The organism is Agrobacterium tumefaciens (genome assembly GCF_013337285.1).
Taxonomy (GTDB): Bacteria; Pseudomonadota; Alphaproteobacteria; order Rhizobiales; family Rhizobiaceae; genus Agrobacterium; species Agrobacterium burrii.
Window position 1 is genome coordinate 686,199 of the sequence record NZ_SUPW01000001.1, and the last position, 111,841, is coordinate 798,039.

The 111,841-nt window shown below is 60.5% G+C and carries 108 protein-coding genes, 1 tRNA gene and 1 pseudogene (2 of these 110 only partly in view); 41 read left to right on the forward strand and 69 right to left on the reverse strand.

Annotated features, from left to right (window positions below; genetic code table 11):
• A protein-coding gene (locus FCH38_RS03320) for a RelA/SpoT family protein (RefSeq protein ID WP_149897998.1) crosses the window boundary here: on the reverse strand, positions 1 to 1,701 show its 5' portion. The gene continues 534 nt to the left of window position 1, outside the view; only the first 1,701 of its 2,235 coding nucleotides appear in the window; its start codon is at positions 1,699 to 1,701; its stop codon lies beyond the left edge, outside the window.
• A 132-nt stretch (positions 1,702 to 1,833) separates the two neighbouring features.
• The gene (rpoZ, locus tag FCH38_RS03325; protein ID WP_006311530.1) at positions 1,834 to 2,223 is read right to left on the reverse strand and encodes a DNA-directed RNA polymerase subunit omega; all 390 of its coding nucleotides are present in this window, start codon (positions 2,221 to 2,223) and stop codon (positions 1,834 to 1,836) included.
• Positions 2,224 to 2,615: 392 nt separating this feature from the next.
• On the opposite strand from rpoZ, the gene FCH38_RS03330 reads away from it, so the two are divergent.
• Together FCH38_RS03330 and FCH38_RS03335 are read left to right on the forward strand one after the other, a co-directional pair.
• Positions 2,616 to 3,185 (forward strand): NYN domain-containing protein, encoded by a 570-nt coding sequence (locus tag FCH38_RS03330; RefSeq protein WP_013635795.1) that lies wholly within the window; start codon positions 2,616 to 2,618, stop codon positions 3,183 to 3,185.
• A 216-nt stretch (positions 3,186 to 3,401) separates the two neighbouring features.
• Positions 3,402 to 4,901: a globin-coupled sensor protein gene (locus tag FCH38_RS03335; protein ID WP_153513464.1), complete on the forward strand. Its 1,500-nt coding sequence runs from the start codon at positions 3,402 to 3,404 to the stop codon at positions 4,899 to 4,901.
• 181 nt (positions 4,902 to 5,082) lie between these two features.
• Here the strand turns inward: FCH38_RS03335 and smpB are convergent, their stop codons facing one another.
• Together smpB and dapA are read right to left on the reverse strand one after the other, a co-directional pair.
• Positions 5,083 to 5,565 carry an SsrA-binding protein SmpB gene (gene smpB, locus FCH38_RS03340; RefSeq protein ID WP_149898000.1) on the reverse strand — a complete coding sequence of 161 codons (483 nt, stop codon included), beginning with the start codon at positions 5,563 to 5,565 and terminating at the stop codon, positions 5,083 to 5,085.
• A gap of 161 nt (positions 5,566 to 5,726) precedes the next feature.
• Positions 5,727 to 6,611, reverse strand: coding sequence for a 4-hydroxy-tetrahydrodipicolinate synthase (gene dapA / locus FCH38_RS03345; RefSeq protein ID WP_174372815.1), 885 nt, complete (start codon positions 6,609 to 6,611; stop codon positions 5,727 to 5,729).
• A gap of 400 nt (positions 6,612 to 7,011) precedes the next feature.
• On the opposite strand from dapA, the gene FCH38_RS03350 reads away from it, so the two are divergent.
• Positions 7,012 to 9,084: a transglycosylase SLT domain-containing protein gene (locus FCH38_RS03350; protein WP_174372816.1), complete on the forward strand. Its 2,073-nt coding sequence runs from the start codon at positions 7,012 to 7,014 to the stop codon at positions 9,082 to 9,084.
• A 167-nt stretch (positions 9,085 to 9,251) separates the two neighbouring features.
• Here the strand turns inward: FCH38_RS03350 and FCH38_RS03355 are convergent, their stop codons facing one another.
• From FCH38_RS03355 to FCH38_RS03370, 4 genes are all read right to left on the reverse strand, one after another.
• Positions 9,252 to 10,298 carry a porin gene (locus tag FCH38_RS03355; RefSeq protein WP_174372817.1) on the reverse strand — a complete coding sequence of 349 codons (1,047 nt, stop codon included), beginning with the start codon at positions 10,296 to 10,298 and terminating at the stop codon, positions 9,252 to 9,254.
• A 516-nt stretch (positions 10,299 to 10,814) separates the two neighbouring features.
• Positions 10,815 to 11,906, reverse strand: a complete 1,092-nt coding sequence (locus FCH38_RS03360) for a porin (RefSeq protein ID WP_153513461.1) — start codon at positions 11,904 to 11,906, stop codon at positions 10,815 to 10,817.
• A 694-nt stretch (positions 11,907 to 12,600) separates the two neighbouring features.
• Complete coding sequence (locus FCH38_RS03365; RefSeq protein WP_149898004.1) at positions 12,601 to 12,909, reverse strand: hypothetical protein; 309 nt, start codon at positions 12,907 to 12,909, stop codon at positions 12,601 to 12,603.
• Between the two features lie 288 nt (positions 12,910 to 13,197).
• Positions 13,198 to 13,288 (reverse strand) — tRNA-Ser (locus tag FCH38_RS03370).
• Positions 13,289 to 13,451: 163 nt separating this feature from the next.
• Between FCH38_RS03370 and FCH38_RS03375 the strand changes: the two genes are divergently transcribed.
• Positions 13,452 to 13,793 carry a hypothetical protein gene (locus tag FCH38_RS03375; RefSeq protein ID WP_149898946.1) on the forward strand — a complete coding sequence of 114 codons (342 nt, stop codon included), beginning with the start codon at positions 13,452 to 13,454 and terminating at the stop codon, positions 13,791 to 13,793.
• Positions 13,794 to 13,886: 93 nt separating this feature from the next.
• Complete coding sequence (locus FCH38_RS03380) at positions 13,887 to 14,063, forward strand: hypothetical protein (protein ID WP_174372818.1); 177 nt, start codon at positions 13,887 to 13,889, stop codon at positions 14,061 to 14,063.
• Positions 14,064 to 14,066: 3 nt separating this feature from the next.
• Here FCH38_RS03380 and FCH38_RS03385 read toward each other — a convergent pair whose 3' ends face one another.
• Together FCH38_RS03385 and FCH38_RS03390 are read right to left on the reverse strand one after the other, a co-directional pair.
• Positions 14,067 to 14,867, reverse strand: a complete 801-nt coding sequence (locus FCH38_RS03385; RefSeq protein ID WP_174372819.1) for an aldolase/citrate lyase family protein — start codon at positions 14,865 to 14,867, stop codon at positions 14,067 to 14,069.
• Between the two features lie 7 nt (positions 14,868 to 14,874).
• Positions 14,875 to 16,092, reverse strand: a complete 1,218-nt coding sequence (locus FCH38_RS03390) for an FAD-dependent oxidoreductase (protein ID WP_174373124.1) — start codon at positions 16,090 to 16,092, stop codon at positions 14,875 to 14,877.
• 328 nt (positions 16,093 to 16,420) lie between these two features.
• Between FCH38_RS03390 and FCH38_RS03395 the strand changes: the two genes are divergently transcribed.
• Positions 16,421 to 16,768: a hypothetical protein gene (locus FCH38_RS03395; RefSeq protein ID WP_149898944.1), complete on the forward strand. Its 348-nt coding sequence runs from the start codon at positions 16,421 to 16,423 to the stop codon at positions 16,766 to 16,768.
• A 124-nt stretch (positions 16,769 to 16,892) separates the two neighbouring features.
• Positions 16,893 to 18,005: a pyridoxal phosphate-dependent aminotransferase gene (locus FCH38_RS03400; RefSeq protein ID WP_174372820.1), complete on the forward strand. Its 1,113-nt coding sequence runs from the start codon at positions 16,893 to 16,895 to the stop codon at positions 18,003 to 18,005.
• Positions 18,006 to 18,294: 289 nt separating this feature from the next.
• Here FCH38_RS03400 and FCH38_RS03405 read toward each other — a convergent pair whose 3' ends face one another.
• A complete protein-coding gene (locus FCH38_RS03405) occupies positions 18,295 to 18,561 on the reverse strand; it encodes a sel1 repeat family protein (RefSeq protein ID WP_046798706.1) in 267 nt (88 codons plus the stop codon).
• 586 nt (positions 18,562 to 19,147) lie between these two features.
• Between FCH38_RS03405 and FCH38_RS03410 the strand changes: the two genes are divergently transcribed.
• The 6 genes from FCH38_RS03410 (at position 19,148) to FCH38_RS23455 (ending at position 22,518) form a co-directional block, all read left to right on the forward strand.
• Positions 19,148 to 19,486, forward strand: coding sequence for a DUF2147 domain-containing protein (locus FCH38_RS03410; protein WP_174372821.1), 339 nt, complete (start codon positions 19,148 to 19,150; stop codon positions 19,484 to 19,486).
• 156 nt (positions 19,487 to 19,642) lie between these two features.
• Entirely contained in the window at positions 19,643 to 20,239 is a 597-nt protein-coding gene (locus tag FCH38_RS03415; RefSeq protein ID WP_153513455.1) for a hypothetical protein, read from the forward strand.
• A gap of 159 nt (positions 20,240 to 20,398) precedes the next feature.
• The gene (locus FCH38_RS03420) at positions 20,399 to 20,581 is read left to right on the forward strand and encodes a hypothetical protein (RefSeq protein ID WP_174372822.1); all 183 of its coding nucleotides are present in this window, start codon (positions 20,399 to 20,401) and stop codon (positions 20,579 to 20,581) included.
• 10 nt (positions 20,582 to 20,591) lie between these two features.
• The gene (locus tag FCH38_RS03425) at positions 20,592 to 20,765 is read left to right on the forward strand and encodes a hypothetical protein (RefSeq protein ID WP_174372823.1); all 174 of its coding nucleotides are present in this window, start codon (positions 20,592 to 20,594) and stop codon (positions 20,763 to 20,765) included.
• 103 nt (positions 20,766 to 20,868) lie between these two features.
• Complete coding sequence (gene amn, locus FCH38_RS03430; protein ID WP_149898939.1) at positions 20,869 to 22,374, forward strand: AMP nucleosidase; 1,506 nt, start codon at positions 20,869 to 20,871, stop codon at positions 22,372 to 22,374.
• Between the two features lie 69 nt (positions 22,375 to 22,443).
• A complete protein-coding gene (locus FCH38_RS23455) occupies positions 22,444 to 22,518 on the forward strand; it encodes a hypothetical protein (RefSeq protein ID WP_236776562.1) in 75 nt (24 codons plus the stop codon).
• A gap of 588 nt (positions 22,519 to 23,106) precedes the next feature.
• On the opposite strand, the gene FCH38_RS03435 is transcribed toward FCH38_RS23455, so the two are convergent.
• From FCH38_RS03435 to FCH38_RS03445, 3 genes are all read right to left on the reverse strand, one after another.
• Positions 23,107 to 23,577: an OsmC family protein gene (locus tag FCH38_RS03435; protein ID WP_174372824.1), complete on the reverse strand. Its 471-nt coding sequence runs from the start codon at positions 23,575 to 23,577 to the stop codon at positions 23,107 to 23,109.
• A 62-nt stretch (positions 23,578 to 23,639) separates the two neighbouring features.
• The gene (locus tag FCH38_RS03440) at positions 23,640 to 25,013 is read right to left on the reverse strand and encodes an aspartate aminotransferase family protein (protein WP_174372825.1); all 1,374 of its coding nucleotides are present in this window, start codon (positions 25,011 to 25,013) and stop codon (positions 23,640 to 23,642) included.
• A 292-nt stretch (positions 25,014 to 25,305) separates the two neighbouring features.
• Positions 25,306 to 26,214 (reverse strand): diacylglycerol/lipid kinase family protein, encoded by a 909-nt coding sequence (locus FCH38_RS03445; RefSeq protein ID WP_174372826.1) that lies wholly within the window; start codon positions 26,212 to 26,214, stop codon positions 25,306 to 25,308.
• Positions 26,215 to 26,449: 235 nt separating this feature from the next.
• Between FCH38_RS03445 and FCH38_RS03450 the strand changes: the two genes are divergently transcribed.
• Positions 26,450 to 27,694: an MFS transporter gene (locus tag FCH38_RS03450; protein WP_174372827.1), complete on the forward strand. Its 1,245-nt coding sequence runs from the start codon at positions 26,450 to 26,452 to the stop codon at positions 27,692 to 27,694.
• Positions 27,695 to 27,942: 248 nt separating this feature from the next.
• Positions 27,943 to 29,316 (forward strand): magnesium transporter, encoded by a 1,374-nt coding sequence (mgtE, locus tag FCH38_RS03455; RefSeq protein WP_174372828.1) that lies wholly within the window; start codon positions 27,943 to 27,945, stop codon positions 29,314 to 29,316.
• A gap of 68 nt (positions 29,317 to 29,384) precedes the next feature.
• Here the strand turns inward: mgtE and FCH38_RS03460 are convergent, their stop codons facing one another.
• Entirely contained in the window at positions 29,385 to 30,221 is an 837-nt protein-coding gene (locus tag FCH38_RS03460) for an undecaprenyl-diphosphate phosphatase (RefSeq protein WP_174372829.1), read from the reverse strand.
• A gap of 120 nt (positions 30,222 to 30,341) precedes the next feature.
• A complete protein-coding gene (locus FCH38_RS03465) occupies positions 30,342 to 30,731 on the reverse strand; it encodes a winged helix-turn-helix transcriptional regulator (RefSeq protein WP_149898930.1) in 390 nt (129 codons plus the stop codon).
• Between the two features lie 103 nt (positions 30,732 to 30,834).
• On the opposite strand from FCH38_RS03465, the gene FCH38_RS03470 reads away from it, so the two are divergent.
• Positions 30,835 to 31,851, forward strand: a complete 1,017-nt coding sequence (locus FCH38_RS03470; protein ID WP_174372830.1) for a zinc-binding alcohol dehydrogenase family protein — start codon at positions 30,835 to 30,837, stop codon at positions 31,849 to 31,851.
• Between the two features lie 89 nt (positions 31,852 to 31,940).
• Here the strand turns inward: FCH38_RS03470 and FCH38_RS03475 are convergent, their stop codons facing one another.
• Together FCH38_RS03475 and FCH38_RS03480 are read right to left on the reverse strand one after the other, a co-directional pair.
• Entirely contained in the window at positions 31,941 to 32,681 is a 741-nt protein-coding gene (locus tag FCH38_RS03475) for a pentapeptide repeat-containing protein (RefSeq protein ID WP_174372831.1), read from the reverse strand.
• A 384-nt stretch (positions 32,682 to 33,065) separates the two neighbouring features.
• Positions 33,066 to 34,730 (reverse strand): electron transfer flavoprotein-ubiquinone oxidoreductase, encoded by a 1,665-nt coding sequence (locus FCH38_RS03480; RefSeq protein ID WP_174372832.1) that lies wholly within the window; start codon positions 34,728 to 34,730, stop codon positions 33,066 to 33,068.
• A 584-nt stretch (positions 34,731 to 35,314) separates the two neighbouring features.
• Between FCH38_RS03480 and FCH38_RS03485 the strand changes: the two genes are divergently transcribed.
• Complete coding sequence (locus FCH38_RS03485; protein ID WP_153513444.1) at positions 35,315 to 36,208, forward strand: sensor domain-containing diguanylate cyclase; 894 nt, start codon at positions 35,315 to 35,317, stop codon at positions 36,206 to 36,208.
• Positions 36,209 to 36,299: 91 nt separating this feature from the next.
• Here the strand turns inward: FCH38_RS03485 and FCH38_RS03490 are convergent, their stop codons facing one another.
• Positions 36,300 to 37,220, reverse strand: a complete 921-nt coding sequence (locus FCH38_RS03490; RefSeq protein ID WP_153513443.1) for a cation diffusion facilitator family transporter — start codon at positions 37,218 to 37,220, stop codon at positions 36,300 to 36,302.
• Between the two features lie 80 nt (positions 37,221 to 37,300).
• Here FCH38_RS03490 and FCH38_RS03495 point away from each other — a divergent pair, with 80 nt between their 5' ends.
• Positions 37,301 to 38,089, forward strand: a complete 789-nt coding sequence (locus FCH38_RS03495; RefSeq protein ID WP_174372833.1) for an SDR family oxidoreductase — start codon at positions 37,301 to 37,303, stop codon at positions 38,087 to 38,089.
• A 22-nt stretch (positions 38,090 to 38,111) separates the two neighbouring features.
• Here the strand turns inward: FCH38_RS03495 and FCH38_RS03500 are convergent, their stop codons facing one another.
• Positions 38,112 to 39,089 carry a GGDEF domain-containing protein gene (locus FCH38_RS03500; RefSeq protein ID WP_174372834.1) on the reverse strand — a complete coding sequence of 326 codons (978 nt, stop codon included), beginning with the start codon at positions 39,087 to 39,089 and terminating at the stop codon, positions 38,112 to 38,114.
• Positions 39,090 to 39,520: 431 nt separating this feature from the next.
• Between FCH38_RS03500 and FCH38_RS03505 the strand changes: the two genes are divergently transcribed.
• The 3 genes from FCH38_RS03505 to FCH38_RS03515 all read left to right on the forward strand — a co-directional run bounded on the left by FCH38_RS03505 (position 39,521) and on the right by FCH38_RS03515 (position 42,117).
• Positions 39,521 to 40,819, forward strand: a complete 1,299-nt coding sequence (locus tag FCH38_RS03505; RefSeq protein ID WP_174372835.1) for an Hsp70 family protein — start codon at positions 39,521 to 39,523, stop codon at positions 40,817 to 40,819.
• A gap of 43 nt (positions 40,820 to 40,862) precedes the next feature.
• Positions 40,863 to 41,774, forward strand: a complete 912-nt coding sequence (locus FCH38_RS03510; protein WP_174372836.1) for a uracil-DNA glycosylase — start codon at positions 40,863 to 40,865, stop codon at positions 41,772 to 41,774.
• Positions 41,775 to 41,925: 151 nt separating this feature from the next.
• Positions 41,926 to 42,117, forward strand: coding sequence for a hypothetical protein (locus tag FCH38_RS03515; protein WP_003509784.1), 192 nt, complete (start codon positions 41,926 to 41,928; stop codon positions 42,115 to 42,117).
• Between the two features lie 378 nt (positions 42,118 to 42,495).
• Here the strand turns inward: FCH38_RS03515 and FCH38_RS03520 are convergent, their stop codons facing one another.
• Positions 42,496 to 43,434, reverse strand: coding sequence for a DMT family transporter (locus FCH38_RS03520; protein WP_174372837.1), 939 nt, complete (start codon positions 43,432 to 43,434; stop codon positions 42,496 to 42,498).
• A gap of 471 nt (positions 43,435 to 43,905) precedes the next feature.
• Between FCH38_RS03520 and pepN the strand changes: the two genes are divergently transcribed.
• The 3 genes from pepN (at position 43,906) to FCH38_RS03535 (ending at position 49,583) form a co-directional block, all read left to right on the forward strand.
• Complete coding sequence (gene pepN / locus FCH38_RS03525) at positions 43,906 to 46,554, forward strand: aminopeptidase N (RefSeq protein WP_174372838.1); 2,649 nt, start codon at positions 43,906 to 43,908, stop codon at positions 46,552 to 46,554.
• Between the two features lie 135 nt (positions 46,555 to 46,689).
• Positions 46,690 to 47,010 carry a carboxymuconolactone decarboxylase family protein gene (locus FCH38_RS03530; protein ID WP_174372839.1) on the forward strand — a complete coding sequence of 107 codons (321 nt, stop codon included), beginning with the start codon at positions 46,690 to 46,692 and terminating at the stop codon, positions 47,008 to 47,010.
• A gap of 236 nt (positions 47,011 to 47,246) precedes the next feature.
• Positions 47,247 to 49,583 (forward strand): PAS domain-containing sensor histidine kinase, encoded by a 2,337-nt coding sequence (locus FCH38_RS03535; protein ID WP_174372840.1) that lies wholly within the window; start codon positions 47,247 to 47,249, stop codon positions 49,581 to 49,583.
• Positions 49,584 to 49,812: 229 nt separating this feature from the next.
• Here the strand turns inward: FCH38_RS03535 and FCH38_RS03540 are convergent, their stop codons facing one another.
• On the reverse strand, positions 49,813 to 52,782 hold the full coding sequence (locus FCH38_RS03540) for a bifunctional [glutamine synthetase] adenylyltransferase/[glutamine synthetase]-adenylyl-L-tyrosine phosphorylase (protein ID WP_174372841.1): 2,970 nt from the start codon (positions 52,780 to 52,782) through the stop codon (positions 49,813 to 49,815).
• A 321-nt stretch (positions 52,783 to 53,103) separates the two neighbouring features.
• Between FCH38_RS03540 and FCH38_RS03545 the strand changes: the two genes are divergently transcribed.
• Entirely contained in the window at positions 53,104 to 53,967 is an 864-nt protein-coding gene (locus FCH38_RS03545; protein WP_174372842.1) for a MipA/OmpV family protein, read from the forward strand.
• A 61-nt stretch (positions 53,968 to 54,028) separates the two neighbouring features.
• Here FCH38_RS03545 and FCH38_RS03550 read toward each other — a convergent pair whose 3' ends face one another.
• The 17 genes from FCH38_RS03550 to FCH38_RS03630 all read right to left on the reverse strand — a co-directional run bounded on the left by FCH38_RS03550 (position 54,029) and on the right by FCH38_RS03630 (position 72,187).
• Entirely contained in the window at positions 54,029 to 55,438 is a 1,410-nt protein-coding gene (locus FCH38_RS03550; protein ID WP_174373125.1) for a sensor histidine kinase, read from the reverse strand.
• A 9-nt stretch (positions 55,439 to 55,447) separates the two neighbouring features.
• Positions 55,448 to 56,206 carry a response regulator transcription factor gene (locus FCH38_RS03555; protein ID WP_149898914.1) on the reverse strand — a complete coding sequence of 253 codons (759 nt, stop codon included), beginning with the start codon at positions 56,204 to 56,206 and terminating at the stop codon, positions 55,448 to 55,450.
• A 272-nt stretch (positions 56,207 to 56,478) separates the two neighbouring features.
• Positions 56,479 to 58,032 (reverse strand): Do family serine endopeptidase, encoded by a 1,554-nt coding sequence (locus FCH38_RS03560; protein ID WP_149898913.1) that lies wholly within the window; start codon positions 58,030 to 58,032, stop codon positions 56,479 to 56,481.
• Between the two features lie 155 nt (positions 58,033 to 58,187).
• Complete coding sequence (locus FCH38_RS03565) at positions 58,188 to 58,652, reverse strand: cytochrome c-type biogenesis protein (RefSeq protein ID WP_153513433.1); 465 nt, start codon at positions 58,650 to 58,652, stop codon at positions 58,188 to 58,190.
• Positions 58,649 to 60,643, reverse strand: coding sequence for a heme lyase CcmF/NrfE family subunit (locus FCH38_RS03570; protein WP_174372843.1), 1,995 nt, complete (start codon positions 60,641 to 60,643; stop codon positions 58,649 to 58,651). Before FCH38_RS03570 ends, FCH38_RS03565 begins: the two co-directional genes overlap by 4 nt.
• Positions 60,640 to 61,152 carry a cytochrome c maturation protein CcmE gene (gene ccmE / locus FCH38_RS03575; protein WP_174372844.1) on the reverse strand — a complete coding sequence of 171 codons (513 nt, stop codon included), beginning with the start codon at positions 61,150 to 61,152 and terminating at the stop codon, positions 60,640 to 60,642. The genes FCH38_RS03570 and ccmE overlap by 4 nt, the downstream gene beginning before the upstream one ends.
• Positions 61,149 to 62,312, reverse strand: coding sequence for a c-type cytochrome biogenesis protein CcmI (gene ccmI / locus FCH38_RS03580; protein WP_174373126.1), 1,164 nt, complete (start codon positions 62,310 to 62,312; stop codon positions 61,149 to 61,151). The genes ccmE and ccmI overlap by 4 nt, the downstream gene beginning before the upstream one ends.
• A 160-nt stretch (positions 62,313 to 62,472) precedes the next feature.
• The gene (locus FCH38_RS03585; protein WP_174373127.1) at positions 62,473 to 62,901 is read right to left on the reverse strand and encodes a hypothetical protein; all 429 of its coding nucleotides are present in this window, start codon (positions 62,899 to 62,901) and stop codon (positions 62,473 to 62,475) included.
• Between the two features lie 105 nt (positions 62,902 to 63,006).
• The gene (locus FCH38_RS03590; RefSeq protein ID WP_149898908.1) at positions 63,007 to 64,407 is read right to left on the reverse strand and encodes a sensor histidine kinase; all 1,401 of its coding nucleotides are present in this window, start codon (positions 64,405 to 64,407) and stop codon (positions 63,007 to 63,009) included.
• Positions 64,397 to 65,068 carry a response regulator transcription factor gene (locus tag FCH38_RS03595; protein ID WP_149898907.1) on the reverse strand — a complete coding sequence of 224 codons (672 nt, stop codon included), beginning with the start codon at positions 65,066 to 65,068 and terminating at the stop codon, positions 64,397 to 64,399. The genes FCH38_RS03590 and FCH38_RS03595 overlap by 11 nt, the downstream gene beginning before the upstream one ends.
• Before the next feature lie 91 nt (positions 65,069 to 65,159).
• Positions 65,160 to 65,414: a hypothetical protein gene (locus tag FCH38_RS03600; RefSeq protein WP_045017107.1), complete on the reverse strand. Its 255-nt coding sequence runs from the start codon at positions 65,412 to 65,414 to the stop codon at positions 65,160 to 65,162.
• Between the two features lie 136 nt (positions 65,415 to 65,550).
• Positions 65,551 to 65,757, reverse strand: a complete 207-nt coding sequence (locus FCH38_RS03605) for a hypothetical protein (protein WP_174372845.1) — start codon at positions 65,755 to 65,757, stop codon at positions 65,551 to 65,553.
• Positions 65,758 to 65,791: 34 nt separating this feature from the next.
• Complete coding sequence (locus FCH38_RS03610) at positions 65,792 to 69,592, reverse strand: baseplate multidomain protein megatron (protein ID WP_174372846.1); 3,801 nt, start codon at positions 69,590 to 69,592, stop codon at positions 65,792 to 65,794.
• Positions 69,593 to 69,609: 17 nt separating this feature from the next.
• On the reverse strand, positions 69,610 to 70,044 hold the full coding sequence (locus FCH38_RS03615) for an NlpC/P60 family protein (RefSeq protein ID WP_174372847.1): 435 nt from the start codon (positions 70,042 to 70,044) through the stop codon (positions 69,610 to 69,612).
• The gene (locus FCH38_RS03620) at positions 70,041 to 70,925 is read right to left on the reverse strand and encodes a DUF2163 domain-containing protein (protein ID WP_174372848.1); all 885 of its coding nucleotides are present in this window, start codon (positions 70,923 to 70,925) and stop codon (positions 70,041 to 70,043) included. The genes FCH38_RS03615 and FCH38_RS03620 overlap by 4 nt, the downstream gene beginning before the upstream one ends.
• Entirely contained in the window at positions 70,922 to 71,560 is a 639-nt protein-coding gene (locus tag FCH38_RS03625; RefSeq protein WP_174372849.1) for a phage distal tail protein, Rcc01695 family, read from the reverse strand. The genes FCH38_RS03620 and FCH38_RS03625 overlap by 4 nt, the downstream gene beginning before the upstream one ends.
• 45 nt (positions 71,561 to 71,605) lie before the next feature.
• A complete protein-coding gene (locus FCH38_RS03630) occupies positions 71,606 to 72,187 on the reverse strand; it encodes a phage tail tape measure protein (protein ID WP_174372850.1) in 582 nt (193 codons plus the stop codon).
• 113 nt (positions 72,188 to 72,300) lie between these two features.
• Between FCH38_RS03630 and FCH38_RS03635 the strand changes: the two genes are divergently transcribed.
• Both FCH38_RS03635 and FCH38_RS03640 read left to right on the forward strand, forming a co-directional pair.
• Positions 72,301 to 72,528, forward strand: a complete 228-nt coding sequence (locus FCH38_RS03635) for a DUF4160 domain-containing protein (protein WP_149898900.1) — start codon at positions 72,301 to 72,303, stop codon at positions 72,526 to 72,528.
• Positions 72,521 to 72,925 carry a DUF2442 domain-containing protein gene (locus tag FCH38_RS03640; RefSeq protein WP_153513423.1) on the forward strand — a complete coding sequence of 135 codons (405 nt, stop codon included), beginning with the start codon at positions 72,521 to 72,523 and terminating at the stop codon, positions 72,923 to 72,925. Before FCH38_RS03635 ends, FCH38_RS03640 begins: the two co-directional genes overlap by 8 nt.
• A 5-nt stretch (positions 72,926 to 72,930) precedes the next feature.
• Here the strand turns inward: FCH38_RS03640 and FCH38_RS03645 are convergent.
• From FCH38_RS03645 to FCH38_RS03655, 3 genes and pseudogenes are all read right to left on the reverse strand, one after another.
• Positions 72,931 to 73,143, reverse strand: a pseudogene (locus tag FCH38_RS03645) (rcc01693 family protein); the annotation flags it as partial.
• The gene (locus tag FCH38_RS03650) at positions 73,140 to 73,499 is read right to left on the reverse strand and encodes a gene transfer agent family protein (RefSeq protein ID WP_174372851.1); all 360 of its coding nucleotides are present in this window, start codon (positions 73,497 to 73,499) and stop codon (positions 73,140 to 73,142) included. The gene FCH38_RS03650 and the pseudogene FCH38_RS03645, both read right to left, overlap by 4 nt.
• Complete coding sequence (locus FCH38_RS03655) at positions 73,499 to 73,906, reverse strand: phage major tail protein, TP901-1 family (RefSeq protein WP_174372852.1); 408 nt, start codon at positions 73,904 to 73,906, stop codon at positions 73,499 to 73,501. Before FCH38_RS03655 ends, FCH38_RS03650 begins: the two co-directional genes overlap by 1 nt.
• A gap of 92 nt (positions 73,907 to 73,998) precedes the next feature.
• On the opposite strand from FCH38_RS03655, the gene FCH38_RS03660 reads away from it, so the two are divergent.
• Positions 73,999 to 75,198: an MFS transporter gene (locus tag FCH38_RS03660; protein WP_174372853.1), complete on the forward strand. Its 1,200-nt coding sequence runs from the start codon at positions 73,999 to 74,001 to the stop codon at positions 75,196 to 75,198.
• Positions 75,199 to 75,203: 5 nt separating this feature from the next.
• On the opposite strand, the gene FCH38_RS03665 is transcribed toward FCH38_RS03660, so the two are convergent.
• From FCH38_RS03665 to FCH38_RS03715, 11 genes are all read right to left on the reverse strand, one after another.
• Positions 75,204 to 75,599, reverse strand: a complete 396-nt coding sequence (locus FCH38_RS03665; protein ID WP_174372854.1) for a DUF3168 domain-containing protein — start codon at positions 75,597 to 75,599, stop codon at positions 75,204 to 75,206.
• Positions 75,596 to 75,931 carry a phage head closure protein gene (locus FCH38_RS03670; protein ID WP_174372855.1) on the reverse strand — a complete coding sequence of 112 codons (336 nt, stop codon included), beginning with the start codon at positions 75,929 to 75,931 and terminating at the stop codon, positions 75,596 to 75,598. Before FCH38_RS03670 ends, FCH38_RS03665 begins: the two co-directional genes overlap by 4 nt.
• Positions 75,932 to 75,934: 3 nt before the next feature.
• Positions 75,935 to 76,504, reverse strand: a complete 570-nt coding sequence (locus FCH38_RS03675) for a head-tail connector protein (RefSeq protein ID WP_174372856.1) — start codon at positions 76,502 to 76,504, stop codon at positions 75,935 to 75,937.
• A 198-nt stretch (positions 76,505 to 76,702) separates the two neighbouring features.
• A complete protein-coding gene (locus FCH38_RS03680; RefSeq protein ID WP_174372857.1) occupies positions 76,703 to 77,971 on the reverse strand; it encodes a phage major capsid protein in 1,269 nt (422 codons plus the stop codon).
• Positions 77,972 to 78,008: 37 nt separating this feature from the next.
• Positions 78,009 to 78,599, reverse strand: a complete 591-nt coding sequence (locus FCH38_RS03685) for an HK97 family phage prohead protease (protein ID WP_153513416.1) — start codon at positions 78,597 to 78,599, stop codon at positions 78,009 to 78,011.
• Positions 78,600 to 78,645: 46 nt separating this feature from the next.
• Positions 78,646 to 78,966, reverse strand: a complete 321-nt coding sequence (locus tag FCH38_RS03690; protein WP_149898890.1) for a DUF6107 family protein — start codon at positions 78,964 to 78,966, stop codon at positions 78,646 to 78,648.
• A 196-nt stretch (positions 78,967 to 79,162) separates the two neighbouring features.
• Complete coding sequence (locus tag FCH38_RS03695) at positions 79,163 to 80,329, reverse strand: phage portal protein (RefSeq protein WP_174372858.1); 1,167 nt, start codon at positions 80,327 to 80,329, stop codon at positions 79,163 to 79,165.
• 262 nt (positions 80,330 to 80,591) lie between these two features.
• On the reverse strand, positions 80,592 to 80,915 hold the full coding sequence (locus tag FCH38_RS03700; protein WP_153513414.1) for a Dabb family protein: 324 nt from the start codon (positions 80,913 to 80,915) through the stop codon (positions 80,592 to 80,594).
• Between the two features lie 42 nt (positions 80,916 to 80,957).
• Positions 80,958 to 81,596: a hypothetical protein gene (locus FCH38_RS03705; protein WP_174372860.1), complete on the reverse strand. Its 639-nt coding sequence runs from the start codon at positions 81,594 to 81,596 to the stop codon at positions 80,958 to 80,960.
• Between the two features lie 550 nt (positions 81,597 to 82,146).
• Positions 82,147 to 83,406: a DNA-packaging protein gene (locus tag FCH38_RS03710; protein ID WP_174372861.1), complete on the reverse strand. Its 1,260-nt coding sequence runs from the start codon at positions 83,404 to 83,406 to the stop codon at positions 82,147 to 82,149.
• On the reverse strand, positions 83,403 to 83,930 hold the full coding sequence (locus FCH38_RS03715; protein WP_174372862.1) for a hypothetical protein: 528 nt from the start codon (positions 83,928 to 83,930) through the stop codon (positions 83,403 to 83,405). The genes FCH38_RS03710 and FCH38_RS03715 overlap by 4 nt, the downstream gene beginning before the upstream one ends.
• Before the next feature lie 233 nt (positions 83,931 to 84,163).
• On the opposite strand from FCH38_RS03715, the gene FCH38_RS03720 reads away from it, so the two are divergent.
• Entirely contained in the window at positions 84,164 to 85,804 is a 1,641-nt protein-coding gene (locus FCH38_RS03720; protein WP_174373128.1) for an alpha/beta hydrolase, read from the forward strand.
• Between the two features lie 27 nt (positions 85,805 to 85,831).
• On the opposite strand, the gene FCH38_RS03725 is transcribed toward FCH38_RS03720, so the two are convergent.
• Positions 85,832 to 86,671: an SDR family oxidoreductase gene (locus tag FCH38_RS03725; protein WP_174372863.1), complete on the reverse strand. Its 840-nt coding sequence runs from the start codon at positions 86,669 to 86,671 to the stop codon at positions 85,832 to 85,834.
• Positions 86,672 to 86,814: 143 nt separating this feature from the next.
• Here FCH38_RS03725 and FCH38_RS03730 point away from each other — a divergent pair, with 143 nt between their 5' ends.
• Positions 86,815 to 87,183 carry a winged helix-turn-helix transcriptional regulator gene (locus FCH38_RS03730; RefSeq protein ID WP_153513408.1) on the forward strand — a complete coding sequence of 123 codons (369 nt, stop codon included), beginning with the start codon at positions 86,815 to 86,817 and terminating at the stop codon, positions 87,181 to 87,183.
• A 189-nt stretch (positions 87,184 to 87,372) separates the two neighbouring features.
• On the opposite strand, the gene FCH38_RS03735 is transcribed toward FCH38_RS03730, so the two are convergent.
• Complete coding sequence (locus FCH38_RS03735) at positions 87,373 to 87,804, reverse strand: Lrp/AsnC family transcriptional regulator (RefSeq protein WP_174372864.1); 432 nt, start codon at positions 87,802 to 87,804, stop codon at positions 87,373 to 87,375.
• A 147-nt stretch (positions 87,805 to 87,951) separates the two neighbouring features.
• Between FCH38_RS03735 and FCH38_RS03740 the strand changes: the two genes are divergently transcribed.
• Positions 87,952 to 89,052, forward strand: coding sequence for a saccharopine dehydrogenase family protein (locus FCH38_RS03740; protein WP_174372865.1), 1,101 nt, complete (start codon positions 87,952 to 87,954; stop codon positions 89,050 to 89,052).
• Between the two features lie 205 nt (positions 89,053 to 89,257).
• Here the strand turns inward: FCH38_RS03740 and FCH38_RS03745 are convergent, their stop codons facing one another.
• Positions 89,258 to 90,718, reverse strand: coding sequence for a protein adenylyltransferase SelO family protein (locus tag FCH38_RS03745; RefSeq protein WP_174373129.1), 1,461 nt, complete (start codon positions 90,716 to 90,718; stop codon positions 89,258 to 89,260).
• 177 nt (positions 90,719 to 90,895) lie between these two features.
• Here FCH38_RS03745 and FCH38_RS03750 point away from each other — a divergent pair, with 177 nt between their 5' ends.
• Positions 90,896 to 92,614 carry a glycoside hydrolase family 32 protein gene (locus tag FCH38_RS03750; RefSeq protein WP_149899026.1) on the forward strand — a complete coding sequence of 573 codons (1,719 nt, stop codon included), beginning with the start codon at positions 90,896 to 90,898 and terminating at the stop codon, positions 92,612 to 92,614.
• 73 nt (positions 92,615 to 92,687) lie between these two features.
• Positions 92,688 to 92,861, forward strand: coding sequence for a hypothetical protein (locus FCH38_RS03755; protein ID WP_149898881.1), 174 nt, complete (start codon positions 92,688 to 92,690; stop codon positions 92,859 to 92,861).
• 27 nt (positions 92,862 to 92,888) lie between these two features.
• Here the strand turns inward: FCH38_RS03755 and FCH38_RS03760 are convergent, their stop codons facing one another.
• Positions 92,889 to 94,277 (reverse strand): MFS transporter, encoded by a 1,389-nt coding sequence (locus tag FCH38_RS03760; RefSeq protein WP_174373130.1) that lies wholly within the window; start codon positions 94,275 to 94,277, stop codon positions 92,889 to 92,891.
• A gap of 176 nt (positions 94,278 to 94,453) precedes the next feature.
• On the opposite strand from FCH38_RS03760, the gene FCH38_RS03765 reads away from it, so the two are divergent.
• Positions 94,454 to 94,702 carry a hypothetical protein gene (locus FCH38_RS03765; protein WP_149898879.1) on the forward strand — a complete coding sequence of 83 codons (249 nt, stop codon included), beginning with the start codon at positions 94,454 to 94,456 and terminating at the stop codon, positions 94,700 to 94,702.
• Between the two features lie 17 nt (positions 94,703 to 94,719).
• On the opposite strand, the gene FCH38_RS03770 is transcribed toward FCH38_RS03765, so the two are convergent.
• The 10 genes from FCH38_RS03770 to FCH38_RS03815 all read right to left on the reverse strand — a co-directional run bounded on the left by FCH38_RS03770 (position 94,720) and on the right by FCH38_RS03815 (position 101,585).
• Positions 94,720 to 95,061, reverse strand: coding sequence for a type II toxin-antitoxin system RelE/ParE family toxin (locus tag FCH38_RS03770; RefSeq protein ID WP_174372866.1), 342 nt, complete (start codon positions 95,059 to 95,061; stop codon positions 94,720 to 94,722).
• A complete protein-coding gene (locus tag FCH38_RS03775) occupies positions 95,051 to 95,320 on the reverse strand; it encodes a ribbon-helix-helix domain-containing protein (RefSeq protein ID WP_174372867.1) in 270 nt (89 codons plus the stop codon). The genes FCH38_RS03770 and FCH38_RS03775 overlap by 11 nt, the downstream gene beginning before the upstream one ends.
• Positions 95,321 to 95,400: 80 nt before the next feature.
• Complete coding sequence (locus tag FCH38_RS03780; protein ID WP_174372868.1) at positions 95,401 to 95,760, reverse strand: type II toxin-antitoxin system PemK/MazF family toxin; 360 nt, start codon at positions 95,758 to 95,760, stop codon at positions 95,401 to 95,403.
• On the reverse strand, positions 95,760 to 96,065 hold the full coding sequence (locus tag FCH38_RS03785) for an AbrB/MazE/SpoVT family DNA-binding domain-containing protein (protein WP_336510788.1): 306 nt from the start codon (positions 96,063 to 96,065) through the stop codon (positions 95,760 to 95,762). Before FCH38_RS03785 ends, FCH38_RS03780 begins: the two co-directional genes overlap by 1 nt.
• A gap of 30 nt (positions 96,066 to 96,095) precedes the next feature.
• A complete protein-coding gene (locus FCH38_RS03790; protein ID WP_174372870.1) occupies positions 96,096 to 96,296 on the reverse strand; it encodes a heavy-metal-associated domain-containing protein in 201 nt (66 codons plus the stop codon).
• A gap of 56 nt (positions 96,297 to 96,352) precedes the next feature.
• The gene (gene cueR, locus FCH38_RS03795; protein ID WP_174372871.1) at positions 96,353 to 96,775 is read right to left on the reverse strand and encodes a Cu(I)-responsive transcriptional regulator; all 423 of its coding nucleotides are present in this window, start codon (positions 96,773 to 96,775) and stop codon (positions 96,353 to 96,355) included.
• Complete coding sequence (locus FCH38_RS03800) at positions 96,772 to 99,357, reverse strand: heavy metal translocating P-type ATPase (RefSeq protein ID WP_174372872.1); 2,586 nt, start codon at positions 99,355 to 99,357, stop codon at positions 96,772 to 96,774. The genes cueR and FCH38_RS03800 overlap by 4 nt, the downstream gene beginning before the upstream one ends.
• A 163-nt stretch (positions 99,358 to 99,520) precedes the next feature.
• Positions 99,521 to 100,126 carry a class I SAM-dependent DNA methyltransferase gene (locus FCH38_RS03805; protein ID WP_174372873.1) on the reverse strand — a complete coding sequence of 202 codons (606 nt, stop codon included), beginning with the start codon at positions 100,124 to 100,126 and terminating at the stop codon, positions 99,521 to 99,523.
• A gap of 42 nt (positions 100,127 to 100,168) precedes the next feature.
• Positions 100,169 to 100,993, reverse strand: coding sequence for a class D beta-lactamase (gene blaOXA, locus FCH38_RS03810; RefSeq protein ID WP_174372874.1), 825 nt, complete (start codon positions 100,991 to 100,993; stop codon positions 100,169 to 100,171).
• A gap of 112 nt (positions 100,994 to 101,105) precedes the next feature.
• Positions 101,106 to 101,585: a YcgN family cysteine cluster protein gene (locus FCH38_RS03815; RefSeq protein ID WP_149898868.1), complete on the reverse strand. Its 480-nt coding sequence runs from the start codon at positions 101,583 to 101,585 to the stop codon at positions 101,106 to 101,108.
• Positions 101,586 to 101,850: 265 nt separating this feature from the next.
• On the opposite strand from FCH38_RS03815, the gene FCH38_RS03820 reads away from it, so the two are divergent.
• The 3 genes from FCH38_RS03820 (at position 101,851) to FCH38_RS03830 (ending at position 107,123) form a co-directional block, all read left to right on the forward strand.
• Positions 101,851 to 104,037, forward strand: a complete 2,187-nt coding sequence (locus tag FCH38_RS03820; RefSeq protein ID WP_174372875.1) for a PBP1A family penicillin-binding protein — start codon at positions 101,851 to 101,853, stop codon at positions 104,035 to 104,037.
• A gap of 319 nt (positions 104,038 to 104,356) precedes the next feature.
• The gene (locus tag FCH38_RS03825) at positions 104,357 to 105,802 is read left to right on the forward strand and encodes an alginate export family protein (RefSeq protein ID WP_174372876.1); all 1,446 of its coding nucleotides are present in this window, start codon (positions 104,357 to 104,359) and stop codon (positions 105,800 to 105,802) included.
• A 25-nt stretch (positions 105,803 to 105,827) separates the two neighbouring features.
• The gene (locus FCH38_RS03830) at positions 105,828 to 107,123 is read left to right on the forward strand and encodes a serine hydrolase domain-containing protein (protein ID WP_174373131.1); all 1,296 of its coding nucleotides are present in this window, start codon (positions 105,828 to 105,830) and stop codon (positions 107,121 to 107,123) included.
• A gap of 253 nt (positions 107,124 to 107,376) precedes the next feature.
• Here FCH38_RS03830 and FCH38_RS03835 read toward each other — a convergent pair whose 3' ends face one another.
• Positions 107,377 to 108,276 carry a LysR family transcriptional regulator ArgP gene (locus FCH38_RS03835; protein ID WP_174372877.1) on the reverse strand — a complete coding sequence of 300 codons (900 nt, stop codon included), beginning with the start codon at positions 108,274 to 108,276 and terminating at the stop codon, positions 107,377 to 107,379.
• Between the two features lie 130 nt (positions 108,277 to 108,406).
• Between FCH38_RS03835 and FCH38_RS03840 the strand changes: the two genes are divergently transcribed.
• The 3 genes from FCH38_RS03840 to FCH38_RS03850 all read left to right on the forward strand — a co-directional run bounded on the left by FCH38_RS03840 (position 108,407) and on the right by FCH38_RS03850 (position 110,255).
• A complete protein-coding gene (locus tag FCH38_RS03840) occupies positions 108,407 to 109,015 on the forward strand; it encodes a LysE/ArgO family amino acid transporter (protein ID WP_149898863.1) in 609 nt (202 codons plus the stop codon).
• Between the two features lie 111 nt (positions 109,016 to 109,126).
• Positions 109,127 to 109,714 carry a DUF1214 domain-containing protein gene (locus FCH38_RS03845; RefSeq protein WP_149898862.1) on the forward strand — a complete coding sequence of 196 codons (588 nt, stop codon included), beginning with the start codon at positions 109,127 to 109,129 and terminating at the stop codon, positions 109,712 to 109,714.
• Entirely contained in the window at positions 109,707 to 110,255 is a 549-nt protein-coding gene (locus FCH38_RS03850) for a DUF1254 domain-containing protein (protein ID WP_149898861.1), read from the forward strand. The genes FCH38_RS03845 and FCH38_RS03850 overlap by 8 nt, the downstream gene beginning before the upstream one ends.
• A 20-nt stretch (positions 110,256 to 110,275) precedes the next feature.
• Here the strand turns inward: FCH38_RS03850 and FCH38_RS03855 are convergent, their stop codons facing one another.
• A complete protein-coding gene (locus FCH38_RS03855) occupies positions 110,276 to 110,464 on the reverse strand; it encodes a hypothetical protein (RefSeq protein ID WP_174372878.1) in 189 nt (62 codons plus the stop codon).
• A gap of 554 nt (positions 110,465 to 111,018) precedes the next feature.
• Here FCH38_RS03855 and FCH38_RS03860 point away from each other — a divergent pair.
• Positions 111,019 to 111,841 carry the 5' portion of a DUF2336 domain-containing protein gene (locus FCH38_RS03860; RefSeq protein ID WP_210267118.1) on the forward strand. Its footprint extends 116 nt past the window's final position, so only the first 823 of its 939 coding nucleotides appear in the window; the start codon lies at positions 111,019 to 111,021; its stop codon lies off the right edge, out of view.

Sequence of the window (111,841 nt, forward strand, 5' to 3'; positions counted from 1 at the left end):
GCTGCGCATGTTGAACCAGCCATCGTCGCCGGTCATCTTCACCGTCACGCGCTCGTCCTGATAGTCCGGATAGACCGCACGCAGCACATCCAGCGAGGAGACCTCGCCGCGACCGACGGCGGCGATGGCGTCTTCGACATCCTTCTGCGCAAGACGGTGCAGCACAGGCTTTAAGGCTTCCCGCGAGAAAGCCTTGCCGGCGCGCTCGAAAGTACGCTCGAGAATGCGATAACCGAGGCCGGAATATTGCTTGCGGATGGCCATGCGGGTGGCGCGGCGGATGGCCGAGCGGGCCTTGCCCGTCACCACCACCTCTTCCCATGCGGCCGGCGGCACCTGCACGCCGGAGCGGATGATCTCCACCTCGTCGCCATTGTTCAGGCGGGTGACGAGCGGCATGATCCGCCCGTTGATCTTCGCGCCAACGGTGGTGTCACCGATATTGGTGTGAACGGCATAGGCAAAGTCGATAGGCGTCGCGCCGCGCGGCAGGGCGATGAGCTTGCCCTTGGGCGTGAAGCAGAACACCTGGTCCTGGAAGAGTTCAAGCTTGGTGTGCTCGAGGAATTCTTCCGGGCTGTCGCCTTCGGCCAGTGATTCGATGGTGTGGCGCAGCCAGGAATAGGCATTCGATTCCGGCGAGAGCAGATCGCCCTCCCCGTTTTCACCATCCTTATAGAGTGCATGGGCAGCGATGCCGAATTCGGCGATTTCATGCATGCGCTTGGTGCGGATCTGCAGCTCGATACGCTGGCGCGACGGGCCGACGATGGTGGTGTGGATGGAGCGATAATCGTTCTGCTTCGGGGTGGAGATATAATCCTTGAAGCGGCCCGGCACCACGCGCCAGCGAGTGTGCACGATGCCAAGCGCCCGGTAGCAGCCGGGAATATCGTCCACCAGAATACGAAAACCGTAAACATCGGAAAGCTGCTCGAAGGAGAGCGACTTCGACTGCATCTTGCGGAACACCGAATAGGGCTTCTTCTGACGCCCCTTGACGTTGGTGCCGAGCAACCCGTTGGCCACCAGAAGCTCGCGCAACTCGTCCTCGATCTTCTTGATGAGGCCTTCATTGCGGGTTTCCAGCTCCTGCAGACGGTTGGTCACCGTCTCATAGGCTTCCGGGTTGAGATATCGGAAGGACAGGTCTTCCAGCTCGTCGCGCATGTCCTGCATACCCATGCGGCCGGCGAGCGGCGCATAGATTTCCATCGTCTCCTCGGAAATGCGGCTGCGCTTGTCGGCAGGCATATATTCCATGGTACGCATATTGTGCAGGCGGTCGGCGAGCTTGACCAGAAGAACGCGCACGTCGTCGGAAATGGCCAGCAGCAGCTTGCGCAGGTTTTCGGCCTGCTTGGCCTTGCGGGTAACGAGATCGAGTTTCTTGAGCTTGGTCAGCCCTTCCACCAGCCGGCCGATATCTTCACCGAAGAGTTCATCGATTTCGGCGCGGGTGGCCGTGGTGTCCTCGATCGTATCGTGCAGCAGCGCCACCGCGATGGTCGATTCGTCGAGATGCATTTCCGTGAGGATCGCGGCAACTTCCAGCGGATGCGAGATATAGGGGTCGCCATTGGCCCGCTTCTGCTGGCCATGTTTTTGCATGGCATAAACATAGGCCTTGTTCAGCAGGGCCTCATTCGCATCCGGTTTATATTTTTGAACCCGCTCGACGAGTTCGTATTGCCGCATCATGCGATATTCCACAAAAAGAAAGCGCGCCAACCATGGGGTCGGCGCACAATGCTGCATCAATAGGGATCAGATTATGACGGGAAATATTGACAGACGGTAACCACCGCCTGCCAATGGCGTCATAAACTTAGATCAATAGTCGTCATTTTTTTCCGGCGGCACAAGGCCTTCGATACCGGCCAGCAGTTCTTCTTCCGACATCTGGTCGAAAGTAACGGTTTCCGGCTGGTCGTCGTCTTCGCCATCGGCAGCGGAGGCGGCAAGCGTGACCGGATCGGGCTCGGGCTCGTCCACTTCCACATGCTTCTGCAGCGAATGGATAAGGTCTTCCTTCAGATCGTCCGGAGACAGCGTCTCGTCAGCGATTTCGCGCAACGCAACGACCGGGTTCTTGTCGTTGTCACGGTCAACCGTGATGGAGGAGCCCTGGGAAATCTGGCGTGCACGGTGGCTGGCGAGAAGCACCAGTTCGAAACGGTTGTCTACTTTATCAATGCAATCTTCAACTGTGACGCGGGCCATTGCCTGTCCTTTGCGTGTCGTAATGTCGTGGATCAGAGCGCCGTGCTTTCTTCGGGATGCACAAGGGATGCTCTAACCTATTGAATCTGCGCTTCGTGCCTTGCGAAAAACATTCAGGATTTCACGCGACGAAGCTTTCCAGCTTCCGATACAGCCATTGGCCGCGGAATTCAAGTTTTTCCTGTCTTTGGCGTCTTTTGGCACCTTATTGCCGATGTTTGGCGTCTGATGAACAAAATGTCTAGAAAAATTGTCTTGGAATACGGGGGAAGGTAGCTTACTTAAAACGCAACGGCGGTACGCGAAGCTCGTTGATACGACATGACTTTTTGCGTTATCGGCCGGAAATAAAAGCCAGATAATGGCCTTTCCAAAAAAAGGAATGGGATGGAATGTTCGATCCACGGGAGAAAATTGCGCTCTTCATAGACGGAGCCAATCTTTATGCAGCATCGAAAAGCCTGGGATTCGATATCGACTACCGCAAGCTCCTGAAGGCCTTTCAAAAGCGTGGATACCTGCTGCGCGCCTATTATTACACCGCATTGATCGAGGATCAGGAATATTCCTCGATCCGTCCGCTGATCGACTGGCTGGATTATAACGGCTACAAGGTCGTGACGAAGCCGGCGAAGGAATTCACCGACGCGCTCGGTCGCCGCAAGATCAAGGGCAACATGGACATCGAACTGGCAGTCGATGCCATGGAACAGTCCGAGACCGTCGATCACCTGGTACTGTTTTCCGGCGACGGCGATTTTACCAAGCTGGTGGATGCGCTGCAGCGCAAGGGCCGCAAGGTTTCCGTGGTTTCCACCATGGCAACGCAGCCCGCCATGATCGCCGACGATCTGCGCCGGCAGGCCGATCACTTCATCGACCTGATGACGCTGAAGGCCGAGATCGGGCGCGACCCGAACGAGCGCCCTGCCCGGCATGTCGAAAGCCCTGAGACGATCTGATCCAAGTTTTTGCTGCGACGAAATCATAAACGCGTCCGTCCTGAAAAGACGGGCGCGTTTCTGTTTGCACTATGCCAGCGAGGTAAAAATTCTTTTTAGAATTAACAAACATCAAATTCGGTAAGTCGAAATTATAACTTGGTTAATTTTAGACGTGTCTAAAAGACGTAACGGCGCCAACGATGTGATTTCGGTGCCAAATCAGGATATTTAGACATGCATGGCCAAGCAAAAACCGACCGACAACTCGATGAAAGACTGAATTTTCTGGGACTTGGCCACGAACAGCGGCAAAATCTCTCCGAGATGAAAGGTGTCATCACCGGCTCGCTCGATGCTTCGCTCGACCGTTTTTATGCCAAGGTTCGCTCGGTGCCGGAGACGGCAAAGTTCTTCGCCAACGATGCGCATATCCACCATGCCAAGAGCATGCAGCTGAAACACTGGGCGAGGATCGCCTCCGGCACGTTCAACGGCGATTATACCGACGCCGTCACCGCCATCGGCCGCACCCATGCCAGGCTGGGGCTGGAGCCGCGCTGGTATATTGGCGGTTATGCGCTGATGCTCGATGGCATCGTCAAGGCCGTCATCAGTTCCGAACTGAAGGGCCTCTTCATGGAGAAGAAGGCCAAAAAATTGAAGGACGGGCTGTCCGCCACCATCAAGGCCGCCCTTCTGGACATGGACTATTCGATCTCCGTCTATCTCGACGTGCTGGCCGCCGAGAGGCTCAAGGTGGAGGCTGAGCAGGCGCAGATGAAGAAGGAACAGGAGCACGTTCTCGAACTGCTAAACAATGCGCTGAACAAGCTGGCCAATGGCGACCTCACCTCTAGCATCGGCGAAAAGACCGCGCCGCAATTTGAAGGGCTGATCGCCAATTTCAACGCCGCGGTCGGCAATCTCTCCGGCGCCTTTGCGCAGATCGTCGAAGAGGCCAACAAGATTTCCGGCAACACCCGTGAGCTGACCTCTGCGACTGACGATATGGCCCGCAGGACCGAACAGCAGGCCGCCGCCCTTGAGGAAACCGCCGCCGCCGTCGAGGAAATCACCACCATTTCCAAACTCTCGGCGCAGCGCTCGGAAGAGGCCAAGGCCATCGTCGAAAGCTCGGCCGTTGAGGCAGCGCGCTCGCGGGATGTGGTGACGGAAGCCGTCAAGGCCATGGGCGCCATCGAGGAATCGTCGCAGAAGATCACCCAGATCATTTCCGTCATCGACGAGATCTCGTTCCAGACCAACCTTCTGGCGCTGAATGCCGGTGTGGAGGCCGCACGCGCCGGTGAAGCGGGCAAGGGTTTTGCGGTCGTCGCCCAGGAAGTGCGCGAGCTTGCCCAGCGCTCGGCCAATGCGGCCAAGGAAATCAAGACGCTGATCGCCAAATCCTCAGACGATGTGATGCAGGGTGTGTCGCTGGTCAACAAGACGGGCGAATCCCTGAATACGATCGGTAACAAGGTGGATCACATTCAGGAACATATCGCCTCGCTGACCAAGGCGGCGCAGGAGCAGTCCGTCGGCATTCAGGAAATCAGCGCCGCCATCAACAGCATGGACAATCTGACCCAGAAGAATGCGGCCATGGTGGAAGAAACCAATGCGGCCACACATAATCTGAGCGATGTCAGCGCCAATCTCGCAGCGCTGGTCAGCAAGTTCAGCGTCTCGGCTTCGAGGACTTATGTGGAGCGGACTTATAGGGCTGCCTGAGACTTGACCGGAATGATCTTCACTCTGTCACCCCGGACCTGATCCGGGGTCCAGCGCGATTAAGTCCTTGATCGCGAAAAAGACCTTTCACGGCGCAGACGCGCCGTGGCTGGATGCCGGATCTGGTGCGGCATGAAGCAGGAGCATGCGGCGAAAGGCGGCAACCCCTGCCCGGCAGAACTCACTGCGAATTACCTTTCAGAATCCGAGACTTCTGCCGGTTCCAGTCGCGTTCCTTCTCCGTCTCGCGCTTATCGTGCAGCTTCTTGCCCTTGGCGAGCGCCAGTTCCAGCTTCGCGCGGCCCTGGTCGTTGAAATAGACCTTCAGCGGCACTAGCGTCATGCCGTCCCGGTTGATGCCGGCGCGCAGGCGGCTGATCTCGCGTTTGCTCAACAGCAGCTTGCGGCGGCGGCGCGGCTCATGGTTGAACCGGTTGGCCTGCAGATATTCCGGCAGGTGGGAATTGATCAACCAGATTTCATCGCCCTCGTCCGAAGCGTAGGATTCGGCGATGTTCGCCTTGCCTTCGCGCAACGACTTGACCTCGGTGCCGGTCAGCACGATGCCCGCCTCGTAGGTGTCGATGATTTCGTAGTTGAAGCGAGCCTTGCGGTTTTCCGCAACGATCTTGTTCACCACGCGCTGGCTGCCTTTGGGGGCCATGATATTTCAATCCCTTGTTTTTCTTATTGCGCCGCAGCCTGTCGGCCAGAGCGGTTTTCGAGCCTCTATTTAGTATCGTCGCCGCAAAAAGAAAAGGCGCGCGGAGCCGCTTCTGTCGCGAAGCGGTCCCATTGCGCGCCTCTAAGGCTTTAAGGCGTCTCTTAGTTCATCAGGCCGGCATGTTTCAGCGCCGCGTCAATCGCCGCTTCGGTTGCCGGTTCCAGCGTGCTCATCAATGGCGAGCGGACCCGGCGGTTGCCGCCACGTGTCTTCGACAGCGCATATTTCGTGCCGCAGACGCCGGGCTCCAGGAAAATCGCCCGGTGCAGCGGCATCAGGCGATCCTGATACTCCAGAGCCTTGGCGTAATCACCGGCCAGCATTGCCGCCTGGAATTCCGAACAGAGGCGCGGTGCGACATTGGCCGTAACCGAAATGCAGCCGACGCCGCCATGGGCGTTGAAACCGAGTGCCGTGCCATCTTCGCCCGAGAGCTGAATGAAATCCTTGCCGCAGGAAATGCGCTGTTCGGAAACGCGGTCGAGCTTGCCCGTCGCATCCTTGACGCCGACGATGTTCTTGTGCGCCTTGACCAGCGCGCCCATGGTTTCCGGCGACATGTCCACCACCGAGCGCGGCGGAATATTGTAGATGACGATCGGCAGTTTCACCGCGTCGGCAACAGCGGAGAAATGAGCGAACAGGCCCTTCTGCGTCGGCTTGTTGTAATAGGGGGTGACCACCAGCAGCGCATCCGCGCCGGCTTCCTGCGCGTGGAGCGCAAGCTCTATCGCTTCATCGGTATTATTGGAGCCTGCACCCGCAATGACCGGAACCCGTTTCGCCGCAACCTCGATGCAGAGTTCAACAACCCGTTTGTGCTCATCGTGGGAAAGCGTCGGGGATTCCCCCGTCGTACCCACGGGCACAAGGCCCTTGCTGCCTTCGGCGATTTGCCATTCAACATGAGCGGCAAACGCCTGTTCGTCCACGGCGCCATTGTCCGTGAACGGGGTAATGAGGGCGGGAATAGATCCCTTGAACATGCAAAGCTCCTGGCGCCGAGCCGGTTCATGCTTCGGCCGCATTCGATGGTTAAAACCGGCACACATTAGTGCCAGCCCTTGGCGCCGACAAGCGCAAAGGCAGCCTATTTTGCCCGAAATTGTCGGAAGTGTGACAGTCCGGAACGTCACACCACAGTTAAAAAATCGCGGCGGCGAAATTGCAGGCCGCTCGCGAGCCGGTGAATAAAAGTTGATGGGACTGCGCGGCGGGCGGTTAAGGTTTCATTAATCTCAATATCCGTAGATTCAATGCAGAACACGAGGGCGGGATACGAAACCAAGCTTCAAGCGATTTGCGCAATCCCGCTGCAATGAAACGACAATACAAGAACGACAATACAAGAAGGTCGATTGTTTCCGTCTGACGATGAAGAACGGTATGAAAAAAACAGTTTGGGGATTGATGGCGGCGGGCCTCGCCGCAACCGTTTGGAACGCGCTGGCCGGGCCGCTGCCGGAAGGTGCGGTGCCGCTTCCCTATGTGAAGCCGAATGCGCCGGCCGTTCCCGCCTTCATGCCGGCCTCGCCCGAGATTACCGGCGCCATACCGCGCCTCAACCGCCCCGATGATGCAAGCCAGCTGAAAGCCGGCCTCGACGCGCTCTCCAGCCGCGATGCGACGCGGGCGATTGCACTGCGCAACACCATGCCGACCGGCAGCCTGGACCGGCATATTCTCAGCTGGGCGATTGCCGTTTCAGGCCAAAAGGATGTGCCTTCGTCCGAGATCGCCACCGCCCAGCGCGAGCTTACCGGCTGGCCGGGTGCGGCCACCCTGCGGGCCAATTCCGAAAAAGCGCTTTACCGCGAAGATCCGCCAGCGCCCCAGGTGCTTGCCGCCTTCGGCAGCAGCCGGCCGGAAACGGCCGAGGGCACCGTGGTGCTTGCCAAGGCGCTCGCCTCGTCCGGCAAGGTGGTGGACTCCCAGCGTCTCATTCGCCAGCTCTGGGTCAGCGAAGGCATGGACAAGGACATGGAAGACCGTGTGCTTGCCGAGTTTCCCGCCTATCTGACGCCCGCCGATCACAAGGCGCGCATGGATTATCTGATGTATCGCAGCCGCATCGGCCAGGCGAAGCGTTTCGGCGATCTCGGCAAGGCGCAGTCGCTTTATAATGCCTGGGCCGCCGTTCTGCAGCGATCCGCCACTGCCGGCACCCTGCTCGGCAAGGTTGACGCCAACTGGCGCAGCGACACCGCTTTTCTCTTCGCGCGGATCGAAAACCTGCGCAACCAGCAGAAATATCCCGAAGCCGCAGCACTTTTGAAGCAGGCCCCGAAAGAGGCGGCCAAACTCGTCAATCCCGGCGAGTGGTGGAACGAACGGCGTATCATCGCGCGTGGCCTTGCCGATCTCGGCGATTTTGCCGAAGCCTATCGCATCGTCGCCAATCATTCCGCCACTTCGCCCGTCGATATCGCCGATGCGGAGTTCCATGCCGGCTGGTATGCGCTGAGAGCCCTGCGCGATCCGGCGGCGGCTTCGCGCCACTTCGAGACGTTGTTGCAGACCTCGAACCGGCCGCTTTCCGCCTCGCGCGCCTATTATTGGCTCGGACGGTCGGCGGAAGCGGGCGGACCGGGTAATGCCCGTGACTTCTTCACCAAGGCCGCCGCCCACCCCGGCACTTTCTATGGCCAGCTGGCCGCCGCACGGATAGGCACCACGACGCTGAACGTCACCTATCCAAGCCCAAGCACCGGTGACCGGGAACGCTTCGCCGGCCGTGAGGCCGTGCGCGCCATCGACCGGCTGGAGGCTGCGGGTTATGGCTGGCGGGCCGACAGTCTTTACCGCTCGATGGCCGACCAGCTGGACAGCCCAGGCGAGCTTGCCATTCTGGCGGCAAGGGCGGAAGGCAACGGCAATCATCAGGTTTCGCTGCAGATCGGCAAGACGGCCTTCAGCCGCGGCATCGACGCGGCAGCGCTCGCCTATCCGCTCGGCGTCATTCCCGCCAGCGCCAATATTGCCGGCTCAGGCAAGGCGCTCGCCTATGCCATCGCCCGGCAGGAAAGTGCTTTCAACCCCTCTGCCGTCTCGGCTGCCAATGCACGCGGGCTGCTGCAATTGCTGCCGGGAACCGCCAAAGGCGTGGCCGGTCGCCACGGCCTGCCCTACACACAGGCAATGTTGACCAGTGATGCGGGCTACAACGCCACACTCGGCGCGCATTATCTCGGCGAGCAGATCGACAGTTTCGGCGGTTCCTACATCCTCACCTTCATCGCCTATAATGCCGGCCCGAAACGCGTGCCGGAGTGGATTGCCCGTTATGGCGACCCGCGCGGCAAGCCGATCGATGAGGTGGTCGACTGGATCGAGCGCATCCCCTTCCCCGAAACGCGCAATTATGTGCAGCGGGTGATGGAGAATTATCAGGTTTACAAGACCCGGCTTGGGCAACAGGCCGATATTGTCGACGATCTGCGCCATGGGCGTGCGGGGTAAGCCTTTCACACCGGTCGAAAGTCATCTCAGAACATTCAAGCACCGGCTGGCCCGATGCTTTTTTATTTCGTGAACCCGAGTAGTGGACGCTTCGATGTGTGAAGCATTCAAACGAAAAACCCCGGCATTTCTGCCGGGGTTTCCATCACTGACAATGTCAGATCAGATTAGAACGTGCGCTGAAGGCGAACGAAGCCGGTCCAGCTGTCGCCAGTCGGTCCATCGACGTCCTGGTAGTTGGCGGTAACCTTGGCATCCAGACCCTGGGTGATCTTGTAATCAACCGTCAGGCCAGCGCGCCATGCATCGTTGTCGCCGGTGAAGTCACCGTCCGGAGCGATGTCGATCGTGCCGAGGTACTGAGCAGCAGGCGTAATGGTCAGCTTGTCAGTTGCCTTGATGGCGTATTCAGCAGCAACTGCCCACTCGGACTCTTCGTAGTAGTAGTTTGCGCCAGAAGCCCAAACGCCAGAGAGACCGAATGTGCCAGGACCGATGTCAGCATACAGGATAGCGCGGATTGCGCCGTTTTCCTGGTCCGTGTCGTAGGAGCCGAGCAGGTTGGCGGAGATCGCACCAAACTTGGCACCGATGATACCGCTTACGCCAACGTTGTTCGGGCCTTCAAAGACGCCAACCTTGGCAACGCCGAGGTTGGAAGTGCCGTCACGTACGGAGTCAAGCTCTTCAACGCTGATGCCAGCGTAGAAAGAACCAGCGTCGTAGGTGTAACGCAGAGCGTTGCCACGAGTGGTGTTCGAAGACAGGATGTCGGTTTCGCCGGAGAGATCGTCATCCCACCAGGTGTACATGTAACCGACCTTCAGGCCGCCGAGTTCGATGAAAGCCTGGTCGACGTTGACGCCACGGTCGGTGTCGTTGTCAGCCTGACCACGCAGACCGATGTAGCCGCGCAGAGCACCGAGTTCGGTGTCGGTGCGGGTGTCGATGTTGAACTGGGCGCGCGTGAACGAGTTCCAGTCAGACGTACCGGACTTGTTGCGACCGAAGTCCGTCTGGAAACGGATGTAACCGTCGAACTTCAGGCAGGTTTCGGTGCCGGGGATGTAGAAGAAGCCGGTGCCGAAAGCGTCGCAAACGCGAACGTATTCGAGGGGCTCAGGTTCAGCAGCGACGATAGCGTCAGCGGCCTGTGCGCCGGATACTGCTGCGAGAGCTGCAGCGGAGCCGATAAGAAGGCTCTTGATGTTCATGGTTGACCTCCAGTCAAACGCTTAATCTTCGTAAGCAGCGAGTGGGAAAACACAAATAAATGCGTGCCGCTTATGAACATGATTAGAGCCAAAACCGGCCGCAGAGGCAATCGCAATCATGACAAGAGGAAGACAGTAAGGTGTCCTTAGTTTTTCATTGTTGCGAAATAGCTACAATTCTAACCGACAGGGCCGCGTTTATTAAAGAATCGTTAATAAACAATGGTTTTCAGATACTTAACGAAGCCGCAAGCTGATCCGCTCCCGTAAAACGCATTCGACCGCCAAAATCCCGACATAGCCGGGCCACGGGAATTTGTCCAAAAGGCGATTGTATTGGCTGAGAATCAACTTCTTTTCGCCGCCGCACGAGAATCAGCTTGGGAGCAAGGTTTACAGTCTCCGCTTCGGCAACACACATGTGTAAGCGAATCAGCAAAAGATGAGTCGACCGGCCAAACAAAAAAACCCGGCTCAAAGAGCCGGGCTTTCCATCACTGACAATGTCAGATCAGATTAGAACGTGCGCTGAAGGCGAACGAAACCAGTCCACTGGTCGCCACCGCCGTTAACACCGGTAGTGCCGTCTACGTCCTGGTAGTTAACCGAAACGAGCGTGGAGAGGCCCTGGGTGATCTTGTAGCCAACAGCTACACCAGCGCGCCATGCGTCACGGTCGCCAACGAAGTCGCCGTTAGCATTGATGTCCAGAGTGCTGAAGTACTGAGCGCCGGGGGTGATGGTCAGCTTGTCAGTTGCCTTGATGGCGTATTCAGCAGCAACAGTCCACTCAGACTCTTCGTAGTAAGCGTTTGCGCCAGAAGCCCATACGCCGGAGAGGCCGAGGGTGCCGGGGCCGATGTCAGCCGTGACGATTGCACGGATAGCACCGTTTTCAGCATCGGTGTCGTAACCGCCAAGCAGGTTAGCCTTAACAGCGCCGAAGTTGCCGCCGATGATGGCGCTGATACCAACGTTGTTGTCGCGCTCGCCCTTAGCAAGGGTGTAGTTCAGCTGCGAAACGCCGAGGTTGTTGGTCAGGTTGCCAACGCCGTTACCGGCAACAACAGCTTCCAGTTCTTCAACTGCAACACCAGCGTAGAAGGAGCCGGCATCGTAGGTGTAACGGATAGCGTTCAGACGCGTGAAGTTCGAAGACAGGTTATCAACTTCGCCAGAGAGACCATCATCCCACCAGTTGTAGTAGTAACCAACCTTCAGGCCGCCGAGCTCGATGAAAGCCTGATCGACAACAACGCCGCGTGCGTTGTCGTTGTTAGCCTGGCCACGGAAACCGATGTAGCCACGCAGAGCGCCGAGTTCGGTGTCGGTGCGGGTGTCGATGTTGAACTGGGCGCGCGTGAACGAGTTCCAGTCAGACGTACCGGAAGCGTTGCGACCGAAGTCCGTCTGGAAACGGATGTAACCGTCGAACTTCAGGCAGGTTTCGGTGCCGGGGATGTAGAAGAAGCCAGTGCCGAAAGCGTCGCAAACGCGAACGTATTCGAGGGGCTCAGGCTCAGCAGCGACGATAGCGTCAGCAGCCTGGGCGCCGGATACTGCTGCGAGAGCCGCAGCGGAGCCGATAAGAAGGCTCTTGATGTTCATGATTGACCTCCAGTCAAAGTTTTTAATTGGGTTTGGGTACTTTTAGCTGAAGGACAGCATTCCCTGCCCCATTCCCGTGTTCTTAGAAGCCAAACGATCCACCGCCTCGCTTCTGGTCGTGAAAATACAAAAGGTTTCGCCGCTTGCAATCGCGAACATCCGATAAATAGCATTTACGTATATGCTTCATTTCGGTTTGTTGCGGAAACAACACACAGCGCCACGTCGGGCGGCAGAGGCTTTTACAATGCGTTAAGAATTTCCTTGAAAATCCGTTAGTTAGCGAGGTTAACAAGGTCTTTCTAAACTACCGGCTTTTTCGGCGATGTGTTGCTCTGCCGGTGGCATGTATGGGAAATTTTTGCTTTGATCGATCGTGGCACATGACACCACACAGATGCGCCTGTCAGGAAATGGCAGGAAAATCCTTCATCCGGCGGCTGATTCACCGGATAACGATTCGAAGCGTGGAACATGTTGGCGATTTGGCAAATCGATTTACTCTCGGCGCGTGATGCACCTTGTTGACACAAGCGCTTCCGTTTCGGGCTTCCGTCCTGGGCGATCTCGCCGTCGTGGCCGCCCCTATCTATGGGGGCCGCGATGCCAGTCGGATTTACCGACTGGCCTGGCCTCAAAAATCACCATGGAGATCGACCGGCCCTTAGCGCTCAGGATGAGCCGGTGGCAACACTTAGATGCCGTCCACCGCCACATCGAGCGAATGTCGATCAATGCGCTCTTGAAGCGCGACCACAACGGCGTGCAGGAACTCTCGGCGGCGAGGCTCGGCGGCTGTCGCCAGCGTCATTGTCAGTCGCCCGCGAATCTTGCTCATGAAACCCACGTGGTCAAAGCGGTCGGCAGCGATATTTACTTCGACCTCCTCCATGTAGTGCGACAGATGCGATCCCAGTTCAAGATTCGCGTCCATCTGGTACCGAGCGGCCATCTGCTCTGCAAGCGTGCCCATCTGCACATAGGGGCCGTATTCGTCGATCATCAAATCTCCTTCGCATGCCTGAAAAACCTAGATAGGTGCTCTTTGTCAAAGAACGAGATGTATCCGGGATCATCCGCACAAAACACTGGATCAAATTTCTAAAATATGCGTGATCGACCAGCAGGCATACTCCAGACTACTGAAGGCCCATCAACGCGCGTTTGGCTGCACGACAAAGAGAGTCAAAGCGTGGGCTGCAACTTGGCGGGCGCCTGCAACGCGCAGACAAATGAACGACAAACCAGCCAGCCTGAATTGTCCAACAATATAAGTCCTGGGAAAATTTGATGGCGGAGAGGATGGGATTCGAACCCACGATACGCTTTTGACGTATACTCCCTTAGCAGGGGAGCGCCTTCGACCACTCGGCCACCTCTCCGGTGCGGCCTGATTATTGCGTAAAAAAAATGAATGCAAGGGTTTTTCGCCAAGAAGCCGAAAAACCTGTTGGCTGAACAGCCGCGCGCGAAACTTTGCGGGCAATTCGGGAACTTCTTTAAGGTCGGCACGTTCTCGCTTCGGTAACAAAAGAGGTGTTTCTAATGGCTCAGACCAAACTGAATGTTGTCGAAGACACGATCGAAAACCAGATTGCCGAGCTGCGCTCGCAAATCTCGTCGCTCTCCAAATCCGTTTCCGCCCGCGCGGAAGGCGTGAGTGAGGATGCATCCGAATTTCTGGACGAGGCACGCGGCCGCGTTCGCAAGGCTGCGAGCAATGTCCGTGCCCAGGGCCAGAATGTGGTGGAAGCAGTCAAGGAAAATCCCGGTACGGCAACCTCGCTGCTGACGATCGTCGGCGCACTCGGTTTCGCAATCGGTTATGCGGTTGGTGCGGGCACGCAGCAGAACTCGTCGAACAGCAGCCTTTATCGCTGGCGCTGATTACCGCACAAGAGTTAGAATTCAGGCAAGGCGGCAAAGTCCCGCCTTGCCTTTTTTGCATTGATGTCAAGACAACCAGAATGGGGGCCAGAAATGCTGTTCAGTAACGATCTTGAAGAGGCATTGGTGGATTTTGCCAGAGATCATGGCATCGACAGGGACGAGGCCGTTCAGCGCATCGTCCGCGCCGCCCTTATCAACAGCGGCTACCTCGCCTCCGGCGAAGAAGGCATTCCGCCGGAAAAGCTGAATGCCAGCAACGATGATTGAGACTTAGTAGCCGGATTTCGACGGCGCAGGCGCTGCCCCGCCCTTGTAGCGGGCGGACAGGGAGCGCAGCGTGTTGGAAAATTCCGTGACGTCGGCGCCAACGGCGACGAAGGACGCGCCGAGCTCGAGATAACGGCGATTATAGGCCTCATTGAATGTGAGAATGCCGGCAGCCTTGCCGGCCGCAACGATCTTGATGATCGCCGCTTCGATCACCGCCTGCACCTCCGGCTCGTCGATCCTGCCGAGATAGCCCATGTCGGCAGCGAGATCCGCCGGGCCGATGAAGACGCCATCCACACCTTCCACCGCAAGAATATTGTCGAGATCGTTGATCGCGGCGCGCGTCTCGGCCTGCACCAGCAGGCAGACGCTATCGGAGGCGCTATCGGCGTAGTCGGTTATGGTGTTGAAGGCCGACGCACGGGCAACGGCTGCCCCCATGCCGCGAATGCCGCGCGGCGGATAATGCATGGCGCTGACCAAACCTTCAGCCTGCGCGGCCGAATCGACCATCGGCACGAGGAGCGTGCGTGCGCCTGCATCCAGAAGCTGCTTGATCATCCAGCTTTCGCCGACCGGCACACGCACCACGGGTTCTGCCGACGACGTGGCGAGCGCCCGCAGCTGATCGATGATGCTGCGCAGATCGTTCGGACCGTGCTCACCATCGATTACCAGCCAGTCGAAACCCGCGGTTCCGGCAATTTCCGCGGTAATGGCCTCGCCCATATCGAGCCAGAGGCCAATCTGCGGCTTGCCGGCATGGATGGCGGTTTTGAAACGGTTTTCGGGAGCAGGCATGATGTCCTCAGGAAAGCAGTAATTTCAGATCGGCGGAGGCGTCCGCCAGGATGGCGCGATCCGGCTCGGCACCGGTATCGAGCAGTTTCTTGCCCGCGACATAGGCCTTGGCATCATTGACGGCATCCACCGCCACGAAACGCCCGTCGCGGAAATACCAGACCGACCAGCTGCCTTCACGGGCGCCTGGGCGCAGTACCGTCTCGTCATAACCGAGATTGAAGCCGGCGATTTGCAGCTTCACCTCATATTGATCTGACCAGAACCAGGGTTTCGCCTCATAGGCGGTTTCAGTACCGGCAAGCACGACCGCTGTCGCCTCGGCCTGATCGACGGCATTCTGGACCGATTCGAGACGCACATGCTGGTCGCGCCATGGCAGCAGGGCGCAATCGCCGACCGCGTGAATGTCCCGGTCGGATGTGCGGGTATAGTTATCCACCACAATGCCGTTGCCGACATCGAGGCCCGATTCGCGGGCAAGCCGGTCATTCGGCGTCACGCCGATGCCGACGATGACAAAATCCACATCGAGCGTCGAGCCGTCGGACAGTTCGGCGGCGGCCACCCGGCCATCCATGCCGACAAGGCGCACGAGGCCGGTCTTTTCGCGAATGGAAACGCCGTTCGCCTGATGGATGCCGCGCATGATATCGGCGGTTTCTTTCGCCGCCACGCGCTGGAGAATACGGTCGGCCATTTCGATCAGCGTCACATCAAGGCCGAGCTTGCGGGCAACCGCGGCCGCTTCAAGGCCGATATAACCGCCGCCGATCACCAGCAGCCTGCGGCCCGGCTTCATCTCTTCCATGAGACGGTCAGCATCGCGCTTGTCGCGAACGGTCAAGACCCCTTCCAGATCGCCACCGATGCTGGCGGGCAACAGGCGCGGTGCTGCCCCGGTTGCCAGCACCAGCTTGTTATAAGCAAGTGTGCTGCCATCCTGCATACGCACCGTTTTGGCCTTGCGGTCGATATCTTCCACCCAGGTGGACAGCCGGATATCGACATTATTGTCCGCGTACCACTCCTCCGGGCGGAACATCAGCCGGTCGAAGCTCATCTCGCCGAGAAGGTATTTTTTGGAGAGCGGCGGCCGCTGGTAGGGATAGGCATCCTCGGAGCCGACGATGGTGATGGGACGCTCATCCTTCAGCGCCCGGAGCTTTGCCGCCAGCGCGAAAGCGGCCTGCCCCGCCCCGACGATTACCAGCCTTCCCGTCACATTCCACTCCCAGACACGAATAGCGACAGGCCGATCCTGCCATGCTCGCGAAGCCATATTGCCGGATCAGGCGTAACGCCAAGTACGGCCCGCGTCAACCACGCTGCGACGCCAGCCCGGTGCAAGCATGACACATTATCAGCACAGGCTGCGACACGCCTGCAACCGGACCGAGCCAAGCGCATTCTATCAAGAGAAACATCGGCTTGCGAAACGAAGATTGGCCCATGTCGAGACGGACAACAGACAATTGCGCGGATTTCCTTCACGACCTAGCAAGGAAGCCGCGTTAAAATCAGCATCAAGAGAGGCAATCCGGGAGGTTGTCATGGCTTTGCATATGGATCCCCGTCAGAACGTCCCCCAGGACGAGAAGTACGAGAAATTTCAGATCGACCGGCCCGGCAAGATCACCTTCATCGGGCATCATCTGAGCGCCAGCGACACCCTGCGCTGCCTCGTGCGCACCATTTCCCTTTATGGCGCAGAGATCGAAGTCGGGCCGCATCTGGAAATGCCCGCCAATTTCTATCTGGAAATTCTCGGCATCCGCGATGAGATCGGCTGCACGCTGATCCGCCGGGAAGAGGAAAAGGTCACCATCGGGTTCAACATGCTGATCGATGCCGAATTCCTGCACCATGTGCGCCGGCTGAGCTTCGAGACCAGCGCCTGAGCGGCACGGCGGCGGAAAAACTGTTCCAAAACAGTCATTGGATAACCGGGCGCGGCTTGCGTCCGGTTTTTTTGCACCTATTGTGAGCCGGGTTTTCAAACACAGCTACCGGAACTTTCAGCCAATGTCCGCTTTCTCACGCCTTACGCCGCTTGCCGTCTCGCTCCCTTCAACCGTTCCCTTCGTCGGCCCGGAAGCCATCGAGCGGAACCGTGGCCTGAAGATGGAAGCGCGGATCGGCGCCAATGAAAGCGGCTTTGGCCCCGCCCCATCCGTGCTTCTGGCCCTGCGCGATGCGGCGGCAGACACCTGGATGTATAGCGACCCGGAAAATTTCGAATTGAAGGAAGCGCTTGCCATCCATCACGGCGTTGCACGCGGCAATATCGCCATCGGCAGCGGCGTGGACGGATTGCTGGGTGAGATCGCCCGGCTGATTGTCGAGCCCGGTACGCCTGTTGTGACCTCGTTTGGCGGTTATCCCACCTTCAATTATCATGTGAACGGTTTTGGCGGGAAACTCGTGACCACGCCCTATGTGGACGATCACGAAGACCTTGATGGGCTTCTCGATCTCGTCATCCGCGAAAACGCACCGCTGGTCTATTTCGCCAATCCGGATAATCCGATGGGAAGCTGGTGGGAGGCGAGCGAGGTCGTTGCCTTTGCGCGCGCGCTGCCGGAAACCTGCCTGCTCATTCTGGACGAGGCCTATTGCGAAACCGCGCCCGCCAGCGCCGTGCCAGCCATCGACGCGCTGATCGGCCAGCCGAACATCCTGCGCATGCGCACCTTCTCAAAGGCCTATGGGCTGGCCGGCGCACGCGTCGGTTATGCCATCGGCACGCTTGGTAATGTCGAAGCCTTCGACAAGATCCGCAACCATTTCGGCATGGCGCGCATATCTGTCGCCGGCGCCCTCGCGGCACTCAAGGATCAAGCCTATCTGCATGAGGTCGTTGGCAAAATTTCCGCTGCCCGCGATCGCATTTCCGCAATTGCCCGCGACAACGGCCTTGCACCGCTGCCCTCCGCCACCAACTTCGTCACCATCGATTGTCACCGCGACGGCGCTTATGCCCGCGCCATCGTTGATGGATTGATGGAGCATGGCGTGTTCATCCGCGTGCCGGGCGTCGCGCCGCTCAACCGCTGCATTCGCGTGAGCGTCGGGCCAGACGACAAGCTCGACCTTTTCGAGCGGGCATTGCCGAAGGTTATCAAGGCGATTGGGTGAGGCGGACGACAGGCTCTCGCTTCCGTCATTGCGGCCTTGAGCCATATGCTGCGAATGCGATTCAAAACCACGCCGCAAACCACTGTTCGCGAATCATTTTCCGTAACCGATATCGCCGAACATAAGAAAACCGCGCCGGCCTTGTTCCTGCCGGTCGCGGTTTGATGTGTCAGCGCAAAAGCTTCTTTTCAAAGCCCTCGCCGCGTTCCCCTTCGGGTTTACTTTCGTTTGCACCGGTCATCGGGACTGGAGGGAGCCGGGCCGGAAATTCTGTCGTGGATGCGGTGCGTTAGTGCATCGTCATCCAGTCGCGGGCGGCACGCAGCGCTTCGGCCAGTTCCGCCTTCGTCATGTTGCGGGCGAGATCCGCACGCAGTGAGGCTGCTCTTTCCGATCCGCGGATCGCGGCGATGTTCAGCCATTTGTGGGCCGCAACCAGATCCACCGTGCAGCCCCGGCCGGTCGCATAGACCAGGCCGAGATTGCAAAGGGTGTCGGCGCGGGTTTCGCCACCGGCAACTGCCATTTCGATATCGCGAATTTCAAAGCGTGCCATCGTTTTTATCCCTGTCTTCTACCTGTTTCATCAATCGCCTTCTTTATGAGGCTAACCTTCAGAACCGCCGTCTTATGCGGCTTTTTGTCCTTCGGGCCGGCAGGTTTTCCCTGCGCTTTTGATGAGTTCACTATGCGCCAAGCCTTTCAACGGGCGCTTAAAAGGCATGATTAATAGGCCGCAAACAAACTGCAAACGATTGGTAAAATTGGGTTTTTGTTAAATATCACGAGGTGCGGAAATTAAGGACTTTCAGAGGAATTTTACGAAAAGTTTACATCTGGATTTCAACCCTTCGTTCACCACGATCCAAACACCGATTTTCAAATTCGCCCGTCTCCACTCCGCAAACAGTCGCAAATGCCTCTCCATGACGGCAAATTTCTATTTCCTTTTACGTGAACGTAAAATAGTATTCGCCTGCCTGTTATGAGGATGAGACAGGCAAAGGATAGCATGGCCAAAAAGGTGATCGCGTCGCAGGACGCCACACCATCGGCAATGCGGGACAGGGTTTAATGCGCATCCATTTCTTCATGACCGGTGCGGTTCAGAAGAGTCTGCGCAAATTTCGGGAGGAGTTTTTATGAAACGCGTATTGATAATTGCCGCTGCCCTGATGATGGGCAGCAACCTTGCCTTTGCCGCAGAGGCAATCGAGGGCAACTGGAAGACGGCGAGCGGCGAAACCGCCGTGATCGGCCCCTGCGGCGCGGCCTTTTGCGTGACGCTGAAGACCGGCAAACATGCGGGCAAACAGATCGGCAAGCTTTCCGGCAAGGGAAACAGCTATGCCGGTGATATCACCGACCCCGCCAACGACAAGACCTATAGCGGCTCCGGCACCGTTTCCGGTAATTCGCTGAGCATGAAGGGCTGCGTGCTGAAGGTTTTCTGCAAATCGCAGACCTGGACGCGGTTGTAACAGAAGGACGGCGGGCGGGCCTTCGGCTCGCCGCCAGCCAACGCGGCGCGGCATCGGGAGATCTGCCTGTAGTGCGGCCGCGAGCGGACGCCGCGTGGAACATCCCTGATCGTTGATGTATCGTGGCCGCCCAGCCACACACCAACGAGAGCACGCATGCCCCTCCCCCTTTCGACGATCCTGATTGCCGGCACCTCGCATGTGGGCAAAAGCACCCTAGCCGGTCTTCTGAGTAAAAAGCTCGGCTGTGAGGCGATATCGACCGACAGCCTCGCCCGCCACCCCGGCAGGCCCTGGCCGGGCATACCGGCGCCGGTGGAGGAATATTACGCAGAGCTTTCGGCAGACACGATCCACTGGTTTCTGAAAGTGCATCACCAGAACATCTGGCCGCTGATCCGCTCGATGATCGACAGCAGCTCCAATACCGGCAATCCCGCGATCTTCGAGGGCGCGGCTTTGCGCCCGGAACTTATATCGCCCCTGCTCAGCAACACGGTCGCCGGGGTGTTTCTGCATGCCGGGAATGATTTCCTTCTCAAGCGGATGCGCTCTCACGCCCGATATGACGAGGCAACGGCCAGCCAGCGACGGATCATCGACGCCTTCATCGAGCGCTCGCTGCGGGAGAATACCGAGATGCTGGCGTCGGCGCAGCAACATCACGTGCCGGTTGTCGACGTGACGAAACCGCAAGCACTCGAAACCCTCGTGGCCGATATTGCCGGGCGCGTGACCGCCTCTTTTTCGTGATCAGACGACGGGCGACCGAGGTCTCTCCCGGTGCCATTGCGGCATTAATCTGTCCCGTCACCACCCGTTAACATCCCTGAACACCATATGAACCGGGGTCTCAGGGTCCGTTCAGTCCGAGTATGGCAAAACTCTGTCCATCAACTCCAATAAAGGGGAATGGACATGACAAAGTTGATCAGCCGGTTGGCAATCTTCGCGTTTCTCATGGCGATCTTCGCCATGTCCTTCGCTTCGCTCGTCGTCAACCCCAACCGCAGTTTCCAGCGGGTGAATGCGGGGGCGGCAATCGCCTGCCAGCACGGCCCGTCGCCTGTCGCCAATTGCCCCGTCGTACTTTGAGGACCGGCCGATGACCAGCACCTTTTCCAACGGCCTGTTCTCCGCCCTGCGGCTGGCGCTGATGGCCACGATCTTTCTCGGCCCGGTGGCGGGACTTGCGGTTTACAAGGCCGATCCTCGCCCGGCATCCAAGGGCGCTGGTTTTGTGCTCTTGATGAGCCTGCAGCGCGGCGCGCTCGGCTGAAATTTCGCCACCCCGTCCTCGCCCCGACCGTATTTTCCGTTTCTTTTCAGCTTCTTCGTATTTCTGTCGCTTGCCTGTCGAAATTGCCCTCTTATAATGGGCCATGACAATAGAAAAACGAACGATTCCGCCCTTCGCCTTTATCAGCCCCGAGCCTTTCGCGCCGCAGTCCTTCACGGACCCGAAAGAAGCAGTCGAGGCTTTGACCGCGCTTTACGAACGCAATACGGCGTTCCTGATCAACTCCTTCACCGACCTTGCCAAGGGCGCGCCGATCGCCGGCCGTTACCGTGCCTGCTATCCGCAGGTCAGCCTTGAGACCGCGACCTTCGGTCATGTCGACTCGCGTCTCTCCTATGGTCACGTCACCGCGCCCGGCGTCTATACGACGACGATCACCCGTCCGGAGCTTTTCCGCCATTATCTTAAGGAACAGCTGGGGCTTCTGATGAAGAACCATAGCGTTCCGGTCACGGTGTCGGAATCGGCCACGCCCATTCCGCTGCATTTCGCTTTCGGTGAAGGCGCTTATGTCGAGGCGGCAGCCGCATCCTCGCTCTCCGACGTGCCGCTGCGCGATCTGTTCGATACGCCCGATCTCAACAATACCGACGATCTCATCGCCAATGGCGAATATGATCAGGTGCCGGGCGAACCCGCGCCGCTGGCGCCCTTTACTGCGCAGCGCATCGACTATTCGCTGGCCCGCCTCAGCCATTATACGGCAACCAGCGCCAGCCATTTCCAGAATTTCGTGCTGTTTACCAACTACCAGTTCTATATCGACGAATTCGCCGCATGGGCGCGGCAGATGATGAAGAATGGCGGCGAAGGCTACACGGCTTTCGTGGAGCCGGGCAACATCATCACCCCCGCCGGTTCCGACAGGCCTGAAACGGACGCCGTGCTCGCCCGCCTGCCGCAGATGCCCGCCTATCACCTGAAGAAGAAGGGCCATGCCGGCATCACGCTCGTCAATATCGGCGTCGGCCCTTCCAACGCCAAGACGATCACCGATCATATCGCCGTGCTGCGCCCACATGCCTGGCTGATGGTCGGTCATTGCGCCGGCCTGCGTAACAGCCAGCGGCTGGGCGATTATGTTCTGGCGCATGCCTATGTGCGTGAGGACCACGTTCTGGACGACGACCTGCCGGTCTGGGTGCCGATCCCGGCGCTGGCCGAAGTGCAACTGGCGCTGGAAGGTGCTGTGGCGGAAGTCACGGGTTACGAGGGCTTCGAGTTGAAGCGCATCATGCGCACCGGCACCGTCGCCACCATCGACAACCGAAACTGGGAGCTTCGGGATCAGGCCGGCCCGGTCAAGCGCCTGTCGCAGTCCCGCGCCATAGCACTCGACATGGAATCGGCCACCATCGCGGCCAATGGCTTCCGCTTCCGCGTGCCCTACGGCACCCTGCTCTGTGTCTCCGACAAGCCGCTGCATGGCGAACTGAAACTGCCGGGCATGGCGACGGAGTTTTACCGCACCCAGGTCGCCCAGCACCTGCAAATCGGCATCCGCGCCGTGCAGAAGCTCGCCGCCATGCCGACGGAAACGCTGCATTCGCGCAAGCTTCGAAGCTTTTACGAGACGGCGTTCCAGTAAGATTGCGCATCCTCGCCCCTCAAGGTGTCGGTGTTGGTTCCTTCACCTTGAGGCGTTGCAATGCGAATAATGATCGATCTGGATGACGCACTGATCGCAGAGATCATGGAAATTACCGGTCTATCCAATGCTCAAGGCGGTTGAAACGGCCTTGAGAGAATTTGTCCGGATACATCAGCAGAGACGTGCGCTCGATGAACTGCGGGGCATTGGCTGGGAAGGCAATCTCGGTGAAATCCGCGATCGTTGGAGCACCGATGAAGCCTAGCGGATGAAGGCAGACGGGAGCCGTCATCCAGCGGCGCGACCCACTGCTGCTCGGTTTAAATCTCGAGACAGGCTGCCTTGCATTGAAGTTGATCGCAAAGTGGGCGCGTTTTCTCGGCGTTTTCCTTGGGACGAGCCTACGGCTGTCCGGTTTGAATTTTCGAGCACCGTCTATGGCATTGATTTTTAATGCTGTTCAGACGCATTACATCGTTCGGACACGAATGAAATATTGGGGTCATCCGATGAATGGCAAATCCAGCCAATCACTCTGACGTCATTCCTCGGGCCTGTCCCGAGGATCTGCAACCGATTGATTTTGTTGACGTGTTTAGATCCTTGGGACAAGCCCAAGGATGACGCCGGAGCTTCATCTAAACCGCACGGCGGTGAGCAGGCGCGAGAATGATGACGAGTGTTAAGGAAGCAGTTCAGCAGCTCGCCAGAAACGGCTGACCGCACTTCCTAAACGGTTTTCACCGTTCCCTCCACCCGCACCGGGAAATTCACCGACCGTGCGATGAAGCACTTATCATGCGCATCATGGTGCAGTTCGTCCACACGGGCGGGGTCGCCTTTCGAGATGGTGATGACCGGTTTCAGTACCACTTCGCTGAATTGCCCCGCGCCGTCCTTTTCCATGACAAGCGTGCCTTCGGCATTGTCGACATAGTCTTCGACGATGATGCCGTTGACGGAGCAGAAATGCAGGTACCAGAGCTTGTGGCAGGCCGAGAGCGAGGCGACCAGCAGGTCTTCCGGGTTCCAGCGGGAGGGATCACCGCGGAAAGCGGGGTCTGAAGAACCGGCGATATCGGCTTTTCCCGCTGTGGAAATCGTGTAGTCGCGCTCATAATCGCGATAGCCAGACGTGCCCTTGCCGCGATTGCCGGTCCATTTCACCTGCACGGCGTAATGATGTTCCTGTCCTGCCATTATCATTCCTCCCTTGGAACCTTTTTTCGCATTTCCTGACGGAAACCCGGTGTCCATTTTTCCTAGAAATGCTCTCGCATATCACGCACGTGATCGAGCCCCTTGCGCAGCGTGTCGATGATCTCATCCACTTCCGAGCGGCTGATTGTCAGCGCCGGCGAGGCCAGCATACGGTCGCCGGTGGCGCGCATGACAAGGCCGTTTGCCAGGCAATGGTTGCGCACGGCGGTACCGATGTCATCCGGTTTGGCGAAACGCCTGCGGGTTGGCTTGTCGGCCGTAATCTGCAGGCCGCCCATCAGGCCGACATTCACGGCCTCACCCACCAGTTCGTGGTCGGTCAGGCTTTTCCAGCCTTCGGAGAAATAAGGGCCGATATCGTCACGCACCCGCTCCACCAACCCCTCATCCTCGATGATGCGGAGATTTTCCAGCGCAGCAGTGGCGCAGACGGGATGGCCGGAATAGGTGAAACCGTGGTTGAAGTCGCCGACTTCCGACAACATCACTTGCGCCACCCGGTCGGAAACGATGACGCCGCCGATCGGCAGATAACCTGAGGACAGGCCCTTGGCGACGGGCGCGAAATCCGGCTCCACGCCGAAATGCTGGTAACCGAACCAGGAGCCGAGGCGGCCGAAGCCGCAGATCACCTCGTCGGAGACGAGCAGGATATTGCGTGCCTTGCAGATGCGGGCGATTTCCGGCCAGTAAGTTTCCGGCGGCACGATGACGCCACCTGCCCCCTGAATGGGTTCGGCGACGAAGGCGGCGACATTTTCCTCGCCGAGTTCATCGATTTTCGCATCCAGTTCGCGGGCCACTTTCAGGCCGAATTCAGCGGGCGAAAGATCGCCACCCTCGGCATACCAATAGGGCTGGCCGATATGGGCAATGCCCTCGATCGGCAGGTTGCCCTGCTCGTGCATCCACTTCATGCCACCGAGCGAGGCGCCGGCCACCGTCGAGCCGTGATAGCCGTTGCGGCGGGCAATGACCTTCGTTTTCGTCGGATGGCCGAGCGCCTTCCAGTAGACCCGCGCCATGCGAAACCAGGTGTCGGTGGCTTCCGAACCGGAATTGGTGAAGAACACATGGTTCATGCCAGGCCCGGCGCGTGAGGCGATCTTCTGCGCCAGAAGTGTCGCGGGCGGCGTGGTCGTTCCGAAAAACGCGTTGTAATAGGGCAGCTCGTTCATCTGCCTCTGAACGACATCGGCGATTTCGCGGCGTCCATAGCCAATATTCACGCACCAGAGGCCGGCAAAGGCGTCGAGGTATTTCTTGCCGGTGCTGTCATAGATGAACACCCCTTCGGCCCGCTCGATGATGCGGGTGCCGGCGGCGTTCAACTTGCCCATGTCGGAAAACGGATGAAGGTGATGGGCGGCATCGATGGCGGCGAGGTTGGATATCGGCTTGGAGACTTCATTCATGACAGATCGCACTCCCGCAAAGACGACGGCGCTGACGCTACCGCGCAACCGAACATGGCCGGGCGGCTTTGATTTGGCAAGGCTGGTGGTTTTTAGGAGTCAGCATGAACGAGCGGATGCGGCTGGGTTTCTTCTCCCCGAGGGGGAGAAGGTGGCCCGAAGGGTCGGATGAGGGGGCGACGCCAGCGATAGACCGAGAGCTTGCCCCCTCATCCCGCTGCCGCGACCTTCTCCCCGGCGGGGAGAAGAAACAAGCGGCGCGCTCCCAATCCAAACGCACTCCGGTCACGCGCTACGCGAAAAAAGCCCGCCCCACCAGCACCTTCAACTCGCCGGCGTGAACCTCCAGCGCCACATCCCGCTCCATCGGCAGCAGTTCGCCATCGATGACGCAGCGCACATCGTGGCGCTTTTTCGGAAAATGCAGCTCCACATCCGTGACCGTCATGGCGGTGACGGCAGCATTTTCCTTCAGCCTGCCGCGCAGGATGTCGAAAACGAGCTTAGCTACGCCGGAGGGGCGTAGCGGGTCCGTGAGATAGAAACCGAGATGGCCACCCGACACACTATCCGCCACCAGCAGCGAATTCTGGCCAAATTCATTGTTGGAGACGGAAATGGCAGAGACCTTACGATGCTGGGTTTCACCGTTGACGGTATATTCCACCTCGAAGACCGGCGGATTGAGGATGACGCTGATGGCGGCGCGAATGCTTGCCTTGATCTTTCCGAGACGGGAGGCGAAAGCGAGATTGTTGCGGTAGCGCACCATGCGCGAATGCAGGCCAGCGGAAAACTGGTGGACGAAAAGGCGGCCATTGGCGCTGGCTATATCCACGCTGGCGATATCGCCATTCGCCAGCGTTTCCAGTGCGAGGCGAATGTCGAGCGGCAGTTTCAGCGAGCGGGCAAACAGGTTCATGGTGCCGGCCGGCACGATGCCAAGCGCAATGCCCTGTTTCCAGGCAATGCCGGCGGCGGCCGAAATGGTGCCATCGCCACCGCCGGCAATAATGCCTTCAATATCAGGCTCATCGGCGGCGCGTTGCATTTCCTCGACAATGTCTTTTCCGGAAACCAAACGGCAATCGATCGTGTGCCCGGCACGGGAAAAGACTGCGTGGGCGTGTTCGCAATAGGCATCCATATCCGTGGTGCGAAAGGTGCCGCCGTCACGATTGAAAATTGCGATGAGCTTCATGTTTCCAACCTGATCCTGTGAGGCAGCCGCGCGTAAATGCCTGGGGTTATATAGGGTTCCAAACACCATCGCGTGAAGATGCTCTTTTGCCGAGAATCGCTCTACCGCAACGCGTCATTTCATGTTAGAGGTCACTTAAGGTCATTTTCATGACCGCGCATCTCCAGTCAGGGCAGACCGCTCCCATACGGTCTTGCCCTTTTTTCTGTTGGGTACTCCCCCTTCTCAGGTCACCATGAGCCAGTCGAAAATTTCCGAAGCCCACCCCGCAGCGGAGAATGAAACCGTTTACACGGACGCTCCGGCCGTGGCGTTGTCGCCGCTTGCCATCGCGCTTATAGAACTGGCTCTGGCCGCCGGGGGCTTCGGCATCGGCACCGGCGAATTCGCCATTATGGGCCTCTTGCCTGACGTTGCCACGACCTATGGTGTGACGGTGCCGCAGGCGGGTTATGTCATCACCGCCTATGCGCTTGGTGTCGTCATCGGTGCACCGATCATCGCGGTTCTTGCGGCGCGCATGACGCGGCGCGCTTTGCTCCTCGGCCTGATGGGTCTTTTTGCGGCCGGCAATATCCTGAGCGCCATCGCACCGGATTTTTTGAGCTTTACCGTGCTGCGCTTCATCACCGGCCTGCCGCATGGCGCCTATTTCGGCGTTGCGGCACTGGTGGCGGCCTCCATGGCGCCGATCCATAAGCGCGCCCGCGCCGTTGGCCGCGTCATGCTCGGCCTCACCATTGCCACGCTGCTCGGCACACCGCTCGCCACCTTTTTCGGCCAACTGCTGTCCTGGCGCGCCGCCTTCATGCTGGTCGGCGGCATAGCGCTCCTAACCGTCGCCCTGCTGTGGCTGTTCCAGCCGCGTGACCGGGTGGAGGAAGGTGCGAGTGTGTGGCGCGAACTCGGCGCTTTCCGCCGCGTGCAGGTGTGGCTGACGCTTGCCATCGCCGCGGTCGGTTTCGGCGGCATGTTCTCGGTTTTCAGCTATATCGCCAAGACCACCACCGATGTGGCGATGATGCCGGTTTCCACCGTTTCCATGGTGCTGGCGCTGTTCGGCATCGGCATGAATGTCGGCAATGTGGTCGGCTCGCGGCTTGCCGATATCTCGCTCAACGGCACGATTGGCGGCATGCTGGCCTTTAACGTGCTTGTCATGGTCCTGTTCGGCATGACGGCGCATGAGCCCTTCATGCTGTGCCTCTGCGTCTTCCTGATCGGCTGCGGTTTTGCCGCCTGTCCGGCGGTGCAGACGCGGCTGATGGATGTGGCGCAGGATGCCCAGACGCTGGCCGCCGCCTCCAACCATTCCGCCTTCAACATCGCCAATGCGCTCGGCGCCTGGCTCGGCGGGCTCGTGATTTCCATGGGCTTCGGTTATGCTTCAACCGGTTATGTCGGGGCGGTTTTGTCCCTTCTCGGGCTTGGCGTTTTCCTCGTTTCCGTCACCGTCGAGCGGCGCGAAAAGGCGGCTTGAGCCGGCCCTATCGAAGCTTACGGAAATTTCACAATCGGGCGCTTGACTCTTTTCGGTTTCAGGCGCACCACGGCCTTACGCGCAGGCCAATCAGCACGGCGCGGATTTCAACGGAGCATCATTAGATGTCTAGCGACAGTAGCAGTCGATTGCCTTTGCCGAGACCGGCGAACGTGAACTGATCCGACCTCTGTCGGCTCACCACCGCGTTCGCCGTTATCGGCGAATCGACGGAAAGGTGAGCAATCATGAACTTCCACAACCTCTCCCAGAGGGCCAGCAAGGCCGCACGTCTTCTTCGTAGCGGAAACGCCGGCTCCACGACCATTGCCGAACGTGTCGAATACCTCAACACGCTTGAGGTCGGTGATGCCGCAACCGCCCTGCTCGCCATGCCGCAGGCAAAGGCCGTCGCCATTCTCGACCGGCCCGAACTGCATGGCGCAGCCGCCATCATCGCCCATATTCCTGTCGAACAGGCTGCCCGCTTCGTCAACCTGATGTCTGACGACCGCGTTGCCGACGTCATGGCGGAAATGGCCGAAGAACCGCGCGCAAAGCTGTTTGCAAGGCTGGACCGCACGACGGCTCTCTCCATCAAGCACCTGATGGGGTATCCGCCGCGCACCGCCGGCTCGATCATGACCACGGAATTCGTCAGCGTGCCTGACGACTGGACGGTGGAACAGACCCTTTCGCACATCCGCGTTGTCGAGCGCTCGCGTGAAACGGTCTATGCCATCTATGTGCTGGCGCAGGATGGAACGCTGACGACCGTCGTGACGCTGCGCCGCCTGCTGACCGGCGAAGCCGGCGCTTCCATTCTCTCCGTCGCATCGAAGGAAGGCATCGTCTGCGCCAGCCCCTTGATGTCGCAGGAGGATGTCGCCCGGCTGATCCGCAAGCACGACCTTCTGGCGCTGCCCGTCGTTGACGATCACTCGCATATTCTCGGCATCGTCACCGTTGACGACGTGATCGACACCATGATCGCCGACACTACGGAAGACGCCCACAAGTTCGGCGGTATGGAAGCGCTGGGCAAGCCCTATATGACGATCGGCTTCCCGGACATGATCCGCAAGCGCGCGGGCTGGCTCGCAGCACTCTTCCTCGGTGAGATGCTGACGGCAAGCGCCATGCAGCATTTCGAGGGTGAGCTGGAAAAGGCTGTGGTGCTGACGCTGTTCATTCCGCTCATCATGTCTTCGGGCGGTAACTCCGGTTCGCAGGCCACCTCGCTCATCATTCGGGCGCTGGCGCTTGGCGAACTGAAGCTCTCCGACTGGTGGCGGGTGCTGCTGCGGGAAATTCCGACGGGTCTGACGCTTGGCTGCATTCTGGGCGCCATCGGCTTCCTGCGCCTGACGGTCTGGCAACAGGCCGGGTTTTATGACTACGGTGACCACTGGCTGCTGGTGGGCGCCACCGTGTTTTCGGCACTTGTCGGCATCGTCACCTTCGGTTCGCTTGCAGGCTCCATGCTGCCCTTCATCCTGCAGCGCCTGCGTCTCGACCCCGCCAGCGCCTCTGCACCCTTCGTCGCCACGCTGGTGGATGTCAGCGGCCTCGTCATCTACTTCTCGGTGGCGCTGGTGATCTTGAGCGGCACGTTGCTTTAAAAGACAAAAGGCCCGCTTTTCCGAGCGGGCCTTTTCATTTGCGGAATGCGCCTGCGCGCAAGTGCTCATCAGCCGCCGGCGCTGATGACGCCCGTTCCCAGAAGCGCAAGCAGGATGAAGCCGATGACCACGCGATACCAGACGAAGGGCATATAGCTCTTGGTGGAGACCAGCTTGAGGAAGACGACAATCACCGCATAACCGACGATGAAGGCGATCAGGGTCGCGAGACCTGTTGGCCCCCAGCCGACCGGATTGTCTTCACCGATGCTTTTGAAGAGCTGGTAGAAGCCGGAGCCGAAGACGGCGGGAACGGCGAGCAGGAAGGAATAACGGGCAGCTGCCTCGCGGGTATAGCCGAGCAGCAGGCCGGCGCTGATGGTGCCGCCCGAGCGCGAGACGCCGGGGATGAGCGCCATGGCCTGCGCGAAACCGAACAGGATGCCATCGCGCCAGATCAGCTGGTTCAGCTTGTAGCGCTTCTCACCGATCCTGTCGGCAATGCCGAGAACGATGCCGAAGACGATCAGCATCACGGCGGTGATATAGAGGTTGCGCAGCGAATGTTCGATGGCGTCCTTGAAGAACAGGCCGAGAAACACGATTGGCACCGAACCGATGATAATCAGCCAACCAAGCCGGGCATCGGCCTTGTCATAGGGGCCGAGGCGAAGGTTTTGCCGCAGCCAGGCGGCGGCGATGCGCATGATATCGGACCAGAAATAGACCAGTACTGCCATTTCCGTGCCGATTTGCGTAATCGCGGTGAAGGCGGCGCCCGGATCGGTGCCGGAGGGGAGAAACTCCCCGGCGATGCGCAGATGCGCGCTTGAAGAAACCGGAAGAAACTCCGTAAGCCCTTGCAAAAGGCCGAGAAATCCGGCCTCCATCCAACCCATGCTCATGTGCTTTGATGTCCCTGCTGCGAATCACGATGGCAGCATTATGCATTAATCGGGGCAAATGCATGTTGCATCGCACCATCCCGAGCATTGAGAGCGGCACGTGGTTTTACCCGTGATTTTTCAAGCGGCCTTTTCCGCGGCCTGCGGAAGCTGTGTGTATTTCGCGCCGTTCTTGCAGACGACATGGGCGTCACCCCAGCTTTTCAGCGCCGAAATCACCGGCTTCATGGTGTCGCCAAGCGGTGTCAGCGCGTAATCCACACGTGGCGGCACCACCGGGAAGACGGTGCGTGAAATCAGACCCGCCTCTTCCAGTTCGCGCAGCTGCTTGGTCAGCATGCGCTGGGTGACACTTGGAATGTGGCGGCGCAGCTCGTTGAAGCGCAGAACGCCTTCGTTGATGAGGTGATAAAGGATCACGCCTTTCCATTTGCCATCGAGAAAACTCAAAGCCGATTCCACCGGGCAGCCGGGGAAATTGCCTGTCAGCTTGGCGCGCGGTCGCGACATCACAGTATCCTTTTTGTATGTATCATCACAAAATGTGCATTCTTGCGATCGATGTTCATATGTATCAAGTAAGAGGCACGCAAACAAGCAAAGGAGACTGTTCATGCGCGCCATCGGTTACAAGACGAACTTGCCCATCACCGCAAAGGATGCGCTTGTCGATATCGACATGCCCCAGCCGGAGGCGAAGGGGCACGATATTCTGGTGGAGGTGAAGGCGGTTTCGGTCAATCCCGTTGACACCAAGGTGCGCCGCAATCAGCCGCCGGAAAATGGTGCTACCCGCGTGCTTGGCTTCGACGCTGCGGGCGTGGTGAAGGCCGTCGGCGACAAGGTCTCGCTGTTCAAGCCGGGCGACGAGGTGTTTTACGCCGGTGTCATCAACCGTCCCGGTTCCAACAGCGAATTCCATCTGGTCGATGAGCGCATTGTGGGCGCAAAGCCGACATCGCTGAATTTCGAGGAAGCTGCAGCACTACCGCTGACCGCAATCACCGCTTACGAGACACTGTTTGACCGGCTGCGGGTGAAGGAGCCGGTTCCGGGTGCCGCAAATGCCGTTCTGGTCATCGGTGGCGCCGGTGGCGTCGGCTCGATCGCCATTCAGCTTTTGCGGGCGCTGACGGACCTTACCGTCATCGCCACGGCGTCAAGGCCGGACACGATGGCGTGGGTAAAGGAACTGGGGGCGCATCACGTCGTCGATCACAGCAAGCCGATTGCTCCGCAGGTGGAAGCACTTGGCCTCGGCGCGCCGGGCTTTGTCTTCTCCACCACCCATAGCGACATTCACGCCGCCGACAGCGTGGCGGCCATTGCGCCACAGGGCCGGTTCGCGCTGATCGACGATCCGGCCGGCGGTTTCGACGTCATGGCCTTCAAGCGCAAATGCGTATCGATCCATTGGGAAATGATGTTCGCCCGCGCCGTGTTTGAGACGCCAGACATGATCGAACAGCACAAGCTGCTGAACCACGTTGCGCAACTGGTCGATGGCGGCAAGATCAAGACGACGCTGACGGAAGTCTTTGGCACCATCAATGCAGCAAATCTCATCAAGGCGCATGCGCTGATCGAGAGCAACAAGGCCAAGGGCAAGATCGTGCTTTCGGGCTTCTGATCGACACGACGGCGCGTCCCATCGCGGGCGCGCCAATTCCGCCCTGTGCCTCTGCCACGCGCGAAAAATCTGGCGTGGCTTTCTCTTTATCAGTCGTCGTCCGGATCTTCCGGGCATGGCCATGATGCGGGCGTGGTCAGGCCGCTCGGCAATTTTGTCTCGGCGTCGCCGCAGGCAATATCGACCTGCCTTTGCTCCAGCCCCGTCGCGGTGGAAAGATCCACCCCCTCGATGCGCGTCAGGAGCAGGAAGGCACTGGTGAAATCCACCGGCCCGCCAAGTGTCGCGCCGCCGAAGCGGGCGCGCGACAGGTTGGTGAGGGAAAATTTCGAGCCGTTCAGCGTTGCACCCTCGAAATCGGCGCGCCCGAGTTCGGCCTTGGTGAAATCCGTGCCGTCAAGCTTAGTTTTTTCGAACTTGGTGCGCTGCATTTCGGCGTTGATAAATTTCGCATTGGTGGCGTCGGCGGCGCTAAAGTCGCTGCGATAAGCTTCCACCTTGGTCAGATTGGCGCCCTGCAGGTTCGCCTCCCCCAGCGCCGTGCGGATGAGTTTCGCCTTTTCAAGATTGGCGCCCTTCATCGAAGAGCCGCGCAGGTCGGTATAGGTGAAGTCTGTGCCGTAAAGCATCGCCGAATCGAGATTGCTGCCGCCCAGCATCAAAAGGCGCTTGTTGCATTCGCGCCAGTCTATGCCGGCCATGGCATCGGTGCGGCAGCTGGCAGCCACCAGCGGACCGCCGCTCAGCGAAACGGCAATAACCACGCCGGCCGCCAAAGCGGCACCAAACCTTGTCTTCCGCACGATATTCAGCTTCTGAACGCCGGACATTCTCTTACTCCCTGCCACCGGAGCGACGGCGCAAACTTGAGCCGCCCCTGGGGACCATATGCACATTCAAGGCGTTACCGCATTTCCATTCCGCATTCCACGGGCCAGTTGACGGCAGGACACCCCAACATCCTATATGTAAGAAATCGAAGAGCAATCCACAAATAGGCAGGGGGCAAAGAGGCTGTGGATGTCTTTTTTGCCATCATGCCGAAAACGCCTTCTTCCAGCCGGACCACACGTTGGGTTGAATCAATGCAGGCCCTCAACCCAAGCACGACGTCATCCTCGAGCCTGTCCCGAGGATCTGCAACAAATTGATTTTGGCGACGTGTTTAGATCCTTGGGACAAGCCCAAGGATGACGGCGGATGCCTCTGCGACATCACATATTGGCGTAAACCGGCCCCTCACCGCCTTGCGGCGGCACCCAGTTGATATTCTGGTTGGGATCCTTGATGTCGCAGGTCTTGCAGTGCACGCAGTTCTGGGCGTTGATGACGTAGACCTCCTCGCCGTCCTTCTCCACCCACTCATAGACCCCGGCCGGACAGTAGCGCGTCGACGGACCGGCAAAGACGTCGTGTTCGGAACGCTTCTGCAACTCCATATCCTTCACCTGAAGATGCACCGGCTGGTCCTCCTCATGGTTGGTGGAAGACAGGAACACCGAGGACAGGCGGTCGAAAGTCAGAACGCCATCGGGTTTGGGATAGGCGATCGGCTTGTGCTTCGAAGCCGGCTCGAGGCTTTGCGCATCCGTCTTGCCATGCTTCAGCGTGCCGAAGACCGAGAAGCCGAACAGCTGGTTCGTCCACATGTCGAGACCGCCAAGGCCGACGCCAACCAGCGTGCCGAATTTCGACCATAGCGGCTTGACGTTGCGCACCCGCTTCAGATCCCTGCCGATATCGCCTTCGCGCCATTCGGCCTCGATCTCCGCTACCTCGTCATGGGCGCGACCGTCCGCAATCGCCGCGGCGATCTTGTCCGCCGCCAGCATGCCCGACAGCACCGCATTGTGGCTACCCTTGATGCGCGGCACGTTGACGAGACCGGCGGAACAGCCGATCAGCGCACCGCCGGGGAAGGTCAGTTTCGGCACCGACTGGTAACCGCCTTCGGTGATGGCGCGCGCGCCATAGGAGATGCGCTTGCCGCCCTCGAACGTATCGCGGATGGCCGGATGCGTCTTGAAGCGCTGGAATTCCTCGAAGGGATAAAGATAGGGGTTCTTGTAATTGAGATGCACCACGAAGCCGACAGCGACGAGATTATCCTCGAGATGATAGAGGAACGAACCGCCGCCGGTCTTGAAGCCCAGCGGCCAGCCGAAGGAGTGCTGCACGAGGCCCTGTCTGTGGTGCTCCGGCTTGACCTGCCACAGTTCCTTGATGCCGATGCCGAATTTCTGCGGCTCGCGATCCTTCGACAGGTCGAATTTGGCAATCAGCTGCTTGGCGAGCGAACCACGCACGCCTTCTCCAACAAGCACATATTTGCCGTGCAGTTCCATGCCGCGGGTGAAGCCAGGGCCAGGCTCGCCGTTCTTTTCGATGCCCATATCGCCGGTGGCGACACCGATGACAGCGCCATCGTCATTATAAAGCACTTCGGTTGCGGCAAAGCCGGGATAGATCTCGACGCCGAGCCCTTCCGCCTTTTCCGCCAGCCAGCGACAGACCAGCCCAAGCGAGACGATGTAATTGCCGTGATTGTTCATCAAGGGCGGCATCATGAAATTCGGCAGGCGGATGGAGCCAGCCGGGCCTAAAAACATGAACTGGTCGTCCTTGACCTCGGTCTTGAAGGGATGCCCCTCCTCTTCGCGCCAGCCGGGCAACAGCCGGTCAATGCCGATGGGATCAACCACCGCACCGGAGAGGATATGGGCGCCGACTTCAGCACCCTTCTCAAGAACGACGACCGAAAGCTCAGGCTGCACCTGCTTCAGCCGGATCGCGGCGGCAAGACCCGCAGGACCCGCTCCGACAATCACAACGTCGAATTCCATCGCTTCGCGTTCGGGCAGTTCCATCGCTTCCGTCATCTCGTCCTCTCAGATCGCCGGTCCCATCCGGCTGTTATTATATCCGCTTTCCGGCATCGACAGGGCATTGCCGGTGCGAGGTAAAAAGCCCGTGCGCAACAAGGAGTTCGCCTCCCCTGTCTTCGCAAAGCAAGACGCCTTTGTCGAGCTTCTATAGCGGCAAAACATGTCGCAGGCCAGTCAATTGTCAGACAACCTGATGATTGATTTATTACTTTTACGTTCACGTAATAAAATAAGAGCGATGCGTATTTGCGTCAAGAGTGGTTGGTGTTTGGGGAAGCTGGGGCTTCCGCATTGCGCCACAAGCGCATATGGCTCACATTCGTCGGCAATGGCTGACGCAGGCTCCAATCTGCGACGAGCAGAAACGGATCGCTGTCGAAGTTAAAGCTCCTCCCGGTCAGTCGGGAACGACTTTCGCACCTCCCATAATTTAGCATTTAAGAAAAGTGAAATGCTGTTGTGGCAATCTGGAGGAACCAGCAGGCTGATCTGCAAATGAAATACGTGCCATGTGTGCGTGCACATACGGGTGTTTTGTAGCAGGGCCACGTCGTCAGGCAATGTGAGAAAGCGATTCCTTGTTTACACAGCAGCAATTGATTTCCATCCTTTCCTCCCTTCCAGACCCCGCGTTCATCTTGACGCGCAGCGGCCGTTATGCGGCTGTATTCGGAGGGAAAGACCTTAGACACTATCATGACGGTAGCGGTCTTGTCGGGCGTAGTATGTTCGAGATGCTGAAAGAAGAGAAGGCAAGGTGGTTCGCTACCGAAATTGAAAAGGCGCTGGCAAGCGGTGTGCTCCATATCGTCGAATATGAACTCAGCGGCAGTGATGTCAAAGGAGCCGGCGACGGTCCCAGTCATTCCATCTGGTTCGAAGGCCGCGTTCAGGCGCTCGATTTTCAAGTAGAGGGCGAGGCTGCCGTTGTCTGGGTAGCGAGCAATATTACCGATAAGAATGACGTCCAGCAGAAGCTCCGCCAACTGAGCGAAACCGACGCCCTGACGGGGCTATATAACAGACGCAAGCTGATTGAGACGCTCGACCACCGGTTAGCGATCTTTGAACAAGAAAAATCGCAGACTTCTTTACTCGTATTTGATCTCGACAATTTCAAACAGCTTAATGACCAGATGGGGCATCACGCAGGCGACATGGCCCTGGTGGAAATTGCGCGCCTGTGCCGACAGCACCTGCGCCAGAACGATGTGATTGCCCGTTTCGGGGGAGACGAGTTCGTGGTTGTGATGCCGGGCACCCATCGTAACGATGCGTTGGAAATTGCCGAGCGACTGCGTGAGAATGTTCCGATCACCCTGAAGCAAAGCCTGCGTTACGAAGCGACTATCAGCGGCGGTGTCAGCGAATTCGGCCAGCCTGATCGCTTTTCCAGCGATATACTCAAACGCGCCGACGAGGGCTTGTATTTGTCAAAACGCGCCGGTCGCAACCGGGTGTCAGCTCTATAATTCCAGTCGACGCAAACTGTTCCTCCTTAGAGGGGTGGCTTCGGACCAGAAGCGACCAATGTAGTCAGCCACCTCGCATCAACTGCCCCCCTCAAATCGCCCATTCCTCATCCGTCGTAAACACAATCGTCAGCCAGCGATCCGCACCCTCGCCGCCCAGCGCATCGCCGATCTCGTCGCGGATCGCATCCCATTCTTCCAGATGCCGGGGCGGCCAGTTTTTCGGGACGATGAAGAAGAGTTCGATCTGTCGGCCACGGCCGACGCGGGCGACATAGGAATAATGCGAGGCGAAGCCGAATTTCCCCACCGTCTCTGTCGCCACCCGATCCACATGCTGCTTGAATTCCAGCGGGGTGACCAGAAGAATGTCGGCGAGCGCCTGTTTCACATTGCCGAGCGGCATGGGGATGATGACGAGGCAGACCAGCGCGAGCACGGCGGGGTCGATATAGGGGGCGATCCACGCGTGGGTCGTTCCCGTGAGGCCATAACCAATGGCGAAGGCGACGAACAGCGCGATGCTTAAGAGCGCGCTCATCAGCCAGCTTTTGGCGTCCAGCGCCACGAAGGCGGATTTCAGCCGGCGGTTCTGCCTTTTGACGAACCATGCCATGGCAAGCGAGACGGCGAAGCTGAAGAAGGTGACGATGATGGCGTAGTCGAACTCGATCGATCTGCCGCCATCCATCAGGCTGTCGATGGCATTGATCAGCGCATAGATCGCAGCGCCCATCAGAAGTGTGCCGTTGAGGCCAAGCACCATCGGCTCCAGATGCCAGAAACCCATGGTGAAGCGCTCCGCCAGTCTGCCACCGGGGCGGGGCGCGGCGGAGGCCGCGATCAGCCGCGCCACCAGAAGCGCCAGCACCGTCATGAAGGCGTCGGTGAGCGCATAAACGCCATCGAACACCACCGCGAAAGAACCGGAGAACAGGCCCGCGCCAATGCCGAACGCGGCCAGCAGGACCGTGACGGCGATGGAAAACTTCAGCAGAGATTGTTCTGTCATGACGTGTATTTGACCTTCAAAATCGGACGCCACCTTCCTATAAACAGCACAGACACTCCTCACAAGACAGGACAAACCCCATGGATTTCGGCATTTCCGGCAAACGCGCCCTCGTTCTCGCCTCCTCTCGCGGCCTTGGGCTGGGCATTGCCACGGCGCTGGCCAAGGAAGGCGCAAACGTTCTTCTCGTCGGCAGAAGCGGCGAGAAGCTGGCTGCAAACTGCAAGGCGATCAATGCGCTCGGCAAAGGCAAGGCCGACTGGGTCTGGGGTGATCTTGCCGATGACAATTTCGTCGAGGCCATGGTTGAAGCCGTCAAGGACAAGCTCGGCGGCATCGATATTCTCGTCAACAATACCGGCGGCCCGACGCCGGGTCTCGCGCAGGAAATGACGACCGAGAAGCTCGACACCTTCTTCCAGTCGATGGTGCTGCGCGTCATCACGCTCACCAACGCGCTGTTGCCGCAGATGAAGGAACAGGGCTTTGGCCGCATCCTCACCGTCGCCTCATCCGGCGTGTTCGAACCGATCGCCAATCTGGCGCTCTCCAACACCCTGCGCGGCGCGCTGGTGGGCTGGAGCAAGACGCTGTCCAGCGAAGTGGCCGGTTTCGGCATCACCTCCAACCTGCTGCTGCCCGGCCGCATCCACACCGATCGCATCGACGAGCTGGATGGCGCCAACGCCAAACGTCTGGGCAAAAGCGTCGAGGAAATCCGTGAAGCTTCGGTCAAGACCATTCCGGCCGGTCGCCTCGGCACGGTGGAAGAGTTCGCCGCTGCCGGCGCTTTCCTCTGCTCGGTGCCCGCAAGTTATATCACCGGCACGATGCTCAGGGTAGATGGCGGCGCGGCGAAGTCGAACTGACAGCCGCCAACACATACACACGTCAGGAGACCGCTTCGTAGATCACGAAGCGGTTTCGGCCGGTATTCTTGGCTTCGTAAAGGGCCGTGTCGGCGCGGCGCAGAACGTCGCTGGCGCTTTCACCGGGATTGGCAAAAGCGATGCCGGCCGAACAGCTATAGCGGAAATCCGGCATATCCCCGAGCGGTGACGCATCAGCCAGCGACGACAGCAGCCCCTGCATGACAGCCTCGGCGCTATGCATCCGCGAACCGCCAAGGACCAGCAGGAACTCCTCTCCGCCGATCCGGCCGATGAGATCGTCGCGACCGACGCTCGCGGAAAGCCGCGCGGCGAAATCCTTGAGAACCAGATCGCCGCAGGCATGTCCGAAGCGATCATTCACCGCCTTGAAGTGATCAATATCCATGATGATGACAGCAAGCGCCTGCGCCTTGTTGGGGCCGAGCATGTGATTGAGGCTATCCATGGCATAACGGCGGTTGCCGAGACCGGTTAGTTCGTCGCTCAGCGCCGATTTCAACGCCCTGTCGCGCTCCTGCCGCAGATCGCGCAATTCGATGCCGAGTTCGGAAATATCGGTGATCACGCACAGCATCCAGCCGCCCGGCAACGTCGTTTCAGTCGTCAGCACCCAGCGCCCGTCATTGAGACTGGTCTCAATGGTGCGGAAGGGCAGCTTGCCGCGCCGCGTTCTGGCGGAACGCAGCCAGAGTTCGAAATCGGAGGTTTCGACGGCGGTGCCGGTGGAACTGCGATATCCGCTACGCATAAGGTCCACCCAACTCGGAAAACCAGCCGGGCCGATGCCGAGCGCCTTGCGAAACACCGTATTGGCGAAACGCAACTCGTCGCTGCCGTCAAAAAGCGCATAACCCTGCTGCGACGCTTCCATGAGGTTGAGAAGCTGCCGGTTGAAAACCGCGATCTCGCCCCGCACCGACTCGGGACAGTCCAACGGCACGTCTTCCAGGAGGGAATTGGTCATCTTGCGGGACATCAAAATTTCCGGGTTGGGAAGTCAACAGGTGAAACGCAATATAGGAACTTCGATTTATATTCTTCGAGAATAAAGTATTTAGTACATGTGGACCCGACCGTTGCCTTGCCACCTAATCTTCCGATTTGTACCATTATAACCGCAAACCCCTAAAGATATTGCAGAAAACTATCTGCATTCTTTCATGCTCGCATAAGCAAATCGTTTACCATCCGCTGCCCTATAGATGTTTCCCCAGCCCACTTCAGGCAAAGGGGACAGCCCCTCCGGCAGCGATCGGCCGAAAAACGGCGGCCGACGCTTGCCATTCCATCTGCCCTGTGCAATCAACCGCCCTCCTCTGACATCGGGACGCCAAAGGCATCCCTTATTTTCACGCCGGGCCACCCAAGGGCCGGGCGAATATTTCTTTCGGCGACAAGGATATGGCGATGACGCAAAAGCGGGCACTTGGCCTCGATTTCGGCACGACCAACACGGTCATGGCTCTTTCCAACGGTGACGGCGACAGCCGTTCCATGCGTTTCACCAGCAGCGCCGGTACGGATGACAGCATGCGCACGGCGCTTTCCTTCATGAAGGATGCAGGCCTTGGTGCGGCCGCGCTGCATGTGGAGGCGGGCCATGCCGCCATCCGGCAATTCATCGACAATGCTGGCGACTGTCGTTTCCTGCAGTCGATCAAGACATTTGCGGCCTCGCCGCTGTTTCAGGGCACACTGATCTTCGCCAAGCGCCAGAGCTTCGAGGATCTGATGGAGGTGTTCCTGCGCAAGCTGAAAACCTATGCGGGTGACGAATGGCCAGGCGACGTCTCGACCGTCATCGCCGGCCGGCCGGTGCGTTTCGCCGGGGGCAATCCGGACGAAGCGCTGGCGCTTGCCCGTTACAACGAGGCGCTGACGCGCGCCGGTTTTCCGGAAATCCACTATGTCTATGAGCCGGTGGCGGCCGCCTATTATTTCGCCCAGAGCCTGAAGAAGGACGCCAATGTGCTGGTAGCGGATTTCGGCGGCGGCACCACCGACTATTCGCTGATCCGTTTCGAGACCCATGCCGGCAAGCTTTCCGCCACCCCCATCGGCCATTCGGGCGTCGGCGTGGCGGGCGATCATTTCGACTTCCGCATGATCGACAATCTGGTCTCGCCGGAGATCGGCAAGGGCAGCAAGTTCAAGAGTTTCGACAAGGTGCTGGACGTACCATCCGGTTATTACGTGAATTTCGGCCGCTGGAACCAGCTGTCGATCTTCAAGACTTCTAAGGAATTCACCGCCCTTAAATCGCTGGTGCGCTCGGCGCTGGAGCCGGAAAAGCTCGAAATGTTCATCGATCTGGTGGACCATGATGAGGGTTACCCGCTCTATCAGGCGATTTCCGCCACCAAGATGGCGCTGTCTTCGGCTGAAGAAGCGGAGTTCAACTTCACGCCACTCGGCAAGGCCGGGCGCAAGATGGTGAAACGCAGCGACTTCAACGGATGGATCGCCGACGACCTCGCCAAGATCGAAGGGGCGCTGGACGAGGTTCTGGAAAAGACGCAGGTAGCCCCCGAAGCCATCGACAAGGTGTTCCTGACTGGCGGCACCTCCTTCGTGCCGGCGGTGCGGGAGCTTTTCACCCGTCGTTTCGACGCAGAGAAGATCGAAACCGGCGGCGAACTGCTGTCGATTGCCCACGGTCTGGCCATGATCGGCGAAAGCGGCGACATTCAGCGCTGGACAGCGTGATTTACGGGTTCCCCGGGCGGGGAACATGGGATAATTTCCACCCATGATCGCCGCCCACGACCTTTCTCCGGCCGAACTTGCCGCCCTCCTGCATTTCCATGCGGATGCGGGCGTGGACTGGCTGCTGGAAGACCAGCCGCTCGACCGTTTTGCCGAATTTGCCGCCGCCCGCCCTGCCCGGCCGATGCAGGGGCAGGAGACGGGCGCAGCCGTGCGCCAGTCCAGCCAGCGACCGATGGAACGCAGCGGCGATACGCCCCAGCACTCGCCGCAGCAGCAGCCGAAACGCCAGGCACCGGCCCGCGGCGCGCCTCCTGCCCCCGCCATTCAGCAGAATGTTGCCATGCCGGACGAACAGGCCGTGGCGGCAGCGCGTTTTGCAGCCGAAAGCGCAAGATCGCTTGCCGAGCTGAAAACCGCGCTTGAAGGGTTCAGCGGCTGCAATCTCAAGAACAGTGCCCGCAGCACGATTTTCACCCAAGGCGACCCCGCATCCCCTGTCATGATCCTCGGCCCCATGCCGGATGCCGATGACGACCGCGAGGGCCTGCCCTTCGCCGGCAAGACCGGGCTTCTGCTTGACCGGATGCTTGCAGCAATCGGCCTTGAACGCAGCACCATCATGCTTGGCAATGTCGTGCCGTGGCGGCCGCCGGGCAACCGCCCGCCAACTCAGGCGGAAATGGATATCTGCCGCCCCTTCATCGAGCGCCAGATCGCGCTGGCGGAGCCGAAACACCTGTTGCTTCTTGGCAACTTCACCGCACGTTTCTTCTTCGGCGGCACGGGAACGATCCATACGATGCGCGGACAGTGGCGTGATGTCGCAGCCGGGCACCTGGTTTTGCCGGCTCTGGCCAGCCTGCACCCGCAGGAACTTTTGAACGCGCCAGCCAGCAAGTCATTGGCATGGCAGGATTTATTGGCTTTTCAGGCCAAGGTTACGCAAGGCTGATTGCCTTATTATTGCTCAGTGTAAACGAATTATGAAAAAAGCCATGCGCAATTCGCATAACAGCGACGCATTTGGCTGGCTTGCCGAATCCATGCTGCGCTGCGATATACCGTCGTGTCTTGGGAGGAATTCGGTTTAAGGAACCAAGGCAATGACCACTCGCTTCCGTCCGGTGCATTCCGGCTTTGAAACGCTCCGTCTGGCGGGCCTCGGCCCACGCTCCAGTCAGGGTTACCATCGTTTCGGCGCTGCCGCTAACGAACAGATGACCGCACGCGCTGCCATGCAGCAGGTCCGCGTGACGCGTCCTTCGGCTGTCTTTGCGGATTTCCGCGAGCGCTGAGAGCACTCAGGCCAGTATAAAGCTGGTCCACATATATGATTGCGCGCTGGCGTCTTTCCTCGGGAAGGCGCCTTTTGCTTTTGTGGGTTTTGCTGAGAGAGACGGCGAGGTTATGAACCTTGCCAAATACTCTGACGTCATCCTTGGGCTTTTCGTAGTGTTGTCCGATTCAGATTTCTGCACGCTCATGACATCGAAATTGAGGGCGCAAGGGTAGCATTTTTCCTGCGACGTCATCCTCGGGCTTGACCCGAGGATCTAATCACCTCAACAAAATCAAAACGTTGGCAGATCCTCGGGACAAGCCCGAGGATGACGTCGAGAGAAGAAATATCCGTCGTCATCAACTTCAACGGAACACATCGGGGAACGGCAACTTCATCCCTGCGGCGTCGAGGCCTTGCGTGCCGCCCGTCTCGCCAGCCCCAGCTGATGCTCGCGGAAAATGATGAAGATGCCGGCCAGGATAACGATCGCCGTGCCGATCAGCATGGTGAGCGTAGGGATGTCTCCGAACAGCACGTAGGAGACCGCGATCCCGAAGATGATGGAGCTATATTCGAAGGGCGCGATGACGGAGACTTCCGCATGGCGGTAACTTTCGGTCAGAAAGATCTGCGCAATGCCGCCACAGATGCCGCTGGTGATCAACAGCACGGCCTGCGTCATGCTCAGCGCGCTCCAGCCGAAGGGCACGCTCACCAGCGACAGCAACGTGGCGGTGAGCGAAAAATAGAGCACGATGGTCGGCGTTTTTTCGGTATCGACCAGTTGCCGCACCTGGATCATCGCCAGCCCGCCAAGGGCTGCACCACACAGCACCGCAATCGCCCCCAGCCCCTCGCCGGCGGCAAAGCCGCCTTCGCGCAGAAGCGTCATTTTCGGCCATAAAATCACCAGCACGCCCATCATGCCGACGAAAACCGCACTCCAGCGATAGACGCGCACCTTCTCCCGCAGGATGAAAGCGGCGAAGACGACCGCCAGCAGCGGCGATGCGTAGCCAATGGCGATGAATTCCGGCAGCGGCAGCATGGTCAGCCCGTAAAAGCCGCAGGCCATGGACAGGATGCCGAGAAAGCCGCGCTTGAAATGACCGAGAAGATTGTTGGTGTGCAATGCGCTTGGCAGCGCATGCAGCCAGGCGAGATAGACGACAATCGGGATAATGGCGAAAGCGGAACGAAAGAAGGTGATCTGGCCGGCCGGCACATCGGGACCGGCGGCCTTGATACAGGTCTGCATGACAAGAAAAAAGCCAACCGAAATCAGCTTCATGCTGATCCCGCGGGAGGGATTGGTCGGTTCGGCGTTCATTGGCAGTTACTCATATCGGCTGCGCAAACACGCCATCGGTAAATTTTCATGCGGGGAGGACGACGCAGGGGAATTGGATTTGCGCAAGGCTAGAACATTCCTTCCGGCCTTTACATCAAAAAATGTTATTCACCCATGAATTCGGTTGATCTGGCAAGAGATTGCTCCCGCGGCTGATGCCTTCCCGTCGGTCACTCCGGCCTCGAGCCGGGGAAGAATCAGACTAAAACCAAAACCCGCTAAAATTTGAAGAAAATAAAATACAATTTCAGCAATCGTTCAACATTTGCTGCGATGGTCCATGGGTCCGGCGGCGGGAGGATCGTCTGCATGACCGGTAAAGCCTTTTATGGCGGGACAGAATGTCCTCCGATGCGCACATGAATGTGACGAATACTCCACCTATTTTACATCCCGGCCTTATGACGACATGATGGCGGGAAGACCACGCTAAGTTATTCAGGAACAGTCATGCGAACAGACACGGGCCAGATCGTTCACCTGGCAGATTACCGCCCCACCGATTTCGTTCTGGAGCGGGTGGATCTCACCTTCGAACTCGACCCCAAGCATACCAAGGTCGAAGCCCGTTTGATCTTTCACCGGCGCGAAGGCGTCGACCCACAGGCACCGCTTGTTCTTGATGGCGACGAGCTGGCGCTTTCGGGCCTGCTGCTCGATCAGGTCGAGATCCCTGCCAGCCAATATGACGCGACGCCCGACAGCCTGACCATCCGTGATCTGCCGGCGGAAACGCCCTTCGAGATTTGCGTCACCAATTACATCAATCCGCAGGTCAATACGCAGCTGATGGGGCTTTATCGCACCAATGGCGTTTATTGCACCCAATGCGAGGCGGAAGGTTTCCGCCGTATCACCTATTTCCCCGACCGTCCCGATGTTCTGGCGCCCTATACGGTGACGATCATCGCGGCGAAGGAAGGCAATCCGCTGCTCTTGTCGAACGGCAATTTCCTCGGCGGTGGCAATTACGATGAAGGCCGGCACTTCGCCGCCTGGTTCGACCCGCATCCGAAACCCAGCTATCTCTTCGCACTCGTCGCCGGCGATCTCGGCGTGGTGGAAGATACCTTCACCACCATGTCCGGCCGCGACGTGGCGCTGAAGATTTGTGTCGAGCACGGCAAGGAGCCGCGTGCGGCCTATGCCATGAACGCGCTGAAGCGTTCGATGAAATGGGACGAAGAACGTTTCGGGCGCGAATACGACCTCGATATCTTCATGATCGTCGCCGTCTCCGATTTCAACATGGGAGCGATGGAGAACAAGGGTCTCAACGTCTTCAACGATAAATTCGTGCTGGCCGACCCGGAAACCGCCTCCGACGCGGACTACGCCAATATCGAACGCATCATCGCGCATGAGTATTTCCACAACTGGACCGGCAATCGCATCACCTGCCGCGACTGGTTCCAGCTGTGCCTGAAAGAAGGCCTGACGGTCTATCGCGATCAGGAATTTTCCGCCGACATGCGCTCGCGCCCGGTCAAGCGCATCGCCGATGTACGCCACCTGAAATCGGAGCAGTTTCCGGAGGATTCCGGTCCGCTGGCGCATCCGCCACGCCCCGATACCTATCGCGAAATCAACAATTTCTACACAACGACCGTTTATGAAAAGGGCGCCGAAGTCACCCGCATGATCGCCACGATCCTCGGTGCTGACGATTTCAAGAAGGGCATGGACCTTTATTTCGAACGTCATGACGGCGAAGCCGCGACGGTTGAAGATTTCGTCAAGAGCTTTGCCGATGCCAGCGGCCGCGATCTGTCGCAGTTTTCGCTGTGGTATACCGAGGCTGGCACGCCGCTGGTCTCCGTCTCTTCCGCTTATGATGCCGGCAAGGCCATGTTCAGCCTGACGCTGGAACAGACCGTGGCGCCGACACCCGGACAGCCGGTAAAACAGCCGCGGCACATTCCGCTGTCGCTGGCGCTGATTCTCGACAATGGTCAGATCGCCGAGCCGCAGACAGTCTCCGGCGGCGAATATCGGGATGGTGTACTGCAACTGACCGAGCGCAACCAGACCTTCTCCTTCTCCGGCATTTCGTCGCGGCCCGTGCTGTCGATCAACCGTAGCTTCTCGGCACCGGTCAATCTGCATTTCGAGCAGAATGCCGCCGATCTGGTGCAGATCGCCCGGCACGAGACGGATATGTTTGCCCGTTTTCAGGCGCTGACCGATCTCGCCTTGCCGGCACTGATTGCCGCCACCAAAGCCGTGCAGAACGGCGCTGAAGTGCGCACAGACGCCGAACTCATCGCAACGCTCATTGAAATCGTCGGCGATTCTTCGCTCGAGCCCGCTTTCCGCGCACAGGCGCTGGCGCTGCCAAGCGAAACGGATATCGCCCGCGAACTGGGTGGCAATACCGATCCGGACGCCATTCACAAGGCGCGCAACGCCACCATAAAGGCGATCGCAACAGCCGGGCTTGAAACCTTCAGGCAGCTTGCGGAAGGAGCGGGTAACGGCGAGGCCTACAGCCCGGATGCGGACAGTGCCGGACGACGCTCGCTGCGCAACGGCGCGCTCAGCTTCCTTGCCTTTGCCGAGGAAACCCCTGCCCGTGCGGCAAAAGCCTATGCCGACGCCACCAACATGACCGATCTCGCCCATGCGCTCAGCGTATTGACCCAGCGTTTCCCCGACAGTGCCGAGACGAAAGAAGCGCTTACCGCCTTCGAAACGCGCTTCGCCGACAATGCGCTTGTTCTCGACAAGTGGTTCTCGCTGCAGGCCGCCATTCCCGGCGACGGGGCGCTTGATCGCATCAAGGCGCTGATGAAATCGAAACATTTCATCGCCACCAATCCGAACCGGGTTCGCTCGCTGGTGGGCACGCTCGCCTTCGCCAACCCGACCGGCTTCCACCGTGCCGATGGCGCGGCCTATCGGTTTCTGGCGGAACAGATCATCGCCATCGACAAACGCAACCCGCAGCTTGCCGCGCGCATTCTCACCTCCATGCGTTCATGGCGGTCTCTGGAGGCGAGCCGCGCCGAACACGCCAGGGCGGCACTTTCGACGATTGCTGACGCCAACGGCCTGTCCACGGATGTGAGCGACATTGTCGGGCGCATCCTGAAGGGCTAACCCAAACTTCCGCTTTGCCACCATTTCGAACATGCCGATACGCCGTCTTGATATCCATCAAGGCGGCGTAACGCATTGCGCAACATGATGATCTCAAGGGGTCAAAACCGGCCCGGCAGCAGGAAGGAATTGCAGATGACCGACATGTCCAGGGCCAGCGCTTCGTTTCAGCGCTTCATGACGGACGCTCCCGCCCACAGTGCGGCATGGCTTCACGCCGTCCAGAAACTGGGTGTGGCATCCACGCTTGATGTGAAGACCCAGAGCCTGATCTATATCGGCATTCTGGCCGCCCTGCGCCTTGAAAGCGGCATCGCCTTTCATGTCATGGAAGCCAAGGCGCGTGGTGCAAGCCGCGACGATATCATCAGCGCGGTGCTGACCGGTCTGCCGGCCGCCGGAAACGGCGTCGTCAGCGCGCTTGGCCCCGCTCTCGACGCCTTCGACGGCGTCTGAAAGCCGCTTCCCCCGCCTCCCGCGACAGCCGGCACTGGAGTGCCGGATCACTGATTTCGCTCATAATTCCCGACTTCGACGGGGCCGGGCGAAACCGTCCCGAAAAAATACGGAGTCGGTTCAAGGGGTTAAAATTCTTTTAACTTTTGCCTCTGGACAGGGCGAATCGCATTTGATTCACTAGCCATATTCGAGCGGCGGCGCTTCGAATCAGGGGACATCACAAAGGCGGGACAATGACGAACGTGCGGCGGGCGACTGCGGGCGATGAGCGGCCGTATGCCAAATTTTCTGATCTTGCGGCCTGGGGCGAGAAGCTCTCCAGCGACCTGATGGGTTTGATGAATGGCTCCGACCGCCCGGCGCCGCAGGTCGAGACGCTGCTGAAGCGGCTCATCCCCATTCTCATCCTCGCCTTTCTGGTCGTTGTTGCAGCCTCGCGCATGCTCGGCATCGTTGCCGAATACAGCCGCATGGAAGAGGCCGCCCGCCACTCCACCGCACTCACCGCGCTCACCGCCAAGGCGGCCCTCGTCAACAACGGCACCGTCTTCACCTCGCAGGATCGCGCCCGGGCCGAGGCAAGCCTTGTCGCAGCATTGCCATCGGGCAGCCTTGCCGACGGCACCATGGTGCTGCTCTCCGGCAGCAATGGCCGGATTTTTGCCGGCGCCGGCAAGGAAGCGATGCTCTATATCGGCACGTCGCTTCCCGCCTTGCTTCCGGAAATCGCCATCGTACAGCGTTTTCCCGGCTCCCCCGGCACCATCGAGACCAATATCGACGGCCAACAGCATTATGCGACGATGATACCCTTCGGCGACGACGGCGCGATGGTGATTGCGGCGCGCTCGCTGCAGCCGATACGCTCCTTCTGGCGCAGCGAAATCGCCATGAATGTCACGCTGTTTGCCGGCATCTCCTCGATCCTGCTCGTGGTGCTTTACGCCTACTACATGCAGGTGAAGCGCGCCCGCGACGCCGACGACATCTTCGCCGAATCCAACCTGCGGGTGGAAACGGCATTGTCGCGTGGCCGCTGCGGATTGTGGGATTTCGATCTTTCCTCGCGCCGCATGTTCTGGTCCGGCTCGCTTTACGAAATTCTGGGCATGCCGCCCAAAGCTGCACCACTGTCCTTTTCCGATGCTGCCCGGATGATGCATTCGGAAGACGGCAATCTCTACGAGCTTGCCCGTGCCGTCGGCTGCGGCAACCTGCGCCAGATCGACCAGATTTTCCGCATGCGCCACGCCAAGGGCCACTATGTCTGGCTGCGCGCCCGCGCCCAGGTCATTCGCACCAATAACGGCCCGCGCGTCATCGGCATCGCCATGGACGTCACCGAACAGCACCGCCTCGCCCAGCGTTACGCCGAGGCCGACCAGCGCCTTGCAGATGCGATCGAATCCACCTCGGAAGCCTTCGTGCTTTGGGACAAGAACGACCGTCTGGTGATGTGCAACACCCATTACCAGAAGGCTTATGGCCTGCCGGACAGCGTGCTGGTGGCCGGCACCGAAAAAAGCACCGTGCATGCGGCGGCGGCCCGCCCCGTGGTAGAGCGTCGCGTGGCCGATGCCGACCAGTCCGGTCTGTCGCGCACCACGGAAGTGCAGCTGGCCGACGAGCGCTGGCTGCAGATCAACGAACGCCGCACCCATGATGGCGGCCTTGTTTCCGTTGGCACCGATATCTCGCTGCTCAAGCGCCATCAGGAACGGCTGCGCGATTCCGAACGCCGGCTGATGGCGACCATCGGCGACCTGTCCGCCTCCCAGCACAAGCTGGAGCGGCAGAAGACGGAGCTTTCCGACGCCAATGCCAATTACCTCGCCGAAAAAGAGCGCGCTCTGGCCGCCAACAGGGCGAAATCCGAATTCCTGGCCAATATGAGCCATGAGTTGCGCACGCCGCTCAACGCCATTCTCGGTTTTTCCGAAATCCTGCAGAACGAAATGTTCGGGCCGGTCGGTTCGCCGAAATATTCTGAGTATGCCCGCGATATCCATGACAGCGGCAAGCACTTGCTCAATGTCATCAACGATATTCTCGACATGTCGAAGATCGAGGCGGGCCATATGCGCATCAACCGCGAGACCATCGATCTCGCACCACTGATCGAGGAAACGCTGCGTCTGACCGCCATTCAGGCCGAACAGAAGAACATCACCGTGCAGCAGAAGGTCTGCGCCGGACTGACCATGCAGGGCGACCGCCGCGCCATGAAGCAGATCATGCTCAACCTTCTGTCAAACGCCGTAAAATTCACCGGCGATGGCGGCCGCATCGCGCTGCGCACCCATGTGCATGAAGCCGCGATGATCCTCACCATCGCCGATACCGGCATCGGTATTCCAAGTCAGGCGCTGGAAAAGATCGGCCAGCCCTTTGAACAAGTGCAGAGCCAATATGCCAAAAGCCAGGGCGGCTCTGGTCTCGGGCTTGCGATTTCCCGCTCGCTTGTGAAGCTGCATGGGGGGACGATGAAGATACGCTCCTGCGAGGGCCGGGGTACGGTGGTGACGATTATTATTCCGCATGCGGCGGGGCATTGTGGGACGGTGCATTGAGGGGATGTTGGGCGGAGCTTGCCACCTTGCAATAGGTTGCGGTTGTGCTCGCGATACCCCCCTCTGCCCTGCCGGGCATCTCCCCCTCAAGGGGGGAGATCGATATGCGGCACTCTTCAGCCCATCTCCAACGTTGCGAATGAGCGAGCGTTAGCTCCCAGCTGATCTCCCCCCTTGAGGGGGAGATGCCCGGCAGGGCAGAGGGGGGTGAAGCCTCACCCACCAACCCTTACCCCCCATTCTTCACCACCCCCACAAAAACCTTCCGCACCACCTTCGACAGCCGCTTCACCTCCCCCTCCAGCGTCGCGATGTCAGGGCAATCCCCCGCCCGGCAGACGAGGTCGATCAATCCAGCCGGCGCTTCCTTCGGATTGAAGGTGCCGTCGATACACAGCCGCACGATCTGCGATATCTCGGTATAAACGCCCATCGCCGCCATGCAGTCGTCGAACGCTTGCGGCTCCATCACGGGCGCGGCCAGCACCTGCAGCGCCTCAGCCGTGTTGCGGCCAGATTCATGCGCGGCAAGGCCTTTTACGGGGCCGACCAGCGCCAGGTATTGGGTGATGAATTCCAGATCAACCAAACCGCCATTGATAAGCTTGAAGTCCCAGATGTTCTCCGGTGGCTTCTCCTGCTCGATGAGGTTTCGCATCTCCAGCACATCGGCCGAAACCTTGGCCACATCGCGTTTCTTTGACAGCACCGAAGCGATGATGCTGCTTGCATCTTCCATCAGTGAGGCTTCGCCGCAGATCAGCCGGGCGCGGGAAAGCGCCATGTGCTCCCAGGTCCAGGCTTCCTCGCGCTGGTATTTCTCGAAGGCGGAAATACGCGTCGCCACCGGCCCCTTGTTGCCGGAAGGGCGAAGCCGCATGTCCACCTCGTAAAGCACGCCTTCCGCCGTTGGCGCAGACAGTGCCGCGATCAGCCTTTGCGTGACGCGGGTGAAATAGCGCACCACATCGAGCGGCTTTGCACCGGTGGATTCCTGGGCGGCATCGTCATAATCGTAAAGCAGGATGAGATCGACATCCGAACCGGCGGTGAGTTCGAAGGAGCCGAGTTTGCCCATGCCCATGACGGCGACACGGCCGCCGGGATAAGGTCCATGCGCCGCTTCCATTTCCGCCAGCACGGCATTCAGTGCTGCCTCTATCACCAGATCGGCAAGATGGGTGAAAGCGCGGGCGGCGACCTCGCCACGGATCGCGCCGGTCAAAAGCCGAACACCGATCAGGAACCGCTGTTCGGCGGCGAAAATGCGCAGCCGGTCGAGAATATCCTCGTAATGGCGGGCATTGGAGAGGAAATTGCCCATACGATGGGCGAGATATTCGCGCGTCGGCACGTCGCTCATCAGCGCCGGGTCCAGCATGCCGTCGAAGACATGCGGGCGGGCGGCGATGATTTCGGCAAGACGCGGGGCCGACGACATGATCGTTACCAAGAGCGACAGAAGCGCCGGATTGTTGCCGAGCAGTGAAAACAGCTGGATGCCCGCCGGCAGGCCGGAGAGGAAATTGTCGAAGCGCAGCAGCGCCTCATCCGCCCGCTTGCTTTCGCCGAAGGCGCGCAGCAGGTCCGGCGTCAACTCCGTCAGCCGCTCACGCGCCTCTACCGATTGCGTCGCCCGGTAGCGGCCATTGTGCCAGGTGCGGATGACGCGGGAAATATCCTCAGGCCGCTCGAAGCCCAGCGTGGAGAGCGTCTTTAACGTATCGGGATCGTCCTTCTGGCCGGTGAAGACCAGATTGCCGGTCTCGCCCGACAACTTCGTCTCCTGCTCGAACAGCGCCGAATAACGCCGCTCCACCAACCGCAGCACCTCTTCCAGCTTCCCGGAAAAGGCCTTGGTATCGGCAAAACCGAGCATGAAGGCGATGCGCTTCAATTCCGTTTCAGTGTCCGGCAGCACATGGGTCTGCTCGTCGCGCACCATCTGGATGCGATGCTCCACTTCGCGCAGGAACCAGTAGGCCTCAGTCAGGCTGTCACGCGTCTCGGCATCGATCCATTTCGCTTCCGTCAGCGCCGCCAGCGCCTCCTCCGTTGCGCGGACCCTGAGCGGCGGCATGCGGCCGCCGGCAATCAGCTGCTGCGTCTGCGCGAAAAATTCGATTTCGCGGATACCGCCGCGCCCGAGCTTGACGTTATGGCCCTTCACCGCAATGGCACCGTGGCCCTTATGCGCATGGATTTGCCGCTTGATGGAGTGGATATCGGCAATCGCCGCGTAATCGAGATATTTGCGGAAGATGAAGGGCGTCAGCTCACGCAGGAAGTTTTCACCCGCCTTGATGTCGCCCGCCACCGGCCGCGCCTTGATATAGGCGGCACGTTCCCAGTTCTGGCCCCTGCCCTCGTAATAAAGCAGCGCCGCTTCCACGGGAATCGCGAGCGGCGTCGAGCCGGGGTCGGGCCGCAGCCTGAGATCGGTGCGGAAGACATAACCATCCGCCGTGCGCTCCTGCATGATACGCACAAGACGGCGCATCATGCGTCCGAAATTCTCCGTTGCATCATAGGGGTCGTCGATGATGCCAGCCGTTGGTTCGAAGAACACGACCGCATCGATATCGGAAGAATAGTTGAGTTCGCGCGCGCCGAGCTTGCCCATGCCGAGAACGATCAGGCCGGAACCCTCGCTCGGCGCAGCGACGTTCTTCAGTTTCAGCTTGCCGCTTTCATGCGCGGAAAGCAGCAGGTGATCAATGGCGGCGGAGAGCGATGCATCCGCCATCTCGCTCAGCCAGCGCGTGGTATCGCGGGCGGTGAAGATGCGTGCCAGATCGGCAAGGGCTGCCACGAAGGAGAGCCGCCGCTTGGCTACTCTCAACCGCGACATCACCTCGTTTTCGACGGGGACGCCGCCCTCTTGTCCAGGCTTCCAGCAATCGCGCGCGTCACGGATGAGATCGGTCAGCAACGGTGTGAGCGGCTTCGAAATCGCCAGTGTCAGCAGCCCCTCATCCGCTGAGGCCATGTCACGCAGATAGGGCGACAGGGTGAACGCTGCAGCGATAAAATCCTTCAGCGGGCTTTCGTCCGCCAGCAGCGCGGCCACCGCCGGCTCAACCTTGCCGATGTCCTTCAGCGTCGAAAGAACGGATTTCAGTTCCGTCTGCGTATAGGGGCGGATCACGCCCGGCAGAACCTCGCTCAGCCGCCTTTTGGCGTTTTGGGGTTTCGTCACCGTCTCTCTCCCTCTTGCCGCTTTCGCATCCGCACTCTTCTGCCTGCAGCTTTTTCAGGGACGGGCCGCTCCCCGCAAACCGTCCCGCCGCCGTCCTCTGCCGAAGCGTTTGGACGCATAGACTTGGCGTTGTAACAAATGCGAGGCGCTTTGCGATGAGGAAAACCGTTTTTGGCGACGTTTTCCAAGGCCGCGCCCCGGTTTTTCACTCGCAAGCGCAAGTCCCGGCACCACGTAATGTCTCCGCAATTGTGCCCACGTAGCGTCCTCCTCAACGAAACCCGACTCCCCGGTTTTCCAACGCTCAATGCTGCAACGGATATGATCATGAAACAATTTTTTACGGTGAAATGGCAAAAGAACCTGCGTGCGATGGCATTGTGCCTTACAGCGCTGCCCATGGCGCAGATCATCTCTACGCCGGCTTTTGCCGCCGATATCGGCAAATCGGACAGGCTCGCCGATCCGCAGGGCAATTTCGACAATGCCCGCTACAGCAACTCCAGCGACTGGAAGATCACACTCGGCGTCGGTGCGGCCTATGCCCCCAAATATGAAGGCTCCGACAAGCTGGAAGCCGGTGCCGTTCCGTTGGTCTCCGTGCAATATGGCGATACGCTGAGCATCGATTTCAGCGGCGCCACCGTCAATGTCCTGAACCAGAACGGTTTCCGACTGGGCATCAAGGGCGGCTGGGAAGCCGGACGTAAGGAGAAAGACGACAAGAAGAACCTGCGTGGGATGGGCGACATCAAGGCGGGCGGCGTGGTCGGCGGCGTCATCGCTTATGGCATCGACCCCTTCGAAATCTACGCCAAGGTCGACAAGACCATTGGCGGCAGCGAAGGCCTGACGGCCACGGTCGGCGCGAGCGTCTCGCACAAGGTCGACCAGTTCATCCTCGGCGCGGACCTTTCCGCCACCTGGGCGGATGACAACCACATGAAATCCTATTTCGGCGTCACCTCGGCCCAATCCGCCCGCTCCGGCCTGCGCCGCTACGACGCCAAAGCCGGCTTCAAGCGCATCGACGCCAGCGCCTCGGTCTCTTACCTGATGACCGAGAACTGGACGATCACCGGAGCCGGCGGCGTCGGTTTCCTCCTGGGCGACGCCAAGGACAGCCCGGTGGTGAAGAAGGACATACAGCCATTTGCGATGGTGGGCGTGGCCTATACGTTTTAAGGCTTATCTGAACCGTTCGGCGGGGATACCCTTCCCCGCCAGATACGCTTGTTGACGATCCTCAGCGGCTATTGCCGGGAAACACCATCGAAACCGTCAGTCCCGGACAGGCGGCATTCGATGCATCGGTGTCCGACAGCACCAGCGAACCGCCATGCAGTTCCATCACCGCCTCTACCAGAGAGAGACCAAGGCCGGTGCCGGGTTTGGAGCGGCTTTCATCCAGCCGCACGAAACGTTTCAGCACCTCACCGCGCTTGTCGGCGGGAATGCCGGGGCCATGATCGGCAACGGACAGCACGATTGCTTCTTCTTCTCTCGCCAGACGAACGACGAGTTTCTTGTCGCCTTCGCCTTCGCAGGCATATTTCATGGCGTTGTCGATGAGGTTCGATAGGGCCTGGCCGATCAGCTCGCGGTTGCCCTGCACCGAAAGTCCGGGCGCTATCTGGGTTTCCAGCACAAGGCCGGCATCTTCGGCCACCGGCTCGTAAAGCTCGGCGCTGTCTGCGGCGATTGCCGAGACGTCCACATCGGTCATTTCGGCGGCGATCGAACCAGCCTCGACGCGGGAGATCATCAACAGCGCGTTGAAGGTGCGGATGAGCTGGTCCGATTCGGCGATAATGCCCTCGAGTGCTGAGCGCCGTTTGGTTTCGTCATCGTCGTCCAATGCTGCGGCAGCCTTGTTGCGCAGCCGGGTCAGCGGTGTCTTCAGGTCGTGGGCGATATTGTCGGAAACCTGCCGCAAGCCTTCGTTCAGTTTTTCGATGCGGCCGAGCATGGCATTGAGCGAGCCGGACAGCCGGTCGAACTCATCTCCCGAGCGGCCCTGCGGCAGGCGCTGGGAAAGATCGCCGGCCATGATCTTCTTGGTCGCCGCCGACATGCGGTCGATGCGTTTCAGCGCATTGCGGCCGATGCCGAACCAGATGAGCAGCGCGCCGCCGCTCATGATGGCCAGCGCCACCATCAGCGCATTGCGCACCAGCGCCCGGAACTTGGTCGGCTCGCCAAGATCGCGGCCGATCAGAATGCGCAGGCCATTATCCAGCAGGAATATATTGGCGGTGGCGAGATGCTGCACGCTGTCGCCGCTTTCGGAATAACGCTCGTAACGGAAGGGGAAACCAGTCCAGCCTTCCTTGTCGAAGATGCCGGGCTGCACGGAGGCAACGTTGCCGGCGAGGATTTCGCCATTCGGCCCGGCAATGACGTAGAGGCTCGCGCCCGGCTGGCGGGCGCGGCGCTCCATCATCCGCAGCAGCGGATTGATGCCGCCACGATTATAGATGCGCTGTACATCCGAGACTTCCTGTAGCACCGCGTCGCGCGTCTGCTGGTTCAGCAGCTTTTCGGAAAGGGCGGTGACGTAAAACACGAGAAAGGCGGCGCAGAGCGCGAATAAAAGGATATAGAGCGCCGAGAGGCGCACCGCGGTCGACCGGAACAATATTCTGAGGCGGGCCATTTTCGGCAATCAGCCCTCGTCCTTCATCATGTAACCGGCACCGCGAATGGTCTTCAGCAGCGGCTTTTCGAAGTCCTTCTCAATCTTCGAGCGCAGGCGCGAGACATGTACGTCGATCACATTGGTCTGCGGGTCGAAATGATAATCCCAGACGTTTTCCAGCAGCATGGTGCGGGTCACCACCTGACCGGCATTTTTCATCAGATATTCCAGCAGGCGGAATTCGCGCGGCTGCAGCAGGATTTCCTTACCTCCGCGACGCACATCATGCGACAGGCGGTCGAGTTCGAGATCTCCGACCCGGTAGACCATGTCCTGCTCGGGCTTGCCCTTGCGGCGGCCAAGCACCTCGATGCGGGCGAGCAATTCGGAAAAGGCATAGGGCTTCGGCAGATAGTCATCGCCGCCGGCGCGCAGGCCCGTCACGCGGTCATCCACCTGTCCCAGCGCGGAAAGGATAAGAACCGGCGTCTCGATGCCGCGGCGGCGCAGCTCGCTGATGACGGAAAGCCCGTCACGGCGCGGCAACATGCGGTCGATCACCATCACGTCGTAAGAATTTTCGCAGCCCATGAACAGGCCGCTCTCACCGTCGCTCGCGTGATCGGCGACGATCCCGGCTTCGCGGAACGCCTTGGTCATATAGGCCGCAGCCTCGAGGTCGTCTTCAATGACAAGAATCTTCATGTGCGGGACAATAGCGCCCTCGCCCTTTTCCGCACAACCGGAAAGAGATGCGACAGACATTTCCTGGGCCTTGTTTTCCATGAGGTTTCCTCCGCGATGCTGCTTGGACCGGCGTTGCGGGTCCTTATCTTCTCCCCGCAGGGGAGAAGATGGCCCGAAGGGTCGGATGAGGGGGCAAGCGTGCGGTCTATCGCTGCCCTTGCCCCCTCATCCCGCTGCCGCGACCTTCTCCCCCTCGGGGAGAAGAAACAAGCGGCGCTCGCTCACTCCATATGCTTTGTCTCGTCCTTGAGACGAAACATATTCAGTGGCCATGCCGGCTCCCTAAGGAACCGACATCGCCTTTCTATTTATCAACCCTGGTCGATATCCAGAGCGATGAAGCGGCTGCCGTCGTCCGTCTGGATCTGGAACAGCGCCTTGGAGCGTCCGTCCTTCTTGGCCTGTTCGAGGATCTTCTCGATATCGGCGGCGGAAGCGACCTGCTGGTTGTTGACGGAGGTGATCTTCTCGCCCGTCTTCAGGCCACGGGCAGCGGCGTCGCTGTCGGGATCGACATCGGTGATGGCAAGGCCGTTGCCGTCATCGGCGGGCGAAACCGTGAGACCAAGGCTGGACAGCACCTTCTCGCTGGAGGACTGGCTGCCCTTGTCGTCGTTCTGGGCAGGCGTCGCCTTGGAAGCGTCGTCGCTGGCGAGATCGCCGAGCGTCACGGTTACCGACTGCGACTTGCCACCGCGCCAGAGCGAGATTTCAACCTTGGCGTTGGGGGCCATGCCACCGATGCGGCGCGACAGGTCGCGGGCATCCTTGACGGGTTCGCCATTGACGGCGGTGATGATGTCACCCTGCTTGATGCCGGCCTTGTCGCCCGGCGAGCCGGACTGCGGCGAGACAACGAGTGCGCCGCTTGCTTCGGAAAGACCGAGCGATTCGGCGATATCCTTGCTGACGGGCTGGATCTGCACGCCGAGCCAGCCGCGTTCGACCTTGCCGTCCTTCTGCAGGTCGGCAATCACGTCCTTGGCCACCGATGCGGGGATGGCGAAGGCGATGCCGACATTGCCGCCGGAGGGCGAGAAGATGGCGGTGTTGATGCCGACCACTTCACCGTTGAGGTTGAAGGCGGGGCCACCGGAGTTGCCACGGTTCACGGCAGCGTCGATCTGCAGGTAGTCGTCATAGGGGCCGGAGCCGATATCGCGGCCGCGGGCGGAGATGATGCCCGAGGTCACCGTACCGCCGAGACCGAAGGGGTTGCCGACGGCGACGACCCAGTCACCGACGCGGATCTTGGTGTCATCGGCGAATTTCACATAGGTGAACTTGCGGTTCACATCGACCTTCAGCAGCGCCAGATCGGTGCGCGGATCACGGCCGACGAGCTTGGCATCGAGTTCGGTGCCGTCATTCATCACGATCGTATAGGCGGAACCGTCATCGACAACGTGGTTGTTGGTGACGACATAACCGTCTTCGGAGATGAAGAAGCCAGAGCCCTGAGCGACCGGGCGCAGCGGACCCTTACCGTCACGGTGGCGGTTCGGGCCACGGTCGGAACGATCCTGGTTAGGGCCGCCGAATTCTTTGAAGAAGCGCTTCAGCGGATGGTCGTCCGGCAGCTGGTCGAGACCACGGCCGCCGAAATTGAAAGAGAAATTGCTGGAATCATCGGAGGCGGGCTGCACGTTCGACTGGACGCGAACGGAGACGACGGCGGGCGAAACCGCATCAACAACATTGGCAAAGCTCGGAACCTGCGGCGCAGTCACTTCGACGGGTGCTGCAAACGAATGGGCGATCGGTGCGGCGATGCCGGTGGACAGCATCAGCGCGGCAAGACCGCCGACGGTCGTGGCCTTCAGGGCCGTCTTCAGCGAGAAACGTCCGTTTTGAGAGTGAGACATTGGTACCTTCTTTCTTCATTCAGACTAGAGCCCGTTTGACCGGGGGAGAAGCGGTGGATGATGAAGATATAGGAGGCAACACCTTACGGCGAAGTGTCTGACGAATGAAAAATCCGTAATGTTGAAAAAGAACCGGGGACCGATATGGAAACCGGTTATTTTTCAATGATATTACGGATTCTCTCTTCTTCGTCCGCGCTCAGTTTTTGCGGCCGCTCCTGCGTTGCCCGGCGGCGGGAGAAGACGAAGACAGCGAAAATGCCGACAAGGGTAAGACCGATGGGTGCGCCCCACAAAAGCACGGTGCGCAGGCTGAGGCGAGGCTTCAGCAACACGAACTCGCCATAACGCGACACGACATAATCGATGACGGCATTGTCGCTATCGCCCTGAACCAGCCGCTCGCGCACCAGAACGCGCAAATCGCGCGCCAGTTCGGCATTGCTGTCATCAATCGACTGGTTCTGGCAGACCATGCAACGCAGCTGCGAGGTCAGGTTCCGGGCGCGCTGTTCCAGCGCGGGGTCTTTCAGCACCTCGTCGGGGTTGAAGGCGAAGGCAGGAAATACGGCAAAGATGAGGGTCAGAAGAAGCGCAAGCCTTGCCACCATCTTCCTCATTCCGCCGCCTCCGGCATTACTGCTGGTCGGACTGGCTTCGCCTTGCGATTTGGTGCCCCCACCCTCAAGCGTCTGTCGGAGAGCGAGATGAAACCACCCACCATCATGAACAGGGTGCCGCCCCAGATGCACAGGATGAAGGGTTTCCACCAGATGCGCACCACCATGCCGCCATCGGCCATCGGGTCGCCCAGCGAGACATAGAGCTGGCTAAGGCCGAAGGTCAGGATGCCGGCTTCCGTCGTCGGCATGCGCCGCGCGGTATAGAGCCGCTTGGACGACCAGACGTCGCCCACCTCGATCCCCGCCTTGCGCACGGTGAAATGGCCGCGATCCTCGGTGAAGTTGGGGCCAACGGCGTGGCGGATGCCATCAAAGGTGAGGCTGTAGCCGCCCGCTTCCGCCACCATGCCCTGTTTCATTTCCAGCACGGTTTCGGTCTCATAGGTGGTGACGATGACAATGCCGAGCACGGTGATGCCGACGCCTATATGCGCCAGCGCGGTGCCGAAGGCAGAGCGCGGCAGGCCCTTCAGACGGCGGAATGCGATGCCGAAGGCCAGTTTACCGAAATTGGCGCGATACCAGAGATCGGCAAACGCACCGAAAATCAGCCAGAAACCGGCGGCGATACCGAGCGCCGCCAGCACCGGACCGCCATTTTCCACGTACCAGAGCGCCAGCCCGGCAAGGGCTGCAATGGCGGCGGCCACATAAAGCCGCTGGAATGCGCCAAGAAGATCGCCGCGCTTCCACGCCAGCATCGGCCCGAAGGGCGTGACGATCAGGATCGGGATCATCAGCAGGCCGAAGGTGAGGTTGAAGAAGGGTGCACCGACCGAGATTTTTTCGCCCGTCAGCGTTTCCAAAATGAGCGGATAAAGCGTGCCGATCAGCACCGTGGCGGTGGAGACCGTGAGAATGAGATTGTTGAGGACGAGTGCCCCTTCGCGCGAGATCGGCGCAAACAGTCCGCCCACCTTCAGCGACGGCGCGCGCCAGGCAAAGAGCGCGAAAGCCCCACCGATGAAGATGGTCAGAATGCCGAGGATGAAGATGCCGCGGCTCGGATCGGTGGCGAAGGCATGCACTGAGGTCAAGACGCCGGAGCGGACGAGGAAGGTGCCGAGCAGCGACAGCGAAAAGGTCATGATCGCCAGAAGCACGGTCCATATCTTCAGCGCCTCGCGCTTTTCCATGACGAGCGCCGAATGGAGAAGTGCTGTTCCGGCCAGCCACGGCATGAAGGAAGCGTTTTCCACCGGATCCCAGAACCACCAGCCGCCCCAGCCGAGTTCATAATAGGCCCAGTAGGAACCCATGGAGATGCCGGCGGTCAGGAAAGTCCAGGCGGCGAGCGTCCACGGCCTTACCCAGCGCGCCCAGGCGGCGTCGATGCGGCCTTCCAGCAAGGCGGCGACCGCGAAGGAAAAGCAGACGGAAAAGCCGACATAACCGAGGTAGAGCAGCGGCGGATGGATGGCGAGGCCGAAATCCTGAAGGATCGGATTCAGGTCCTGCCCTTCGGCCGGCACCGGTGACAGACGCAGGAACGGATTGGAGGTGAGCAGGATGAACAGCAGGAAGGCGACGGAAATCCAGGCCTGTACGGCGAGAACATTGGCTTTGAGCGTTTCCGGCAGGTTGCGGCCGAAGGCAGCGACAAGCGCACTGAAAAACACCAGAATGAGCAGCCACAGCAGCATGGAGCCTTCGTGGTTGCCCCAGACGCCGGTCAGCTTATAGAGCATGGGCATCAGCGAATGGGAGTTTTCCCAGACGTTGCGCACGGAGAAATCCGAGACGGCGTAAGCCCGTGTCAGCGCCGCGAAGGAAAGACCCACCAGCAGGAACATCATGACGGAGCCGAGCGAGGCGACATCCATCAGCGCCCGGTCGTTGCGGCGCGCGCCGATCACCGGCAACGTTGAGACGATGAGCCCCACACCAAGCGCCAGAACCAGAACGTAGTGGCCGATCTCGTTGATCATTTCGTTGCTCCGGTTTTGTCAGTGGAGACGGCACCGGCTGATGGCGTTGCGGCGGCGGGGTTCTCGCCGTCGCCACCGTGCTGCCACAGGCCCTTGTCCTTCAGCCGGTCGGCCACTTCCTTCGGCATGTAGTTTTCGTCGTGCTTGGCCAGCACACTGTCGGCCACGAAGCCATGGGTGACGACATCGAATACGCCTTCGGTCACCACGCCCTGCCCTTCGCGGAAAAGATCGGGGAGGATGCCGGTATAGCTGACGGGCACATTGGCCTCGCCATCCGTCACGGTGAAGCTCACCGTGCGGCCATCGCCGCGCTTGACCGAACCTTCGGCCACCAGCCCGCCGAGGCGGATGCGGGTACCGGGATTAACCGGCGTCTTTTCCAGATCGGCCGGCATGTAAAAATAGGCGATGGACTGGCCGAAGGCGAACATGACGAGCAACACCGCCGCGACAATGAAGCTCGTGCCGCCGCCGATGATCGCCAGACGTTTCTGTTTGCGGGTCATTGCGTCACTCCCTGCGGCGCGGCATCCTGTTGCCCGTTGGTGCGGATCGGCCCGGCGGAAACGCCCAGTTCCTTCGCCAGTGCAAGGAGCTGCCTGCCCTGCTCACCCTCCGGCGGGAAAGCCTGCAGGCCGGCCCTCAAGGCTTCACCGGCCTTGGCTTCATTCTTCAGCACCGAATAGGCGCGCACGAGACGCATCCAGCCTTCGAAATCGGCCGGGTTTTCCTTCAGCTTGGCATCAAGGCTCGCCACCATGCCCTCGATCATCGCCTGCCGGTCGGTGGCCGTCATGTCATTGGCCGCCGCCATATCCTGCGCGGTCGGGCCAGGCGCGGCTGGGGCCGCTTCCCCGCCCGTGCGGGTAATATGTTCGCGAACCAGCGGCAGCCAGGGCGCGCCGGCCGGCGCATCGGCCTCCAGCGCCGCAAAAGCCGCACGTGCCTCGTCGGCCTTGCCCGCCTGTTCCAGCGACAGCGCCAGATAGAAGCGCGCGCGCGGATTACCGGGGCTCAACTGCTCGGCCTCGGCAAACGCGTCACGTGCCGCTTCGATGACGATGCCGTCATTGCCGGCCACCAGCGTTTCGCCAAGTCCCGTCAGCCGTTCGGCGCTTGGTCCCAGAAGACGCAGCGCATTGCGATAGGCAAGCTCTGCATCGCCAAGCCGCAGGGTCTTGAAATAGATCGGGGCCAGAATATCCCAGCCGGCGCCGTCATCCGGGTTCTGCGCCAGATGCCGTTCCGCCCGGGCGACCAGCAAGTTCATGTCATTGCCGGGTTTTTCAAGACGTGCCTCTAGCGGCATGTCCGGCACTTCCGGACTGCCGTTCCAGATGTAGAGACAGAGACCGAGGGCGGGCAGAAGAACGGTAATCAGGCTGGCGGCAAGATTGTGCCGCAGCGGCCGGGTTTCTTTTACCACTTCCTGTTCCGAATCGGCGGCGGCAAGCAGGCGGCGACCGATTTCAGCGCGCGCATAATCCGCTTCGGTTTCACCGATCAGGCCCGCAGCGCGCTCACGGTCCAACTCGGCAAGCTGGTCGCGGTAAACGGCAACCTCACCGTCGCGGCGCGTCTCAGGCACCTCGGTCTTCCGCATCAGCGGGTACATCAGGACGATGGCGACAGCCGCCGTCAATATCGCAACGACAATCCAGAACATAAGGCTCAATTACTCGAATGCGCGGCACATGGAAACATGAAGCGCGGGGATGACGTGAATTTGAGACATCACGCCGCACCAAAAGCCCTGTTTCGGCTGTTCCGCCGTGCCTCTTCTTGTCATCGCCAGAGGTCGGTGACCTTGATTTACGTCAAACTCGTCAGGTCAAAGGCGACCAGCTGCCATCGCCATTGCGGCAGGCCGCGCCGCGCACCTTGATTTCGCGTCCATCCACGGTGAGGCTATGCGAATATTGCCGGCAGTTCTGATTGCCGACCTGATAGGGCGCATTGGCAACCACCTGCCCCTTGGCGTCATCGCCGTTCCACACGACTGGGGTTCCGACAGGCGCCGTTTCCAGCGCCTTGTATTCCGCCTCAAGCGCCCTGGTCTGGTCGCCCCTGTCGAGCTGCACGCCGCTTCGCCCGACGATGCCGCCTTCAAGATTGGCGAGGAACGGTGTTGCGGGCCGTGCGGAGCCGCCAAACAGGCCACCGCCCGCCGAGCGGGTGCCCGTGGTGGTGCAGGCGCTCAGCATCGATACGCACAGGATCGAGAGAAATACCGGGCGTGACACCAGCGAACGCATCGTCACGGAGCGACAGCCATCATACACGTCAACCAAACCCTGTCCTCTTTCCTGCCGCATTGCACCTAATATGGTGCCATTGAATTTCTTGCCTTTTTTCTTGCCTCACGCAAGCTCTTTCGAAAGGCCCGGCAAAATCAGATCGGCTTTCAGCCCGCCGATCGCGCTGCGCGACAGCGAAAAGCGGCCATGGTACTCAGACACCACTTCGGAAACGATGGAAAGTCCCAGTCCCGTTCCCGGACGGCTCTCATCCAGCCGCCTGCCGCGCTTCATCGCCTCGCTGATCTGTCCCGGCTCCAGCCCCGGCCCATCATCTTCCACCGTCAGTTCCACCCACGAACGGCGGCCGATTTCGGCGTCGGAGGACGGGTGTGTGCCGGTGGCAAGCGTGACGACCACCCGGGTCTCGGCAAAACGCGCGGCATTTTCCAGAAGGTTGCCGACAACCTCCTCCAGATCCTGCTGCTCCATGCCCAGCACCGCGCCGGGTTGCTCGAAATTCAGCACGAACTGCTTTTCGGGGTTCAGGCGGCGCATCACACGCACCAGCCGTTCCAGCGCCGGTTCGGCCTCCACGCGGGCGAGGATGGAGCCGCGCTGGGCGGCGATGCGGGCGCGGGAGAGATAGGACTGCACCTGCGCCTGCATGGCGTCGGCCTGCGCCCGCACCAGATCGCCATGCTGCGGCTCCAGCGTGCGGGCCTCGTTCAGAAGCACGGCGATCGGCGTCTTCAGGGAATGGGCGAGATTGCCGACCTGCATGCGGGCGCGCTCCACCAGCCGCCGGTTGCTGTCGATCAGCGCGTTGACCTCATTCGCCAGCGGCTGGATTTCACGCGGGAATTCGCCCTCGAGGCTCTCCGCCTCCCCACCCCGGATCTTGCCGAGCGCGACACGGGCCTGATCGAGCGGCCGCAGACTGTAGAGAATGGCAAGGCCGTTGACGACGAGACTGCCGACGCCGAAAACGGCCAGCGCCAGATAAAGACTGTTGGAGAAATCACGCACATCGTCTTCCACGACATTCAGATTGCCGGAGACGCGAAACCGCGCCGCACGGCCCTCACCATCCAGCACCACTTCCGTTTCCGCCACGCGCACCTTGTTGCCGGCCTCGTCGGTGACGGCATAAAAGCGCTCGTATCTGTTGTCGAAGGGTGCGTCGATAATGCTCGGCACCGGCAGCGTCGACACGCCGAGCGAGGAAGAAACCAGTGGCGCGGTCTGGAAATTGCCAAGCGGCTCCACCACCCAGTACCAGCCGGTATCGGGCTGCGAAAACCGGAGATCGCCGAGCTGCGGGCTGCCGGCCAGCGTATTTTCGTTGGAAATCGTCACGGAATTGATGACGTTATAAAGCTGCGCCCGCAGAAGGTCGGTGAAGCTGCGCTCCACGCCCTGTCGGTAAAGCGTCGAAATGACGACGGCGATCACCACCAGCGCCAGCGCCGACCAGGCGGAGGCAAGCAGCAGAACGCGGGCGGTGAGAGAGCTATTTCGCATCGGCCGGCGCTTGCATCCGGTAACCGAGACCACGGATCGTCTCGATCAGATCGACCCCGAGCTTTTTGCGCAAACGCCCGACAAACACCTCGATCGTGTTGGAATCGCGGTCGAAATCCTGATCGTACATATGTTCGACCAGCTCCGTGCGCGAGACGACCTCGCCCATGTGATGCATGAGATAGGATAAGAGACGGAACTCGTGCGAGGTGAGCTTCAGCGTCACCCCGTTGACGGTCGCCTTGGAGGATTTGGTGTCGAGCTTGACCGGGCCGCAGGTGAGTTCCGAGGACGCGTGACCGGCGGCGCGGCGGATGAGCGCACGCACGCGGGCAAGCACTTCTTCCACATGGAAAGGCTTGGTGACGTAATCGTCGGCGCCGGCATCGATGCCCGCCACCTTGTCGCTCCAGCGGTCGCGGGCGGTGAGGATCAGGACGGGCATGGCCTTGCCGGCGGCGCGCCATTTTTCAACGACGGTGATGCCATCCAGCTGCGGCAGGCCGATATCGAGAACGATCGCGTCATAGGGTTCGGTATCGCCGAGATAATGCCCTTCCTCGCCGTCAAATGCCTGATCGACAACATAACCGGCCTCTTTCAGCGCATCGGTCAACTGACGATTGAGATTGGCATCATCCTCAACAACGAGAATACGCATTATCAGCCCTTTCCTGTGTCCCGGCCCGCCTGCGTTCCGGTCATGCTAAGTGTCTCGGATCGTTTTCCGATATTTCGGCGATGCGGGCAAGCTACATCGGCACGCGCATCGTTACCTTGCGCGGGCGCTCGCCATTGCCCTGGACGAGAACGGTGACGACACAGGACTGACCGTCACCGGAAGGATAGACCGAAAGCAGCTGGCCGCCGGTTTCGCGCACGACGCGAGAGACGGCTGCGCCGCAATCGCTGGCAGCCAGAATGTAGTGGCCCTGCAGATCAGCCTCGGGCGCCGTGAAACCGGAAAGCCCGGCTGCAAGCGTCGCGATGATGAGAGGTGATGCCATTCTACAAACTTCCAAAAACCGGGTGCGTCTCGAACCTTATTGTGACCGAATATGTAGCGCAAAGCGTCTGAATGGCAAATGAATGCTACCCCCGCCGCCATGAGCCGTGGCGGGGGCTTTGCTGCTGCTGTTATCGTCAGCGGATGGCGCGGGTTGCCGAAAGGCGGCCATAAAGTGCAATCAGGCCGCCAATTCCGCCTGCAACCGTTACCAGCCCTTCCGCCAGTTCGCCGTGCAGACCGGCCGGCAGGTCGAAGCCTGCGATGGCGAAAAGCGGTGCAAAAACCGCAATCAGCGCGCCCCAGATCGTGCGCGATTGATACCATGCCTTGGAGCTATCCATTCTCTCATCCTTTGCGTTGTTTTTCAGGCAGTTATCAGAGCGGGAGAAGGGCCTGCGCCACCACTCCCAGAGGCACCGCGCGGCCGAGCTGACGGACACGCACGGAAATGTGATCCCGCAGGACCGGGAAATCTGTGAGTTCGGCGGCGACAGGGTAAAACCAGAGGGGTTCGGACACCTCCGCCATTCGTTTGACGGCTTCTCCCTCCAGCACCTCGACGCGATAGCGCTCGAAAGGCTCGTCCAGCGGGATGTCGCTCGCATCCCAGCCATCGGCCTCCATCCGGCCACGCCGTTTCCATTTGATCAGAACGCCATCGCTTTTCCGCTCGCCGGAAAGATGCACCGGCGCAAGCGGCGTCTGCGCCCGCAATCCACCCTCGAATGCGAAAGGCCCGGCCGAAGCGCTCGCCTTTCCCGCTGCCTCGACCATCCAGTTCAGGCGGCGTCCGCGCTCACCGAGAGCAAGGCCGAGCGGCTGCACCGCGGCGTCCAGCATCACCGCCGGTGCACCTGCGGGCGCGCCCACCAGCATCGCATCTTCCGTGCCCGCCAGCCCGCGCAGAAGGACCGAGAGCCGCCAGCGCAAGGGCGCGATTTCCTCGGCTTTTGCGAAGGCGATGATTTCCCAGACGCCGTTTGCAGCCTTGATGGCGATGCGGCTCTCACCGTTCAGCACTGCAAACTCCAGCGCCGAGGCAAGCCCGCCATAGGGCAGATCGATCAGGATGGCATTCCCCCGATCGAAGCGGCCAGAGGGGCCGGGCTTAAGCGGCATTGCCAGCGTGCCGATCATCGCCGGCTGGTCGAGCACGGCGCGCTGCCGGTAACCTTCCGTGCCCGAGGATGCGGAAACGAGGATCGGCCGCCATGGCCTTGCGAAAACGGTAATCCGCGCCGAATGCTCCGCAGCGACACCATCATGGTGCGGCAGGTCGAGAAACAGTACTTCCGGGGCAAAGCCCTCGGTACCGCTTATGCCGCCGGCGCGTCGCTCATCCGCCGCACCCGCAAAAACCGAAAACGCAGCGGAAAAAGCACGCGCCTCCACTTGCCTCATAGCGCCATCTTCAATCCGGCTGACCAGAAACCGACCTGCCGGAGCCTGCGGAAAGGCGTTCTCCGGCAAACGGATGCAATCACCGGGCTCAAGGGCGATATCGGCAGGTGGCAGGGCAAAACGCACTGTGCGCCGTGCCTGACGGTTGTCCCGCAGCACCGCCTCGACAGCGGTTTCCGCCGTTTCCGCCGGCAAGGCGACGTTGAGGTCTAGCCGCATCACGCGGCTGCCGGCATTGTCGATGCGGCGGGAACGCGCACTTGCCTGCTCGTAGTCCAACGCTGGGTTAAACGAGGTCAACACGGCTTCCGCGGCAAAATCGCTGTCATGACCGCGATTTTCCGACCACAGCGGCTCACTATCGAGATCGGCAAGCACGGAAATATCGCGGACGGGCAAAACCGCCGTGTTGCGGGAACGGAAGCAAAGGGTTCCGCCATCCTCCGCCACATCCACCTGAAACGCGGCCATCAGCGGCTCCAGCAGGGCGCGCGCCGAGGTCACATCGCCCTGGACATAACCGGTCATGTCGCCGCTGACGGCGGAGACATCGAAAGCGTCAAAGCCGTGGTCGGTCAGGATTTCGGTAATGGTATCGGCAAGCGTCACTGTCCCCAACCGGCCGTTCAGCCAATGGCCGGTGCGCCAGTTGCCGCCATCGCTCCACACCGCACCATTCTGCGGAAAGGCGGGAAAGGGCCGCGCATCCCAGGTCCATAGATAGACACGGTTTTCATCCACCATCGCCGCATCGCCTTGACCCCAATGGTCAAGATGCGCTTCCAGAAACCGCCGCTGCTGGCTGTCGGCCCGGTGTCGGCGGGAGAAATACGGAAAGGCGTTTTCCGCTGATTTCGGATCGGGAAAGACATTCGGGCGCGTCGCGCTCTTGTCCACCGCCGGGCAACCGAGTTCGGTGATCCAGATCGGTTTCGAGCCAGGCACCCATGCGGTGGGTGTCGATTTTTCCACACCCCGCACCCGGTCGTAGTGGCGGTTTCCCCACCAGTTGCCGATGTCCTTGTAGCGGAACACCCATGGCTTGCCCTTTAGTCCATCAGTGATGGTCGTGCGCCGCCGCGCCGCACGGTCCGCGTCGCTGGCATAATACCAGTCGAAGCCCTCACCTGCCGTGATGGCGCGGCGGAAGGCGGAAGCATCATCCGGGCCGCTCATGCCATCAGGATTGCCGTTTGCGGCATCCTCGTCGCGCCAGTCGGACAGCGGCATGTAATTGTCGATGCCGATGGCGTCGATATCGCGGCTCGCCCAGAGCGGATCGAGATGGAAGAACACATCGCCCGAACCATCTGCCGGCTGGTAACCGAAATATTCGCTCCAGTCCGCCGCATAGGTCAGTTTCACCGCCGGTCCGACAACGGCGCGCACATCCCCCGCCAGCCGCACCAGCTCCTCCACGAAAGGAAATGCATCATTCTGGTCGCGCAGGCCCGTCAGCCCGCGCAGTTCCGAGCCGATCAGAAAGGCATCCACGCCGCCCGCCTTGGCCACAAGCGCCGCATAATGCAGCACCATGCGACGATAACCCTCGGTGCGATGGCAGAAGGCCAAAACCTCCCGCCGCGCGCCGGCGCTGCGGTCTGGAGAACCGGCTCTGCCGGGTGCGGGAAAACAGGTGATGCGCCCGCGCCAGCCATAGGCGTCCTGTTCGCCTTTGCCATAGGGGTCGGCCAAGCTGTTACCGGCGGGCACATCCATCATCACGAAGGGATAAAGGCAGACCTTCAGCCCCCGCGCCCTGAGGTCCGCTATCGCCTGCAGCACGCTTTGATCGTCCGGCGTGCCGCCATAGGCCGGGCCGCCGCCGTGATGGCTGACCAGATGCGCCACCCCGCGCGAAAGCCCGGCGACGGACCATGGCGCGGTTTCTCCATCGCGGCCTGCCACTTCCACGCCGGGCAGGATGCGGCATTCGCCCGCCCGCATATCCGTGCCTAACCAGCTGACCACCAGCGCCACACTTTGCAGGTTGGGGCAAAGCGCCTGCAACTCGTCGATGGCCGCCTGCCAGTCGGTGGCAGCGGTCAAGCCGTTGCGGTTCATGATGCGGCTTTGCCCCATGCCGGTCGTTTCCGAAACCTGCACTGTTGCATAACCATGCTCCGTTGCGCCCGGAATGATGGTGATGGCGCGGATGGATTTTTCGAGCTTGCCGACCGGCCGCAAGACTTCGAACTGCATCAGTGGAATGCGATTGCCATAACCATCGAGCGGCAGTCGCTCAAAAACCACATAGGCCAGCCCGCGAAAGGCCGGCGCATTGCCGCTTCCCTGCTTTGCTTCGATCAGCGGATCAGGCAATTGCGTCTCGCTGCCGGGGTAAAAACGCATCTCGATGCCGGTCAGATCAACTTCCCGCCCATCGGCCCAGACACGCCGCACCATAGCCGCTTCGCCTTCGCAGAGGCCGATGGCGAGATTGGCGAAATAGCGAAAAGTCTCCACCTTCGGGCCGCGATTGCCCTTGCCGCCGCGCCGCTCGACCTCGACGCTTTCCTCGAAACGCGTCGCCCAGATCAGCGTGCCGCCAATCCTCGCCGTGCCGTAAAGCCGGTTGATGGCCGCCCCCTCATCCGCCCCCGGAATGCGCGCCGTCGAAAGCCGCGTGCCGGATACGGTGCGCCCGTTCGAAAGCAAAGCCCGATCGACAGCATTGCCGGCCAGCGCACCGGCCGCCTGGCCGATGATGGCGCCGATGGGGCCGAAAAAACTGCCAAGGGCCGCGCCCGCCGCCTGAAAAACTATGGTCGCCATGCTTGCCTCGAAAAATTTCAGGGATCGGGAAAACGGAAGGAGCCGGCGATGCGCCGCTTCCAGCCCGGCACCAGCGCGGAACGCACCACCGCCGCTTGCTCATAGGCATGGATGAAATGCTGCAGCCCGGCGACGATGCCGAGATGTTTGGCCGCCGCATCGGCCCGCCAGCGGAACAGCAAGAGGTCTCCCGGCCTTGCCTCTTCCATGTCAGGCACCGGCAGAAAGTGGCGCTTCGCCGCCACCATCAGCCGGTCTTCACCGCCACGTTCGGCCCAATCAGGCGCATAGGGCGGCAGCAATTCCGGCTCCCCACCGTAAAGTTCACGCCAGATGCCCCTGACGAGGCCGAGGCAATCGCAGCCGACGCCCTTTAACGAGGCCTGATGCCGGTAGGACGTACCGATCCAACACTGCGCCAGCGCCAGCACTTTTTCTCCGGTATCGCTCATGGAAACAGTGCCCTGCCATCATGGGTCTGGCCGCCACTGGCGTAGGAATAGGCGAAATCCGCTCCCGGCAGATGCGGAAAGCCCCTGAAATTCAGGTGATTAGCGAATTTCGCCTTGCAGGTGGCAAAACTCTTGTCGCAGCCGGCGGTGACAGAAAATCCGTCTCCGGGCGATGGCATCTGTTCCGGCACCAGCCAGAAGGACAGAATCGTGCCGCCGTCGCGGCGCGCATGGCCATCGAGGTCAAAACTCTTGCCGGCGAGTGCACCGCTGAGAAACCGCAACTTTCCCCGGCTGAAGAAACCGTCGTTGAAAGCGTCAAGCCCCGAGACCAGCAGGTTGCCCGCCGCATCCACCACCGTCACGCGGCCATTGCCGGTGAACCGCGAAAGGTCGATGCCGCAGCGCCGGTCGCCAAGTGCGGCATCGCAGCGACGCCCATAGATTCTGCCCTGCGGCTGACCGAGGCGATGGGCGAGGCTGCGCAACTCGGCGCGAAACGCCCCGCCCGCCCGCGTCACCTCGCCGATCTCACGCATGGAAAGCAGCACATGCTCATCCGGCGCCTGCCAGTTGACGAGGTAAAGCTCCACCCGTGCGCCATCGAAACGCCCGGCGGCCAGATCGCTTTCCGAAATCGCCTCGCTGGAAAAACCGCCCGCCACCTCACCGGCACTGGCACCCAGCCCGGTTTCACTGTCGCTGTCGCTCGCCCCGAAACCGCTGGCGGCGAGGTAGTCCGTGCCGGCGAAAGAGAGTGTCTCGTCGTGGTCGGTAAAACCGATCACAGCGCCCTCCTTCAGCGTCACCTTCCAGCAATGGCAGGTAGTCGTCGCATCGCCCTTCAGATGCGTGGCAAGGCCTGGAGGGATAGTCTTCATGGCAGGATTTCCATCAGTGGAATGGAGGGAATACGGCCCGCCTCGAAAGCGGTGAGGTTGACGTCGATGCGATCGATCGCGAAGCGCACCGGCACGTCGAATTCAAAACCCGCCCGGATCACCGCGCCGGCCGGCGGCACCTTGCCGGCGCGAAACGTCACCATGCCGGTGGCATGATCGACCGACATATCCGCAGGCGGGACACGCACGCCCTCGACTGACACGACAACCGAACCTTCGACCGGCTTCTCCACCTGCCGCGTGAAGGAGCCACCCGCATCCGCATAGGTTTTCACCAGCGGAAACTGAGCTGTTGCGCCATCGCCGGTGCCGATCCTCTGATCGGTCACGGCGGGCGCTTCGCCCGGCGGGCAGGATTTGAAATCCACCGGATCGCGAAACCGAAAGCCGTAAAGCTCGCCGCGCCGCGCCTCGAAAAAGGCGAGCACCTCATAGAGATCGGCGACGGAGCGGATGCCGGATCCCGCATCATAGGCGCGTCTGGCATTCTTCCAGCGCTGGTTGCGGTTCTCGCGGCCATTAGAGAGATTGACGATATCGGTTCGCCGCACCGGCCCGCCGCTGACGCCGAGCGCCAATCGCAGCGGAAACTGCACTTCATGAAATGCCGCCATGTCGTTGTTCCACGAATCTTTTTGCTGTGTTGAAAGGTCGGTGCGTCACAATCCGCGCTGGCCGCGCCCGACGCTGCGCGCCAGCATGGCGGCGATCTGGCCTTCGCTTTTTCTAAAACTCGCCGCATCGGTGGCCGTCACGTTGAAGACGATCTGCGCGCCACCCCCGCCCGCCGGTGCTGCCACCCCCAAAGCGCCATCCGAGCCACGTTTCAGCGGCAGGATGGCTTCCGCACCCGCCTCGCCCATCAGGCCCAGCCCGCCGCCCATCGGAAAAAAGGCAGGGCTGGAAACCACGCCACCATCGGCAAAAGGCGTGATGCTGCGCCCCGGCACCCCGCCATCGGCAAAGGCAAACAGGGAGCCGCCACCGTTCAAAAGCCCGCCGACGGCATTGCCGATCATATTCTCCAGCGGCTTCAACCCGGCGGAAAGCGCAATGCCCGACAGGCGTTCTCCAAGCCCGCGCAGCACCTCGTCCAGCCCCTTGCCGCCCGTCGTCGCCGCTTGCAGGGCCGACGTCAGCGCCGCCCCGAACCGCTCGGACCGCCGCTCGAGATCGCCCATCACGTTCACCAGCGCTTCCGCCTCCTGGCGGTTCTCCGCCATCGATGCATCACCTGCCATCCCGCTTGCCTTTCTGATTCAACTGGGGAATGCATGCTGCTGAAACAGCTTTCAAAAACCGGCTGCTTCAATCAATGTTCTTTAAAAACCCAGCTTGTTGGGTTATGGTTCTCATGGTCACGGTTCTGCGGCAGCATGGCATGCGTTTCGTCATCTACACGGCCGATCACGAGCCGCCGCATGCGCATGTCTACGGAGAGGGTGAAGCCCGTATCGATCTCGTAACCCTTACCGTCATGACGCAGGGCGGCATGTCGGACAGGGATGTACGGCGCGCGGTTGCAGTGATCGAAGAAAACCGGACGCTTTTTCTTGAAACGTGGAGAAAATATCATGGTTGAGGTCAGCGATGCCGAACTTGCGGCCGCCAAGGAGCGCTGGCGGCAGGAACACGCGGAACGTCCTGTTCCGGTTGCCGTGCGTTTCGATGCGGCATCGGCCCGGGTCATTGTCGATTTCACCAATGGCGCCTGTTTCATGTTTCCAGCCCACGCGCTGGAGGGCTTGGAGAACGCCACGCCGGAACAGCTGGCCGAGGTCGAGCTCCTCGGCGAGACCGGCCTGCATTGGGAAAGCCTCGATGCGGATTATACGATCAGCGGGCTTATGAACGGCATTTTCGGCAGCCGCGCTTTCATGGAAGCCCAGCGCAAGGGCGGGCAATCCCGCTCCCCGGCCAAGGCCGCCGCCAGCCGCGCCAACGGTGCGAAGGGTGGCCGTCCGCGAAAAATGCCCTGACACCGTCACCCATCCGGAAACCGCCGCATCATCGCCTCTATCGCCCGACGATCGGGGCTGCCGGAACCAGCACGCACGCCGCCGGTCATCGCGAAGAATTCCCTTGGCGTCAGCCGCCAGAAGGTTTCGGAAGAAAGCCGCAGCAGGCAGAATCCGGCGTGGATCACCGTCTCCCAGGGGAAAGGGCGCGGCGTCGCCTCGCCTGCTGCGGCGCTTAAGGGTCCGGCTGTGTTTCTCCTTTCGGGCCGGCAAAGGTGGCGGTCAGAAGGTCGGCGATGATGGCGGCGTGGCCGGCGATGCCGCCTTCCACGGTTGCGGCGGCCACATCCTCATCGGAAAACACATTGCCCGCGCCGCGCAGGCCCGCACCGATCACCCGGATCATATCGGCGGCCTTCATGCGGCCGCTGGCGAAACGTTCGGCGAGCGCCGTCAGGTCGTCGGCCTGAAAGGCGGTTTCGAGTTCGGCCAGCGCTCCGAGCGTCAGGCACAGAATGCGCCTTTCGCCGTCGATCAGCGCCTCGATCTCACCGCGATGGCGGTTCGCCCGCCCGTAGCGTAATCCTTGCGGCATCACAGCGCTCCGAAGTTAAGGAGACCGGCGGATTCCAGCGCGATCTCGAATTGCACCTCGCCATCGTGACGGCCGGAATATTCGAGCGCGACGATCTGGAACGGCCCGGTAATGGTGCCGAAATCCGGGATGACGATCTGCCAGCCCGGAATGGCGCCGGCAAAAAATGCGCCGCGCACCAGCGCATCGCTCGCTACATCCTTGAAGATGCCGGATGCCGTCAGCGATGCCCGCTGCACGCCCGCACCGGCCAGAAGCTCGCGCCAGCGCCCCGCACTTTCTCCGTCGGTTATATCGACGGCCTGCGCATTGAAGGCCAGCCGCTTGGTTCTCAGCCCCGCCACGGTCACATAGGCACCGGCATTGTTGATCTTCAGCAGCAGGTCCTTGCCCTTCTGCGCCACCATGGTGTTCTCCTTTGGCCTCGATTGATGTTGCCGGGTCGCTATTGGCCTGCTACCAAATAATTCCCCCGCATCTCGCACCCCTGATTTCCATCATGTCTGAAGCCACCCCCTTCCCGTCCCGCGCGCGCCTTATCGGCGTGCTTGCGGTTGGGCAGATCATCAGCTGGGGCAGCGGTTTCGACATGCTGGCCGTGCTCGGCCCACGGATCGGGCAGGAGCTGGCCATCGCCAACGAGGTGGTGTTTGCCGGCCTCACCGTCATGATGACGATCAGCGCGCTCTGCGGCCCGCTTCTGGGAAGAACGCTCGTGCGCCACGGCGCAGCGCCCGTCCTTGTGGCGGGTTCGTTGCTTTTCACGGCGGGTTTTGTCGTGCTCGCCTTTGCGGGCGGCGTGATCAGTTATTTGCTCGGCTGGGCCGTCATCGGATTTGCCGCCACCTGCGGCCTGACGACGGCGGCCCATGCGGCGGTGGTGGAGCGTGTCGGCGCGGAAAGCGGCCGGTTGCTGACGCTGCTGATGCTGTTTACCGGGCTTTCGGCGGCATTTTTCCTGCCGCTCACCACGCTTGCCGCCGAACATTTCGGCTGGCGCGGCACGCTCATCGGTTATGCCTGTCTGCAGCTCTTCCTGCTTCTGCCTCTCTACCTCTTCGTTCTTCCCGGCCGGCCGGTCCGCAAAGCCGTGACGCCGCAGGAAGCGGCTGCGATTGCACCCTCACCGGTCGATACGCGACGCGCCTTTCTGCTGCTGGCGGCAATGACGACGATCAGCGCGTTTACGACGTTCGGCCTGTCTCCGCTGCTGCCCCTGCTCCTGGTCAACGCCGGCGCATCACAATCGCTGGCCGTGCAGCTGGCATCTGTGCGCAGCGTTCTTGCGATTACGGCGCGCGGGCTGGATTTCCTGCTTGGCAAACACGGCAACCCCTTCGTCACAGCCATGATCGGCCTCTGTCTGCTGTTCCTGTCCCTGCTGCTGTTGCTCGCCTTTGCTCCGGCCATGCCCGCCTTCATCAGCTTCATCGTTTTCTTCGGCTTCGGCGCGGGCGTGCTCACCGTCAGCCGCGCCGTGTTGCCGCTGGCGGTGTTTTCCCCGGAGCAATATGGCCTGCAGGCCGCACGTATCTCGCTGCCGCAGAACCTTGCGATTGCCTTTGCGCCCGTTATCTTCACGCTGGCGCTGGATCGTGGCGGGGTCGCGGCCATGTTGACCATCGCAGCTGCGCTGATCGGCATTTCGTTTCTGCTATTGATCGTCCTGTGGAAGACCGTGCGCAGGCAGACTTCCTGAAAAAACTATTCCGTCACCGCCCTGAAGCGCATATCCGCGATGAAATTCCGCGACTTCGGTTCACGCCGCGAGCGGCAGGAACGGAGTTGCAGATTGACCAGCGTGACACCAGCAAGGGGAAGCGGGGCATCGTCGAGCAGGGTTTTCACCCTTTCCACGATTTCACTCGCCCGTTTGCGGCCGCCGGCGTCACTCCAGATTTCCAGCGACAGGAAATGCTCCTCGGCCTTTTCCGTCGCCGTCGAATAGTCGCGGCTTTCAAGTTCGCCGATGACGATTGCGGGCAGAAGCGCACGCGGCAAAAGCCGGTCGACGATGCCGCCTGATGTCAGTGCTATCAGGGCCGCATCGCCGGTCAACCTGGCGAAAATCGCTTTCAAAAGGGCATTCGCGGCGCTCATGGGAGCTCCTCCTCACAACGGCAGACGATGAAGCGGCCGGTCTCGTCCGGATCCATCACGGTGCGGATCGCCAAAATGCGTCGGCCTTTGCGGAAACGCATGCCGGCGGCGATGTCGCTGCGCCACATCAGCCAGACGCGGTGGGTGATCGTCACACCCTCGGCCGAGGCCCGTTCGTGGGACGTGTCCGAAACGGGCTCAATCGCCGCCCAAAGCGAGCGCAGGACACTCCAGTTTTCGGCCGCACCGCCCTGCCCGTCCGGCGTCTCGATGCGCCCTTCCAGTTCCAGCCGCGCCGTCAGCTTGCCGGGATCGAGAAAAACCAGGTTCATAGCTCAAAGACCCACACGGCAGAAGGGCGACACCAGCCGCTCATAACCGGCCGGAACCGCCGCCGGCTGGTTTTCAGAAGCAACCGCGCCGCGAAAGGCGAACATCTGGGCCACATGCATCAGCATGGCGCGCTTCAGCGTGTCGGGCACATCAGTTCCGGCCTCGCCGAAACCGGCGATGAAGTCAATTTCGATACCGTTCATCGCTCGTCCGGGGGTTGGCGGATCGCGCAGCCACAGGCGCGCCGGACGCGCTGTGCCGTCGAGTAATTTATCGGCGGCGGTGATATTGGTCTCGCGCCCGTCACTGCCGAAAACCAGAATCGTTTCGATGGTTTGCACCGGTCCCTTGCCAATCAGAATCACGCCTGTTTGCGGCCATCGGTCGAGATAAAGCCGCCAGGTCTGACGCAGCAGGCAAAGGCCGGTGGTGCGCTCCAGATGCTCACGGGCGGTGCGGATCAGCGTGGTCAGAAGCGCGTCTTCGTCACCGTTGTCGAGACGCAAATGCGCCTTGACCTCGGCAAGCGTCAGCGGCTCCGTCTGCGGTGGATTTATGAGGGCGTAGGTCATGGGGTCTCCGGGATGACGGCAATTGCAGGCTGGATGAGCGAGCGGGTGCAATGAATTCTTCTCCCCGTGGGGGAGAAGTCCGCGGCAGCGGGATGAGGGGGCGAGGGTGCGGTCAATCGCTGGCGTTGCCCCCTCATCCGACCCTTCGGGCCACCTTCTCCCCGTGCGGGGAGAAGAAACGAGCGGCAAACTCGAGGTTCAATTCACCCCGAATTTCACCAGCTTGATCGCCTCGAAATTCTGTACGCCGCCGCCCACACGTTTGGTGGTGTAGAACAACACGTAGGGTTTGGCCGAATAGGGATCGCGCAGGATGCGCACGCCGGTGCGGTCGACGACGAGATAACCGGAGCGGAAATCTCCGAAAGCGATGGCGAAGCTGTTCGCCGCGACATTCGGCATGTCTTCCGCCTCCGTCACCGGAAAGCCCATCAGCGAGGCGGGTTGGCCGGCGGCGGCGGGCGGATGCCAGAGATAGGCGCCGGTCGTATCCTTGAAACGGCGCAGCGCCGCTTGCGTCTTGCGGTTCAGAAGGAAAGTACCGTTCTGGCGGTGGCCGGCCTTCAGGCCATAAACGGCATCCAGAAGCACATCCATCGGCCCGGCGGAGGCGAAGCCGGCCGAAACGCCTGTCGCGACATAACCGATATTGCCCCAGCTCCAGCTGTCATTGGCAATGGCCGTATAGGAGAGGAAACCCTTCGGTTTGTTGACGCCGTCACCGACGATGAAAGCGGCAGCCTCCTGTTCGGCAAAGGCGATATCCACCTCTGATGCGATCCATGCCTCGACATCAACCGCCGCGTCATCCAGCAGGCCCTGGGTGGCGGCCGGCATGGCATAGAGTTCCATGGTCGGGAAAGAAAGCTCAGACAGCTTCGGCGTCGCCGTTTCGGGGCGGGCCGCGGTTTCGGCGACCCAGCCGGTGGCAAGACCGCCCGCAGAGAAGGGTTTCTTCAGCACGGCCGTGGACACCTGCCGCACGGTGGCCAGCGCCCGGATCGGCGAAATCGCCGTCATGCGCCGGCCAATCTCGCCATCCGTCTCGGTCGGCAGGAGAAAGCCGCCATCCGTGCCGCTCGATCCCGCAAAGGCCTTGGCCTCCAGATCGCGCAGCGCGCCCTCCTCACCCCGGCGAATATAAGCCTCGAAGGCAGCCTTATGTTCTTCGGTATCATGCGAGAGCGCATCCTTGCGGCCAAGCGCAGGCCGCGCCTTTTTGAGCGCCAGATCGTCCATGATCCTCCTGTTATCGTCGAGCGCCCTGTCGATACGGTCCAGCTTGTCGCGGGTCACGACATCAGCGCCCATCTTGCGTTCGATGTCATTGAGCCGTTGATCATTGGTGTCGCGAAAAGCCTCGAAAGCCTCCATGAACTCGTCGAAGGCCGCGGTCATCGTATCGGGCACGGCTTTTACCTGCGGCGCAACGGTCATTGCGGCCGGTTTGGTCATCTGGTCTGTCATGTCGCCATCCTTGTTGTCGGAAGTGTTTGTCGGAAAGTCAGCGTTTGAAGGCGGTGCCGAACAGCGAGCGCGCCGCGCGGCGCATGGTGCGCACCAGTTCGGTTTCGCGGTCGCGGAAGAAGCGGGCGTGTTTGACATCCGAGACGCGCGCGGACGGCAACATCGGAAAGGTCACGACCGAGATTTCCCAGAGATCAGCCTCGAGAATGCGCCGCACGCCGGAACGCCCCGCCTTGCCGGAACGCGCTTCCTTGCCCGAGCGAACGGTTCGAAAACCGATCGACAGCCCGTCCAGCGCGCCGGTCTTCATCAGCGAATGCACCTCGCGGGAGCGCGCGACGCCGGGGGCCAGAACGCCCTCGACATAAAGCCCGCGCTCGTCCTCACGGATGGTGCGCCAGGCGCCGATGGGTTCAGCCGGATCGTGCTGGTAGAGCATACGGATGCCGGCCGCTCCCCGTTCCTCGATGGAGCGGCGGAAAGCGCCGCGCTCGATCACGTCGTGACCGAGATCGACCTCGCCGAAGACGCTGGCATAACCGGAAAAGGTGCCGTCGCCGGCGATGCCGCGCAGTTCCAGACTGGCGAATTTGCGCGTGGCGGGACGCGGCCCGCGATAGGCGTGCATGGGGAACTCCTGCGATGTGGAAACGAAGCCGCCTTGCGGCGCGGGCTCAGCGGCGCGGGCGTGTGCCGTAGTGGCTTGCCACGCGCACCATCACGCCCAGCCCCCACCAGGCCATCATGCTGGCTGCGGCGGAGCCCGCCACCATGATTTCCCGGCCGGAAAGCGCACCGGCAATATCGAGCTGCTGCACGATCCACAGGCCGATCGGCCCGCCGAAGATCATGCCGCAGGACACCCCGGTGATGAAACGGCTCGCGGCTTCACGTTTGCTTTTCGGCAGCAGATAGACAAGCGACACGCCGGCACCCGCAACGGCGCCGGTGATGCGGGCGGCCCAGATACCGGCCTCATTGGCGAATTCAGACATGGGTAATCATTCCGCTTTAGGATGTTGCAATCGGGCGAACGCACCGCGTCGCCCGCAGGCGCTGTTTGCGCGCCTGCGATGGGTGATTTCTCGAGTCTTCGGAGAAGCTTCGGCGGAAAGCCTCACAAAGAGAATCCGCCACTTCAGAAAATGGTTCAGCAGGCGAGGTTCAGCGCCGATCCACCCTTCGGCGCGATCAGTAACCGACGGCTTCGCGTTTTTCCTCGTCGCTCAGAAACGACGCCGCGCCGATGCGGCTCCAAAGCGCATCCCGCTCACCGGCAAGCCCGGCGATCTTGTCGAGATCCGGCTCCAGACGCAGACCGGAACCGAAGACCGGCGCGAGCCAGCCGCACAACCTTGCCGCCGTGCGGTTGACGAGCGGCAGCACGGTGAGGCGATAAAAGGCGCGGTTCGCCTCCTGGTAATTGGCATAGGTATTGTCGCCGGGAATGCCGATCAGCATCGGCGGCACGCCGAGCGCCAGCGCGATATCGCGCGCCGCGCCGTTGCGGGCTTCCAGAAAATCCATGTCGCGCGGCGAAAGGCCCATGGCCTTCCAGTCCAGCCCGCCTTCCAGAAGCAGCGGGCGGCCGGCATTCATCGCGCCCTGATACCCCTCCTCCAGCTCGCGCTTCAGCCGTTCATATTGCTCGGTGGAAAGATTACCACCCTCCTTCGGCTGGTAGACCAGCGCACCCGAAGGCCGGGCGGAATTGTCGAGCAGGCGCTTGTTCCAGTGGCTTGCGGCATTGTGCAGATCAAGCGCGGCACCGGCAGAAGCCAGCGGCGCAAAACCCGCCCGGTCATCCAGCGGATGGAAAAGTTTCAGATGCAGCAGCCCCAGCCCGTCGCGCTCGGCGGCGATGCGGCGCGACGCGCGACCTTCGGCGCGGTAGTCATAAGCCACAGGCCAGCCATCCGCGCCTTCGACGATGCTCACCCGATCCGGCCGCAGCAGATGCAGTTCGCGCAACCGCCCGCCGACTGTCAGCGGTTCGACATAGGCATTTCCGGCCAGCATCAGGTGACCATACAGCGCCTCGAAAAAATCCGGCCCGCCCATATGCGCGCCCGGCTTTGTCAGGAGCGCCAGCAGCGGATGATCGCCGATTTCCTCGTCACCATCATAAAGCAGCCAGTTCACCGATGCGGCCGCTTCCGCCACCATGCGGGCGGCGCGGTGGGCAACCGGGTTTTTCATGAAACCTTCGCGGGCAAGTGCGGCATAGGACCGACCGGACCAGAAGGCCTGCCCGCCCTGCGTCGCCATAGCCATGAAGCCGCCCGCCGTCATTTTGCTTTCGGGCACGGCTTTGCCATCCGCCGGGCGCAGCCACGGCAGGGAAAATGGAAATCGCATGGAGTTGTCCTCGTTTTGATGCCGCGTGGCGTCGCATCCGGGATAAGAGCGTCCCAGGTTCACCTGCAGGAAAGGGGCGCTCCGCGTTCCTCAGATTGTTGATAAATCCCGAAGGCTCTCTTCCGTCATGCTCGGGCCTGTCCCGAGCATCTGCAACGTCTCGATTCTACGAGACGTGATTGGATCCTTGGGACAAGCCCAAGGATGACGTCGGGTGTTAGGGAGCAAGTGCCATCACGCTGAATTCGGCGAAATGAGATGTTTACCGGATGGGTGCCTTCACCGCCGTATCGCTATTGAAATCGGCGGCGACGCGGGTCTCGCGCAGCGGCTTCACCGTGCGAGTGGAAAGATCATAGGCGGGGTCGGCCTTGTAAGCCGCCAGCGCCGCCTCGTTTTCAAACTCGCCGTAAACGATGAAATCGACCGAGTTGCCCCATTGGTCCTTCTTCACGTTCTCACCGATTTCCAGCGTCAGCGAATGCGGTATCGCGGTGAGGCCGGAAAGCCCCTTGCGCACGGCGTCGCGGTTTTCCTCGGGAACGGTGAAAAAAACGATATGGCGGATCACGGTGTCACCTGTCATGCAAAATTAGGATGCGGCTTTCGGCCCGCGCATAAGGGGTTATCATCTGGCCAGCACCTGTTCAATCCGCGCCGCGACGAGGGCGCGATGAAATGCGCGTGCGTGGCCAGCCACAAGCCGCGCCCGGTCGCTGCCATTGATGATGGCGCGTGCACCCTCCCAGTCCTCCCGCTGCGCGCCGAAGAAATCGGCAAGCCGGCGGCCGGTGAAGCTGCCGGCGATCATGCCGTGGATCAGGATGGCTGTCGCCACCTCCGTTTCCATGGCTCTTTCGGGCCGTTCCACCAGGTCTATGCCCGTCAGGGCCGACATGGCCTCGTAGTTGCGGCGATGTGTCAGTTGCACGAAGCCTCGCCCCAGCCAGCTTTTTCCATCCGCGTCACATTGCCAGTAGGGTTTGCGCACCCTCGGCAGGCGGCCGGCGGTAAAGGCGCTATCCAGCCGCGCAATCGCCTCCGCATCGCTTGCCGCCAGGGTCTCGCGCACCGGCTGCATGGTGGCAGCCGTTTCGTGAAAGCTGGTCGCCAGCATATAGGCCAGCCAGCGTGCATCGCTTTGCGGCACGGCCTTTGCACATCCGGCAAGTATCGTCTTCGTCCCCGCAAGTTGCGCGGCACGCAGGCGGCCGCCAAAGATCGAAACGCGCACCGACGCGAAGAATCGCGCCTCGTCAAAGGCCATAGCCGGCTCCTGAAAATGAGAGGCGATACGACGCCCGGTTTTTCCACATGACGGCCGTCAGGACTAAATCGATTTGAAAAAACCTTAATCGATTTTAATCCGCAGGCCGCGGTTTTGGGGTAAAAAATTCCTTGAATTCCGGAGCCTTGGCGCGCTAACTCCACTCACCGCGCAATCCAGCCGCGTTAACAATTCAAGGAGGAATGCCACCATGACAGCGACAATCCCCCAGACCGTTTATGACCGTCTCGAAAACGAATGGCGCCAGATGCGCGAAACCGGCTCCCAGCCGAAACCGGCGCAATCTCCGAAGAAGTAAGACTTGTCCGACGCCCGGATAGGGGCGGATACGGCGCCGAAAATTTCTTCTCCCCGCCGGGGAGAAGATGGCCCGAAGGGTCAGATGAGGGGGCAACCTCTCCGAATATCTCTACCGTCGCCCCCTCCTCCCGCTGCCGCGACCTTCTCCCCCTCGGGGAGAAGAAACAAGCGGTGAGCGCTCGCGCGAATGCCAACCCGCTCTCATTCGCGGGGCTGAAAATCGCCCGGCTCACATCCCCCGCACTCTCGGCTCATTCACCACCATCGTGGTCAGCGCCGTTATCGCCCACACAAGTGCATCCAGCCGGTCGGGCGAGCGACCGGATGACAGGCCGTCCGGTCCGAAATCAGTCATCTGGTCCTCCAGCTTTTCAAACCGCGCCGCGTGGCGCACCCTGCCCTGCTCGTAAAGTGCGGCGACCGGCTCGGCGCGGGTGAATTTTCCTCGGCTGGCCCGCACCAGAGTGAGCGGCAGGTCGGCGTCCACGCTTTGCAGCATCGCCCGCACCATCTCCCCGCCCTGATTGACCTCGGCCACCACCCGGTCAGCCTCGTGGCGGCGGAAGGCGGCGACCACGGCGCGTGCCCAGCCGGCCGGCGTTTCGCCTTCCACCGAACAATCCGCAAGCACCACCAGTTTGCCTGATATGCCAAGCCCCGCAACGACGATGCCGCAGCAGGAATTTTCACCAGCACCGGCGGGCGGATCGACCGCCACCACGATCCGCGAGAGCGGCTCATGCGCCTCCTCAACAATTGCTTCCAGATCGGCGCGTTTCCACAATGCGCCCTCGCGTTCGTCGATCAACTCGCCGCCGATTTCCTGACGCCCCAGCCGCGTGCCGCCATAACGGTCCTGCATGGCCTTCAGGAAACCGGGCGACAGGTTCTGCGCATTCATGGCGGTCGGCATCCGTGCAACCCGGGTCGAAGGATCGGCCAGCAGCGCCTTCAACAGCGGAATGGGCCGCGGCGTCGTGGTCACCAGTTGCCGCGGTGCTTCGCCCAGACGCAGGCCGAATTGCAGCATGTCCCAGGTTTCCTGCGGATATTTCCATTTTCCCAACTCATCCGCCCAGGCCATGTGGAATTGCGGACCGCGCAGGCTTTCGGGGTCTTCCGAGGAGAACACCTGCGCCATCGCACCATTCGGCCAGAGGAGCCTGCGACGCGTGACTTCGAAAGCGGGGCGGCGACGGCGGGCGATGCGGCAGATGCCGGAAATGCCGTCAATCATCACTTCGCGGGCGTCACCCAGCGTTTCCGCCACCAGCGCAATGCGCAAATCCGATTGTTTGCCGGCGGAAGCAATCCTGTGGACCCACTCGGCCCCGGCGCGTGTCTTGCCGGAACCGCGCCCGCCGATCAACAGCCATGTCCGCCAGTCGCCCTCTGGCGGTTGCTGCGGCAGGTTACCGAGAAAACGCCAGTCGCGCGAAAGGGCGAAGACCTGATCCTGCAGGCGGGGATTGGATGAAGGCTGCGTCATGTATCAGCGTCCGCCGATGCGCCGGCGGCCAGATCGGCCTCCAGCCTCGCACGGCATTTCTGTTCGGCCAGTTCGTCGATGCGTTTGAGGAAATGCGCCACTGCCGCTTCATAATCCTCGGCACCGGTTTCGTCCTCAGCGGAAAGAGCTTCCCTCTCTTCCGCCAGCACGCGTTGCAGGGCGTCAATCCGTTCCAGCGTGCGGACGATCAGCGAAAGCTGATCCGTCGCAGCCTTCACATCAGCACGCGCCTGCTTGCCCGAAGCATCCTCCACCGTCGACAGAAATGCCGCTTCGCTCGCCTGTCGCAGGTTTCGGTACAGGCAAAACTGCTCGCGCATCTCCACCGTGAGTTCGTTCAGCAGCTGCCGCAGGTTGCCGTTGCGCGCCGCATCTTCGGCGGCCAGCCTGTCGGCCCGCGACTTCGTCTCGGGTGCGGCTTCCGGCGTGTCCTCATCCGCGGAGGCAGGCGCATCCGGCCAGACGCCGTAAAGCGTCGGGTCGCAATTTTGAGACATCGTCATGGGATTGGCCTGCGAGAAATGAGGTGAAGGGTAAAAACCCTCCGTCAGCCGCAAATCTCCGACTGTAGCCAAACACTACCAAACCACCGTCACGCTGTAAAGGATTATTTTCCTATTTTAATGATTTTTATCCTGCCAACAGAATTTGCACCCTCGCCCGCCGCATATTACACTCCGCGTCAGGCAGTGAGCAGAAGGGGCAAGTCAAGTTGGTGAAACAATGGGTTGGGCGGTTGTTTGCGGGTCTTTCGGCAACCGGCATCGTCTTCGGCACGGTCCTGTTCTGCGCTTCGCTCACACCCTCGCTTCTGCCGCGCACATGGCTGATGCAGGGTGTGCTGTGCGGGTTTTCCTTTGCCATCGGCTATCTGATCGGCGTCGCGCTGCACGCCGTCTGGGCCTATCTGGAATTGCCCGAACCCTCACGACATAACGTGCGCGGCATTCGTTTTCTCATCGCGCTTGCCGCCGCCATCACGGCGATTGCGTTTTTGTGGCAGGCGAAAGACTGGCAGAATTCCATCCGCGTGCTGATGGAACTCGATCCGCTGCCCAGCGCCCATCCCACCAAGACCGGCGGTATCGCGGTGCTGGTCGCCGCCGTGCTCATTGGCGCCGGTCGGCTTTTCCAGCTTATCCGCCGGTTTTTTGCCGCGCGCAGCCGGCACTTCCTGCCGCGCCGGCTCGCCAATGTTCTCGGCATTGCCGCTGCCATCGTGCTGTCATGGATGCTGCTCAATGGCCTGATCTTCGATATCGGCCTGAAATTTGCCGATTCCTCGCTGAAACAGGTGGATGCGCTGATCGAGCCTGACGTGCCGCGCCCGTCCGATGCCCTCAAGACCGGCAGCAGTGCGTCGCTGATGACATGGGAATCGCTCGGCCGTCGCGGGCGGGAATTCGTGGCCGGCGGGCCGCAGGCTCAGGAAATTTCCGCCTTCACCCATCGTCCGGCCAGCGAACCGCTCCGGGTCTATGCCGGCCTGAATTCGGCCGCGACACCCGAAGCAAGAGCCAAACTGGCGCTGGAGGAACTGAAGCGGGTCGGCGGTTTCGAGCGCAAGGTGCTGCTGGTCGTCATCCCCACCGGCACCGGCTGGATCGACCCGGAAGCGCTGGATACGGTCGAATATCTGCATGATGGCGACATCGCCAGCGTCGCCGTGCAATATTCCTATCTTTCCAGCTGGATCGCGCTGCTGACCGAACCTGACTACGGCGTGGAAACGGCGCGGGCGCTGTTTCAGGCCGTCTACGCCTATTGGACCACCTTGCCGAAGGAAACCCGGCCGAAGCTTTATCTGCATGGGTTGAGCCTTGGCTCGCTCAATTCGCAGAAATCCTCCGATCTTTACGATGTGCTCTCCGATCCCTTCCAGGGCGCGCTGTGGAGCGGCCCGCCGTTCTCCAGCCCCACGTGGCGCATGGCCACCAATGGGCGGGTTGAGGGCACGCCGGAATGGCTGCCGCGTTTCCGCGATTCCTCCGTCATCCGTTTTGCCAACCAATATACCACCGCCCATATGCCTGATGCGAAATGGGGGCCGATGCGGATCGTTTATCTGCAATATGCGAGCGACCCGATCACCTTCTTCGAAACCGCTTCGCTCTATCGGCGTCCAGAGTGGATGGCACATCACGGGCCGGATGTTTCCACGTCCTTCCGCTGGTTTCCGGTAGTGACGCTGCTGCAGCTCGGCCTCGATGTCGCCTCCGCCACCACGGCGCCGATCGGTTACGGCCATGTCTATGCGCCGGAACATTATATCGATGCATGGACGGAGGTGACCCAACCGGAGGGCTGGAGCGCCGAGGACATCCAGCGGCTGAAGATGTTTTTCAAGGCCCGCCGCGGCTCAACCGATCCGGCGTGAACGCGGCGGGCGTATCGCTTGCCGGCGTCAGCCTTTCAGCGCGTCCAGATGGTCGGCCACATAGGTTTCCAGCGAACGCGGCGCATGGCCGGTCAGGGTCTCAACATCGCCGGTCACTACTGCTGTCCAGCCTTCACGCACGGGATAAAAGATCGAGGCGAGGAAAGAGGCGTAATCTTTCGGCACGCCCGCACCGGTGAGGATGCCGATGAAGACCTCATCCGAGACGGCAGCATACGAGACCGGCTTGCCGATCGCCTGTGAAATCACCGCGGCTGCCTCGCCGTAACCGAAGGCCTTCGGCCCGGTCAGGTTGAAGGCCTTGCCATTAAAGGCGTCAGAGGTCAGCGCGGCAGCTGCACTGTCGGCGATATCGCGCACGTCGATGAAGCTCGACTTGCCCTCGCCGGCCGGCACGGCAATCTCGCCATGTTCAATTCCGGCCTTCCAGTAGCTGTGAAAATTATCGGCAAACCAGTTGGGGCGCAGGATGACGTAAGGCGTACCCGACGCAATGATCTTCAGTTCGATCTGGCGATAGGGAATGGAATCGTCGGCATCGACACCGAGGACGCTGAGGAAGACGATCTTCACCTTGCGACGAGCGGCCTCCTCGACAACGGGCGTCAGCGCGTCGATGGCGTCCAGACGCCCGCCCGCCAGGATCAGGAAGAGCCGGTCCACGCCGTCGAATGCATCGGCGTAAGTCGAGGCATCGGTATAATCGAAGCGCACCCCTTCCGCGCCGTCCGCCGCCTTGCCGCTGCGCGAGGCAGCCTTCACGCTTTCGCCCTTTGCCACGAGTGCCTTGACCAGCGGCGTGCCGATGGTGCCGGTGGAACCGATTACGAGTATCTTGCCTGTCATCTCAAATATCCTTAGTATCTAATGGAAACCATGTTTCGGAAATAGAGGTACTGCGTTTTCGAAATCATGAAAAGAGAGCACTTTTCGGTTATCTGGTTTCCTTGCGGAAACCGGCATGGCCTTGAAACAACAGGGTGAAATCGATGGCGAAGATCTATGACGTTTATGAGGACCGCTGCCCGACACGTATGGTACTGGACAGGATCGCCGACAAATGGGCGCTGTTGATCCTCGACAAGCTGCGGCGCGATCCCGTGCGCTTCAACCTGCTGCGGCGCGAGATCAAGGGCATTTCGCAAAAGGTCCTGTCGCAGACGCTGAAGAAGCTCGAACGTGACGGGCTGATCTCCCGGCAGGCCTTTCCAACGGTTCCGGTCACGGTCGAATATTCGCTGACGCCGCTGGGGCGGACGCTGACCGACACGGTGGCGGCGCTTGCCCATTGGGCCGAGGGTAATATCGATGCGGTGATGGCGGCGCAGCGGGCTTATGACGAGAAGGCTGCGGCTTAGGCAAGGGAACTGCCGTTCACCTCATTCCTGTGCTCGTCACAGGAATCCAGCCAGCCCAAGTCCTTGGGCTGAAAAGACTCTTCCCGCCGCGCAGACGCGCGTCGGCTGGATCCCTGTGACAAGCACAGGGATGAGGAAGGAGAGAGCGTCCGGAATAACCGTCTTCCGCGCCTGCCGCACTCCCACCCCCTACCGCGAAATCCGCGTCGAAAGAATGATCGACGACAGCGTGCGCTCCACGCCATCCAAGGCACCGATGCCGTCGATCAAACGGTCGAGATCGAGAATCGAAGGGGCGGCCAGAATCGCAATCAGGTCAAATGTGCCGCTCACCGAATGCAGCGTCGTCACCTCCTTGATGGCGGCAAGTGCGGCCGTCACGCCGGGCAGCGCCTTGGGTGCGATGGTAATCAGCACATGGGCGCGCACCAGCCCGGAAAGATAGCTTTCCGAAAGCCGCAGGCCATAACCGGCGATTACGCCGTCAGCCTCCAGTCGCTCGATGCGCGCCTGCACGGTGGTGCGGGAAAGGCCGAGTTTGCGTGCCAGTTCCGCCACCGGCATGCGGGCATTTTCGGAAAGCAGGGCCAGCAGCGCCCGGTCCTTGTCGGCAATCGTCATAGTGATCAATCCTGTCGTCTAACTGCTCAATAATAGACCGCTATCTGTACATAGTGAAGCTGCGAATCGTCAATAAAAGCTGGCATTCTGTCTTTGAGGCGCATTCGTTGCGCAAAGGCATGCGAATTTACTGCGGGGAACAAAAACATGAAAAACATTGTCGTCATCGGCGCGGGCAATATCGGTTCAGCCATCGCCTGGATGCTGGCCGCAACAGGCGATTATCGCATCACGGTTGCCGATCGCTCGGCCGACCAGCTGGCCAACGTGCCGGCGCATGAGCGGGTCGATACCGAGATCGTCGACATCACCGACCGTCCAGCCATGGAGGCACTGCTGAAGGGCAAATTCGCCGTGCTTTCCGCCGCCCCCTTCCACCTGACGGCGGGTATTGCAGAGGCGGCTGTCGCCGTCGGCACCCACTATCTCGATCTCACCGAAGACGTCGAATCCACCCGCAAGGTCAAAGCCTTGGCGGAAACGGCTGAAACCGCACTCATTCCGCAATGCGGCCTCGCGCCCGGCTTTATTTCCATCGTCGCTGCCGATCTCGCCGCCCGCTTCGACAAGCTGGACAGCGTGCGCATGCGCGTCGGGGCGCTGCCGCAATATCCGTCCAACGCGCTCAACTACAACCTCACCTGGAGCACGGACGGGCTGATCAACGAATATATCGAGCCGTGTGAGGCGATCGTCGAAGGCCGCCTGACCGCCGTTCCGGCGCTGGAAGAGCGTGAGGAATTTTCGCTCGACGGCGTTACCTATGAGGCCTTCAACACCTCGGGCGGCCTCGGCACCCTGTGCGCCACGCTGGAAGGCAAGGTGCGGACGATGAATTACCGTACCATCCGTTATCCCGGCCATGTGGCGATCATGAAGGCGCTGTTGAACGACCTCAACCTGCGCAACCGCCGCGATGTGCTGAAGGACCTGTTCGAAAACGCCCTGCCCGGCACCATGCAGGATGTGGTCATCGTCTTCGTCACCGTCTGCGGTACGCGCAATGGCCGCTTCCTGCAGGAAACCTATGCCAACAAGGTCTATGCCGGCCCGGTTTCCGGCCGGATGATGAGCGCCATCCAGATCACCACCGCCGCCGGCATCTGCACGGTTCTCGACCTTCTGGCCGAAGGTGCCTTGCCGCAGAAGGGCTTCGTGCGGCAGGAAGAAGTGGCGCTGCCGAAATTCCTCGAAAACCGGTTTGGGCGGTATTATGGCACACATGAGCCGCTCGCCCGGGTTGGGTGAAGAGCTAATATTTTATAGGGCGCAGCGTTGCCGCTGGTTTCTTCTCCCCGGCGGGGAGAAGGTGGCCCGAAGGGTCGGATGAGGGGGCACGGTTGCCGGATTTCGGCGAGCCAGCCCCCTCAACCCGCTGCCGCGACCTTCTCCCCGGCGGGGAGAAGACGAAAGACGCACACGCTCGCTCCGACATTGCGGAGCGGCGCAAAGATTAAGTCCCGCAAAACGTCCGAAACACCCGCTCATGGCTCATCGGCGGCTGCATATAGACAAAATTGTCCGGCCGCTCCTCGAAGGGCGTCGCAATTGCCGTCAGCATCGCGTGGAAGGGCTCAAAATCATCATCCTCCACCGCCGCCTCGATCAATTCCTCGATGCGGTGGTTGCGCGGGATGACGGCCGGATTGACTGACAACATTGCACCGGACCTGTCAGCATCGGAAATATCTTCGCGACCGGCGCGTTCCCGCCAGCGGGCCAGAAATTCATCCGCCCCGGCAATATCGATGAACATGCCGCGAAACGGTTCAGCATCGCCATTTGCCGCGTGGGAAAGACGCCGGAAGGTCAAAGTATAATCCGCTTCCGATGCCTGCATCAGCCCAAGAAGCGCCTGTACGAGATCGATATCGCCCTCTTCCTCCAGCGTCAGGCCGAGTTTTTCGCGCATTCCGGCCAGCCAGCGTTTGGGAAAGGCTGCGGCGAAATCGGCCAGCACGGCGTTGGCGCGTTCGGCGGCCTTCTCCACCTCAGGGTCAAGAAGCGGCAACAGGCATTCCGCCAGCCGGGCGATGTTCCATTGGGCGATGCCCGGCTGGTTGTTGTAGGCGTAACGGCCCTGCGCATCGATGGAGGAAAACACCTTGTTGGGATGATATTCATCGAGGAAAGCGCAGGGGCCGAAATCGATGGTCTCGCCAGAGACGGCCATATTGTCGGTGTTCATCACGCCGTGGATGAAGCCCACCATCATCCAGCGGGCGATGAGGTCGCATTGCCTTTCAGCGATGCCGCGCAACAAAGCGAGGTAAGGATTGTCGGCGGTTTTCGCCTCGGGATAGTGCCGGTCGATCACGTAGTCGGCGAGGTTCCTGATCGCCTCGTCATCCTCGCGCGCGGCGAAGAACTGGAAAGTGCCGACACGGATGTGGCTCGCCGCGACGCGGGTGAAAACGCCGCCCGGCAGGCCCACTTCGCGCTGCACCCTTTCGCCGCTGAGGACCGCCGCCAAGGCCCGCGTGGCGGGAATGCCAAGCGCATACATGGCTTCCGAGACAATATATTCCCGCAGCACCGGGCCGAGGGCGGCGCGGCCGTCTCCCCTGCGCGAAAACGGCGTCGGGCCGGAGCCTTTCAACTGGATATCCCGCCTTTTGCCGTTTTTGTCGATCACTTCGCCGAGAAGAATGGCGCGGCCATCGCCCAGCTGCGGCACGAAGCCGCCGAACTGGTGGCCGGCATAGGCCATGGCCAGCGGCTCTGCCCCCTGCGGCACGACATTGCCGGAAAAGATCGCCGCCAGCCTTTCATCGTCAAGGCCGGAAACATCCAGAAGGAGTTCGTCTGCAAGCTTGCGATTAAAGGCGATGAGGCGCGGCGCTTTCACCGGCGTCGGAAGCACGGCGGCGCTGAACCGTTCCGGCAGGCGGGCATAGGAATTGTCGAATCTGATCACGGATAAACTCCCTGCTTTTGCCTTTATATGGGGCGGCAAGACCGCAGATGCGAGTGATAAATGCCGTCACACCGTGCCTATAGCGCCACTCATTGTATTTTGCGCAATGAACTTTCCAGCGCCATCATCGTTCCTATGCTTGACCCGCAGAATGCCGAAATGAAAGGAACAGCAATGAGCGTCGTTGAAACCGTGACGGAAGTATCGGAAAGCGCCATCCGCACCATTCACACCGATCTGCCCGTCAACGCCACCTTCCATGTCTGGCTGAAGGCGAAAAAACCGGCCGAACCGGGTGCTGTGTCCTTCTCCAACCAAAATGGAAAATTCGCTGAGGTTTCAAGCGTCAACACCGAAGAGTTCGGTTTTCGAATCTATCAGGTGTTCGGCGGCGGCCATGTGGAACTCAGCTACGACACCGTGACGACAGCCGTTTCCGTCATCTACTGGTTCACCGCCTCGGATGTGCTGGAAACCGGCATCACCGTCGTCCACAGCAAACCTGATAATGCCGCCCCCGAGTTGCCGGGCAGCTATCACTTCCGCCCACCCTTTGGCTGGATGAACGATCCGAACGGCTTTGGCCGCTTCGAAGGCCGGCCACATCTGTTTTACCAGCATTATTCGCACGGGCTGCGCTGGAACACCATGCATTGGGGCCATGCCGTCTCATCGGATTATCTGCGCTGGCGGCATCTGCCGATCTTTCTGTTCCCCTCCGAGGATCTGACGACGCGGCCGGACAAGCGCGGCGGGGCCTATTCCGGCTCCACCATTCCGCTGGTCGAAGGCACTGGCATCCGCGTCTTCTTCACCGAACAGGTGCAGGACCGCATTCCCGAGCAGCAGATCCAGCTCACCGCCACCTCCTCCGATCTCATCATGGCCGGGCAGGCAGAGGTTATTCTGGGCCACCGCCCGGACGGACAGGGGCTGACGCCGGATTTCCGCGACCCTTACGTCTTCCGCGGCCCCGATGGATTGTGGAAAATGCTGCTCGGCAGCCAGAGCGATGGTGGCGGCGTCATTCTGCTTTACGAGACGCTGGACCCCACCGCCGCATCCGGCTGGACCTATGTCGGCAAGTTGTGGGTGGAAACGCGCTACAAGACTACGGCGATCGAATGCCCCTGCCTTTTGCCGCTCGACGGCCCGGCCAATGCCCGCTCCACCCGCTGGGTGCTGATCTACGGGCTGATGCATTCGGAAGACCCGGAGACAGGCCGCAAGAACCTGACCATGGCCGATGTCGGCTGGTTTGACGGCAAGGCCTTCACCAAGGAATCCGGTCAGGAACTGGATTTCGGCACCGATAATTACGCCTTTCAGGCGTTTCTGGATGGTGACAGCATTATCGGTATCGGCTGGCTCGCCAATTGGGCGGATGCCAGTCCCGAAATCGATTTCCCCACCTCCATGACGCTGCCGCGCCGGATTCACTATGCCAATGGCGAGCTTCTGACCCCGCCCATCGGCGCTGCGGAAAGCCTGCGCAGCCATATTCTCGACCGCACGCGGCTGGCGGCGGGGGAACGTGTCACATTCATCAACGGCGCAGTGGAAATTCTGATCGAGTTCGCCTCGCCCGGCGCGCCGTTCGAGCTGGCGCTCGATCATCCGACGGTCACGCTTGGTCTCGTTTCCGATGAAACGGGCTTGTGGATCCGCCACGAGGACGGTCGCGATGGTCCTTCGCCGCATTATATCGCGAAGGGGGCACGGGCCTCACGTATCCGTATTTTTCTGGATTACGGCTCCATCGAAGTCTTTGCCAACCGTGGCCGCTATGTGGGGACAAAACGCATTGAGGGTTTCGAACCCGTGCGTTCGGCGCTGCTGAAAGCGGCCCCCGGCGCGGTGGTACACGCGACCAGCTGGGCGCTCAAACCCTGAGGAACCTTTTGGCGGACATGGCGGTTGATAGACCAGCAAAAGCCGAGCCTAACCCGCAAAAAGGAGCAACGGCATGACCAAAATCCGCGATACCCGCGATCCCATCCTGTTTCCGACCGAAGCCAATGAAAACAAGGCCGAGAAAAAACGCGCCGGCAAGGGCATCATCATCATTATCGGCGCGATCGCGATCATGTCCTTCGTCGTTTATCTGGCGGCGATCACCATCGCCGCCACGCAGTCTTAACCCCTCGCCTTGGCCGGAAACCGGTGCTCAGCCCCGTGCGCTTCGCAGCCCGCGGGCGGTCAGGAGCGCAACGAGCGACACGGCGGCACCCAGCCCGTAGAGATAGACCATCGGCATCATCACATCCGCACGCTCGATCTGCGCAACGAGATCGGTCGCGGCAGCGACGGTGCCGCTTGCACCCGCGCCGGCCGCCGCACCCAGCGTCGCGACCGTGGGAAGCAATGCGCCGGTCATCTTGCGCTCTTCCTCCGGAGCTGCCTCCATGGCGGCCTGACTGATGCCGGCCCAGGACATGCCGAAGGCAGACCCGATCAGGATTTGCCCCAGCAACATTTCGCCCCAGTTTCCGTTTGCCAGCCCCAGCCCCAGCAAGGCGCAGCCCGGCACCATCTGGTAAGGGCCGTAATGCAGGCAAAACTCCCTGAGACGAGCCGACCGCAAGCTGCCGATCAGCATCGCCACGAAGCTCCAGGCAAGCGGCATCGTCACCACAATGAAGCCGGCGAAGGTTGGCTCATAGTGCCAGAGATTGATGGCGACATAAGCGAGATAGACGCTGCCCAGCGCATGGGCATAGGACATCAGGAACAACACCCAGAAACCGGCGCCGAGCACCGTTTTCAGCTGGAAGGAATCCTTAGGGAACAGGCCGAAGGACGGCCGGATGCCCATTCGCAACGACGCCCACAACAGCGCAGCTCCTGCCAGCAGGGAGATCGCCCGCAGGCTCGCATCCTCAAAGGCGGAAGGCGCGGAAAAGGCCAATGCGCCAACAAGGCAGAGAACAAGAGGCACCATCGGTTTGCGCGTCGCTGCCACCGGTCGCTCGGCCGAAACGGCAACGGTCGTGTAGACCAGCAAAAGCACAATCAACGGCGCAGACAGTAGGAAGGTAGCGCGCCAGGACATGTGTTCGGTGGCGAAACCACCCGTCAGCGGGCCGATGAAGGAAGCGACCGCCCAGATCGCCGCCTCGATGGCAAAGACCTTCGGCAACAGGCCGGAGCGGAAACCGGCAGGTATGAGGCTGTAGCACACCGCCACGATCAGCCCATCGGCCAGCCCCTGCAACGCCCGGCCGACGACAACCCATAAAAAATCCCCGGCGATTGCCGAGAGGACCGAACCGAAGGAAAAGATCAGGCAGCACAGAAGCAAAACGGCGCGTGCGCCAAAACGCTCTCGAAACAGCACGGCGGTGACGCCACCCGCCACGGAACCAACGAAATAGAGACTATAGGCCCAGCTGTAATAGGCAGCCCCGCCAATTTCGTTGACGGCAACGGGCAAGGCCGTCACCACCGCGAACTGGTTGAAGGCATGCAGACCTATACCGGAGGAAATGACGGTCAGAAGCGAGAGGTTCGCCCCGCTCAGTAATTCGCCCCAGCCGTTTTTCTCCGTCATTTCCATACTCGTCAAAGCCGTATCCTTTCCGTTTTTGCGATACGGCGGACAAACTAGAACCTCAAGCACCATTGAGGTCAAGACGGCTTTTTCACGTAATCTGGTTTGAAGGAATTGGCTGGCGGCAGGAACCCTGCGCCCGCCCGACCGTTTGCTGAAGAACCGACAGAAAGGATATCGTCATGGACCGCAAGAAAATCATGCCGCTCAACGAAGACGCCATGGACGAGGATCTGCTCGACCTCGACGTCGATGCGCTTCCCGCCAAGGGAGAAATTCCGCAATCCATCGAACAGGAAATCGAGGAGGAAGAGGCCGAGAGCGAGGATGACCCCTATCAGGAAAGCGACGAGGCCCTTCCCGACGACGCAGAAGAGCGCGTGATCAACCGCAATCCCTCGCGGGAAGGCGGGGCTTTCGACGAGGTTTAATCAGGGCTGCCGGAGCCTTATGCAAGGCGCTGCAGCATATGGCGCTGATGGTCCTGCCCGCCGAAGAAGACGGCAAGAATACGCACGGTCTTTTCGCCCTCATCGACATCGAAATAAAAAACTGCCTGATTTTTCGTTACCCGGCGAAGGCCGGGTAGCAATTCTGGTGTTAGCGTTCCCTGAAACGGCGCTTTGTGAAGAGCGTCCATATCCGCCTCAATCGATCCCACCCGTCGTGCAGCCCGCGTGAAGGCGGCCGGCAAAGCATCGCCAAGATCGAGATAGGACTGGACGAGATGGTCGAGAATGAGGCCGAGGTCCTTGTCCGTCTGTGTCGAACGCAGGACTTTAAAGGCCATAGCCGGCCTTTTTGGCCGCAATCATGGCCGCGGTTCTGTCCTTGCCATCCTCCATGGAGATGAACTCCCCCTGCCCGCGTTCAGCCAGCAAGTCACGAAGCGCCGCGATTTCGGCGTCCTTTAGTTCGGTTTCCTGTCGAAGCAATTCCAGCCCGCGCTGGACCACGGCGCTGAGGCTGGCATAACGCCCCTCCTCCACCAGCCGGCGGGCGAAGCTATTCTGCTGATCGGAAATGGATACGGATGCCTTGACGGACATTGCGGCACTCCTTTTGCATGGAGGGTGATGCTACTCAGTAGCACATTTTACGCATTTCCACCAGCGGCCGCGAAGATTGATCATGCAGGATCAATCATGCTGATAATACGCCCGGCTATTTCATCGATCGTCGCATCATCAAGGGTTTCGATGTATTTCGCTTTCTTCTGGGCAACACGGGCAACGATGTCCATGCTTCTCACCTGATTGCAAAGCGCGACACCGGTTGTTCTGTGGCCCGATATGTTCACGGCAAGCCCTGCTTTGCGCGTGAACATCCCGCCGGTGGTTACGGGAACGACGAGACATAGGCCGACCGCATTGATTTCCCTCGGCGTGATGATGATACAGCGGTGTTCGTCCTTGATTTCACTGCCAATAACCGGGTTCAGGTCGACCAGATAGACGTCGCCGCGTTTCGGAACCTGGCTGCGGACCATCAAAGCGCTTCTTTGCCGACTGGCGGCGCTTCATCCCACTGCTGTGCCTTTGCATTCAGCGCGGCGACTTCTTCAGCACCCTCCAACAACTCGGCGAGTGTGAAGCGCTTCTTTTCCGGCCGTAGAGGGCTTGCGACCAGAGCACCGTTATCAACCTCAAGGGTCAATTGCTCACCGATTTCCAGCCCCAGCATTTTCAAAAGAGCGGGCGGGATGGTCATCACCGCCGCCCCGCCCTGACGTCTTATTCTCGTCGTTACGGTCATCCGCCTGCACTCCAATTTTGTGCAACATATGTAGCACATTTTTACCTTTTCGCAAACGGAAGCCGCCTTTCAGCTCACCCTTTCCGGCGAATAACCGGCATCGCGGATCGCCGCTTCAGCCGTTGCGGCGTCGCCCGCCACCGTGAGTTTGTGGGTGGCGAGATCGATGCTGACAGACGCGTGGGGCAGCACGTCGGCGAGAGCGCCGCGCAGGGTCTTTTCGCAATGGCCGCAGGTCATGTCCGAAACGAGGAAGGTGGTTGCACTCATGGTTTTTTCTCCTTTTTGACCGGTAGCGATGTGGTCGCGCCGGCTGTCATTGCAGTTCAGTGGGTTCTTGCGGGCTTCCCGGCGTTCTTTTCAGAGCCGGCGAGATCATCGAGGATGGGGCAATCGGGCCGGTGGTCGCCGCCGCAGCAATGGGCGAGATGGGACAGGGTCTTCACCATGCTCTTCATCTCGGCGATCTTCTGCTCCAGATCGGCGATGTGGACGAGCGCGATTTCCTTCACCGCCGAACTCTCACGGCTCTTGTCCTGCCAGAGTTTCAGCAGCGTCTCGGTTTCTTCCAGAGAGAAACCGAGCGTGCGCGCCCGCTTGATGAAGCGCAGATTGTGCACGTCCTGCTCGCCATAGACCCGGTAATTATTGCCGGTGCGGGCGGCAGGGGTGATGAGGCCGATCTGCTCGTAATAACGGATCATCTTGGCGGAAACGCCCGATGCTTCGGATGCCTGGCCGATATTCACGATGTCACCTCCCTGTGCGCAACCTTCGCCCGTTTCAACCGCAGCGCATTGGCAAGAACGAAGACGCTGGACAGCGCCATGGCGCCCGCGCCGATCATCGGCGACAGCGTGATGCCGAAGGCGGGATAAAGCACACCCGCCGCAACCGGTATCAGCGCCACGTTATAACCAAAGGCCCAGAACAGGTTTTCCTTGATGTTGCGCATGGTCGCCCGGCTCATCTCGATGGCATTGACCGCCCCCAGAAGATCGCCGCCAACCAGCACCACATCGGCGCTTTCGATGGCGACATCCGTGCCGGTGCCGACAGCGATGCCGATATCGGCTTCGGCCAGTGCCGGTGCATCATTGATGCCGTCGCCGACGAAGGCCAGCACCCTGCCGCCGGCGCGCATCTCGTGGATCGCCTTCACCTTGCCTTCGGGCAGCACTTCCGCCACCACGCGGGAGATGCCGACCTGTCGGGCGATTGCGTTTGCCGTGCGTTCATTATCGCCCGTCACCATCGCCACTTCGATACCCATCGCCTGCAGCGCCCGGATGGCGGTGACACTTGACGGTTTCAGCGGATCGGCGACGGCAATTGCGGCTGCCAGCCTGCCGTCGATGGCGGCATAAAGCGGCGTCTTGCCCTCGTCACCCAGCCTTGCGGCGGCTTCAGCGAAGATACCCACGGAATGGCCGAGTTTAGCCATGTAACGATCCGCGCCGACTTCGACCCTGCGGCCATTGACGGTGGCGGCTATGCCGTAACCCGTCACACTTTCGAAGTTCTCGACAGTGGCAGGTTCGAACCCCGCAGAGGTCGCCACATTCTTTTCTTCCGCAGCCCGGACGATCGCTTCGGCAATCGGATGTTCCGAACGGCCCTCGACGGCAGCGACCAGCGCCAAGACCTCGTTATCGGCAAACCCTTCCGCAACCACCAGATCGGTCAGTTCCGGGCGGCCCTTGGTGACAGTACCGGTCTTGTCGACCACGACGATCTGCGCCGAGCGCAGTTCCTGCAGGGCCTGTCCCTTGCGGAACAGCACGCCCAGCTCCGCCGCCCGGCCGGTGCCGACCATGATCGAGGTCGGCGTGGCAAGACCCATGGCGCAGGGGCAGGCAATGATGAGCACCGCCACCGCATTGACCAGCGCGAATGTATAGGCGGGCTCAGGGCCGAAAATCGCCCAGACGATGAAGGTCAGGACAGCGATTGCGATGACGACAGGCACGAACAGCGCGGTGACGCGGTCGACCAGCAACTGGATCGGCAGCTTCGAACCTTGCGCCTCCTCCACCATGCGGATGATCTGCGACAGCATGGTATCCGCGCCGACCTTGGTCGCCTTGAATTTGAAGGCGCCGGTCTTGTTGATGGTGCCGCCGACGACCGTTGCGCCGACCGTCTTTTCCACCGGCACGGGTTCGCCGGATATCATGGATTCATCGACATAGGACGAGCCTTCGACGACTTCGCCATCCACCGCCAGCCTTTCACCGGGACGGATGACGATGATATCGCCCGTCACCAGATCGTCAGGGGAAATATCGATGGTCGCACCGTCGCGCTCCACCCGGGCGGTTTTCGCCTGCAGGCTCATCAGCTTGCGGATGGCGTCTCCCGTGCGGCCGCTGGCGCGGGCTTCGAGAAGCCGCCCGGTGAGGATCAGAGTTACGATAACGGTGGCCGCTTCATAATAGACGAACTGCGCCTCTGCCGGCAGCAGGTCGGGCGCGAAGGTCGCCACCACGGAATAGAGATAGGCCGCCGTGACACCCAGCGCCACCAGCGAGTTCATTTCCGGCGCGCCGCGCAAAAGTGCTGGAAAACCGGTCTTGAGGAAGCGCAGGCCCGGCCCGAAAATCACCGCCGTCGCCAGCACGAAATAGATGTAATAAAGGTTCTGCGTATCGATGATGCCCATCAGCCAGTGATGCATCGGCTCATAGAGATGGCCGCCCATTTCCAGCACGAAAAGCGGTGCCGTCAGGATGGCGGCAATCGTCAGGTCGCGTTTCAGCGCGCCCTCCTCACCGGCATGTTGCATATGGTCGTGGCCGCCGCTTTCGCCGGCCGCTGCCATCTGGTTGTGGCCTTGATGACGTCCGTGGTGCTGGCTGTGGTCTTGATGGGCGGAATGATCGTGCGGCTTGCGTGTCGTCAGCGCAAAGCCGGCGAGCTTTGCCGTTTCCACCAGCGCATCCCGCTCACGTCGGCCGCCGATGGTTTCCACCGCGACCTTGCCGGCTGCGGCATCGACCTTCACATCGACGGTGGTGGCGACGGCGTCCAGAACGGACTTCAACCGCCCGGCATCCGCGTCATTGCGCAGACCCTCGACGGCAAATTCATGCCGGTCCGGCGCGATATCGTAACCGACCTTCTTGATGGCGGCGCCAAGCGTCCTGGCCGAAAATCCTTCGGCCGGCTCCACGGTGAGCTTCTTTGTCGCGAAGTTCACGGAGCTTGAGGCGACGCCCGGCACCTTGGCCGCGGCCGTTTCCACCCGCCGCACGCATGACGCGCAGGTCATGCCTTCCACGGGAATGGAAACCGGTTGGTTCGAATGGGCGTGTCTGACTGTCTCGTTCATGGGAAATCCCCTTTCGAGACCCTATGTAGGGCTTCCCATGATGGGAAGGTCAAGGTATGGGCAAGCTTTTTGTTGAACACACAATCGTGAGCACAGAAAACAGCCATAAAAGCAGGAATTTCCGCCGTTTACCTTTTCCGTCGGGTAACCGCGCGGTCGCCTCTCAGGCCGTCACGCGCCTGGCGAGATAAACCGTTGCGCCACCGCATTGCGGGTCATTGACGATGTGATCGAGAAGCCGGAACCCGTGTGCGGCGAGCAGGCTTTCATAGTCCTCGCGTGCAAGGCTGGCATGATAGAGCGGCTTGCCATGGAACGTGCCAATCGCTTCGCCATGGCCCGGCCCGGCGGTGAACATCAAGGCAGCACCGTCATTGGCGTGCTGGCGGAAAATGCCGAACATCAGGCGTTGATCTTCGGGCTTCAGGTGGAAAAAACTGTGCCAGGCAATCAAACCGTCAAAACGGCGACCGAGAGCCAGCTCGCGCATATCGGCAACCGCCCAGAGATTTTCCGGAAACCGGCTGCGGCAAAGTTCGATCAGCGGCAGGGACGCGTCGATGCCCGTGACGTCATAGCCATTGGCGATGAAATAGCCGGCAATCGGTTCACCGGAACCACAGCCGATATCGAGAATGGAACCGCCGGGCAAAAGCGAGGTGAACCTGTCCAGCCAGGGTTTTTCAGCAAGGGACCGGCCGCGCTCCTTGTCGAAATCAGCGCCGTGTTCGGTATAGAGCCCGATGACATCGCGGGAGGCGTTCGACATTTCCTGATGTCCTTTTTTCAGGGCATTTCGGCCGCGCCGTTCTTACCGATGCACCGCCAGCCGCGGAATATCACGCAAAAAGGCGTCGCGTACGGCAGGGCCGAGCGGTTCGTTGGATGGTTTGTCGGAAACGCGCAGCCTTGCGAAGACGATGTGCTGGCCTTCCCGCTCCGCCCAGCCGACGAACCAGCCGAAAGGACGGTTACGGTCGGGGTTGCCCTTTTCATCGCGCATATAGCCGGTGCCGGTCTTGCCATGCACGGCCCAGCTTTCCGGCGCATCGAACGTTGGAACGATCGCCCGGGTCTTTGCCTGCGCATCGCGGGAAAAAGGCAGGTTGCCGGCCAGCAGACGGCGGATGAAGCCGACCTGCTCCACCGGTGAGATGGTCAGCGACGAACCGAGCCAGGAATGGGTCAGCCCGTTATTCTTGCCCGGTTCGCCGGAAACATCGGCATTGCCGTAACCGAGACGCTTTACATAGGCGGCAAATTTTTCCGGGCCGAGACGGCGGGTGACTTCGCGCGAGTACCACAGCACCGAATCCTGCTCCCATATGGTGGGATCAACCGTCTTACGGTCCGAAGCGCGGGCCTCCGTGCCGGGTTTCCAGTCCCAGGCGGGCGACTTTTCATCCTGAAGGATGCCGGCATCGTAGCCGATCAGCGCCAGCGGCACCTTGAAGGTGGAGGCCGGGGCGACGCGCTGGTCGCAGGCGCCCTGTTGGTTGATGACCGCCCCCGTCTCGATGGAGGTGACCAGCGTGCATTCAAACGCCTGCGGCTGTTGCTGGGCATAGGCGGAAAGCGGCAGGAAGCCCGGAAGGGCAAGGCACGAAAGAACGATGGCGGGCAGCCGGTAGCGCATGCGTTTTGATGTCCCTCGTCCGCATTTTGCGGATCATTTGCCTGAATGGTGAGAGCGGTCTAGGTGACTGATGGGGCAGGAATAGGACCAAAACGAAAAATCACACTTTCCGTCAAGTCCGTTCCTTTTCGCCTGCCCTCTCACCCACTGTCAGGGGCCAATCGACCACATAATCCTCGAAGTCGTCAACATCCACATCGGCCTCGCTGACGGTTCTGCCACGTGCCGAAATGCCGGCCTGATGCACCGTCTGCGTATCGCCGGAGACGAGATAGTGCCACCAGTACAGATCCTTGCCGTCACGCACCAGCGCATAGGCGCAGGTGGGCGGCAGCCAGCCGATCTCATGCACCTTCTTCAGGTCAAGCTGGATACAGTCCGGCACGGTGGCGCGGCGATTTTCATAGTCGGAGCATCGACAGCTTTCACCGTCAAGCAGCACACAGCGGACCGAGGTGAACACCACTTCGCCGGTGTCCCAGTCTTCCAGCTTGTTGAGACAGCACAGGCCGCAGCCGTCGCACAGGCTTTCCCATTCCTCGCCGGTCATCTCGGTGAGCGATTTGGTTTTCCAGAACGGCGCGTCATTCATCGTTAACATTTCCGTTTCATTTTGATCTCTTGGACGGGAGTGTTTAACCGGTCCCTAATCCTTTATATCGTATCGCCAAGGGCTGGTTTGTACGATATTTTAGCATATTGGCGGCGGCTGAGGGTCATTGGCCCGCAAGAAGTCGCCACGTCAAGCAATTCCGACATAACCATGCCACGCTTTTGCGTCGGGAATGGGTTGGAAGAGGAATATCAGGCAGGCATATCGACGGGCCGCGTTGCGTTGAACAGGAAAACATCGCCAGGTGCAGGAAGAAAAAGACGATAAAAACGGCCGCAAAAAGCGGCATATCCTGCTCCGGATCGATAGCTTCATCGATAGCGGCCTGTGGACGGCTGCGGTACGGTTAGTGGATTTCTGGGAAGACGTCACCATCGCCTCGCGCAAACTGCATGTGCGCGGCTGGAAGAAACTTGTCGTCAACCTGACCTGTGATGCGCTGACCTTCGGAACGGCAGGTGCAGTCGTGCTTCTGGCGCTGGCGATGCCCGCTTTCGAAGAGACAAAGAAGGACTGGCGTTATCGCGGCGATTTCGCCGTCACCTTCCTTGACCGTTACGGCAACACCATCGGCCATCGCGGCATCATCCATGAAGATTCTGTGCCGATCGACCAGATGCCTGACCATTTCATCAAAGCGGTTCTGGCGACCGAAGACCGGCGTTTCTTCGATCATTTCGGCATCGATTTCATCGGCCTTGCCCGCGCCATGAGCGAAAATGCCCGCGCCGGCGGCGTGGTGCAGGGCGGCTCGACGCTGACGCAGCAGCTCGCCAAGAACCTGTTTCTCACCAATGAGCGCTCGCTGGAGCGCAAGATCAAGGAAGCCTTCCTCGCGCTCTGGCTTGAGAGCAACATGTCGAAGAAGGAAATCCTCAGCCTTTATCTCGACCGCGCCTATATGGGCGGCGGCACCTTTGGCGCTGCGGCCGCGGCGCAGTTTTATTTCGGCAAGAACCTGACCGACGTGACGCTCGCCGAATCCGCTATTCTGGCCGGCCTGTTCAAGGCGCCGGCCAAATATGCGCCGCATGTCAACCTGCCGGCGGCCCGCGCCCGCGCCAATACCGTGCTTTCCAACCTGGTGCAGAGCGGGCTGATGACCGAGGGCCAGGTGATCGGCGCGCGGCGCAACCCGGCCACCGTCATTGACCGCGCCGATGTGAAGGCGCCGGATTATTTCCTCGACTGGGCCTTCGACGAGGTCCAGCGGCTGGCCGCCGAAGGCAAGTTTAGGGATCACACCGTCGTTGTGCGCACCACCATCGATACCGGCCTGCAGCAGGCGGCGGAACAGGCGATGGAAATGGAACTGCGTGAATATGGCGAGGGTTACCGCGTCAAGCAGGGCGCGATGGTGATGATTGAAAACGGCGGCGGCGTGCGCGCCATGGTCGGCGGCCGTGACTATGGCGAAAGCCAGTTCAACCGCGCCACGGCGGCGCTGCGCCAGCCCGGCTCTTCCTTCAAGGTCTATACTTACTCGGCCGCGATGGAAAAGGGCATGAAGCCGGACACGCTGATTTCCGATGCGCCGGTGACATGGCGCGGGTGGTCGCCGCAAAATTATGGCCGTTCTTATGCCGGCAGGGTAACGCTGCAGATGGCGCTCGCCAAATCCTACAATACCGTGCCTGTGCGGCTCGCCAAGGATGTGCTCGGCACGCAGGTGATTGTCGATACCGCCAAGGCCATGGGCGTCGCTACGCCCTTGCGCAGCGACAAGACCATTCCGCTCGGCACTTCGGAAGTCACCGTTCTCGATCAGGCCACAGCCTATGCCGTATTCCCGGCCGATGGCATGCAGTCGCGCCGTCACGGCATCGAGCAGGTGATGGATTACGAAGGCAACGTTCTCTACGATTTCAGCCATGACGAGCCGCCCGCCAAGCGGGTGCTTTCCGAAGACGCCAATTCCAAGATGAACCAGATGCTGGTGACCATTCCGGTGATGGGCACGGCCCGGCGCGGGGCGCTGGATAACGGCATCGTCTCCGGCGGCAAGACCGGCACTTCGCAGGCCTATCGCGACGCCTGGTATGTGGGCTTTACAGGCAACTATACGACCGCCGTCTGGTTCGGCAATGACGAGTTCACGCCGATGAACAACATGACCGGCGGCGCGCTTCCCGCCATGACCTACAAGCGGCTGATGGACTACGCCCATCAGGGCATGGAACTGCGCCCGATCCCCGGCATCCAGAACCCGCTGCCGACGGGCGCGCGCCCGCAACCCTCGGCGCAAGTCGCATCCGCCAGCACGCCCGCCATGCCGGCGCTAACCCGCCCGCGTTCGCTCTCGGCCGAGGCGACACGCGTCATCCGCTCCATCGCCAAGAAGATGAAGGATGCTTCGGCCCTGAGCGTGACGACGCAAAAGGTGGCGGATGCGTCGCTGCGGGAAGGCGTGGGCGAGGCTGGGCGGCGTTAGGATGTCCGGATACCGGGTTATGCACTGCGCGACCTTCAGACCGGCTGATGGGCTGGATCGCTTCCATTTCAAACAATCATAGGCTGTATATTACACCACTAGGATGGCGTCAGCGCATTTTCTTGAGAAAGATAACTCAAGCATCGACGGCCTACAGGTTAATTTACATTGCGCGCGACCAAAAATATTCTCGCACCGGAGAATAAGAACACGAAATCGTCTTTCTACACTCCAAGATTGAATAGACCATTCCGACCAATTCATGTCTAAGTGAATGCGGTTATTTCTGTCTGGTCACAAAGCGATCCCGGAGGACGGCATGAACGATGCGGGAAATGCAAGGCGGGCGGTAGCGGCTGTTCTTGCTGCTGGCCTTGGGCTTGCACCCCATGCGGCCCGTGCGCAGGATCCCATGCTCCTGATCGACGAGCCTGGCTTCGAATTGCGCCTGCATTTTCAGGCCGGCGTGAACGCCGTGGCCGAACAGAACCTGTTCTGGAACTTCGCCGATACTTTCGCTCCGTCCGCCGGCTTCGATAGCGACACGCGCTGGCTTGAAGGCTACCTGATGCCCGGCCTTGGTTTCACCGCCGATGCCGGCGAGCGGCTCCAGATCTATGGAAAGATTTCCGCCGTTGCCTCCGGCACGCTTGGCACCGATGCCTTCGATGCCGGCGGCACAGGCGCCATCACACTTGAAGACGGCTATCTCGGCCTGCGCTCCAGAGCTGAAACCGGCCCCTTCTTCGATATTTCCCTCGGGCCGCGTCCGTTCCAGACCGGCACAGGCATGCTGATCGCCAATGGCGGTTCGAGCGGTTTCGAGCGGGGCGCCCTGAAACTTGGGCCGAGAAAAGCATGGGAACAGGCCGCCATCCTCCGGTTCGGCAAGGATGACCTGACGGCGACGGCCTTTTTCATCGACGCGAATGAATTATCCGACAAGGACAGCGGAACGAAGATCGTGGGAGCGGATCTGCGTTATGAACCGCAGGAGGGCCGATATGCCGGCGTTACGTTCGGCCATGTTCCGGAATCCGGCTCGCCCTACCCCCGGACCGCGGCTGGCGGCATCGGCGCGCCTGTCATCATGCCGGGTGCGCGCGAGGGGTTGAGCTTCATCAACGCCTATACCCGCACCAATCCGTTCGATGCGCCCCTGCCGGGTTTTTTCATCGGTGGCGATATCGCCTATCAGTGGAACCCCGATATCGACCTCAGGGCCTGGGGCGGCCGCGCCCAGGTCGGTTATGCGTTCGAAGAGGTTTCGTGGACGCCGACCATCGCCTACAGCTACCAGACCTTCTCCGGCGACGATCCTTCGACCTCGCGTCTGGAACGCTTCGACCCGCTCTATTACGAAGGCAATCCGAGCGCATGGTCGACGGGCACGAAATCTTCCATGATGTTCCTGAATTCGAACGTCAATGCGCATCAGATCAGCCTGCAGGTGAAACCGACGCAGGCCGACACGTGGACGCTGCGCTACGCACATATCCGCGCCAATGAGCTGAACAGCCCGATCCAGTTCGGCCAGGGCACACGCCTCGACACCATAGACGGCACGCCCACTCCGGTTGCCGGCGTGGGCGACCACCATCTCGCCGATGATATCTATCTGGAATATTCACGCGTTATCAATCCCAACACCTATCTCACGGCGGGCGTCAGCATTTCCTTCCCCGGCAAGGGCATGAATTCCCTGACCGCAGACAATTCGCCGAACTGGCTTGGAGGCTTCGTCAATGTCATCGTCAATTTCTAAAACCCTGTCGATCGTTCTTGCGACCATGCTGCCCGTTCTGGCCTACCCTTACGCCGCGTCCAGCCAGAACGCCACGCCGCTTTCGGCCGAGCAGTCAGACCCGACCAAACTCGGCTGGATGCAGGGCTTTCCGCCACCGGAAGACAAAATAATCCGCTTCTCGGACAGCGACTATTTCAACTTTCCGAAATCGCGCTGGACGGTCTGCCATTTCCGTCAGCTGATGCCAACGGTCAATGTGAGCCGCGGCCTCGGCGCACCCGCAACGCTCGAGCGCAAGCTCGATCCCGCCATCGATGCCGTGACATTCCGGCCGACCGGCGCAGACCGGGACATGAACTGGCAACAATCGCTGTCGGCCAATTATACCGACGGCATCGTCGTGCTGCACAAGGGCGTGCTTGTCTATGAGCGCTATTCCGGTTGCCTCAACGATGCGGGGCAACATGGCGCCATGTCGGTGACGAAGTCGCTGACCGGGCTTCTGGGCGAGATGCTGGTTGCCGAGGGTACACTGGACGAGAATGCCAAGGTCGCGACCGTCGTTCCCGAACTTGAAAAAAGCGCCTTCGGCGATGCGACGATCCGGCAGGTGCTCGATATGACGACGGGCCTGCGTTACAGCGAGGACTATGCCGATCCCAATGCCGATGTGTGGACCTATTCGGCGGCCGGCAACCCTCTTCCCAAACCCGAGGGTTATGAAGGGCCACGCAGCTATTTCGATTATCTGAAGACGGTGGTGAAACAGGGGGAACACGGTTCCGCCTTCGGCTACAAGACGATCAACAGCGATGCGCTCGGCTGGATCATCGCCCGCGTCTCGGGAAAATCGGTGGCGGAGCTGCTCTCGGAGCGGATCTGGAGCCGGATGGGCGCCGAACAGGACGCCTATTACACCGTCGATTCCACCGGCACGCCGTTTGCCGGCGGCGGGCTGAATGCCGGATTGCGCGACATGGCACGCATCGGCCGGTTGCTGCTCGATGGCGGCGTCGTGGATGGCCAGCGTCTCATTCCGCAAAAGGCGATCGACAATATCCGCAACGGCGGAGACAAGGCGGCTTTTGCGAAGGGCGGTTATCCGGCGCTGCAGGGCTGGAGCTATCGTGCCATGTGGTGGGTCACCCACAATGCCAACGGCGCGTTCATGGCGCGTGGCGTGCACGGCCAGGCAATCTACATCGACCCCGCAGCCGATATGGTCATCGCCCGCTTTTCCTCGCATCCCGTCGCCGGCAATGCCGCCAACGACGCGACATCGCTGCCTGCTTATGAGGCCGTGGCGCGTCATTTGATGACACGGGTGGGGACGCCGTGAGGGCACGGCGGTGAAGTCGGGGCGCATCGCCTGAAGATTTCTGTCGGAGTGTGTGGCTCACCCCCCTCTGTCCTGCCGGACATCTCCCCCACAAGGAGGGAGATCGGCAAGACGCTCTACCGCCACTTCAATCTCAAACGTTGAGATGGGCGAGACCTCGCCTCGGGTCGATCTCCCTCCTTGTGGGGGAGATGTCCGGCAGGACAGAGGGGGGTGAGCCACACACTCCACGCTCCCCTTTTCCCACGATGCTTCACACCAATAACGCCGCCCGTGCCGTTTCCACCACATTGGCGGTGAGCGCCGCCAGACGGTCGGCGGCCAAACGATTGACCTGCCAGTAAAGCGGAATATCGAACGGTGTGCCGGGAACAACCTCCACCAGCCGCCCTTCCCTCAAATGCTCCGCCACCAGCTGCACCGGATTGAGCCCCCAGCCCATGCCGGCAAGGCTTGCCTTCACGAAACCATCGGTCGAGGGCAGCCAGTGGGTGGGATAGGAGACGTCTTCTCCCAGCGCCTGCCTGATCCAGCTCGCCTGCAGCCTGTCCTTCTGGTTGAAGGTCAGTCCCGGGGCGCGGGCAAGGGCTGCGGGCGTGACGCCATCGGCGAAATGGCGGGTTATGAAATCCGGGCTGGCGGTAGCGTGATATCTGAGCACACCAAGTGGTGTGACGCGGCAGCCCTGCACGGGCTTGGCGTGGGCGGTGACGGCGGCAAGCACCCTGCCCCCGCGCAGCCATTCCACCGTGTGATCCTGATCATCCACCGCGATATTGACGAGATAATCGTTGCTGCCGGTGAATTTCGAAACCGCATTGAGAAACCATGTACCGAGGCTATCAGCATTGGTGGCGATGTTGAGCGTCACACGCTCCTGTACCGATCCCGCCTCTGCAAGCGCCGGAAGCTGGCGGAACAATTCGCTTTCCAGCATGCCGACATGGTCCATATGCCGGCAGAGCCACTCGCCCTTTTCCGTCGCAACGCAAGGGTTGCCGCGCACGATCAACACCACGCCCAGCCGCTCCTCCAGCTGTTTGATACGCTGCGAGACGGCTGATGGCGTGACGAAGAGCAGCTGCGCCGCCTTTTCGAAACTGCCGGTCTGGGCAACGAGCGCCACGGCCCGCATGGAGGGATAGTCTAGCATTAGCCACACTTATCTAGGTTGAGTTTATTTAACTGGATTAAACCATCCCATCTCAATATCCAAGTACTCGGTCCGCAGGCGACGGCTTGCGCCATTCCGCATGGACAGAGACAAGAGGCTCCCGACGCGCATGGATATACAAATCTTCTTCACCGGCCTGACGATGGGTCTGAGCCTCATCGTCGCCATCGGCGCGCAGAATGCTTTTGTTCTGAAGCAGGGGCTGGCGCGCTCGCATGTGTTCGCGGTCTGCGCCACCTGCGCCATTGCCGATGCGTTGCTGATCACCGTTGGAGTCTTCGGTTTTCAGCGGATCAGCGCCGTCATGCCGGCGCTTGATCCCATCATGCGTTATGCCGGAGCTGCCTTCCTTATCTGGTATGGCGCCAAAAGCCTGCATTCGGCGCTGCGTTCATCCGAAGCGCTGTCGGTGGCTGAGCGGCAGGAGGCGAGCCTGTGGCAGACGCTGGCCATTTGTCTGGCGCTCACCTTTCTCAATCCGCATGTCTATCTCGATACCGTCGTGCTGCTCGGCACCATCTCCACGCAATTTCCCGGCTTCGAAAAGACCTTTGCGGCGGGTGCGGCCACCGGTTCGGTGCTGTTCTTCTTTTCGCTGGGATATGGCGCGCGCTGGCTGCGACCGGTCTTCGAAAAACCTTCCGCCTGGCGCATTCTCGAAGGCGTCATCGCGGTTACCATGTGGGCCATCGCCTTCAAGCTGGTCATGGGTGCGTGAGAACCGGAATTCGCAATTCCCCTCATTTTCACAAAGACTAAACAAAGGGCACCATTTTCCAAACGGGGAATCAGTGATAGTTCTCGACCTGTTCAAAAACGGGAAAACAGCGTGTTCCGAGTTCCATTCCTTGTCGGCATTGCCCTTCTGATCGCCTTTGGCGGCGGTATTGCCGTAACGCTCGCAGCACTTGAGGCGACATCCGGTTTCGGATCGATCCGCATCGGTTCCTGGGACGCGTTTCCCGAAGCACAGACAATCGAGGCTGACCCTTACGCCAAATCGCACCGCGCCGATGCCGGCAGGCTGCTTTATGGCACGACCGAGGGGCTGGCCTTTACCGCCTCCGTCGACAGCGATGGCCAGCGGCTCAGCGGCGAATGCCGTTACCGGCTGGCCGGCGCCGTGCCACCTTCGCGGTTCTGGACGCTTTATACCGCCGATCAGCAGGGCAATGTGCTGGCGGAAGATGCCGGGCGGCCGTTTGCGCTGAATTCCCGCACGCTTCTGCGCAGTGCGGATGGCGGCATCGACATCACCATCGCTCCCGACGCCCAGGCCTATAACTGGCTGGCGGTCCCGCAGGGCCAGACATTCAAGCTGGTGATGACGCTGCTCGATACGCCGGTCGCCGGCAGTTCCGGCCTGATCGATATCGCCATGCCGCAAATCCGCAAGCTGGGGTGTGGCAATGCTTAGGGTCCTGCTCGCCATCCTCACCGGCCTCGTCGCCGCCGCCGTGCTGCACGTCATCATTCTTCTGGCGATACCGCATTTCAGCAATCGCGATGCCTATACCCGCGCGGTGGCGGAAGGAAAGCCGCATCTGTTTCACCTGCTCGAAGAGACGACCGAGAAGAAGACGCTTGGCAGCGGCGACCCCTTCATGCGGGTCGCGGTCTGTACTTTTAATATCGAAGAAAAACCTGTCCGGCTCACCGCACTTGGCGCCGTGCCGTTCTGGTCGGTCGCGGTTTACGACAGGGCCTCGAACGAGGTGTTCAGCATGAACGACCGCACGTCTGCTGGCGGGGTGATGGATATTCTGGTCGCCGATGCGGTGCAGATAGCCGCCATTCGCAAGGCGCAGCCGCCATCGCTCTCACAGGCCATTCTGGCGGAATCGGATCAGACGGAAGGATATGTGGTGTTGCGGACCCTGGTGCCGCAGCCAAGCTTCGGGGAAGAAGCCGAACGTTTCCTGAACGAAGCGAAATGCCAGCCGACGCCGTGGAAATAACGCCGGTCTTTTACATATAATCAGGATTTCAGAGCCGTTTCCGGTGCGGATTTGCCCTTGCGCACGACCTTGCCAGCGGGCTCGGTTTCGCGCTTCTCATAACGTACGCCGGTAAACAGCACCACCTTTGCGGGGCCAATCACCTTGGCCGCGATGCCGGCGGGGCGCAGGCTTCGTCGGGCGTCGCCGATTGGAATAATGTCTGCCATGCTTCTCTCCTCTTCGGGAGTCAATGTTGCCTATGGGAACCGCGCAAGCCTCGTCTTGCGTCGGGAATTTCATCACCATCACATTGCGCATAATCCAGCCCACAGGCTGGTTTTCGCATGTCCCTAAAACCGCAGAAGGTTTTAGCGCGGGACTATGCGGACATTCAGGCATTTCGCGGCCATTTTGGCTTTTATTCCGAACGTCAGAATAACATGGAATCCTAATACTGCCCATGAAATTACAAACAGACAGAGGTTAATGATCCGTTAACCCTAATCGCTGGACGCCAATTTATCGCCGAAAGGGCCGCACCCGTTGAAAACAAAGGCGATGCGGCAAAGTTCCATGACATTTTTTCCGTCATGAAGGTTTTAAAATTTCCTTGTTGATAGAGGCAGAATATCTCTTGCCACCCCCCATAGTTAACAGGACGTCAACGGATTTGCTCTAATTTGAGCCGATATTGTGTTTGCGTTTGTTGGGTAGTGCGTTGACCGACCGGTTTCGAGAACTTGAGAGGCCAAGAGCCATTAGGAAGAAAGATGTGGTGCTTATGGCCACGGTGACGAATTTCGAGTCTGTGTCCCATCCGTCAAAAACGGACCTCCGGCAATTCGCCGAGCTTTTCATGCCGCTTTTTAATGCCTCCACCGAGGAAGCCAAGCGCGAAGCGATCGCCGCGCTGTCGCAGCATCCGAGCGTGCCTTCGGCTGTCGCCTTCTTCATCGCCTGCCAGCCGATTTCGCTTGCTGCCCCCTTCCTTATCTCCTCGAAGTGCCTCACTGACGAGACGCTGATTACCATTGCCCGCACGCAGGGTGCCGCGCATGCCCGCGCCATCGTACGTCGCGACGACCTCTCCCCCACCGTCATCGATGCGCTGGTTGGCCTGCGGCATGCCGAAGATCTGAAGCGGCCGGATGAGCCGACGACTGCCGCCGAACCGCAGGTGGCGGCAGCAGCCGTCGAAACGGCTGATATGGCCATCCCTGAGACCACGGCGAAAATTGACGCCGCATCCGCGCTCGAAGAGGAAATGCGTCAGCGGATCAAGCAGATGGCGCATCATCTCAACCGCCCGGAAAGTGACGTGCTTGGCCTGCGCCGCCTGAGCGACGTGCAGGAAGCCCTGCTCGTGCGTTTCGCCCGTGAACGCAATGCACGGCAGTTTGCCATTGCGCTATCGGATTCGCTGTCATCCAGCTACTGGCTGTCGGAACGCATCATGCTCGATATTTCCGGCGCGCAGCTTGCGACCACGCTTACCGGGCTTGGCATGGAGTTTTCCGAAGCCGCCTTCGTCTTGCAATGCTTCTATCCGCATCTGGCCGCCACAGAGGGCGACATGAGCCGCGCCGAGGCCCTGCTCGACCGTC

What these genes read in the sequence shown, in the direction of transcription:
- rpoZ (WP_006311530.1), bottom strand. Translation starts at nt 2,223, where the DNA reads ATGGCCCGCGTCACAGTTGAAGATTGCATTGATAAAGTAGACAACCGT.
- FCH38_RS03330 (WP_013635795.1), top strand. Translation starts at nt 2,616, where the DNA reads ATGTTCGATCCACGGGAGAAAATTGCGCTCTTCATAGACGGAGCCAAT.
- FCH38_RS03335 (WP_153513464.1), top strand. Translation starts at nt 3,402, where the DNA reads ATGCATGGCCAAGCAAAAACCGACCGACAACTCGATGAAAGACTGAAT.
- smpB (WP_149898000.1), bottom strand. Translation starts at nt 5,565, where the DNA reads ATGGCCCCCAAAGGCAGCCAGCGCGTGGTGAACAAGATCGTTGCGGAA.
- dapA (WP_174372815.1), bottom strand. Translation starts at nt 6,611, where the DNA reads ATGTTCAAGGGATCTATTCCCGCCCTCATTACCCCGTTCACGGACAAT.
- FCH38_RS03350 (WP_174372816.1), top strand. Translation starts at nt 7,012, where the DNA reads ATGAAAAAAACAGTTTGGGGATTGATGGCGGCGGGCCTCGCCGCAACC.
- FCH38_RS03355 (WP_174372817.1), bottom strand. Translation starts at nt 10,298, where the DNA reads ATGAACATCAAGAGCCTTCTTATCGGCTCCGCTGCAGCTCTCGCAGCA.
- FCH38_RS03360 (WP_153513461.1), bottom strand. Translation starts at nt 11,906, where the DNA reads ATGAACATCAAGAGCCTTCTTATCGGCTCCGCTGCGGCTCTCGCAGCA.
- FCH38_RS03365 (WP_149898004.1), bottom strand. Translation starts at nt 12,909, where the DNA reads ATGATCGACGAATACGGCCCCTATGTGCAGATGGGCACGCTTGCAGAG.
- FCH38_RS03375 (WP_149898946.1), top strand. Translation starts at nt 13,452, where the DNA reads ATGGCTCAGACCAAACTGAATGTTGTCGAAGACACGATCGAAAACCAG.
- FCH38_RS03380 (WP_174372818.1), top strand. Translation starts at nt 13,887, where the DNA reads ATGCTGTTCAGTAACGATCTTGAAGAGGCATTGGTGGATTTTGCCAGA.
- FCH38_RS03385 (WP_174372819.1), bottom strand. Translation starts at nt 14,867, where the DNA reads ATGCCTGCTCCCGAAAACCGTTTCAAAACCGCCATCCATGCCGGCAAG.
- FCH38_RS03395 (WP_149898944.1), top strand. Translation starts at nt 16,421, where the DNA reads ATGGCTTTGCATATGGATCCCCGTCAGAACGTCCCCCAGGACGAGAAG.
- FCH38_RS03400 (WP_174372820.1), top strand. Translation starts at nt 16,893, where the DNA reads ATGTCCGCTTTCTCACGCCTTACGCCGCTTGCCGTCTCGCTCCCTTCA.
- FCH38_RS03405 (WP_046798706.1), bottom strand. Translation starts at nt 18,561, where the DNA reads ATGGCACGCTTTGAAATTCGCGATATCGAAATGGCAGTTGCCGGTGGC.
- FCH38_RS03410 (WP_174372821.1), top strand. Translation starts at nt 19,148, where the DNA reads ATGAAACGCGTATTGATAATTGCCGCTGCCCTGATGATGGGCAGCAAC.
- FCH38_RS03415 (WP_153513455.1), top strand. Translation starts at nt 19,643, where the DNA reads ATGCCCCTCCCCCTTTCGACGATCCTGATTGCCGGCACCTCGCATGTG.
- FCH38_RS03420 (WP_174372822.1), top strand. Translation starts at nt 20,399, where the DNA reads ATGGACATGACAAAGTTGATCAGCCGGTTGGCAATCTTCGCGTTTCTC.
- FCH38_RS03425 (WP_174372823.1), top strand. Translation starts at nt 20,592, where the DNA reads ATGACCAGCACCTTTTCCAACGGCCTGTTCTCCGCCCTGCGGCTGGCG.
- amn (WP_149898939.1), top strand. Translation starts at nt 20,869, where the DNA reads ATGACAATAGAAAAACGAACGATTCCGCCCTTCGCCTTTATCAGCCCC.
- FCH38_RS03435 (WP_174372824.1), bottom strand. Translation starts at nt 23,577, where the DNA reads ATGGCAGGACAGGAACATCATTACGCCGTGCAGGTGAAATGGACCGGC.
- FCH38_RS03440 (WP_174372825.1), bottom strand. Translation starts at nt 25,013, where the DNA reads ATGAATGAAGTCTCCAAGCCGATATCCAACCTCGCCGCCATCGATGCC.
- FCH38_RS03445 (WP_174372826.1), bottom strand. Translation starts at nt 26,214, where the DNA reads ATGAAGCTCATCGCAATTTTCAATCGTGACGGCGGCACCTTTCGCACC.
- FCH38_RS03450 (WP_174372827.1), top strand. Translation starts at nt 26,450, where the DNA reads ATGAGCCAGTCGAAAATTTCCGAAGCCCACCCCGCAGCGGAGAATGAA.
- mgtE (WP_174372828.1), top strand. Translation starts at nt 27,943, where the DNA reads ATGAACTTCCACAACCTCTCCCAGAGGGCCAGCAAGGCCGCACGTCTT.
- FCH38_RS03460 (WP_174372829.1), bottom strand. Translation starts at nt 30,221, where the DNA reads ATGAGCATGGGTTGGATGGAGGCCGGATTTCTCGGCCTTTTGCAAGGG.
- FCH38_RS03465 (WP_149898930.1), bottom strand. Translation starts at nt 30,731, where the DNA reads ATGTCGCGACCGCGCGCCAAGCTGACAGGCAATTTCCCCGGCTGCCCG.
- FCH38_RS03470 (WP_174372830.1), top strand. Translation starts at nt 30,835, where the DNA reads ATGCGCGCCATCGGTTACAAGACGAACTTGCCCATCACCGCAAAGGAT.
- FCH38_RS03475 (WP_174372831.1), bottom strand. Translation starts at nt 32,681, where the DNA reads ATGTCCGGCGTTCAGAAGCTGAATATCGTGCGGAAGACAAGGTTTGGT.
- FCH38_RS03480 (WP_174372832.1), bottom strand. Translation starts at nt 34,730, where the DNA reads ATGACGGAAGCGATGGAACTGCCCGAACGCGAAGCGATGGAATTCGAC.
- FCH38_RS03490 (WP_153513443.1), bottom strand. Translation starts at nt 37,220, where the DNA reads ATGACAGAACAATCTCTGCTGAAGTTTTCCATCGCCGTCACGGTCCTG.
- FCH38_RS03495 (WP_174372833.1), top strand. Translation starts at nt 37,301, where the DNA reads ATGGATTTCGGCATTTCCGGCAAACGCGCCCTCGTTCTCGCCTCCTCT.
- FCH38_RS03500 (WP_174372834.1), bottom strand. Translation starts at nt 39,089, where the DNA reads ATGTCCCGCAAGATGACCAATTCCCTCCTGGAAGACGTGCCGTTGGAC.
- FCH38_RS03505 (WP_174372835.1), top strand. Translation starts at nt 39,521, where the DNA reads ATGACGCAAAAGCGGGCACTTGGCCTCGATTTCGGCACGACCAACACG.
- FCH38_RS03510 (WP_174372836.1), top strand. Translation starts at nt 40,863, where the DNA reads ATGATCGCCGCCCACGACCTTTCTCCGGCCGAACTTGCCGCCCTCCTG.
- FCH38_RS03515 (WP_003509784.1), top strand. Translation starts at nt 41,926, where the DNA reads ATGACCACTCGCTTCCGTCCGGTGCATTCCGGCTTTGAAACGCTCCGT.
- FCH38_RS03520 (WP_174372837.1), bottom strand. Translation starts at nt 43,434, where the DNA reads ATGAACGCCGAACCGACCAATCCCTCCCGCGGGATCAGCATGAAGCTG.
- pepN (WP_174372838.1), top strand. Translation starts at nt 43,906, where the DNA reads ATGCGAACAGACACGGGCCAGATCGTTCACCTGGCAGATTACCGCCCC.
- FCH38_RS03530 (WP_174372839.1), top strand. Translation starts at nt 46,690, where the DNA reads ATGACCGACATGTCCAGGGCCAGCGCTTCGTTTCAGCGCTTCATGACG.
- FCH38_RS03535 (WP_174372840.1), top strand. Translation starts at nt 47,247, where the DNA reads ATGACGAACGTGCGGCGGGCGACTGCGGGCGATGAGCGGCCGTATGCC.
- FCH38_RS03545 (WP_174372842.1), top strand. Translation starts at nt 53,104, where the DNA reads ATGATCATGAAACAATTTTTTACGGTGAAATGGCAAAAGAACCTGCGT.
- FCH38_RS03550 (WP_174373125.1), bottom strand. Translation starts at nt 55,438, where the DNA reads ATGGCCCGCCTCAGAATATTGTTCCGGTCGACCGCGGTGCGCCTCTCG.
- FCH38_RS03555 (WP_149898914.1), bottom strand. Translation starts at nt 56,206, where the DNA reads ATGGAAAACAAGGCCCAGGAAATGTCTGTCGCATCTCTTTCCGGTTGT.
- FCH38_RS03560 (WP_149898913.1), bottom strand. Translation starts at nt 58,032, where the DNA reads ATGTCTCACTCTCAAAACGGACGTTTCTCGCTGAAGACGGCCCTGAAG.
- FCH38_RS03565 (WP_153513433.1), bottom strand. Translation starts at nt 58,652, where the DNA reads ATGAGGAAGATGGTGGCAAGGCTTGCGCTTCTTCTGACCCTCATCTTT.
- FCH38_RS03570 (WP_174372843.1), bottom strand. Translation starts at nt 60,643, where the DNA reads ATGATCAACGAGATCGGCCACTACGTTCTGGTTCTGGCGCTTGGTGTG.
- ccmE (WP_174372844.1), bottom strand. Translation starts at nt 61,152, where the DNA reads ATGACCCGCAAACAGAAACGTCTGGCGATCATCGGCGGCGGCACGAGC.
- ccmI (WP_174373126.1), bottom strand. Translation starts at nt 62,312, where the DNA reads ATGTTCTGGATTGTCGTTGCGATATTGACGGCGGCTGTCGCCATCGTC.
- FCH38_RS03585 (WP_174373127.1), bottom strand. Translation starts at nt 62,901, where the DNA reads ATGCGTTCGCTGGTGTCACGCCCGGTATTTCTCTCGATCCTGTGCGTA.
- FCH38_RS03590 (WP_149898908.1), bottom strand. Translation starts at nt 64,407, where the DNA reads ATGCGAAATAGCTCTCTCACCGCCCGCGTTCTGCTGCTTGCCTCCGCC.
- FCH38_RS03595 (WP_149898907.1), bottom strand. Translation starts at nt 65,068, where the DNA reads ATGCGTATTCTCGTTGTTGAGGATGATGCCAATCTCAATCGTCAGTTG.
- FCH38_RS03600 (WP_045017107.1), bottom strand. Translation starts at nt 65,414, where the DNA reads ATGGCATCACCTCTCATCATCGCGACGCTTGCAGCCGGGCTTTCCGGT.
- FCH38_RS03605 (WP_174372845.1), bottom strand. Translation starts at nt 65,757, where the DNA reads ATGGATAGCTCCAAGGCATGGTATCAATCGCGCACGATCTGGGGCGCG.
- FCH38_RS03610 (WP_174372846.1), bottom strand. Translation starts at nt 69,592, where the DNA reads ATGGCGACCATAGTTTTTCAGGCGGCGGGCGCGGCCCTTGGCAGTTTT.
- FCH38_RS03615 (WP_174372847.1), bottom strand. Translation starts at nt 70,044, where the DNA reads ATGAGCGATACCGGAGAAAAAGTGCTGGCGCTGGCGCAGTGTTGGATC.
- FCH38_RS03620 (WP_174372848.1), bottom strand. Translation starts at nt 70,925, where the DNA reads ATGAAGACTATCCCTCCAGGCCTTGCCACGCATCTGAAGGGCGATGCG.
- FCH38_RS03625 (WP_174372849.1), bottom strand. Translation starts at nt 71,560, where the DNA reads ATGGCGGCATTTCATGAAGTGCAGTTTCCGCTGCGATTGGCGCTCGGC.
- FCH38_RS03630 (WP_174372850.1), bottom strand. Translation starts at nt 72,187, where the DNA reads ATGGCAGGTGATGCATCGATGGCGGAGAACCGCCAGGAGGCGGAAGCG.
- FCH38_RS03635 (WP_149898900.1), top strand. Translation starts at nt 72,301, where the DNA reads ATGGTCACGGTTCTGCGGCAGCATGGCATGCGTTTCGTCATCTACACG.
- FCH38_RS03640 (WP_153513423.1), top strand. Translation starts at nt 72,521, where the DNA reads ATGGTTGAGGTCAGCGATGCCGAACTTGCGGCCGCCAAGGAGCGCTGG.
- FCH38_RS03650 (WP_174372851.1), bottom strand. Translation starts at nt 73,499, where the DNA reads ATGCCGCAAGGATTACGCTACGGGCGGGCGAACCGCCATCGCGGTGAG.
- FCH38_RS03655 (WP_174372852.1), bottom strand. Translation starts at nt 73,906, where the DNA reads ATGGTGGCGCAGAAGGGCAAGGACCTGCTGCTGAAGATCAACAATGCC.
- FCH38_RS03660 (WP_174372853.1), top strand. Translation starts at nt 73,999, where the DNA reads ATGTCTGAAGCCACCCCCTTCCCGTCCCGCGCGCGCCTTATCGGCGTG.
- FCH38_RS03665 (WP_174372854.1), bottom strand. Translation starts at nt 75,599, where the DNA reads ATGAGCGCCGCGAATGCCCTTTTGAAAGCGATTTTCGCCAGGTTGACC.
- FCH38_RS03670 (WP_174372855.1), bottom strand. Translation starts at nt 75,931, where the DNA reads ATGAACCTGGTTTTTCTCGATCCCGGCAAGCTGACGGCGCGGCTGGAA.
- FCH38_RS03675 (WP_174372856.1), bottom strand. Translation starts at nt 76,504, where the DNA reads ATGACCTACGCCCTCATAAATCCACCGCAGACGGAGCCGCTGACGCTT.
- FCH38_RS03680 (WP_174372857.1), bottom strand. Translation starts at nt 77,971, where the DNA reads ATGACAGACCAGATGACCAAACCGGCCGCAATGACCGTTGCGCCGCAG.
- FCH38_RS03685 (WP_153513416.1), bottom strand. Translation starts at nt 78,599, where the DNA reads ATGCACGCCTATCGCGGGCCGCGTCCCGCCACGCGCAAATTCGCCAGT.
- FCH38_RS03690 (WP_149898890.1), bottom strand. Translation starts at nt 78,966, where the DNA reads ATGTCTGAATTCGCCAATGAGGCCGGTATCTGGGCCGCCCGCATCACC.
- FCH38_RS03695 (WP_174372858.1), bottom strand. Translation starts at nt 80,329, where the DNA reads ATGCGATTTCCATTTTCCCTGCCGTGGCTGCGCCCGGCGGATGGCAAA.
- FCH38_RS03700 (WP_153513414.1), bottom strand. Translation starts at nt 80,915, where the DNA reads ATGACAGGTGACACCGTGATCCGCCATATCGTTTTTTTCACCGTTCCC.
- FCH38_RS03705 (WP_174372860.1), bottom strand. Translation starts at nt 81,596, where the DNA reads ATGGCCTTTGACGAGGCGCGATTCTTCGCGTCGGTGCGCGTTTCGATC.
- FCH38_RS03710 (WP_174372861.1), bottom strand. Translation starts at nt 83,406, where the DNA reads ATGACGCAGCCTTCATCCAATCCCCGCCTGCAGGATCAGGTCTTCGCC.
- FCH38_RS03715 (WP_174372862.1), bottom strand. Translation starts at nt 83,930, where the DNA reads ATGACGATGTCTCAAAATTGCGACCCGACGCTTTACGGCGTCTGGCCG.
- FCH38_RS03725 (WP_174372863.1), bottom strand. Translation starts at nt 86,671, where the DNA reads ATGACAGGCAAGATACTCGTAATCGGTTCCACCGGCACCATCGGCACG.
- FCH38_RS03730 (WP_153513408.1), top strand. Translation starts at nt 86,815, where the DNA reads ATGGCGAAGATCTATGACGTTTATGAGGACCGCTGCCCGACACGTATG.
- FCH38_RS03735 (WP_174372864.1), bottom strand. Translation starts at nt 87,804, where the DNA reads ATGACGATTGCCGACAAGGACCGGGCGCTGCTGGCCCTGCTTTCCGAA.
- FCH38_RS03740 (WP_174372865.1), top strand. Translation starts at nt 87,952, where the DNA reads ATGAAAAACATTGTCGTCATCGGCGCGGGCAATATCGGTTCAGCCATC.
- FCH38_RS03750 (WP_149899026.1), top strand. Translation starts at nt 90,896, where the DNA reads ATGAGCGTCGTTGAAACCGTGACGGAAGTATCGGAAAGCGCCATCCGC.
- FCH38_RS03755 (WP_149898881.1), top strand. Translation starts at nt 92,688, where the DNA reads ATGACCAAAATCCGCGATACCCGCGATCCCATCCTGTTTCCGACCGAA.
- FCH38_RS03760 (WP_174373130.1), bottom strand. Translation starts at nt 94,277, where the DNA reads ATGGAAATGACGGAGAAAAACGGCTGGGGCGAATTACTGAGCGGGGCG.
- FCH38_RS03765 (WP_149898879.1), top strand. Translation starts at nt 94,454, where the DNA reads ATGGACCGCAAGAAAATCATGCCGCTCAACGAAGACGCCATGGACGAG.
- FCH38_RS03770 (WP_174372866.1), bottom strand. Translation starts at nt 95,061, where the DNA reads ATGGCCTTTAAAGTCCTGCGTTCGACACAGACGGACAAGGACCTCGGC.
- FCH38_RS03775 (WP_174372867.1), bottom strand. Translation starts at nt 95,320, where the DNA reads ATGTCCGTCAAGGCATCCGTATCCATTTCCGATCAGCAGAATAGCTTC.
- FCH38_RS03780 (WP_174372868.1), bottom strand. Translation starts at nt 95,760, where the DNA reads ATGGTCCGCAGCCAGGTTCCGAAACGCGGCGACGTCTATCTGGTCGAC.
- FCH38_RS03785 (WP_336510788.1), bottom strand. Translation starts at nt 96,065, where the DNA reads ATGTGCTACATATGTTGCACAAAATTGGAGTGCAGGCGGATGACCGTA.
- FCH38_RS03790 (WP_174372870.1), bottom strand. Translation starts at nt 96,296, where the DNA reads ATGAGTGCAACCACCTTCCTCGTTTCGGACATGACCTGCGGCCATTGC.
- FCH38_RS03800 (WP_174372872.1), bottom strand. Translation starts at nt 99,357, where the DNA reads ATGAACGAGACAGTCAGACACGCCCATTCGAACCAACCGGTTTCCATT.
- FCH38_RS03805 (WP_174372873.1), bottom strand. Translation starts at nt 100,126, where the DNA reads ATGTCGAACGCCTCCCGCGATGTCATCGGGCTCTATACCGAACACGGC.
- blaOXA (WP_174372874.1), bottom strand. Translation starts at nt 100,993, where the DNA reads ATGCGCTACCGGCTGCCCGCCATCGTTCTTTCGTGCCTTGCCCTTCCG.
- FCH38_RS03815 (WP_149898868.1), bottom strand. Translation starts at nt 101,585, where the DNA reads ATGAATGACGCGCCGTTCTGGAAAACCAAATCGCTCACCGAGATGACC.
- FCH38_RS03825 (WP_174372876.1), top strand. Translation starts at nt 104,357, where the DNA reads ATGAACGATGCGGGAAATGCAAGGCGGGCGGTAGCGGCTGTTCTTGCT.
- FCH38_RS03830 (WP_174373131.1), top strand. Translation starts at nt 105,828, where the DNA reads ATGCTGCCCGTTCTGGCCTACCCTTACGCCGCGTCCAGCCAGAACGCC.
- FCH38_RS03835 (WP_174372877.1), bottom strand. Translation starts at nt 108,276, where the DNA reads ATGCTAGACTATCCCTCCATGCGGGCCGTGGCGCTCGTTGCCCAGACC.
- FCH38_RS03840 (WP_149898863.1), top strand. Translation starts at nt 108,407, where the DNA reads ATGGATATACAAATCTTCTTCACCGGCCTGACGATGGGTCTGAGCCTC.
- FCH38_RS03850 (WP_149898861.1), top strand. Translation starts at nt 109,707, where the DNA reads ATGCTTAGGGTCCTGCTCGCCATCCTCACCGGCCTCGTCGCCGCCGCC.
- FCH38_RS03855 (WP_174372878.1), bottom strand. Translation starts at nt 110,464, where the DNA reads ATGGCAGACATTATTCCAATCGGCGACGCCCGACGAAGCCTGCGCCCC.